This window comes from Microbacterium neimengense (assembly GCF_054782995.1).
On the sequence record NZ_BAAGRK010000003.1, the window covers coordinates 1 to 109,326 of the forward strand.

Annotated in this window: 115 protein-coding genes and 4 tRNA genes (1 of these 119 only partly in view); 57 read left to right on the forward strand and 62 right to left on the reverse strand. The window is 69.1% G+C overall.

Annotated features, from left to right (window positions below):
* Window positions 1-837: 837 nt before the first annotated feature.
* The 4 genes from ACYVJS_RS02560 to galU all read right to left on the reverse strand — a co-directional run bounded on the left by ACYVJS_RS02560 (window position 838) and on the right by galU (window position 3,454).
* Window positions 838-913: transfer RNA gene (locus ACYVJS_RS02560), tRNA-Ala, on the reverse strand.
* A 46-nt stretch (window positions 914-959) separates the two neighbouring features.
* On the reverse strand, window positions 960-1,859 hold the full coding sequence (locus tag ACYVJS_RS02565; protein WP_460737496.1) for a large exoprotein: 900 nt from the start codon (window positions 1,857-1,859) through the stop codon (window positions 960-962).
* Between the two features lie 57 nt (window positions 1,860-1,916).
* Entirely contained in the window at window positions 1,917-2,552 is a 636-nt protein-coding gene (locus tag ACYVJS_RS02570) for a GNAT family N-acetyltransferase (protein ID WP_243233557.1), read from the reverse strand.
* Between the two features lie 17 nt (window positions 2,553-2,569).
* Window positions 2,570-3,454, reverse strand: a complete 885-nt coding sequence (gene galU, locus ACYVJS_RS02575) for a UTP--glucose-1-phosphate uridylyltransferase GalU (protein WP_460737499.1) — start codon at window positions 3,452-3,454, stop codon at window positions 2,570-2,572.
* Window positions 3,455-3,507: 53 nt separating this feature from the next.
* Between galU and ACYVJS_RS02580 the strand changes: the two genes are divergently transcribed.
* The 3 genes from ACYVJS_RS02580 to mscL are packed head-to-tail and all read left to right on the forward strand — an operon-like array spanning window position 3,508 to window position 4,874.
* The gene (locus ACYVJS_RS02580; RefSeq protein ID WP_460737501.1) at window positions 3,508-4,113 is read left to right on the forward strand and encodes a 5-formyltetrahydrofolate cyclo-ligase; all 606 of its coding nucleotides are present in this window, start codon (window positions 3,508-3,510) and stop codon (window positions 4,111-4,113) included.
* Window positions 4,114-4,134: 21 nt separating this feature from the next.
* Entirely contained in the window at window positions 4,135-4,419 is a 285-nt protein-coding gene (locus ACYVJS_RS02585; protein ID WP_460737503.1) for an FmdB family zinc ribbon protein, read from the forward strand.
* A 35-nt stretch (window positions 4,420-4,454) separates the two neighbouring features.
* A complete protein-coding gene (gene mscL / locus ACYVJS_RS02590) occupies window positions 4,455-4,874 on the forward strand; it encodes a large conductance mechanosensitive channel protein MscL (RefSeq protein WP_460737505.1) in 420 nt (139 codons plus the stop codon).
* 4 nt (window positions 4,875-4,878) lie between these two features.
* Here mscL and ACYVJS_RS02595 read toward each other — a convergent pair whose 3' ends face one another.
* Entirely contained in the window at window positions 4,879-5,061 is a 183-nt protein-coding gene (locus ACYVJS_RS02595; RefSeq protein WP_460737507.1) for a hypothetical protein, read from the reverse strand.
* On the reverse strand, window positions 5,048-8,740 hold the full coding sequence (locus tag ACYVJS_RS02600; protein ID WP_460737509.1) for an AAA family ATPase: 3,693 nt from the start codon (window positions 8,738-8,740) through the stop codon (window positions 5,048-5,050). The genes ACYVJS_RS02595 and ACYVJS_RS02600 overlap by 14 nt, the downstream gene beginning before the upstream one ends.
* A gap of 198 nt (window positions 8,741-8,938) precedes the next feature.
* Here ACYVJS_RS02600 and ACYVJS_RS02605 point away from each other — a divergent pair, with 198 nt between their 5' ends.
* The gene (locus ACYVJS_RS02605) at window positions 8,939-9,457 is read left to right on the forward strand and encodes a methylated-DNA--[protein]-cysteine S-methyltransferase (protein ID WP_460737511.1); all 519 of its coding nucleotides are present in this window, start codon (window positions 8,939-8,941) and stop codon (window positions 9,455-9,457) included.
* A gap of 21 nt (window positions 9,458-9,478) precedes the next feature.
* Here the strand turns inward: ACYVJS_RS02605 and ACYVJS_RS02610 are convergent, their stop codons facing one another.
* Together ACYVJS_RS02610 and ACYVJS_RS02615 are read right to left on the reverse strand one after the other, a co-directional pair.
* Window positions 9,479-11,095, reverse strand: coding sequence for a solute symporter family protein (locus ACYVJS_RS02610; RefSeq protein ID WP_460737513.1), 1,617 nt, complete (start codon window positions 11,093-11,095; stop codon window positions 9,479-9,481).
* Complete coding sequence (locus ACYVJS_RS02615) at window positions 11,092-11,445, reverse strand: DUF485 domain-containing protein (RefSeq protein ID WP_460737515.1); 354 nt, start codon at window positions 11,443-11,445, stop codon at window positions 11,092-11,094. Before ACYVJS_RS02615 ends, ACYVJS_RS02610 begins: the two co-directional genes overlap by 4 nt.
* A gap of 131 nt (window positions 11,446-11,576) precedes the next feature.
* Between ACYVJS_RS02615 and ACYVJS_RS02620 the strand changes: the two genes are divergently transcribed.
* Window positions 11,577-12,425, forward strand: coding sequence for a LuxR C-terminal-related transcriptional regulator (locus ACYVJS_RS02620; protein ID WP_460737517.1), 849 nt, complete (start codon window positions 11,577-11,579; stop codon window positions 12,423-12,425).
* A gap of 27 nt (window positions 12,426-12,452) precedes the next feature.
* A complete protein-coding gene (locus ACYVJS_RS02625; protein ID WP_460737519.1) occupies window positions 12,453-12,800 on the forward strand; it encodes a histone-like nucleoid-structuring protein Lsr2 in 348 nt (115 codons plus the stop codon).
* Window positions 12,801-12,806: 6 nt separating this feature from the next.
* Here the strand turns inward: ACYVJS_RS02625 and ACYVJS_RS02630 are convergent, their stop codons facing one another.
* Window positions 12,807-13,196, reverse strand: coding sequence for an ester cyclase (locus ACYVJS_RS02630; protein ID WP_460737521.1), 390 nt, complete (start codon window positions 13,194-13,196; stop codon window positions 12,807-12,809).
* A gap of 86 nt (window positions 13,197-13,282) precedes the next feature.
* Between ACYVJS_RS02630 and ACYVJS_RS02635 the strand changes: the two genes are divergently transcribed.
* The 3 genes from ACYVJS_RS02635 to ACYVJS_RS02645 all read left to right on the forward strand — a co-directional run bounded on the left by ACYVJS_RS02635 (window position 13,283) and on the right by ACYVJS_RS02645 (window position 15,160).
* On the forward strand, window positions 13,283-14,239 hold the full coding sequence (locus ACYVJS_RS02635; protein ID WP_460737524.1) for an epimerase: 957 nt from the start codon (window positions 13,283-13,285) through the stop codon (window positions 14,237-14,239).
* Between the two features lie 8 nt (window positions 14,240-14,247).
* A complete protein-coding gene (locus ACYVJS_RS02640) occupies window positions 14,248-14,694 on the forward strand; it encodes an SRPBCC family protein (protein WP_460737526.1) in 447 nt (148 codons plus the stop codon).
* Window positions 14,695-14,959: 265 nt separating this feature from the next.
* Window positions 14,960-15,160: a helix-turn-helix domain-containing protein gene (locus tag ACYVJS_RS02645; protein WP_460739852.1), complete on the forward strand. Its 201-nt coding sequence runs from the start codon at window positions 14,960-14,962 to the stop codon at window positions 15,158-15,160.
* Here the strand turns inward: ACYVJS_RS02645 and ACYVJS_RS02650 are convergent.
* Window positions 15,136-15,384, reverse strand: a complete 249-nt coding sequence (locus ACYVJS_RS02650; RefSeq protein ID WP_460737528.1) for a VOC family protein — start codon at window positions 15,382-15,384, stop codon at window positions 15,136-15,138. The genes ACYVJS_RS02645 and ACYVJS_RS02650 overlap by 25 nt on opposite strands.
* Before the next feature lie 230 nt (window positions 15,385-15,614).
* Between ACYVJS_RS02650 and ACYVJS_RS02655 the strand changes: the two genes are divergently transcribed.
* Together ACYVJS_RS02655 and ACYVJS_RS02660 are read left to right on the forward strand one after the other, a co-directional pair.
* Entirely contained in the window at window positions 15,615-16,421 is an 807-nt protein-coding gene (locus tag ACYVJS_RS02655) for an alpha/beta fold hydrolase (RefSeq protein WP_460737530.1), read from the forward strand.
* A gap of 38 nt (window positions 16,422-16,459) precedes the next feature.
* The gene (locus ACYVJS_RS02660) at window positions 16,460-17,137 is read left to right on the forward strand and encodes a HEAT repeat domain-containing protein (protein ID WP_460737532.1); all 678 of its coding nucleotides are present in this window, start codon (window positions 16,460-16,462) and stop codon (window positions 17,135-17,137) included.
* Window positions 17,138-17,149: 12 nt separating this feature from the next.
* On the opposite strand, the gene arr is transcribed toward ACYVJS_RS02660, so the two are convergent.
* From arr to ACYVJS_RS02680, 4 genes are all read right to left on the reverse strand, one after another.
* Window positions 17,150-17,566: an NAD(+)--rifampin ADP-ribosyltransferase gene (arr, locus tag ACYVJS_RS02665; RefSeq protein ID WP_460737534.1), complete on the reverse strand. Its 417-nt coding sequence runs from the start codon at window positions 17,564-17,566 to the stop codon at window positions 17,150-17,152.
* A gap of 37 nt (window positions 17,567-17,603) precedes the next feature.
* Window positions 17,604-17,978, reverse strand: a complete 375-nt coding sequence (locus tag ACYVJS_RS02670; RefSeq protein ID WP_307323878.1) for a hypothetical protein — start codon at window positions 17,976-17,978, stop codon at window positions 17,604-17,606.
* A 23-nt stretch (window positions 17,979-18,001) separates the two neighbouring features.
* Window positions 18,002-18,709: an alpha/beta fold hydrolase gene (locus ACYVJS_RS02675; RefSeq protein ID WP_460737536.1), complete on the reverse strand. Its 708-nt coding sequence runs from the start codon at window positions 18,707-18,709 to the stop codon at window positions 18,002-18,004.
* Between the two features lie 282 nt (window positions 18,710-18,991).
* Window positions 18,992-19,438, reverse strand: coding sequence for a GNAT family N-acetyltransferase (locus tag ACYVJS_RS02680; RefSeq protein WP_460737538.1), 447 nt, complete (start codon window positions 19,436-19,438; stop codon window positions 18,992-18,994).
* A 499-nt stretch (window positions 19,439-19,937) separates the two neighbouring features.
* Between ACYVJS_RS02680 and ACYVJS_RS02685 the strand changes: the two genes are divergently transcribed.
* Both ACYVJS_RS02685 and ACYVJS_RS02690 read left to right on the forward strand, forming a co-directional pair.
* Window positions 19,938-20,192 carry a hypothetical protein gene (locus tag ACYVJS_RS02685; RefSeq protein ID WP_460737540.1) on the forward strand — a complete coding sequence of 85 codons (255 nt, stop codon included), beginning with the start codon at window positions 19,938-19,940 and terminating at the stop codon, window positions 20,190-20,192.
* Between the two features lie 33 nt (window positions 20,193-20,225).
* Window positions 20,226-20,726, forward strand: a complete 501-nt coding sequence (locus ACYVJS_RS02690) for a hypothetical protein (RefSeq protein WP_460737542.1) — start codon at window positions 20,226-20,228, stop codon at window positions 20,724-20,726.
* Between the two features lie 144 nt (window positions 20,727-20,870).
* On the opposite strand, the gene ACYVJS_RS02695 is transcribed toward ACYVJS_RS02690, so the two are convergent.
* A tRNA-Arg gene (locus tag ACYVJS_RS02695) sits at window positions 20,871-20,945 on the reverse strand.
* Between the two features lie 130 nt (window positions 20,946-21,075).
* Between ACYVJS_RS02695 and ACYVJS_RS02700 the strand changes: the two genes are divergently transcribed.
* Window positions 21,076-22,017 carry a nuclear transport factor 2 family protein gene (locus ACYVJS_RS02700; protein ID WP_460737544.1) on the forward strand — a complete coding sequence of 314 codons (942 nt, stop codon included), beginning with the start codon at window positions 21,076-21,078 and terminating at the stop codon, window positions 22,015-22,017.
* Window positions 22,018-22,035: 18 nt separating this feature from the next.
* On the opposite strand, the gene poxB is transcribed toward ACYVJS_RS02700, so the two are convergent.
* Together poxB and ACYVJS_RS02710 are read right to left on the reverse strand one after the other, a co-directional pair.
* Window positions 22,036-23,769 carry a ubiquinone-dependent pyruvate dehydrogenase gene (gene poxB, locus ACYVJS_RS02705; RefSeq protein ID WP_460737546.1) on the reverse strand — a complete coding sequence of 578 codons (1,734 nt, stop codon included), beginning with the start codon at window positions 23,767-23,769 and terminating at the stop codon, window positions 22,036-22,038.
* Between the two features lie 66 nt (window positions 23,770-23,835).
* Complete coding sequence (locus ACYVJS_RS02710) at window positions 23,836-24,426, reverse strand: TetR/AcrR family transcriptional regulator (RefSeq protein ID WP_460737547.1); 591 nt, start codon at window positions 24,424-24,426, stop codon at window positions 23,836-23,838.
* Between the two features lie 142 nt (window positions 24,427-24,568).
* On the opposite strand from ACYVJS_RS02710, the gene ACYVJS_RS02715 reads away from it, so the two are divergent.
* The 4 genes from ACYVJS_RS02715 to ACYVJS_RS02730 all read left to right on the forward strand — a co-directional run bounded on the left by ACYVJS_RS02715 (window position 24,569) and on the right by ACYVJS_RS02730 (window position 26,722).
* On the forward strand, window positions 24,569-25,165 hold the full coding sequence (locus ACYVJS_RS02715; protein WP_460737549.1) for a DUF6230 family protein: 597 nt from the start codon (window positions 24,569-24,571) through the stop codon (window positions 25,163-25,165).
* Window positions 25,156-25,638 (forward strand): DUF6114 domain-containing protein, encoded by a 483-nt coding sequence (locus tag ACYVJS_RS02720; protein ID WP_460737551.1) that lies wholly within the window; start codon window positions 25,156-25,158, stop codon window positions 25,636-25,638. The genes ACYVJS_RS02715 and ACYVJS_RS02720 overlap by 10 nt, the downstream gene beginning before the upstream one ends.
* Window positions 25,635-26,330, forward strand: coding sequence for a hypothetical protein (locus tag ACYVJS_RS02725; protein WP_460737553.1), 696 nt, complete (start codon window positions 25,635-25,637; stop codon window positions 26,328-26,330). Before ACYVJS_RS02720 ends, ACYVJS_RS02725 begins: the two co-directional genes overlap by 4 nt.
* 113 nt (window positions 26,331-26,443) lie before the next feature.
* Window positions 26,444-26,722 carry a Fe-S cluster assembly protein HesB gene (locus ACYVJS_RS02730; protein WP_137417641.1) on the forward strand — a complete coding sequence of 93 codons (279 nt, stop codon included), beginning with the start codon at window positions 26,444-26,446 and terminating at the stop codon, window positions 26,720-26,722.
* 46 nt (window positions 26,723-26,768) lie between these two features.
* Here ACYVJS_RS02730 and ACYVJS_RS02735 read toward each other — a convergent pair whose 3' ends face one another.
* The 5 genes from ACYVJS_RS02735 to ACYVJS_RS02755 form a co-directional block, all read right to left on the reverse strand.
* Window positions 26,769-30,173 carry an error-prone DNA polymerase gene (locus tag ACYVJS_RS02735; RefSeq protein WP_460737556.1) on the reverse strand — a complete coding sequence of 1,135 codons (3,405 nt, stop codon included), beginning with the start codon at window positions 30,171-30,173 and terminating at the stop codon, window positions 26,769-26,771.
* Complete coding sequence (locus tag ACYVJS_RS02740; protein WP_460737558.1) at window positions 30,173-31,711, reverse strand: DNA polymerase Y family protein; 1,539 nt, start codon at window positions 31,709-31,711, stop codon at window positions 30,173-30,175. Before ACYVJS_RS02740 ends, ACYVJS_RS02735 begins: the two co-directional genes overlap by 1 nt.
* A complete protein-coding gene (locus tag ACYVJS_RS02745; RefSeq protein ID WP_344227145.1) occupies window positions 31,712-32,395 on the reverse strand; it encodes a hypothetical protein in 684 nt (227 codons plus the stop codon).
* Window positions 32,396-32,537: 142 nt separating this feature from the next.
* Window positions 32,538-33,131, reverse strand: coding sequence for a cysteine hydrolase family protein (locus ACYVJS_RS02750; RefSeq protein WP_460737560.1), 594 nt, complete (start codon window positions 33,129-33,131; stop codon window positions 32,538-32,540).
* Entirely contained in the window at window positions 33,128-34,063 is a 936-nt protein-coding gene (locus ACYVJS_RS02755) for a DMT family transporter (RefSeq protein WP_460737562.1), read from the reverse strand. Before ACYVJS_RS02755 ends, ACYVJS_RS02750 begins: the two co-directional genes overlap by 4 nt.
* 40 nt (window positions 34,064-34,103) lie before the next feature.
* Between ACYVJS_RS02755 and ACYVJS_RS02760 the strand changes: the two genes are divergently transcribed.
* Window positions 34,104-34,601 carry a MarR family winged helix-turn-helix transcriptional regulator gene (locus ACYVJS_RS02760; protein WP_460737564.1) on the forward strand — a complete coding sequence of 166 codons (498 nt, stop codon included), beginning with the start codon at window positions 34,104-34,106 and terminating at the stop codon, window positions 34,599-34,601.
* A 3-nt stretch (window positions 34,602-34,604) separates the two neighbouring features.
* On the opposite strand, the gene ACYVJS_RS02765 is transcribed toward ACYVJS_RS02760, so the two are convergent.
* The 3 genes from ACYVJS_RS02765 to ACYVJS_RS02775 all read right to left on the reverse strand — a co-directional run bounded on the left by ACYVJS_RS02765 (window position 34,605) and on the right by ACYVJS_RS02775 (window position 37,214).
* Complete coding sequence (locus ACYVJS_RS02765; protein WP_460737566.1) at window positions 34,605-35,102, reverse strand: HNH endonuclease; 498 nt, start codon at window positions 35,100-35,102, stop codon at window positions 34,605-34,607.
* Window positions 35,103-35,401: 299 nt separating this feature from the next.
* The gene (locus tag ACYVJS_RS02770) at window positions 35,402-36,286 is read right to left on the reverse strand and encodes a M23 family metallopeptidase (protein WP_460737568.1); all 885 of its coding nucleotides are present in this window, start codon (window positions 36,284-36,286) and stop codon (window positions 35,402-35,404) included.
* A gap of 226 nt (window positions 36,287-36,512) precedes the next feature.
* On the reverse strand, window positions 36,513-37,214 hold the full coding sequence (locus ACYVJS_RS02775; protein ID WP_460737570.1) for a metal-dependent transcriptional regulator: 702 nt from the start codon (window positions 37,212-37,214) through the stop codon (window positions 36,513-36,515).
* 96 nt (window positions 37,215-37,310) lie between these two features.
* Here ACYVJS_RS02775 and serC point away from each other — a divergent pair, with 96 nt between their 5' ends.
* Window positions 37,311-38,423: a phosphoserine transaminase gene (gene serC, locus ACYVJS_RS02780; protein WP_460737572.1), complete on the forward strand. Its 1,113-nt coding sequence runs from the start codon at window positions 37,311-37,313 to the stop codon at window positions 38,421-38,423.
* A 109-nt stretch (window positions 38,424-38,532) separates the two neighbouring features.
* Here the strand turns inward: serC and ACYVJS_RS02785 are convergent, their stop codons facing one another.
* Together ACYVJS_RS02785 and ACYVJS_RS02790 are read right to left on the reverse strand one after the other, a co-directional pair.
* Complete coding sequence (locus tag ACYVJS_RS02785; RefSeq protein WP_460737574.1) at window positions 38,533-39,318, reverse strand: DUF3027 domain-containing protein; 786 nt, start codon at window positions 39,316-39,318, stop codon at window positions 38,533-38,535.
* Window positions 39,302-39,685 (reverse strand): cold-shock protein, encoded by a 384-nt coding sequence (locus ACYVJS_RS02790; RefSeq protein ID WP_137419171.1) that lies wholly within the window; start codon window positions 39,683-39,685, stop codon window positions 39,302-39,304. The genes ACYVJS_RS02785 and ACYVJS_RS02790 overlap by 17 nt, the downstream gene beginning before the upstream one ends.
* Window positions 39,686-39,802: 117 nt before the next feature.
* On the opposite strand from ACYVJS_RS02790, the gene ACYVJS_RS02795 reads away from it, so the two are divergent.
* The 6 genes from ACYVJS_RS02795 to ACYVJS_RS02820 all read left to right on the forward strand — a co-directional run bounded on the left by ACYVJS_RS02795 (window position 39,803) and on the right by ACYVJS_RS02820 (window position 46,416).
* On the forward strand, window positions 39,803-40,078 hold the full coding sequence (locus ACYVJS_RS02795; protein ID WP_460737576.1) for a multidrug ABC transporter ATPase: 276 nt from the start codon (window positions 39,803-39,805) through the stop codon (window positions 40,076-40,078).
* A 2-nt stretch (window positions 40,079-40,080) separates the two neighbouring features.
* A complete protein-coding gene (locus ACYVJS_RS02800; RefSeq protein WP_460737578.1) occupies window positions 40,081-41,802 on the forward strand; it encodes a helicase-associated domain-containing protein in 1,722 nt (573 codons plus the stop codon).
* A 47-nt stretch (window positions 41,803-41,849) separates the two neighbouring features.
* Window positions 41,850-43,511, forward strand: a complete 1,662-nt coding sequence (locus ACYVJS_RS02805) for a DNA repair helicase XPB (RefSeq protein WP_460737580.1) — start codon at window positions 41,850-41,852, stop codon at window positions 43,509-43,511.
* A 57-nt stretch (window positions 43,512-43,568) separates the two neighbouring features.
* Window positions 43,569-44,255: a response regulator transcription factor gene (locus ACYVJS_RS02810; RefSeq protein WP_137417653.1), complete on the forward strand. Its 687-nt coding sequence runs from the start codon at window positions 43,569-43,571 to the stop codon at window positions 44,253-44,255.
* An 83-nt stretch (window positions 44,256-44,338) separates the two neighbouring features.
* Window positions 44,339-46,018, forward strand: a complete 1,680-nt coding sequence (locus ACYVJS_RS02815) for a sensor histidine kinase (RefSeq protein WP_460737583.1) — start codon at window positions 44,339-44,341, stop codon at window positions 46,016-46,018.
* 110 nt (window positions 46,019-46,128) lie between these two features.
* Entirely contained in the window at window positions 46,129-46,416 is a 288-nt protein-coding gene (locus tag ACYVJS_RS02820) for a WXG100 family type VII secretion target (RefSeq protein WP_274285916.1), read from the forward strand.
* Between the two features lie 78 nt (window positions 46,417-46,494).
* Here ACYVJS_RS02820 and groL read toward each other — a convergent pair whose 3' ends face one another.
* From groL to ACYVJS_RS02845, 5 genes are all read right to left on the reverse strand, one after another.
* On the reverse strand, window positions 46,495-48,114 hold the full coding sequence (gene groL, locus ACYVJS_RS02825) for a chaperonin GroEL (protein ID WP_460737585.1): 1,620 nt from the start codon (window positions 48,112-48,114) through the stop codon (window positions 46,495-46,497).
* A 182-nt stretch (window positions 48,115-48,296) separates the two neighbouring features.
* Window positions 48,297-48,500, reverse strand: coding sequence for a cold-shock protein (locus tag ACYVJS_RS02830; protein ID WP_137417657.1), 204 nt, complete (start codon window positions 48,498-48,500; stop codon window positions 48,297-48,299).
* A 135-nt stretch (window positions 48,501-48,635) separates the two neighbouring features.
* Complete coding sequence (locus ACYVJS_RS02835) at window positions 48,636-49,238, reverse strand: LytR C-terminal domain-containing protein (protein ID WP_460737587.1); 603 nt, start codon at window positions 49,236-49,238, stop codon at window positions 48,636-48,638.
* A gap of 46 nt (window positions 49,239-49,284) precedes the next feature.
* A complete protein-coding gene (locus ACYVJS_RS02840) occupies window positions 49,285-49,554 on the reverse strand; it encodes a DUF3263 domain-containing protein (protein ID WP_243233490.1) in 270 nt (89 codons plus the stop codon).
* A gap of 9 nt (window positions 49,555-49,563) precedes the next feature.
* On the reverse strand, window positions 49,564-50,568 hold the full coding sequence (locus ACYVJS_RS02845; protein WP_460737590.1) for a DUF2332 family protein: 1,005 nt from the start codon (window positions 50,566-50,568) through the stop codon (window positions 49,564-49,566).
* 69 nt (window positions 50,569-50,637) lie between these two features.
* Between ACYVJS_RS02845 and msrB the strand changes: the two genes are divergently transcribed.
* The gene (msrB, locus tag ACYVJS_RS02850; protein WP_274285921.1) at window positions 50,638-51,045 is read left to right on the forward strand and encodes a peptide-methionine (R)-S-oxide reductase MsrB; all 408 of its coding nucleotides are present in this window, start codon (window positions 50,638-50,640) and stop codon (window positions 51,043-51,045) included.
* Window positions 51,042-51,581, forward strand: a complete 540-nt coding sequence (locus ACYVJS_RS02855; RefSeq protein WP_460737593.1) for a nitroreductase family protein — start codon at window positions 51,042-51,044, stop codon at window positions 51,579-51,581. Before msrB ends, ACYVJS_RS02855 begins: the two co-directional genes overlap by 4 nt.
* On the opposite strand, the gene ACYVJS_RS02860 is transcribed toward ACYVJS_RS02855, so the two are convergent.
* Genes ACYVJS_RS02860 through ACYVJS_RS02870 form a run of 3 tightly spaced genes read right to left on the reverse strand, consistent with a single transcriptional unit; the run spans window position 51,582 to window position 53,729 of the window.
* Complete coding sequence (locus tag ACYVJS_RS02860; protein WP_460737595.1) at window positions 51,582-52,529, reverse strand: DMT family transporter; 948 nt, start codon at window positions 52,527-52,529, stop codon at window positions 51,582-51,584.
* A gap of 26 nt (window positions 52,530-52,555) precedes the next feature.
* On the reverse strand, window positions 52,556-53,155 hold the full coding sequence (locus ACYVJS_RS02865) for a DUF3558 domain-containing protein (protein ID WP_460737597.1): 600 nt from the start codon (window positions 53,153-53,155) through the stop codon (window positions 52,556-52,558).
* A gap of 58 nt (window positions 53,156-53,213) precedes the next feature.
* Window positions 53,214-53,729, reverse strand: a complete 516-nt coding sequence (locus ACYVJS_RS02870) for a MarR family winged helix-turn-helix transcriptional regulator (RefSeq protein ID WP_460737599.1) — start codon at window positions 53,727-53,729, stop codon at window positions 53,214-53,216.
* Window positions 53,730-53,826: 97 nt separating this feature from the next.
* Here ACYVJS_RS02870 and ACYVJS_RS02875 point away from each other — a divergent pair, with 97 nt between their 5' ends.
* Together ACYVJS_RS02875 and ACYVJS_RS02880 are read left to right on the forward strand one after the other, a co-directional pair.
* Window positions 53,827-54,153, forward strand: a complete 327-nt coding sequence (locus ACYVJS_RS02875; protein WP_243233478.1) for a DUF7882 family protein — start codon at window positions 53,827-53,829, stop codon at window positions 54,151-54,153.
* Entirely contained in the window at window positions 54,150-54,491 is a 342-nt protein-coding gene (locus tag ACYVJS_RS02880) for a hypothetical protein (RefSeq protein ID WP_460737601.1), read from the forward strand. Before ACYVJS_RS02875 ends, ACYVJS_RS02880 begins: the two co-directional genes overlap by 4 nt.
* Window positions 54,492-54,669: 178 nt before the next feature.
* Here the strand turns inward: ACYVJS_RS02880 and ACYVJS_RS02885 are convergent.
* A tRNA-Thr gene (locus ACYVJS_RS02885) sits at window positions 54,670-54,742 on the reverse strand.
* 67 nt (window positions 54,743-54,809) lie between these two features.
* A complete protein-coding gene (locus ACYVJS_RS02890) occupies window positions 54,810-55,748 on the reverse strand; it encodes a DsbA family protein (RefSeq protein WP_460737603.1) in 939 nt (312 codons plus the stop codon).
* Window positions 55,749-55,958: 210 nt separating this feature from the next.
* Here ACYVJS_RS02890 and ACYVJS_RS02895 point away from each other — a divergent pair, with 210 nt between their 5' ends.
* On the forward strand, window positions 55,959-57,062 hold the full coding sequence (locus ACYVJS_RS02895; protein WP_460737605.1) for an ABC transporter ATP-binding protein: 1,104 nt from the start codon (window positions 55,959-55,961) through the stop codon (window positions 57,060-57,062).
* Between the two features lie 70 nt (window positions 57,063-57,132).
* The gene (locus tag ACYVJS_RS02900; RefSeq protein WP_460737607.1) at window positions 57,133-58,452 is read left to right on the forward strand and encodes a DUF4032 domain-containing protein; all 1,320 of its coding nucleotides are present in this window, start codon (window positions 57,133-57,135) and stop codon (window positions 58,450-58,452) included.
* 37 nt (window positions 58,453-58,489) lie between these two features.
* Here the strand turns inward: ACYVJS_RS02900 and ACYVJS_RS02905 are convergent, their stop codons facing one another.
* Genes ACYVJS_RS02905 through cysS form a run of 3 tightly spaced genes read right to left on the reverse strand, consistent with a single transcriptional unit; the run spans window position 58,490 to window position 61,534 of the window.
* Entirely contained in the window at window positions 58,490-59,131 is a 642-nt protein-coding gene (locus ACYVJS_RS02905) for an NAD(P)-dependent oxidoreductase (RefSeq protein ID WP_344227952.1), read from the reverse strand.
* Between the two features lie 23 nt (window positions 59,132-59,154).
* Entirely contained in the window at window positions 59,155-60,138 is a 984-nt protein-coding gene (gene rlmB, locus ACYVJS_RS02910; protein ID WP_460737609.1) for a 23S rRNA (guanosine(2251)-2'-O)-methyltransferase RlmB, read from the reverse strand.
* Entirely contained in the window at window positions 60,131-61,534 is a 1,404-nt protein-coding gene (cysS, locus tag ACYVJS_RS02915; RefSeq protein WP_460737611.1) for a cysteine--tRNA ligase, read from the reverse strand. Before cysS ends, rlmB begins: the two co-directional genes overlap by 8 nt.
* A 63-nt stretch (window positions 61,535-61,597) precedes the next feature.
* Between cysS and ACYVJS_RS02920 the strand changes: the two genes are divergently transcribed.
* Window positions 61,598-62,515, forward strand: coding sequence for a DMT family transporter (locus tag ACYVJS_RS02920; protein WP_460737613.1), 918 nt, complete (start codon window positions 61,598-61,600; stop codon window positions 62,513-62,515).
* Complete coding sequence (locus ACYVJS_RS02925; RefSeq protein ID WP_460737615.1) at window positions 62,512-62,976, forward strand: GNAT family N-acetyltransferase; 465 nt, start codon at window positions 62,512-62,514, stop codon at window positions 62,974-62,976. The genes ACYVJS_RS02920 and ACYVJS_RS02925 overlap by 4 nt, the downstream gene beginning before the upstream one ends.
* A 4-nt stretch (window positions 62,977-62,980) precedes the next feature.
* Here the strand turns inward: ACYVJS_RS02925 and ispD are convergent, their stop codons facing one another.
* Both ispD and ACYVJS_RS02935 read right to left on the reverse strand, forming a co-directional pair.
* Entirely contained in the window at window positions 62,981-64,180 is a 1,200-nt protein-coding gene (gene ispD, locus ACYVJS_RS02930) for a 2-C-methyl-D-erythritol 4-phosphate cytidylyltransferase (protein WP_460737617.1), read from the reverse strand.
* A 14-nt stretch (window positions 64,181-64,194) separates the two neighbouring features.
* Window positions 64,195-64,677, reverse strand: a complete 483-nt coding sequence (locus ACYVJS_RS02935) for a CarD family transcriptional regulator (RefSeq protein WP_137417676.1) — start codon at window positions 64,675-64,677, stop codon at window positions 64,195-64,197.
* Window positions 64,678-65,274: 597 nt separating this feature from the next.
* Between ACYVJS_RS02935 and ACYVJS_RS02940 the strand changes: the two genes are divergently transcribed.
* On the forward strand, window positions 65,275-65,745 hold the full coding sequence (locus ACYVJS_RS02940; RefSeq protein ID WP_460737619.1) for a DNA modification methylase: 471 nt from the start codon (window positions 65,275-65,277) through the stop codon (window positions 65,743-65,745).
* 58 nt (window positions 65,746-65,803) lie between these two features.
* On the opposite strand, the gene ACYVJS_RS02945 is transcribed toward ACYVJS_RS02940, so the two are convergent.
* The gene (locus ACYVJS_RS02945) at window positions 65,804-66,487 is read right to left on the reverse strand and encodes a response regulator transcription factor (protein ID WP_344227938.1); all 684 of its coding nucleotides are present in this window, start codon (window positions 66,485-66,487) and stop codon (window positions 65,804-65,806) included.
* Complete coding sequence (locus tag ACYVJS_RS02950; RefSeq protein WP_460737622.1) at window positions 66,484-67,716, reverse strand: sensor histidine kinase; 1,233 nt, start codon at window positions 67,714-67,716, stop codon at window positions 66,484-66,486. The genes ACYVJS_RS02945 and ACYVJS_RS02950 overlap by 4 nt, the downstream gene beginning before the upstream one ends.
* Before the next feature lie 168 nt (window positions 67,717-67,884).
* Between ACYVJS_RS02950 and phoU the strand changes: the two genes are divergently transcribed.
* Window positions 67,885-68,553, forward strand: coding sequence for a phosphate signaling complex protein PhoU (phoU, locus tag ACYVJS_RS02955; protein WP_274285939.1), 669 nt, complete (start codon window positions 67,885-67,887; stop codon window positions 68,551-68,553).
* A gap of 61 nt (window positions 68,554-68,614) precedes the next feature.
* On the opposite strand, the gene ACYVJS_RS02960 is transcribed toward phoU, so the two are convergent.
* Window positions 68,615-69,361, reverse strand: coding sequence for a phosphoglyceromutase (locus tag ACYVJS_RS02960; protein WP_243231399.1), 747 nt, complete (start codon window positions 69,359-69,361; stop codon window positions 68,615-68,617).
* Between the two features lie 40 nt (window positions 69,362-69,401).
* Between ACYVJS_RS02960 and ACYVJS_RS02965 the strand changes: the two genes are divergently transcribed.
* Window positions 69,402-70,217 (forward strand): methyltransferase domain-containing protein, encoded by an 816-nt coding sequence (locus tag ACYVJS_RS02965; protein WP_460737625.1) that lies wholly within the window; start codon window positions 69,402-69,404, stop codon window positions 70,215-70,217.
* Between the two features lie 11 nt (window positions 70,218-70,228).
* Here ACYVJS_RS02965 and ACYVJS_RS02970 read toward each other — a convergent pair whose 3' ends face one another.
* From ACYVJS_RS02970 to ACYVJS_RS02985, 4 genes are all read right to left on the reverse strand, one after another.
* Window positions 70,229-71,347 carry an FUSC family protein gene (locus ACYVJS_RS02970; RefSeq protein ID WP_460737627.1) on the reverse strand — a complete coding sequence of 373 codons (1,119 nt, stop codon included), beginning with the start codon at window positions 71,345-71,347 and terminating at the stop codon, window positions 70,229-70,231.
* Window positions 71,344-72,432 (reverse strand): CAF17-like 4Fe-4S cluster assembly/insertion protein YgfZ, encoded by a 1,089-nt coding sequence (ygfZ, locus tag ACYVJS_RS02975; protein WP_460737629.1) that lies wholly within the window; start codon window positions 72,430-72,432, stop codon window positions 71,344-71,346. The genes ACYVJS_RS02970 and ygfZ overlap by 4 nt, the downstream gene beginning before the upstream one ends.
* Entirely contained in the window at window positions 72,432-73,031 is a 600-nt protein-coding gene (locus ACYVJS_RS02980) for a nitrobindin family protein (RefSeq protein WP_460737631.1), read from the reverse strand. The genes ygfZ and ACYVJS_RS02980 overlap by 1 nt, the downstream gene beginning before the upstream one ends.
* A 160-nt stretch (window positions 73,032-73,191) precedes the next feature.
* Window positions 73,192-73,488: a hypothetical protein gene (locus ACYVJS_RS02985; protein ID WP_460737633.1), complete on the reverse strand. Its 297-nt coding sequence runs from the start codon at window positions 73,486-73,488 to the stop codon at window positions 73,192-73,194.
* 117 nt (window positions 73,489-73,605) lie between these two features.
* Between ACYVJS_RS02985 and ACYVJS_RS02990 the strand changes: the two genes are divergently transcribed.
* From ACYVJS_RS02990 to ACYVJS_RS03005, 4 genes are read left to right on the forward strand one after another with little or no spacing between them, the layout of a single operon-like run.
* Window positions 73,606-74,301, forward strand: coding sequence for a response regulator transcription factor (locus tag ACYVJS_RS02990; protein WP_460737635.1), 696 nt, complete (start codon window positions 73,606-73,608; stop codon window positions 74,299-74,301).
* 49 nt (window positions 74,302-74,350) lie between these two features.
* Window positions 74,351-76,516 carry an RNA degradosome polyphosphate kinase gene (locus ACYVJS_RS02995; RefSeq protein ID WP_460737637.1) on the forward strand — a complete coding sequence of 722 codons (2,166 nt, stop codon included), beginning with the start codon at window positions 74,351-74,353 and terminating at the stop codon, window positions 76,514-76,516.
* On the forward strand, window positions 76,513-77,451 hold the full coding sequence (locus tag ACYVJS_RS03000; RefSeq protein ID WP_460737639.1) for an NUDIX hydrolase: 939 nt from the start codon (window positions 76,513-76,515) through the stop codon (window positions 77,449-77,451). The genes ACYVJS_RS02995 and ACYVJS_RS03000 overlap by 4 nt, the downstream gene beginning before the upstream one ends.
* Window positions 77,452-77,454: 3 nt before the next feature.
* Window positions 77,455-77,961, forward strand: coding sequence for a 4'-phosphopantetheinyl transferase family protein (locus ACYVJS_RS03005; RefSeq protein WP_460737641.1), 507 nt, complete (start codon window positions 77,455-77,457; stop codon window positions 77,959-77,961).
* Here the strand turns inward: ACYVJS_RS03005 and ACYVJS_RS03010 are convergent.
* Window positions 77,912-79,189, reverse strand: a complete 1,278-nt coding sequence (locus ACYVJS_RS03010) for a M1 family metallopeptidase (protein ID WP_460737643.1) — start codon at window positions 79,187-79,189, stop codon at window positions 77,912-77,914. The two genes, ACYVJS_RS03005 and ACYVJS_RS03010, sit on opposite strands and share 50 nt — an antisense overlap.
* Window positions 79,186-83,118, reverse strand: a complete 3,933-nt coding sequence (locus ACYVJS_RS03015) for a Pls/PosA family non-ribosomal peptide synthetase (protein ID WP_460737645.1) — start codon at window positions 83,116-83,118, stop codon at window positions 79,186-79,188. Before ACYVJS_RS03015 ends, ACYVJS_RS03010 begins: the two co-directional genes overlap by 4 nt.
* 182 nt (window positions 83,119-83,300) lie before the next feature.
* On the opposite strand from ACYVJS_RS03015, the gene pstS reads away from it, so the two are divergent.
* From pstS to pstB, 4 genes are all read left to right on the forward strand, one after another.
* Window positions 83,301-84,413, forward strand: coding sequence for a phosphate ABC transporter substrate-binding protein PstS (pstS, locus tag ACYVJS_RS03020; protein WP_460737647.1), 1,113 nt, complete (start codon window positions 83,301-83,303; stop codon window positions 84,411-84,413).
* Between the two features lie 78 nt (window positions 84,414-84,491).
* Window positions 84,492-85,439: a phosphate ABC transporter permease subunit PstC gene (gene pstC, locus ACYVJS_RS03025; RefSeq protein WP_460737649.1), complete on the forward strand. Its 948-nt coding sequence runs from the start codon at window positions 84,492-84,494 to the stop codon at window positions 85,437-85,439.
* Between the two features lies 1 nt (window position 85,440).
* Complete coding sequence (gene pstA / locus ACYVJS_RS03030; protein WP_460737651.1) at window positions 85,441-86,532, forward strand: phosphate ABC transporter permease PstA; 1,092 nt, start codon at window positions 85,441-85,443, stop codon at window positions 86,530-86,532.
* Window positions 86,533-86,556: 24 nt separating this feature from the next.
* On the forward strand, window positions 86,557-87,336 hold the full coding sequence (gene pstB / locus ACYVJS_RS03035; RefSeq protein WP_460737653.1) for a phosphate ABC transporter ATP-binding protein PstB: 780 nt from the start codon (window positions 86,557-86,559) through the stop codon (window positions 87,334-87,336).
* 112 nt (window positions 87,337-87,448) lie between these two features.
* On the opposite strand, the gene ACYVJS_RS03040 is transcribed toward pstB, so the two are convergent.
* Window positions 87,449-88,333 carry an aminodeoxychorismate lyase gene (locus ACYVJS_RS03040; RefSeq protein WP_460737655.1) on the reverse strand — a complete coding sequence of 295 codons (885 nt, stop codon included), beginning with the start codon at window positions 88,331-88,333 and terminating at the stop codon, window positions 87,449-87,451.
* Between the two features lie 198 nt (window positions 88,334-88,531).
* Here ACYVJS_RS03040 and ACYVJS_RS03045 point away from each other — a divergent pair, with 198 nt between their 5' ends.
* Window positions 88,532-88,927, forward strand: a complete 396-nt coding sequence (locus ACYVJS_RS03045; protein WP_460737657.1) for a hypothetical protein — start codon at window positions 88,532-88,534, stop codon at window positions 88,925-88,927.
* Window positions 88,928-89,036: 109 nt separating this feature from the next.
* Here ACYVJS_RS03045 and ACYVJS_RS03050 read toward each other — a convergent pair whose 3' ends face one another.
* The 3 genes from ACYVJS_RS03050 to ACYVJS_RS03060 form a co-directional block, all read right to left on the reverse strand.
* Window positions 89,037-89,453, reverse strand: coding sequence for a GntR family transcriptional regulator (locus ACYVJS_RS03050; RefSeq protein ID WP_460737659.1), 417 nt, complete (start codon window positions 89,451-89,453; stop codon window positions 89,037-89,039).
* The gene (locus ACYVJS_RS03055; protein WP_460737661.1) at window positions 89,450-90,310 is read right to left on the reverse strand and encodes a hypothetical protein; all 861 of its coding nucleotides are present in this window, start codon (window positions 90,308-90,310) and stop codon (window positions 89,450-89,452) included. Before ACYVJS_RS03055 ends, ACYVJS_RS03050 begins: the two co-directional genes overlap by 4 nt.
* Window positions 90,311-90,799: 489 nt before the next feature.
* Window positions 90,800-90,872 (reverse strand) — tRNA-Lys (locus ACYVJS_RS03060).
* A gap of 89 nt (window positions 90,873-90,961) precedes the next feature.
* Between ACYVJS_RS03060 and ACYVJS_RS03065 the strand changes: the two genes are divergently transcribed.
* From ACYVJS_RS03065 to ACYVJS_RS03075, 3 genes are all read left to right on the forward strand, one after another.
* Window positions 90,962-91,600: a DNA-directed RNA polymerase subunit beta gene (locus ACYVJS_RS03065; protein WP_460737663.1), complete on the forward strand. Its 639-nt coding sequence runs from the start codon at window positions 90,962-90,964 to the stop codon at window positions 91,598-91,600.
* Between the two features lie 188 nt (window positions 91,601-91,788).
* On the forward strand, window positions 91,789-92,340 hold the full coding sequence (locus ACYVJS_RS03070) for a helix-turn-helix domain-containing protein (protein ID WP_460737665.1): 552 nt from the start codon (window positions 91,789-91,791) through the stop codon (window positions 92,338-92,340).
* Window positions 92,330-92,818, forward strand: coding sequence for a YbaK/EbsC family protein (locus ACYVJS_RS03075; protein WP_460737667.1), 489 nt, complete (start codon window positions 92,330-92,332; stop codon window positions 92,816-92,818). The genes ACYVJS_RS03070 and ACYVJS_RS03075 overlap by 11 nt, the downstream gene beginning before the upstream one ends.
* A 21-nt stretch (window positions 92,819-92,839) precedes the next feature.
* Here ACYVJS_RS03075 and ACYVJS_RS03080 read toward each other — a convergent pair whose 3' ends face one another.
* Complete coding sequence (locus ACYVJS_RS03080; protein ID WP_460737669.1) at window positions 92,840-94,948, reverse strand: heavy metal translocating P-type ATPase; 2,109 nt, start codon at window positions 94,946-94,948, stop codon at window positions 92,840-92,842.
* Between the two features lie 83 nt (window positions 94,949-95,031).
* Window positions 95,032-95,502 carry a MarR family winged helix-turn-helix transcriptional regulator gene (locus ACYVJS_RS03085; protein WP_460737671.1) on the reverse strand — a complete coding sequence of 157 codons (471 nt, stop codon included), beginning with the start codon at window positions 95,500-95,502 and terminating at the stop codon, window positions 95,032-95,034.
* 77 nt (window positions 95,503-95,579) lie between these two features.
* On the opposite strand from ACYVJS_RS03085, the gene ACYVJS_RS03090 reads away from it, so the two are divergent.
* A complete protein-coding gene (locus ACYVJS_RS03090; RefSeq protein ID WP_460737673.1) occupies window positions 95,580-96,470 on the forward strand; it encodes an SDR family NAD(P)-dependent oxidoreductase in 891 nt (296 codons plus the stop codon).
* Window positions 96,471-96,560: 90 nt separating this feature from the next.
* Here ACYVJS_RS03090 and ACYVJS_RS03095 read toward each other — a convergent pair whose 3' ends face one another.
* Both ACYVJS_RS03095 and ACYVJS_RS03100 read right to left on the reverse strand, forming a co-directional pair.
* Complete coding sequence (locus tag ACYVJS_RS03095) at window positions 96,561-100,694, reverse strand: Ig-like domain-containing protein (protein WP_460737675.1); 4,134 nt, start codon at window positions 100,692-100,694, stop codon at window positions 96,561-96,563.
* Window positions 100,695-100,822: 128 nt separating this feature from the next.
* Window positions 100,823-101,497, reverse strand: a complete 675-nt coding sequence (locus tag ACYVJS_RS03100; protein WP_460737677.1) for a TetR family transcriptional regulator — start codon at window positions 101,495-101,497, stop codon at window positions 100,823-100,825.
* Window positions 101,498-101,580: 83 nt separating this feature from the next.
* Between ACYVJS_RS03100 and ACYVJS_RS03105 the strand changes: the two genes are divergently transcribed.
* A complete protein-coding gene (locus ACYVJS_RS03105; protein WP_460737679.1) occupies window positions 101,581-102,441 on the forward strand; it encodes an SDR family oxidoreductase in 861 nt (286 codons plus the stop codon).
* 13 nt (window positions 102,442-102,454) lie between these two features.
* Window positions 102,455-102,904, forward strand: coding sequence for a hypothetical protein (locus ACYVJS_RS03110; protein WP_460737681.1), 450 nt, complete (start codon window positions 102,455-102,457; stop codon window positions 102,902-102,904).
* 9 nt (window positions 102,905-102,913) lie between these two features.
* Here ACYVJS_RS03110 and ACYVJS_RS03115 read toward each other — a convergent pair whose 3' ends face one another.
* Together ACYVJS_RS03115 and ACYVJS_RS03120 are read right to left on the reverse strand one after the other, a co-directional pair.
* The gene (locus ACYVJS_RS03115) at window positions 102,914-103,747 is read right to left on the reverse strand and encodes an SDR family NAD(P)-dependent oxidoreductase (protein ID WP_460737683.1); all 834 of its coding nucleotides are present in this window, start codon (window positions 103,745-103,747) and stop codon (window positions 102,914-102,916) included.
* Window positions 103,744-104,526, reverse strand: a complete 783-nt coding sequence (locus ACYVJS_RS03120) for an SDR family NAD(P)-dependent oxidoreductase (protein ID WP_460737685.1) — start codon at window positions 104,524-104,526, stop codon at window positions 103,744-103,746. The genes ACYVJS_RS03115 and ACYVJS_RS03120 overlap by 4 nt, the downstream gene beginning before the upstream one ends.
* Before the next feature lie 124 nt (window positions 104,527-104,650).
* Between ACYVJS_RS03120 and ACYVJS_RS03125 the strand changes: the two genes are divergently transcribed.
* From ACYVJS_RS03125 to ACYVJS_RS03135, 3 genes are all read left to right on the forward strand, one after another.
* On the forward strand, window positions 104,651-105,571 hold the full coding sequence (locus ACYVJS_RS03125) for an AraC family transcriptional regulator (protein ID WP_460737687.1): 921 nt from the start codon (window positions 104,651-104,653) through the stop codon (window positions 105,569-105,571).
* Window positions 105,572-105,673: 102 nt separating this feature from the next.
* Window positions 105,674-106,003 (forward strand): putative quinol monooxygenase, encoded by a 330-nt coding sequence (locus tag ACYVJS_RS03130; protein ID WP_460737689.1) that lies wholly within the window; start codon window positions 105,674-105,676, stop codon window positions 106,001-106,003.
* Window positions 106,000-106,941, forward strand: coding sequence for an alpha/beta hydrolase (locus tag ACYVJS_RS03135; RefSeq protein WP_460737691.1), 942 nt, complete (start codon window positions 106,000-106,002; stop codon window positions 106,939-106,941). The genes ACYVJS_RS03130 and ACYVJS_RS03135 overlap by 4 nt, the downstream gene beginning before the upstream one ends.
* Window positions 106,942-106,987: 46 nt before the next feature.
* Here the strand turns inward: ACYVJS_RS03135 and ACYVJS_RS03140 are convergent, their stop codons facing one another.
* Window positions 106,988-107,770 carry a hypothetical protein gene (locus tag ACYVJS_RS03140; protein WP_460737693.1) on the reverse strand — a complete coding sequence of 261 codons (783 nt, stop codon included), beginning with the start codon at window positions 107,768-107,770 and terminating at the stop codon, window positions 106,988-106,990.
* 179 nt (window positions 107,771-107,949) lie between these two features.
* Here ACYVJS_RS03140 and ACYVJS_RS03145 point away from each other — a divergent pair, with 179 nt between their 5' ends.
* Together ACYVJS_RS03145 and ACYVJS_RS03150 are read left to right on the forward strand one after the other, a co-directional pair.
* Window positions 107,950-108,609, forward strand: a complete 660-nt coding sequence (locus ACYVJS_RS03145) for a DUF1345 domain-containing protein (protein ID WP_460737695.1) — start codon at window positions 107,950-107,952, stop codon at window positions 108,607-108,609.
* A gap of 144 nt (window positions 108,610-108,753) precedes the next feature.
* Window positions 108,754-109,326, forward strand: the 5' portion of a protein-coding gene (locus tag ACYVJS_RS03150; protein ID WP_460737697.1) for a zinc ribbon domain-containing protein. It continues 69 nt past the right edge of the window; the window shows 573 of its 642 coding nt (coding positions 1-573); it begins with the start codon at window positions 108,754-108,756; its stop codon lies beyond the right edge, outside the window.

Consider the following 109,326-nt stretch of genomic DNA (forward strand, 5'->3'; position numbering starts at 1 on the left):
AATCTCACCCAGCCGAAGCTGGAACGAGGTTATTTGGCATTTGACAAGTGCACGCTGTTGAGTTCTCAAGGAACGGATGCTCCTGCCGCTCGGCCTCTCAGCCTCGCCCGCAGGGCAACTTCTCTATCTTAGCCGTTTCGCTCGCCGTGTCAAATCCGCCGGAGCGGATCGTTCTCACCGCCGAGGCGGCGATCGACGGAACGATCGGCACCCCACACGCACGTCAGATCCGAGATCTTCTCGCTTGTGTGGGAGTGTGTTCTCCGCTTGAGGGGAACGGGGCTTCAGCCTCTCCGTTCTTCCCTGTGGGGCGAACAAGTAATAAGTTACGTGGGTTCCGGCTATCTGCCAACTCGGGCGCACCTCCCGGGCGTGTCGCGCATGTTTCCGGCCGATGACGTTCCCGTCGCCCGCTCTCCCTCCTCCGCAGCACCTCTCCCCTTCCTCTCCCTCTCCCTCTCCCCGCGAGACTGCATGTGCGTCACGAGATCACGGGTAATGACAGTGATCTCGCGCGGGAGATGCAGTCTCGGGAACGAGATGGGCGTCGCTGCGCGCCCGGCGTCTGCCGACCGGGACGAGCGCACGGTGTGGCAGCACAGCGCGCGCCCGTCCCCCGTCGAGGCAGCATCGGGGTCGCCGATATGTCGGGGGCACGGACGGCACGGTGCTCACATCACGGGGGGCTGGATAGCGGAGGCGCCCCGGCATCCCCGCGAGACTGCATCTCCCGCACGAGATCACGGGTGAACACAGTGATCTCGTGACCAGGATGCAGTCTCGCGGTCGAGAGGACACCGAAACGAGAAAGGCCCCCGCTGAGCGGGGGCCTTTCGGTGGTGGACCTGAGGGGATTCGAACCCCTGACCTCTTCATTGCGAACGAAGCGCGCTACCAACTGCGCCACAGGCCCGGAACTCAAAGAGCCTATCACGGCCCGAAGTGGCGAATGAACCGCGTCAACCCGCTACGCGACGGGTGGAAAGCAGCCGGCGAACGTGATCCTCGATCTCCGCATCGTCGACGTATCCCATCCGTGCGAAAGGCGACTCCTCGGGCACCTTGGCGACCCGTGCGGTATCGATCGACGGCGGTGCTGCCTGCTCCGCGCGCTCGCGCTTGGCCTCCTCGACAGCGGCACGACGAAGCGCGGCACGCGCATCTGCCGCATCCTGCACGAGGGACGCCCGCGACCCCGAGGTTGCTGCCAGCGGACGGGGCAACGAGCGCGGCTCCCACGTGGCGGGAGCGGACTGTGTCGGCAGTGCGACATCCTGCACATCGACCCGGCGGCTCTCGACTACCGCCTGCGGAACGGGAGCGACTCGGCGAGCTGCCCGACGCGCCACCCGCGACATCTGCTGCAGCATCAGCACCGAGACGACGAAAACCGCACTCGACGCCCACAACACGGTGGCGCTCGCCGTTGTCAGCTGCAGCCAGATTCCCAGCCCCGCTCCTGCGAGCGCCAGAAGCGCCAGGACGGTGGCGGTCAGCCGCGCGCGCCTGCGAGCCCGCGCCATGCGCACCTCAGGACGCTCGCGCACCGCACGGGCCTCCTGCTTAGCGGCGGCAAGCTCTTGGCGTGCGGCTTCGAGGTGTGCCCGCTCACGCTCGGCGAGCGTCTGACGGGCGAGCTTCTGCTGCGCGGATGCGGTGCGAGCGGTCAGCTCGAGCCTCACCTCTTCGGGCGTCTCGCTCGTCTCGGCGAGAACGCGAAGGGCCTGGTTCAGACGGACGGCGTTGCGCTCGGCCGCGTTGTACTGGTGCCGACTGTGCCATGACGGCAAAAGGTAGAGCAGCCACAGCGTCACGGCGACGAGGAAGATCACTCCTCCGCCCAGCACCTGTCCACCCATGCCGTCAACGGTAGGCGACGCATCCCGGCCGACACGGCAAGCGTCGGCGTGTCGGCGTCAGTCGGAGGGGGCGATGCGGTCGCGCTCCGGCACATGCGCGGCATCAGCCGGCGCACGCCCGGCCACCCATCGAGCCAATACGCCTTCCGGGACCTCTTCGCGTGTGAGCGCGAAGGCATAGTGATCGCGCCAGTCACCGTCGATGTGGATGTAGCGACGGCGCAGACCCTCGTAGCGGAACCCGAGCTTCTGCACGACCCGCAGACTCGCATCGTTCTCCGGTCGGATACAGATCTCCATCCGGTGCAGCCGCAGCTCCGTGAAGCAGAGATCGGTCGCGAGAGCCACCGACGTCGGCGTGATGTCGCGACCGGCGAACTCGCGGGCCACCCAGTAGCCGATCGTCGCCGATGCGAGCGATCCCCGCGCGATCCCCCATACGTTCAACTGGCCGGCGACGCGCCCGTCGTACTCCATGACGAACGGCACGCCGGCACCGTCGCGATACTGCTGGAGCAGCCGACGGATTCCGATCTTCATGTCGAGAAGCACCGCACCGTCGGGGCTCGTCGCCTCCCACGGGCGCAGCCACGCGCGGTTCGACATCAGATGATCCTGCAGCACGCGCGCATCGCGTGCACGGATCAGACGGATGCCGACCCGCCCGTGTTCGCGCGGCGCCGACAGGTCCACCTCGAACCTCCCCCGGTTCAGAGTCCGGCGACGAAGTCCTTCAGCCAGGGCCGCAGGTCCGGGCCGAGGTCGTCGCGATCGCTGGCGAGCTGGACGATCGCCTTGATGTAGTCGAGTTTGTCTCCCGTGTCGTAGCGCCGGCCACGGAAGACCACGCCATACACGCCGCGCTCGGGATCCGTCGCCAGCTCCTCCAGCGCATCGGTGAGCTGGATCTCGCCGCCCTTACCGGGTTCGGTGTGCTCGAGCACCTCGAACACCTCAGGGCCGAGGACGTACCGGCCGATGATGGCGAGATTGGAGGGCGCGTCCTCTTTCTTAGGCTTCTCGACGAGGCCCGTCACCTTCACGACACCGTCCTCATCGGTCTCCTCGACTGCCGCGACACCGTAGAGGTGGATGTTCTCCGGGTCGACCTCCATGAGGGCGATCACCGCGGCACCGCGCTTGTCGTACTCGGAGAGCATCTTCGACAGCAGCGGGTCGCGCTCATCGATCAGGTCGTCGCCCAGCAGCACCGCGAACGGGTGATCGCCGACGTGCGCCTGCGCACGCAGCACCGCGTGCCCGAGCCCCTTCGGCTCTCCCTGACGCACCATGTGCACGTCGGCGAGGTCGGAGGAGTGCTCCACCTTCGCGAGCTTGCTGGTGTCGCCTTTCTCCCGCAGCTTCTGCTCCAGCTCGGGCATCGCATCGAAATGATTCGCGATGTTGTTCTTGTTGCGACCGATGATGATGAGCACGTCCTGGATGCCGGCTTCGACCGCCTCCTCGACGACGTACTGGATGGCGGGCTTGTCGACGACGGGCAACATCTCCTTCGGCATCGCCTTCGTGGCGGGCAGGAATCGTGTTCCCAGACCCGCAGCGGGAATGACGGCCTTGAAGGGCTTGTGACTCATGCCGCGATCCTATCGGCACTCCTCCGGCGGTTGCGGTCCTTAGAATCATGTGCATGTCAGACGGTGACGATCGCAATGCAGTGGACGACGTCAAGCGCGCACTCCGCGCCGACCTGCGGGAACGGCGGCAAACGCTGTCGGCCGCCGCGCGGGACAGCGCGGGCGCGGGAGTCCACCGGCAACTCGACGCCCTCACCGCGGCGCACCATGTGAGATCGCTCTCCTGCTTCCTGTCGACCAATGCCGAGCCCGACACGCGTGAGTTCGTGCGCGAGGCCGTGCGGCGCGGCATCCGGGTACTCCTGCCCGTCACACGGGTGGACGGCCTGCTGGACTGGGCCGTCGCCACGGAGGACGGCGAGATCGCGGAGGGCCTGTTCGGCCTCCCCGAGCCCGTGGGCGAGCTGCTGGGCCCGATCGCCGTCAACGACGTCGACCTGATGATCGTGCCCGCCGCCGCCGTCGACCGTCGAGGGATGCGGCTGGGATGGGGTCGCGGGTACTTCGACAAGACGATCGGCTCGATGCAGAAGTGTCCTCCCGTCTACGCAGTCGTGTACGACTCAGAGATCCTCGACGCCGTCCCCACCGATGTGCACGACCAGCCCGTCGACGGTGTCGTCACTCCCACCCGCACCCTGACGCTGCGCGCGCGCTGAGCGCCTGACCCCGGAGCCACCATGCCCACCTACGCCTATGCCTGCAAGACCTGCGGGCACCGCTTCGACACCGTCCAGTCCTTCTCCGACCCTGCGCTGACCGAGTGCCCCGCCTGCGGCGGCGTGCTGCGCAAGGAGTACGGCTCGATCGGCGTCACGTTCAACGGTTCCGGCTTCTACCGCACCGACTCGCGCGCCGGCACCTCGAGCCCGACCTCGACCGGCACGTCGGGTGGAGACTCCGGCTCGTCCGGGGCATCATCGAGCACGGGAGCCCCCGCTCCTGCCGCCCCCGCGGCATCCTGACCGGCCCGGGCGCCGTCGACATGAGGAGAGATTCGATGATCAAGGGTTTCAAGGAGTTCATCCTCCGCGGCAACGTGATCGACCTCGCGGTCGCGGTCGTCATCGGTGCGGCGTTCACCGCCGTGGTCAACGCGATCGTCGCGGCGATCATCACGCCGCTCATCGCCATCTTCTGGAAGGCGGACGAGAACGGCGTCCCCGGCATCGATGTTCCGGACATCTACGGCGGCACGGTGACCTTCCCCATCGGCGGTCTCATCACGGCGATCGTGAGCTTCCTTGCCGTCGCGATCGTCGTCTACTTCGCGTTCGTCATGCCGATGAACCTCTGGAAGGCACGCCAGGCCGCGCGGGCCGGTGTTCCCGAGCCGGAGGCAGCCCCGGCTCCCACCGAGCAGGAGCTGCTGGTGCAGATCCGCGACCTGCTCGAGCAGCAGAACAAGACCCAGCCCTGACGCCTCAGTAGTGCGGCGGGACCTCGCGCCGCATCCGTTCGTCGTTCGGCCCCTTCCCGGACGCTGCGGATGCGGCGTCGTCGCCTGCGCTCTCCGGTGCCTCGACGGCACCGGGAGCAGCTGTCAGCCGCGCGCGTCGCGCTCCCTGCACGCGCACGACGCGCTGGCGGTCGTCACTCGTTGACATCGATCGGCTGCGTGCTCGCCTGCGGCGAGGCACCCTCGACCCCGAGCAGAGTCGCCACGCGCGCCGCGACCGCCGCGGGGTCGCTGTAGAGGTCGAAGGCATGCACGCGCAGGTAGTGCCACCCCAGCCGTCGCAGGATCTGCGGGCGCAGACGCAGCGACTCGCGCAGGGACTCGGGACGCGTCTCCGGGTCGCTCTCGACCACGACGGCCTTGCCGTCATGGCCCGCCACCAGGGGCAGCAGCCCGCGGTAGTCGAGATCGACCTTGATGCCCTTGGCGCGCAGCTCACGGGCGAGAGCCCGGGTCAACGGGTCGGCGAGGTCTTCGAGACGCGTCTCACGCGCTCGTGCCGCCACCCCACCCAGGATGCTCATGAGCGTCGCGGCTCCGTGCTCGAGCCTTCCGTCCTCGAAGGCGCTGGGACGGATGGAGGAGACGATCACCATCGAGCGACGAGCACGCGTCATCCCCACCGTGAGCAGTCGCTCGCCGTCCGCCGTGGACAGGTCACCGAAGTCGCTGAGGACGCGGCCGTGCTTGGTCAGCCCGAATCCGAGCGAGAAGATGACACGGTCGCGACTCTCCGCGACCGACTCCTCGAGCGTCAGCACGGCGAACGGCTCGGCCGTCTCGCGCGACACGAAATCGGCCACGTCGGCGCGGCCCGCGAAGGCGACGTCCACGGCCGCACGGATGCGTTCCGCGTGCCGCCTGCTGGCCGTGACGACCATGAGGCTCTCAGCGGAACGGTTGACCGCGTGCTCGGTCACGAGCGTCACGACGCGCGCGACCTCCGCATCGGGGCTCTCGACGGCACCCGAAACGGGGTCCGGCGTGCCGGTTCCCCCCTCGACGTAGTCGACGCTGAGGCTCCCTCGACCGAGGTAGGCGCCGGCCCAGGGCAGCGAGACCAACTCACCGCCGTAGAACGCGTCGTTCACGAGCTGCGCCAGGTCCTCGCCGCCGGCGCGGTAGCTGCGGGTCAGAGTGGCGACGTCGAGCAGCTCCGCCATCCGCTCGAACACCGAGACCTCATCGAACGGCTCGTCGAACTCGTCCGCCACCGCACGCTCGCCCGCGCCGACGGCGAAGGGTGTCGGCTTCTGGGTGACGGGATCGCCGAAGAGCACCACCTGCCGCGCGCGGCGCAGCGCCGGCGCCGCCTCCGCGAGGCAGAGCGCTGCCGCATCCGCGATGATCACGACGTCGAACGGCGGGTGATCGGGGATCTCGGGCACCTCGTACGGCGAGGCGAGCCACACCGGCGCGAGAGTGCGCATGAGGGTGGGCGCCGCTCGCACGAGCTGCTCGGGAGCCGAGACACCGCCCTTGAGCGCCTGCTTGAGGGCGGCAGCCTCGTCGGCGTGATCGACCAGGCCGATCTTCCACTGGGTCGCGAGCTGCGCCGCGAGGACGGGCCCGGATGCGGCGGCGTGCGCCTCGTCCACCAGCCGGAAGTCACGTTCGAGGCGGTCCAAGACCGCGGTGTTCGCACCGAGGAGTGCACGGTCAGTGCGCAGCAGATGCTCGAGGGCGGACTGCCACCACGCGAACTCAAGTTCGGCCGCGACCTGGTCCTCGGGAGCGTGACGCACCGACAGCTCGGTGAGCAGGGGGGCGAGCCCCATGCGGTCGAGTTCCGTGCGCAGGGTGGCGCGCTCGACGAGGTTCTCGAAGTACGCCGACTCGGCGGCGAGACCGGCCAATACGCGCATCAGCTGAGCTACCGGCAGCGAGGCCAGACGGTTCGACTCGCGACGGCGCAGGATCTGGTCGAGTTCGCCGAGCTGCGCGTGCACCCGCTGCCAGGCGACATGCACGTCGGCGAGACCGACCGGCACCTCGGGCACGACGCCCGCATCGACCAGCCGCTGCCAATCGGCGCGCTGCTGCTGGATGCGCACGAGCGACTCGTACATGTCGCCGACGTGCACCCCGGGACGCACGTACTCGCGCGACAGGCGCTTGAGGCGGCGTCGGTTCGCGCTGGACATGTCGGCGGAGTCTCGCTTGGGCGCGTGCGCCTGGATGAGCTCGACGAGCGGGCGCTCGAAGACGCTCGGGCTGAACTTGTCGAGGGTCTCGCGGATGCCCTGCAGCAGGCGCAGATAGTCGCCGAGCTCATCGATCGTGCGGAAGGGCCGCATCCGCGTCTGCGCGATCATCTCGTAGCCGCGCTCGAGCAGACTCGGGACTTCGCGGCCGCTCAGCTTGCCTGCGAGCGCGTGTGCGGCGCGTGCGGACTCGGTGGTGTCGAAGCTCACGCCGTACCAGGGCGAGTCGTCGGGACCGAAGCGGAACTCCCCCAGCTTCGCCGCGGCCACGAGCTTCGCCGCCGCCTGCGGCCGCGCGTCGCGCAGGGCTTCGAGCGTGGCGATGTCGAAGCGGGCGGTGGTGGACGGCGCCGGCGATAGCGCGCTCAGCTCGGTCAACTGGCGCACGACCTGCAGGGCCGAGGTTCCGAGACTGGGATGTGAGGCGGTCAGCGCGCCCCGGTAGTCGCGCAGGACTGTGCGCAGTCGTAGCAGCGCGTCGTCGATCTCGGCGACCTTCGGCGGCTGGGCCTTCTCGTTGCGTCCGATCGCGCGGATGAGATCCCGGTGCAGGTGTCGCGGCGTGACGGCGAGCGCGTCCAGACCGATGCCTGCGAGGCGATGACGGACACCGTCGAGGGTCGAGCGGCGAGCGCTCACCACGAGCACACGACGGCCGCTCTGGACGAGGGCGCCGATGGCGTTGATGACCGTCTGCGTACCTCCGGTGCCGGGCAGGGTGTGCACCGCGAGCGAGTGGCCGGCGGCGATGCGCGCGAGCACCGCCTCCTGTTCCTCATCCGCATCCAAGAGAAGCGTGTCCGCCGCCGGTGTGCGCTCATCGGGGCTGGTGACGCGGGGAAGCGCGGGACGCACGGCGAGGCGCGCGCGCTCGTCGGGATGCCCCGCGAGGGCGTTCAGCACCGGGTGATCGAGGTCGGCGGTGTCGCGAGCCATGCCCGATCCGACGTCGACGAAGTTGGAGACGACCAGGCGCGGGACGACCGTGAAGGTCGGGATGTGGGTCGTGAGCGCCCGCAGGTGGTCGATCACCGGCTGCGGGCGGAACACTGCGCCGTCGTGAGCGAGGCCCGCGAGGGCCGCCGAGTCCAGGTGGATGCCGAAGTGCGTCCCGAGCGCCCGCACGAGCTCCGGGTTGACGATGAAGGAGCCGTGGAGCTTGAGCTCGAAGTCGGTGTGGTGTCGGCGGATCGCGAGAGGTCGCAGCAGCACCGGGGCCGTGCACATGATTCCGCCGATGCGCCAGGAGGCCATGCCCACGGCGAGAGAGACGGTCTCGAGACCCCTCGCGGTGCGCAGTTCCACGTTCTTCGCGGTGATCCGCTCGGCCGCCATCCGCGCGGTGCGCAGAGCCACCTCGTCGCGGTAGAGGTTCGACAGCAGCGTCGATCGGCCCGTCAGGAACTGCGGCAGGCTCCCCGGGTGCGCCTTGTTGATGTCGACGCCGCGCTCGGGCGAGTCCTCATAGAAGAGGAGCGTCGAGCGTCCGCCGAGCAGGGCCGCCTGCGCGCGAAGCCGCGCACGCTCGGGGTCCGCCACGTGCGCGACGACGACGCCCGGCTCTGCGACGCCGAGATCACTCGGGCGCACCGGATTCGTCGCCTCGTCTGCACCAGAGATCATGGTGCCTTCTCCACGCCACACACGTGTCACCATAGGCGTGAGATGGGCGACCGGGCCTCAACCACGGCCGAGTTTCGCCGGATTCGCGACACGCCGGAGGGACCGGCCGTTCCTCCCCACGATCACCCGACCCGCGCGTTGTGCGCCGGCCGGACGCTTTCACGGGGGACGGACTGCGCGCACGAGAAGGATGAGCTCATGACTCCGACCGGCTTCCGCATCCATCCCACGCCCCTCGGCGACGCCCTCGTCCTCACGAGCGACGCCGGCCTCATCGGCTTCGACGTCCTCCTCGCACCGCTCGGCTCCGCCCTCGCTGCGTGGACCGAGCGCCTGGGCCGGGAGCCTGTGCCGCTCGACGGCGATGCGGATTCGCTGCTCGAGCAGGTGGACGAGTACTTCGAGGGGACGCGCACCGCGTTCGACATCGACCTGGATCTGCGTCTCGTGGGCGGCTTCACCCGCGACGCGTTGGAGGCGATCTGCCGCATCCCGTACGGCGAGACGGCGAGCTACGGCGAGATCGCGGCGGAGGCCGGTTCGCCGCGGGCGCATCGCGCCGTCGGATCGGCCTGCGCCCACACGCCGATCTCGCTCGTGATCCCCGCGCATCGCGTGATCCGTTCCGACGGTTCGATCGGCGAGTACGGCGGGCGCCCCGAGCACAAGCGCTACCTGCTCGATCTCGAGGCCGCGCATCGTCCGGCGGGCGTGTAGGCCGCCCGCCGGACGATGTCGCTAGTGGTCGACGGCCTTCTCGGCGCCGAATCCGGTGAGAGAGCGTACCTCCATCTCCGCCGCCTTCTTCCGGTCCTCAGCGCGGCGCGAGGTCACCGACCCCAGCCAACCGAGGAAGAAGCCCAACGGGATCGAGATGATGCCGGGGTTATTGAGCGGCCAGATCGCGACACCCACGTCCTTGAACACGCTCGTGGGCGTGCCCCAGAACACCGGCGACAGCACGATCAGCACGATCGCCGCCCCGAGTCCGCCGTACATGCTCCATACCGCACCGCGCGTCGTGAACTTGCGCCAGAACAGCGAGAACAGGATGGTGGGAAGGTTCGCCGAGGCGGCGACGGCGAAGGCCAGCGCGACCAGGAACGCCACGTTCTGACCCTGTACGCCGATGCCGCCGAGGATGGCCAGCACGCCGATGACGATCACCGTGCGCCGCGCGACCTTGACCTCGCCATCCGGCGGGACGTTGCCCTTCTTCACGACGCTCGCGTAGATGTCGTGCGCGAACGACGCGGCCGCCGTGATCGTGAGGCCGGCGACGACCGCGAGGATCGTCGCGAACGCCACCGCGGAGATGAAGCCGAGGAGGACCGGACCGCCCAGGTACAGGGCGAGAAGCGGAGCCGCGGAGTTGACGCCACCCGGCGCCGCCGCGATCGTCTCGGGCCCGACCAGTGCTCCCGCGCCGTAGCCGAGCACGAGGGTGAGCAGGTAGAAGAGGCCGATCAGCCAGATCGCCCACACCACGGAACGTCGTGCCTCCTTCGCGGTGGGCACCGTATAGAAGCGCATCAGCACGTGCGGCAGGCCCGCCGTACCGAGCACGAGCGCGAGGGCGAGCGAGATGAAGTCCCACGGGTTCTTGCCGTACTGCAGACCGGGACCCAGCACCGCTTCGCCCTTGGGCGAGGCGGTCACCGCGCTCTCGAGCAGCGTATTCAGGTTGAATCCGTTGATCGCGAGCACCCAGACGGTCATCACGAGCGCGCCGCCGATGAGCAGGAACGCCTTCACGATCTGCACCCAAGTGGTGCCCTTCATCCCGCCGATGAGCACGTAGACGATCATCAGCACACCGACCACCGCGACCACGATGGACTGCCCGATCTGGTCGCCGATGCCCAGCAGCAGCGAGACCAGACCACCGGCGCCCGCCATCTGCGCGAGCAGATAGAAGAAGCACACCGCCAGGGTCGTGATGGCCGCCGCCATCCGCACCGGTCGTTCCTTCAGTCGGAACGACAGGACGTCGGCCATCGTGAAGCGTCCGGTGTTGCGCATGAGCTCGGCCACGAGCAGCAGCGCGACCAGCCACGCCACCAGGAACCCGATCGAGTAGAGGAACCCGTCGTAGCCGTTGATCGCGATGGCACCGCAGATGCCGAGGAAGGATGCGGCCGACAGATAGTCGCCGGCGATCGCGAAGCCGTTCTGCGGGCCGGTGAACGAGCGACCGGCCGCGTAGTAGTCGGCGGCGGTCTTGTTGTTGCGCGACGCGCGGATGACGATGAAGAGCGTCACCGCGACGAACGCCGCGAAGATGGAGATGTTCAGGACCGGATCGTTCTCGACCGTCTGGACGGCTGCATGGATGGCTCCGAAGACCTCGTTCATCGCGCACCCGCCTCTCGCCGCTCCAGGTCCTCACGGATCGCGCGCGACTGCGGGTCGAGGCGCCGGTTGGCGTAGGCGACGTAGGCCATGGTGATGACGAACGTCGAAACGAACTGGCCCAGCCCGAGCAGCAGACCCACGGTGATGTCACCCGAGACGCGCGTGGCCATGAAGTCCGCCGCGAACGACGAGAGCAGCACGTAGGCGAAGTACCAGAGCAGGAACGCGATCGCGAGAGGGAAGACGAACGCGCGCTGTGCTCGTTTCAGGCGTTGGAACGGGGGTGATTCCTCCACCTCGATGTAGTCGATTCCTGCGCCGTCGGCGACGCGGTCGTGCGATTCAGTCATGTGGCCTCCTTGCCTCATGCCGCGGATGCGGGGTGTCCATCCGAGCCGTCGTCGCCTCTTCGCGGCGATGGTAGGGTCGACGCTACGAAAATCGGCAACGAGGCCGACACCCCCGGAAGTAGGTAGCACCTATGTCCCCCGGAACCACCAGCGACCTGCAGTTGATGACGCGCGCCGTCCACGATCTGGTCGCCCGCACGCGCTTTCCCGTCGCCTTCGGCGGGCTCGTCCGCGAGCACTCCGTGCACGTGAGTTCCATCGTCGGCGCCCGCGGGCGGACCATCGAAGGCCTCATCGTGCGCGAGCAGCGGGGACTCGGTGGGCGGGCGCTCACCGAAAAGCGTCCACGGCTGGCTCTGGACTACCGCAGCGCGCGCGGGATCACCCACGATTACGACGGTCCGATCCTCGGCGAAGGCATCGCGACGCTTTTCGCGGTCCCCGTCGTCGCGTCCGGCCGCACCCGCGGGGTGCTGTACTGCGGGTCCTGGGCTCAGACGGCCGTCGATGATGTGACGGCGGCGCCGGCATTGAGGATCGCCGACGCCCTCGCCTCGGAGCTCCGCATCCGCGACGAGGTCGCCCGCCGTGTCGAGCGCGCAGAGGATGCGGCCCCGGAGAGCGCATGGGATGCGGCGGCGCGCGAGCAGGTGCGAGAGAGTTTCGCGGAGCTGCGGGCGATCTCCGCCACAGTCAGCGACGCCGCGTTGCGAGAGCGTCTCGCTGCCGTGGAACGCCGCCTCGCCGAGGTGGCGGCGGGCGATCGTCCCGCATCGTCGACACCGGTGCAGCTCTCACCGCGCGAGTTGGACGTTCTCGCATGCGCCGCTCTCGGCTCGACCAACGCGCAGATCGCTCAGGAGCTCGCGTTGAAGGAGACGACCGTCAAGTCGTACCTCGCGGCGGCGATGTCGAAGCTTGAGGCCACGACGCGGCACGCGGCGGTGGCCAAGGCACGCCGGGCGCGGCTGCTGCCCTGACCAGCCGCGGATCTGTATGGTGACGTCATGGCGCGCAGAATCGTCCACCAGCTCGTAGACGACCTCGACGACTCCGTTCTGGAGGTGGGCGAGGGAGAGACCGTGCTCTTCTCCCTCGACGGCATCGCCTACGAGATCGACCTCTCGGATGCGAACGCCGCCGCTCTGCGTGACGCGATGGCCCCGTACGTGTCGGCGGGCCGTCGCATCTCGTCCGCTCGGTCAGCAGCGCCCGCCCGGTCACGCGCGCGATCGACGTCCGCCTCGCGCGACCTCACCGCGATCCGCGAGTGGGCGAAGGCCAACGGTCACCAGGTGTCGGAGCGCGGACGCGTCGCCGCATCCGTCATCGACGCCTACGACGCCGCGCACTGACGCGAGTCACGCGCCGAGCTGCTGCCTCAGCTCGGCGTCTCCGGTTCCCGTAAACTCGACGATGCGTCTGCCGGACACCCGATACATCGCGAACTCCGCGACGTTGACGTGGCGACGTGTGGCCGAGATTCCGCGGTAGACGCCGACGTGGGTTCCGCTGCCGCGAAGGTGCGCCGCGACGCGGTCGTCCTCGATGACGAGCTGGATGCGGCGCCACTGCCAGTCGGGGAAGGCGTGGAACAGATCCGCGAGATCGGCGATCCACGCATCCTGCCCACCCGGCAGGTGCGCGCGGCGCACGTCCGGATCGACGAGGCCGCGCACCGCGTCGAGGTCGTGACGGTTGCATGCGTCGAGGTACTCGGCGTGCCACTCGCGCAGTTCCCACGGCTCCATCGGCTCCATTATCGCGGGCGCTGCGCACACGCACCGCGGACCACCGATACGGTCGAAGCACGAGCGACCAGCGGAGAGCAGAGCGCATGACGAAGAATCGGACGGTTGTCGTCGCGGGGGCGAGCGGATTCGTGGGTCGCGAGATTGTTGCGGCTCTTCGCGCCGATGGCTATGACGTGCGCCGCGTGGGCCGCACCGAGGGCGTGCGCTGGGACGACCCGGCCGCCCTGGCGGCTGTCGTCGACGGCGCGGAGCTTCTCATCAACCTCGCCGGCAAGTCCGTGAACTGCCGGTACACCGACGTCAACCGGAACGAGATCCTGCGCTCCCGCGTCGAGACCACTCGGGCCCTCCGCCACGCCGTGGCAACCGCCGAGGACCCGCCGTCGCTGTGGTTGAACGCATCCACGGCGACGATCTATCGGCACGAAGAGCAGCGTCCCAACGACGAGGCGTCCGGCATCGTCGGAGAGGGATTCTCGGTGGATGTCGCGCGGGAATGGGAACGGGAGTTCTTCAGCGACGAACTGCCCCACACTCGCCGCGTGGCGCTGCGGATGGCCATCGTGCTCGGCGACGGCCCCGCGCCGAATCTGCTGCGCCGGCTCGCGCGATGGGGACTGGGCGGGCCGCAGATCGACTCGCCCTGGTTTCCGCACCGTCGATACCGCGGCATCGGACCGCACCCGACCGGATCCCCGCGTTCCGGCTGGCACCGGACGCGGGGACGTCAGAAGTTCAGCTGGATCCACATCGACGACGTGATCGGCGCCGTCCGGTTCCTCGGCGAGCACGAGGAGATCGAGGGCGTCGTGAACCTCGCGAGCCCCGAGCCGACCGACAACCGCACGCTCATGCGCGCACTGCGCCGGAAGACCGGCATGCCCATCGGGCTGCCCGCGTGGCGATGGATGCTGGAGCCCGCGATGTGGGTGTTGCGTACCGAACCGGAGCTCGTCCTCAAGAGCCGATGGGTCGTCCCGGGCGTGCTCGACGCCGCCGGATACACCTTCCGCCGACCGCATCTCGAGGATGCGATCTGAGCAGAAGCATGGTCTCGAGCTTCATCGTCGTCACCCGCGCGAGGGTTCCCGTCGAGCGTCTGTTCGATCAGTCGCTGAGCATCGACGCGCACGTCGAGTCGATGGCACGTTCCGGTGAACGCGCCGTCGCCGGCGTCACGAGCGGTCTCATCGGCCTGGGCGAGACCGTCACCTGGAGCGCCCGGCACTTCGGCTGGCGCTTCCGGATGACATCCGAGATCACCGCGCTCGATCGTCCTCGCCGCTTCGTCGACGAGCAGGTGCGCGGTCCGTTTCGAAGCTTCCGTCACGAGCACCGATTCGAGACCCAGGATGGGCAGACCGTCATGACCGACATCCTCACGATCGCGTCGCCGGTGTTCGGCCGGCTGGCCGAACGACTCGTGCTGGTGCCGTATCTGCGGCGGCTCATCCGGCAACGCAACGATGTTCTGGTGCGGGCGGCGGAAGACTGACCGCACGCTTGTCGCTGCCCGCGGGCACAATGGCAGCGTGTACACCGAACTGGCGCTGCCCGACGGGTCGGCGCTCTGGCGCTCGACCGGTGGGGCGGGCGGCGCGGTACCCGCCGACGGATGCGTGGATCTCATCCTGCTCGCCGGCCGCGCCGCCGTGGAGAACCCGTGGTCGCGCACCGTCCAGACGCGCGCGGGGCGCGGGATTCCCGCCGGCCGCGTCGCTGCCGAGATGAACGAGAGCGAGCGCACCTTCCGCCGTCGGATGCGTGAGCGCTTCGGGTACGGGTACGCGATCCTCGTGCGCATCGAGCGGGCGCGGCGCGCACAGGAACTCCTGCGGACGGGCCTCCCCCTCGCGGACGTCGCCGCGGCCGCGGGCTTTGCCGACCAACCGCATTTCTCACGAGAGTTCCGCCGGCTGGTGGGCGCCAGCCCCGCTCAGTTCGCGTCGAGCGCCGCGTAGAGATCGATCGAGTTGCCGTCGGGGTCGAGGAGAGTCGCGTACCGCTGACCCCACGGCGCATCCCAGGGCGCGACGTGACCCGCGTAGCCGATACCGACGAGCCGGGCGAAGACCGCATCCACCCGGTGCGGCGTCTCCTGCTCGAAGGCGAGCGCGATCCGATGACCCCGGAGGCGGGCTCGTACGCCGGATCGAAGCTGCGGATGGTGTCGAGCGTGTCCCACGCGAACGCGACCCCGTCATCCAACCGCGCATCGACACGCGCGGCGTCATCCTGTCCTTCCGCGATGTCGACGCCCAGCGAGCGGTAGAATGCGAGGGAGGCAGCCATGTCCTGCGTGACGATGCCGACGAATCCGAGTTTCAGTGCCATGGCCCCCACGCTAGGTGTGTCCGGGTGCCAGGTCTTGAACCGAACGGCCACGATGTCATAGACGCGACATACGCTCGAGGGGTGATCTCACGCACCTCCGGATCCGGTCGCCCCATCGTCATGATCCACGGCTTCGGCGTCGATCACCGCATCATGCTTCCCCTGGAGGAAGCGATCGGCGACCGGCCCTGGCAACGCATCTACCTCGACCTGCCGTGGGCGGAGGGCGCACCGCCGTCTGATGCTACGAGCGCTCTCGAGGTCGCCTCCTCGGTCATCGACGACGTACGCTCGGCGCTCGGCGAGGAGCCGTTCGCGATCATCGGCAACTCCTTCGGCGCGATGATCGCCCGCTACGTCGCGCACGAGATGCGCGAACAGGTGCTGGGGCTGGCCACGCTCGCCGGTGTCTTCGAGCCCCGCCATGACGCGCGCGTCGTGCCGCCGCGGCAGGTGCTCCGTGTCGACGAGGCCGTGCTCGACGCTGCGGGTGATGTTCGCGGCGACTTCGCCGAGGTGAGCGTGGTGCAGGATGCGGCGTCGTTCGCCGCATTCACCGAGTATGTCCTTCCCGGCCTGCGCGGCTCCGACCCGATTGTCATCGACCGCATCGCGGCCGACTACACGCTGCCCGCTGTTCCCGAACTGGCGCACCCCGAGCCGTTCACCCTGCCGGCGCTGCACCTTTTCGGACGTCAGGACGACGTGGTGGGGTACGAGGACGGCTTGCGCTTTCGCGACCACTATCCCCGCGGCACCTACGCGGTCCTGGACCTCGCGGGGCACAACGTGCACCTGGAGCAGCCGCAGATCACGACGGCGCTGATCCGCGACTGGCTGCAGCGCATGGATACGCACGCCGCATCCGGGCATTATCCCGGCGCCTGACATTCTCCGTCGCGCCAGGCGAGGATACGGTCAGCGGTATGACCGACTGGCAGACGCGGTTGCGCCAACTGCCCGTCGAGGAGTGGGCGACGCTGCTCGACACGAACTCCGGGCTGCCCGGACCCCGCGCGAACACCTCGCTGGCCACGGCGTTCGCGGTGGTCGCCGACGAGTCCGCTCTCCTCGCGCTCGGCCCCCGCGACGACGAGTTCACCGCGATGTGCGTCGCGACGGCGTACGGCGCCCGCGCCGACGAGGCGGAGTGCGCCGCCGCCGCTCTGCACGCCGCATCCGACGAGCGGTGGCGCGTCCGCGAAGGCGTGGCGATCGGCCTGCAACTCCTGGGCGATCGCGCGTTCGACCTCCTCGCCGACCTCGTGACCGCATGGGCCGAGTCGGAGGATCCGCTCGTGCAGCGTGCCGCGGTGGCGGCGATCTGTGAGCCGCGCCTGCTCCGCTCCCCCGCATCCGCCGCCGTCGCCGTGAGGGTCTGCGACCGCGCCACCGAGCTGCTGGCCCAGCGGCCCGCCTCGCAGCGCCGAGACGCGAGCGTCCGGACGTTGCGGCAGGCCCTCGGCTACGGCTGGAGCGTGGCGATCGCCGCCGACGCGACTGCCGGGTTGCCCGCCTTCCTGGCGCTCGACACGTCGGATGCCGATGTCGCATGGATCGTGATGGAGAACCGCAAGAAGAAGCGCCTGTCCGTCCTGCTGTGATCGCGGACCCGGTCAGTTGGTGATCTGCGCGTCCGGGTTCTCGTTCAGCGCATCGATGCGATCCCGCCACGACTGCAGTGCTTCGGGGGTCAGACGAGTCCAGTCGGTCACTTCCCGAACGATCCGCAGCGGCGCCGCGCTGCGGTAGGAACGCGTGGGATTGCCGGGGAACTTCTTGTCCGTGACGTTCGGATCGTTCTCGAACGGTCCGGTCGGTTCCACCTCGTAGACGTGCGGGGTCTCATCGTCGTCTCGCGCCGCAATCTCTGCCGCAAGACCCGCGCCGTCCACCAGCGCCGTGAAGTAGATGTGGTTCATCACGACCTCGGGACGGTAGTTCGAGCGGTGTCCCGCGACCAGCAGATCACCGGGTGACAGGCGCACCTTGGTGCCGTGGAAGAAGGGTCCGCCGTCGAGTGCATCGCTCACCCGGCACAGGTTAGTCCTGCGAGCGGACCGATCGCCGCTAGAGGTTCCGGTCAGCCTTGCATTGGTCGCGGATCGCCTCGAACGCATCGGATGCGGCCTGGAACGCCGCCTTGCCGTCGGGGCTCGAGGGTGCGGCGGTCACCGCGTCGAGCGCCTTGTCGGCTTCCTTCATCTGCGCCAGCATCCACTCCGGCGCACCGGTCGAGGCGCGGCTCACCGCATCCCGCACCGCCGCGCGCCCCTCGGCCACCGCACCATCAGCGCGACCGGGAGTCTCGGCGAAGCTCGCGTACTCCTGCCAGGAGTTCATGACGTTGAGGCAGGCCTCCGCACTGGTGCGAGCGGAGCCGGAGGCGCACCCGGCCAGCGCCAGGACGGCGAGCAGGGGCAGGACGGCGAGACGTCGGTACACGCCGCTCAGGTTAGGAGCCGAACTTAGGCGCTGATTGACAATGCGGCCGATCGCGCTGCGGTCGCGATGACCTCGGCCACGGCCTCGGGCTGTGTGAAGTACAGCGCGTGACTCGCCGGGACGTTCGTGATGGCGGCACCGGCACGTGTCGCCATGTGCTGGAGCATCGCCTGGTCGAAGGCGCGATCGTCGGTGGCGATGACTGCCCAGCTGGGCTTGTTGCGCCACGCCGCGTGAGTCACCGCAGCCCCGAAGACCGCCATGTTCACCGGCACCTGCGCGTCACGGAGGAAGGCCGCATCCGCATCGCTCGTATCCGCCGCGAAGCCGGGCTTGAAGGCCTCGGGGTTGAGGAAGCCGAAGCCGTCGTCGCCGACGTCGATGACGAACTCGGGGGTGGGTGCGAACCCTTCGTACTGCTCGCCGCTGGTCTGCCCCGCATCCGGGATGAGCGCCGAGACGTAAACGAGACCCGCGACCTTGTCGTGGACGCCAGCCTCGGTGATGACCGTGCCACCCCAGGAGTGGCCGACGAGGATCGTCGGTCCGTCCTGGCGATCCAGTACGCGGCGGGTGGCCGCGACGTCGTCGTCGAACGAGGTCAAGGGGATCTGTGCGATCGAGACGCGGTGGCCCGATGCGGTCAGAGCGTCGTAGACGCCCCGCCATCCGGATCCGTCTGCGAACGCTCCGTGCACCAGCACGACGTTGGTGATCCCTGTGTCCTGCATCTTTCCTGCCCCCTTCATCCGTGTCGCCGACGTCTGCCGAGGACTGCAATATATTGCATACTGCTCATGGGCACCAGTACCGGTTTGCACGGGCATGCCGATATCTGTGTCTCACTTGTGCACGCCGCCACGCCGCAACACGTGCACGATGGAGACACGCAGGAGGCAACCCCTGCTTCGTGTCTCAGTCGTGCACGCCGGATCGACCCCGGGCGTGCACGATGGAGACACGCAGGTGCCGTGGTGCGGCGCGACAGACTCGGCCCGAGACGGGGCTGTGCGTCAGAGGTGCAGCAGGGTGCGGGACGACGTGAAGCCCGCGCGCTCGTACAACGGAACCGCGAGGTCGCTGCTGTGGACGACGACCCGCTCTGCTCCGCGAGCGGTCGCCTCGTCGACCACGTGCGTGATCAAACGCTGCCCTACCCCCCGCTCTCGGTAGTCCGGATCGACGTACACACCCTGCAGGTCGGCAGTGACGCGCGTCAGAGCTCGAGGACTCGGCACCCGCTCGGTGAACACCACCCACGCCGCTCCGCGGATGTCGCCCTCAACCTCCGCGACGTAACACTCGTGCCGCGCGGCGCGCGCCCACTCGACGAACGCCGCGACGAAAGCACCGCGTTCCGTCGCCGGCACCGCGTTCTTCTCATCGACGATCGATGACCACCGCAGCTCGGCGACCGGAGTGAGATCGACGTCGACAGCCCTCCGGATGCGCAGATCCATCCCCACACCGTAGACCGCCCCGCGCGATCTCGCGAGGGAACTGTGCGCGGATCCGTGCTGCCCAGGCGCCCGATAGCCGCTCCACGGCGTCCGGCGCAATGCCTCCCGGCAGCCAGAAGATGCGCAATCGAACGAAAACCCCGGATAAGGCGCGGATCCCGCGATGTCTGAGAACTGCCGCAGAGTTGCCGCCCCTTGCCTCTGTGCTCGTTGTGCACGAACGTGGCCGACGGTCGTGGCCGGCAAGACAAGGCGGGAGTGTGACATGAAGAGTCGTCGGAAGCTGAACGCAGTCGGAGCCGTCTGGCTCGTGGCGATGCTCACGGCATGCGCATCGCCCTCTCCACCCCCAACGCAGACCCCCGGCCCCACGACGTCAACGAGTGCCTCGGACGGGCCTTCGGATCAGGAACGGTTCGCCATGCAGGGAGACATGATCCTGGCCCAGTACCCCAGCGCCGCCCCGGCGGGTGAATTCTCAGGCAGAGAGGACGAGACCGTGACACTGCCCGCCGCGGGACTGGCCGCTCCGGTCGACGTCGTCGTGCTCCTGACCTGTACCGGCTCGGACAGCTACTCGGTGACTGTGGAGCAGACCCACCCCAACACCGTGGGCGCCACATGCGGCACAGCGGGCACATCCATTGCAGCCGTGCCGCTCGATGACCCGTCGACCGCGACGACCCTGCGGATCGATGTCCCGGACGCAAGCACGTACTGGCTCACGGCCTACTACACACGAAAGGAAGGGTGAGAAATGAACATGACAGGTCAGCGATGGACGAGGGTGACTGCAACGGCGGTCCTCGCGGTCGCGATGACCGGGGCGGGGGTCGGCGCGGCGAACGCCGCTGACGTATCACCCAAATCCGAATGCTCGGGAAGCGGTCCCGACATCGCCGTGTCGAACGTGAGCACCGTCTACGTGCCGGGAACATTCCGCGCTTACGGCGACGGAGGGGCCACACTGACCATCTCGGCGGGACAGACCAGCGAAGTCCACTCCGACGTCTCCGTCTCCGGCAGCGTGAGCGTCGGTTCGGTCATCGCACAGGCGTCGGTCACGGCAGGGGTGACGCTTGGCGAGTCGTACTCGGTGACGCAGTCCGCTTCCGGGAGCTATACCGTCCCCGACGGGCTCACAGGTCAGTACATCGAACTCGGCGCGGCGGGAAGGTCGTTCGACTGGTCCGCCGCGACGTACAACTCCGGATGCGTCCTCATCGATCAGCAGTCCGGATCGAGTATCGCTCCGACGGACAGCCCGTACTTCTACAAGAGTTGGTAAAGCCGAGCTCTCTCGAACTGCCCGCGAGACTGCATCCTCTTCACGAGATCACGAGTAAACCCCGTGATCTCGTGACGCAGATGCAGTCTCGCGGGAGAAGTCCTCTCGCGGTGCAAGGCGATGCCGGGTGAGATCACGAAGTCGTGGTGCCCCTGGAGGGATTCGAACCCCCGACCCGCTCCTTAGGACGGAGTGGCTCTTCCACTGAGCTACAGAGGCTGGCTTCCCGAGTCTACCGGGCGCGGTGCGCCGGATGAGGGCACGCGCATAGCTCTCGCTCACACTTCCTCCAGCGGACCTCCAGCCCTTCCTTCGACCGCGCAGAAGATCCGCGGCGAGCGTGGGACGCATGAGCATCCGACGTCGCCCTGCCCCGCTGCTCATCGGCAGCATCGCCCTTCTCACCGCAGGCATCGCCCTCACCGGTTGCGCGGCGATGCCAGCGTCGGCCGGTGACGCCAGCACCGCAGCCACCACCACCGGCGACGCCGGCAGTACCATGTCCCCCGCCGAGCAGGCGAACCAAACGCTCGTCACCCAGCTCATCACCGAGGCCTTCCCCAACCCCGACTCGCCGGATGCGGACGCCGCGGCCCAGGCGGCCATGGCACCGGATGCGGTCGCGCACGGCGCCGGGCTCACCGCTGGGCCCGACGGGCTGCTCGCCCAGTTCCGCGCGGACCACGCCCGCGTCCCGGGGGCCCAGGCAGTGATCAAACACCAGGGCGCGGATGGCGACCTCGTGGCGGTGCACTGGCAGATCGCAGAAGACCCCGACGACGAGCGGACGGGCGAGGCCGCCGTCGATCTGTTCCGCGTGACCGACGGGAAGATCACCGAGCGGTGGTCGTTCGCCCAGCCCATTCCCCAAGGCACACCCGCCAGCGGCAACACGAACACGATGTTCAGCGACCTGTACGAACCGGGCGACCAGGAGTCCACGCCGACGCCGGAACTGGACGAGGCGAACAAGAAGCTGGTCGTCGATGCGTACAACACGCTCTTCCGCGACCACGATGTCAGCGTCCTCGACCGCGCGTTCGACCCCAACTACCTGCAGCACAACAGCGTCGCACCCAACGGCACCGCGGCGCTGAAGACCTTCTTCGCTGGCACGACCTTCCCCCCGCAGCAGGCCGTGCTCTCGGTCTCGGACGGCGGCCTCGTCTGGATCTTCTCTCAGCCCGTGGGCGCCGGCGCGAACGACGCGTTCCCCGCCGCCGACATCTTCCGCGTCGACGACGGCCTCATCCGCGAGCACTGGGACGTCGTGCCGCCCACGGCCGGATGACGCCGGTCGTCACCCGCGTCAGTCGAACAGGCGTCGCCAGAGGTTCGTGTCGGCCAGATCCAGCAGTTCGTCACCGCGACCGGAGAGCACGGTGCGCAGCGCCCACAGCGAGAAGCCCTTGGCCTGTGCCGCGGTGATCGAGGGCGGCATCGACAGCTCCTCACGTGCGACCACGACGTTCACGAGCACCGGACCCGGATCGGCCAGCGCACGCCGCAGCGCGGGCTCGAGATCCGCTGCGCTCTCGACGCGAATACCGGTGATCCCGACGGCCTCGGCCACCGCCGCGAAGTCCGGGTTGTGCAGGTCCGTACCGTAATTGACGATTCCGGCCGCCTTCATCTCGACCTCAACGAAGCCCAGAGCGGAGTTGTCGAAGACGACGATCTTCACCGGCAGATCGTTCTGACGGATGGACAGCAGATCCCCCATGAGCATCGCGAGCCCGCCGTCGCCGGCGAGCGCGATCACCTGGCGGGAACGGTCGACGGCCTGAGCACCGAGCGCCTGCGGCAGGGCGTTGGCCATCGAGCCGTGCGTGAACGAGCCCAGCAGGCGCCGCTGCTCGGTCATGTGCAGATAGCGCGCCGCCCAGATGACGGGCGTTCCCACATCCGCCGTGAAGACCGCATCCGGCGCTGCCAGTTCGTCCACCAGGCGCGCGACGTACTGAGGGTGGATCGGCTTCTTGCCGTCGTCGTTGGCGAGCCCGTCGAGCTCGCGCCGCGTCTTGTGATAGTGCTCGACCGACTCCTTCAGGTGGTGCTCTTTGCGGCCCTCATCGATCAGCGGCAGCAGAGCGGATGCGGTCGCGCCCGCGTCTCCCACGAGCCCGACGTCGATGGGCGTGCGGTGTCCCAGCTGCTCGCCGCGGATGTCGATCTGCACGATCTTCGCCTTCTCGGGGAAGAACTGCCGGTACGGGAAGTCGGTGCCGATCATCAGCAGCGCGTCGCACTTCTCCATGGCGCGGTAGCCGGACGAGAAGCCCAGCAGCCCCGTCATCCCGACGTCGTAGGGGTTGTCGTACTCGATGTGCTCCTTGCCGCGGAAGGCGTGCACGATCGGTGCCTGCAGACGCCCGGCGAGCGCCAGCACCTCGTCGTGGGAGCCCGCCACCCCGGCCCCCGCGAGAATCGTGACCTTGCCCGCCGCGTTCAGCACGGCGGCAGCCTCTTCCAGCTCGGATGCGGACGGCACCACGACCGGCCGCGTGGCGCGGATCGGAGCGGACGGGCGACGGTGCGGCGCGTCCGCGAAGAAGACGTCGCCCGGGACGACGACGACGGCCACGCCGCGCTTCTCGACCGCGGTGCGCATCGCCGTCTCGAGCACCCACGGCAGCTGCGCCGGGTCGGAGACCAGCTCGGCGTAGTGGCTGCACTCGCGGAAGAGCTCCTGCGGGTGCGTCTCCTGGAAGTACCCACTCCCGATCTCCGCGGACGGGATGTGGGAGGCGATCGCCAGCAGCGGCACGCGCGACCGGTGCGCATCGAAGAGGCCGTTGATGAAGTGCAGGTTGCCGGGACCGCAGCTGCCGGCCACGACGGCGAGCTCCCCCGTGATCTCCGCCTCGGCCCCCGCCGCGAAGGCCGCGGACTCCTCGTGCCGCGCGTGCAGCCATTCGATGCCGCCGTCCTTGCGCAGGGCATCGGTGAAGGCGTTCAGGGAGTCGCCGGGCAACCCCCAGACGCGGGTGATTCCCGCGTGACGAAGAGTGCGGACGAAGAGTTCTGCAACGTTTCCGGCCATGGCTCCACGCTAAAACGGACTGCCGGATCCGGCTAAGACGATTGACGAACGGGCACCCGACGTGTGTCAGAGCGTCACGGCGGACACGACGCCCTGCACGCTGCGCTCGAGGAAGCCCACGATGTCGTCGATGTCGACGTCGTCATCGACAGCCAGCTCGATCAGCACCTCTTCGGCGAACGCCACCCAGGACCGCAGGGCGACGTCGAGCAACGGACTGGCGGGGACCCCCAGTTCGGCGAACACCTCCCGTAGGCGCTGGGCGTTGGCATCCCGAGCGCGGTCCACGACCAGGCGCACCTCGGGGTCTCCGCTGGCAACGCCGCGCACGAGCGAGAAGAACGTGCCACGGTTCTCACGCACGAACAGCGCGATGCGGCGGAGGGTGTCGCGCAGCCGCTCCACCGCTGCCAGCTCCTCACGCGGATGGGTCGCCTCGAGCAGTGCGTCACCGGCACGCGCGACCACCGCCTGATGCAGACCCTGACGCGAGCCGAAGTAGTGGAAGATCAGGGCGCGCGAGACCTCTGCCCGCTCCGACAGTTCCTCGATGGTCAGGTCGTCGAGCGGCCTGTCCGCGAGGAAGGCGACGCCGAGGGCGACCAACTGCGCGCGACGCTGCTCCGGACTCAGCCTGGTGCGCCGCTCACTCCCCATAGCCAGAGCCTAGGCGAGAGGTGCGCTGCGCCCGGGGTGAGAGTCCTCTCATACCCGCTCTCACGCTATTGACAGTTCGTCAACGAGGTCTAGGCTCACTCACCGACGGCATCGTCGCCGTCCCCTCACCCCCGGAGGATCGATGAAGTTCCCCAACATGATGCGCTCGCGCGCCGGTCGTGTCGCCCTGGCCACCATCCCGGTCGTGGCCGCATCCAGTCTGCTGTTCGGCGGCGTCGCCCAGGGCGCTGTCCCCGTCTCGTTCGCGGTATCCGGCAGCGAGTTCCAGATCAGCGCCTCGCAACTGGAGGGCACCGGGTTCTCGCAGTACGCCGGCGTCACGCAGGACACCGCGGGCAACCAGCACTCGGTCGCGATCGCCAACATCGCCTCGGCGACGCTGGCCGATCTGTGCCAGTCGGTCGTGTCGGACACCCCGCTCGGCAAGGTCGGCGTGCTGATCACGGCCGGCGGCGGCGGAAACCCGGCGAGTGCCACGAACCTGCAGATCGGAATGACGGGCCTGCGCGGAGACTCGTCCTTCGGCAACATCCGTATCGGCGTGGATGCGTCGACGGTCAACACCGCAGCGAAGGGATCCGCCGGCGACTTCGCGCAGGATGCCGACACGGTAAGCATCGCGAACCTCCAGCAGAACTCGTGGAGCACACAGGCGTCGACCTTCACCCTGACCGGGATGAAGCTGGAGCTGACCGATGGAACGAAGACATGCTTCTGAACGCCACGCGTCGCTCCCTCACCGGGCGTGAGGCGACCGAGGACGAGCCCGAGAAGAAGCCGTCGCGCTGGCGCGCCTGGCGCACGCAGCGCCCGTTCGTCGGCGGTGTGCTGGTCATCGTCGCGGGCCTGGTGATGTTCCTGTCCAGCCAGCTCGACTTCGGCAAGCTGCACATCCAGCTCGGTATCGAAGGCCTGCAGGCGACCATCGTGCCGCTGGCTCTCGTCCTGCTCGGCGCCCTGTCGATCTTCATGCCCGCACACCGCATCTTCTACGGCGTGATCACTCTCGGCCTCGCGGTGTACTCGATCGTCGGCGTCAACCTCGGAGGGTTCATCGTCGGGATGCTGCTGGGCTGCGTGGGCGGCATCACGGTCGTCTCGTGGGCGCCGCGGTCCGGTGAGGCCGCATCCGCGCTCGCATCGGGCGAGGAGCAGGGGGTGCGAGCCGACGGCGAGAGGGAGACCGCATGATCCGCCGCCTGCTGCCCGTCGCCCTGGTGGGCGCGCTGCTCGCAACCACGGGCGCCGCCGCCGCTCCGGCGGAGCGGCCCGCGGCCTGGTGCATTCCGCTGTTCATGTCGTGCGACGACCCTTCGCCGTCACCCACGCCCTCGCCGAGCGCATCGTCGGAGCCCGGTCTGCCCGGTCTCCCTGACCTCGGCGGACAGAGCCCCATCCCGAACGCGTCGCCGACCCCCCAGACTCCCGCCGAGCCGGAGACGCCCGTCGAGGCGGTGCCGGATGAGAGCGCGCCCGTGTTCACCCAGCCGCCGGCACAACTCGGCTCGGACGGCCTGTCGATCAGCGGGCTCAAGGGCATCTCCCTCGTGACCGTCCCCCTCGCCGACGGCACCCGGGCGCACGCTGTCAAGATCAGCGCGGACAGCATCACGATCACCGGCTTCGCCTTGACCGTGGGGCATGCCGAGGGCCCGGCCCTGGTCACCACGGCGGACACGATGACGCTCTCGGGAAACGTGTCGGTGTATCTGAACTCCCTCACCGCCACCGGTGCCGACGGCACGTCGTACACGCTCGGCGCCGAGACACCCCCGCCGCGCGACGGGATCACTCCGACGCTCTTGCGGGTCACGCTCGGACTCGTCGGCGCGACCGCGGATTCAATCAGCTACTCGAACACCGACCAGCAGCTGACGTCGTGAAGAGTTCCCGGTGAACCTCGTGTGAGTTCGATCCGATCCGCGTGCAGGGGTTGATTCCGCTCGGGATTCTCGGAATCGTGGCCGGTCCGCAGACATCGATGGAAGGGAGCACCATGCTCACTCTGACGGAGAACGCTGCTTCGGCGGTCAAGACGATCTCATCCCAGATCCCGGCGGAAGGTGGCGGGCTGCGCATTCGCGACACCGGCACCGAGACCGGATTCGAGCTCGCGCTCGCTGCCGCCCCCGAGCCGCAGGACGCGGTGGTCGAGACGTCGGGTGCTCGCGTCTTCGTGGACTCCGGTGCGACGGATGCCCTCGATGACAGGGTGCTCGATGCCGAGGTCGGCGACGACGGCTCGGTCCGTTTCGCCCTCGGCGTCCGGGGCTGAGACCCCGCCCAAAGGCCCCCGGGTTTACCCGGGGGCCTTTGCCGTGTCATTGGAAGTCGCGCGAACGGTGCGAGATCCCCACGCGGAGATCCTCGAACGCATCCGCCACGAGGTTGGTGACCCCCTCCACCGAGCGCTCCAGCATCCCGCGCACGATCAGCGCCGGCGAGTCGCGCACGATGCGTCGGTATCGGTTCCATACGCCGGTCGAGCAGATCACGTTCACCAGCCCGTGCTCGTCTTCGAGGTTGAGGAAGGTGATGCCGGATGCGGTCGCCGGCCGCTGCCGGTGGGTCACCAGCCCCGCCACCTCGATGCGCCGCCCTGACTCGTGGGTGCGCATCTCGCGCGAGGTCAGCACTCCTCGCGCATCCAACGCGGAACGGTAGTGGGTCAGCGGGTGATCGTCGGTGGAGATCCCCGTCGCCCAGAGGTCGGCCGCGAGCGTCTCGTAGCTCGACGGGTCGGGGAACAACGGCGGCTGCACCGCCATGACGGTGTCGGGGAGGAACTCCGCCCTGTCCTGTGCGGCGGTGCCGGCGGACCAGATGGCCTCTCGGCGGGTCAGCCCGAAACAGTCGAAGGCACCGGCCGTCGCCAGCGCCTCCAGCTGCGCCACGGAGAGGTCGCACCGGCGCACCAGATCGCGCATGTCGCGAAACGGCCCCGTTGCGTCGCGCGCAGCGACGATGCGTGCGGCGACCTTCTCACCGATGCCGGTCACCGCTGCGAGCCCCAGCCGCACCGCGAACGCGCCATCGCGGCGATGCGCAGCGGACTCGTCGGGAGCCGCTGCGTCGAACGGCCCCACGGGCGGCTGCGGACCGCGGCAGGCGTCCATCCCCGTCGGCTCGGTGCCGACTCCGAGGGGTTCGAGTCCGGCCTGGGCGCCCGAGAGCTGCACATCCGGTCGACGCACCTCGACGCCGTGGCGCCGCGCGTCAGCGGTCAGCGTTGCGGGCGAGTAGAAGCCCATGGGTTGCGCCCGCAGCAGCCCCGCGAGAAACGCCGCCGGGTAGTGCAGTTTGATCCATGAGCTCGCGTAGACCAGGAGGCCGAACGAGAGCGAGTGCGACTCGGCGAACCCGAAGTTCGCGAACGCCTGGATCTTGCGGTAGATCGCATCCGCGTCCTCGCCGATCAGACCGTGGCGCGCCATGCCGGCGTAGAGCTTCTCCTTCAGCGAGTCGATCCGCTCCTGACCGCGTTTGGAGCCCATTGCCCGGCGCATGAGGTCGGCGTCCTCTCCGGAGAGATCGCCCACCACCATCGCCATCTGCATCAACTGCTCCTGGAAGACGGGGATCCCCTTGGTGCGCTCGAGCACCGGGATGAGGTCGGGATGCGGGTACGTCACCTCTTCGTGGCCGAGCTTGCGCCGCACGAACGGATGCACCGCTCCGCCCTGGATGGGACCGGGCCGGACGAGGGCGATCTCGATCACGAGGTCGTAGAACGCCCGGGGCTGCAGGCGCGGCAGCAGCCCCATCTGCGCGCGCGACTCGACCTGGAACACGCCGATGGAATCGGCACGGCACAGCATGTCGTAGACCGCCGCCTCCTCCTTCGGCAGGGAGCGCAGCTCCCACGTCTCGCCCGTCGCCGCCCGGATCAGATCGAAGCAGTACTGGAGAGCGGAGAGCATTCCGAGCCCGAGCAGGTCGAATTTCACCAGCCCCATCCAGGCGGCGTCGTCCTTGTCCCACTGGATGACGGTGCGCCCCGGCATCCGGGCGTGCTCGATCGGCACGACCTCGCCCACCGGTCGCTCGGTGAGCACCATGCCGCCGGAGTGGATGCCGAGGTGGCGCGGCGCCTTGAGCAACTCGGTCGCGTAGGCCACGACCTGATCCGGGATGTCGTGGTCGGGGGCGCTCTCGAGCGACGCGCCCCAGCGCTCGACCTGCTTCGACCAGGCGTCCTGCTGCCCGGGTGAGAACCCGAGCGCACGCGCCATGTCGCGCACGGCGTTCTTGGGGCGGTACTGGATGACGTTGGCCACCTGCGCCGCGCGCTCACGTCCGTACTGCTGGTAGACCCACTGGATGATCTCTTCGCGACGGTCGGAGTCGAAGTCGACGTCGATGTCGGGCTCCTCGTCGCGCAGGCTCGACAGGAATCGCTCGAAGGGGAGGTTGTAGGCGATCGCGTCGACCGCAGTGATGTCGAGCAGATAGCAGACGGCGCTGTTCGCTGCCGAGCCACGGCCCTGGCAGAGGATGCCGCGGTCCCGAGCCTCCTGCACGATGCCGTAGACGATGAGGAAGTAGCCGGGGAAGTCTTTCATCTCGATGACCTCGAGCTCGCGCTCGATGCGTCGGCGCTGATCCTCGGTGAGGTTCGGATAGTTGCGCGGCACCGCATCCCACACCAGTTGGCGCAGCCACGACATGGGCGTGTGCCCCTCGGGGACGGGGAGCTTGGGCAGCGCGGGCGAAGCCTTCCGGAGCGGGAACGCCAGCTCATCGGCGAGTTCCACACTGCGCGCGACCGCGCCGGGATAGCGGGCGAAGCGAGCAGCCATCTCGGCGCCCGAGCGCAGGAACGCACCACCGTGAGCGGGCAGCCACCCGTCGAGCTCGTCCATGCTGCGGTTCGCCCGCACGGCGGCGATCGCCGCCGCCAGGAGCCGTCGCTCGGGCACCGCGTAGTGCACGTTGCCGGTCGCGACGACGGGCAGCCGACGCTCGGCGGCGAGGGCTGCGAGCACGTCGTTGTTCTGGGTGTCGCGGGGATCGCCATGATCGATGAGCTCGACCTGAACCGCATCCCGTCCGAACAGGTCGACGAGCAGATCGAGTTCACGCACCGCCCCCACCGGTCCCTCGAGGGTGAGCGCTTGGCGCACGGCGCCCTTGCGGCATCCGGTGAACACCGCCCAGTGCGGATCGTTCGGGCCACCGGCCTGCTCGGCGAGCTCGGTCACGTCGTACACCGGACGCCCCTTCTCTGCTCCCCGCAGCTGGGCGCGGGTGAGTGCGCCGGCGAGACGGTGATATCCCTCCTGCCCCCGGGCGAGCACCAGCAGGTGGCGCCCGACTGGATCGGGGCGCCCCTTCTGCGGCGCGGGCAGATCGAGTGACAGCTCGGCACCGAACACCGTCTGCAGCCGGCGGGGCTCCGCCGCCTCCGCGAAACGCACCGAGCCGTAGAAGCCGTCGTGATCGGTGACGGCCAGCGCATGCAGCCCCAGTCGCTCCGCCTGCTCGACGAGCTCTTCCGGCGACGACGCCCCGTCGAGGAACGAGTACGACGAGTGGGCGTGCAACTCGGCGTAGGGCACGACCTGCTCGGGGCGCTCGATCGCCGGTGGTACATAGGGGCCGCGCTTGTGCGACCACGCCGGACTGTCGCCGCCGTCCGCCCCGGCGGGAACCTGCCTGGGTCGACGCGCGTCGCTGAGGGCACGCTCGAGCTCCGACCACGGGACGGGCGGGTTGTGCCAGCCCATCAGTCGTACCTCGCCTCGACGCTCCAGCGGCCGTTCTCGTGCACGAGCAGCCAGGCGACCTGGGCCGCGTCGACGATCTGGAACCGGTGCGCAACCCGGCGGCGGGCCGCATCCCATTCCCGCTCGATGACCGTCCACGGCCCCGCCCACGAGAGCACCCCGCGACGGGCTCCCCCGACGGCGATGTCGGCGGGCGTTCCCGACAGCGCCCCGCGCTCGTCGACGACGATGCGGGTGCCTTCGGCATCACGTACCTCCGCCGGACGGGGCTCGGGGAACACCGTGGTCGGCAGCGGCGCCGGCAGCGAACCGGGCCAGGGCAGCGACGCATCGCGCGGGGCGACCGCGCGGTCACCCCAGGGCACCATCACCTGTCGCTCGTCGAGCCAGCGCCCGCCGGCGATGACCGGCGTCAGAACGCTCCGATGCCCGAGCATCGCCTGCACTCGCGAGAGCGCGTGGTGCACCTTCTCGCGCTCCCCCCGCCCGAACAGCCCCGGCACGTGGTGAGCCTGGTCGTCGACGGCCTCGGGAGAGATGCGCACGCGGGCCACAGGACTGCGCAGTTCCTGCTGCTCGGCGAGCTGCCAGCGCACCCGGTCCACGACCGCCGCGGCGTCGAAGGTACCCGGATGCAGCCAGACCCGTTCGCTGCGCTCTCCCCGCTCCGACTCGAGCTCCACTCGCAGCTCGGTGCACACCAGCCGCAGCGCGTCGAGACGCGCGATGAACTCCTCAGCCGCCACCCGCATCCCGAACGCAGCCTGCTCGGCGAGCTCGACCGGCGGCTCGAACACGACCTCGCGATCGAGTTCGGGCGGTACCTCGCGGGGGGTCACCGTGCGGGAGTCCGCTCCCGCGGCGAGCGCCTGAAGCCGCACTCCCTGCTCTCCGAGGCGATCGCGGATGCCGTCGGTCGGCAGTTCGGCGAACGCCCCCAACGTGTGGATGCCCAGGCGCGCAAGCAGCGAGGCGAGCGAGGACTCTGCCCCGGCATCGTGCAGCAGCGTGGCGGGCAGAGGCGCGAGAAACGGGCCCGAGAGCCCCGGGGGCACGCACCGCACCGGCGCCTCGGCGGTCGTCGCGGCGCGGGCAGCCTGTTCGGCGGTGAAGGGACCGTCGGCCACACCGATGCGGACGTCGTTCACCCCCGCCTCGTGCAGCGCCGCACGCAGCACGTGCGCGGCCTCCTCCTCGCCGCCGTAATACCGGGCAGGGCCCCGCGCCTTCAACGCGCACAGCCCCGAGCGGATGATCTGCACGTGCGGCGCGAGGTGTTCGATCGCCGCCACGAGCGGCGCGAAGGCGCGGTGGTCTCGCGCCGCATCCATCGCCACGATCCGCAGGCGAGGACAGGCTCCCTGCGCGTCGCGGCGACGCTGTCCACGGCGCACACCCTCGGCGCGGGCCGCTCCGGAACAGGCGACCACGACGTTCTTCTCGACGACGGCGACCGCCTCCTCCTCCTCGCCGCTCTCGCGTCCGAAGGCGACCACCGGCCAGTCCGGGATCCAGACCACGAGAGTGCGCACGGGCATCTAGCCCACCGCCCTCATGGGCACGGGCGCGGCGGGGGCGACGGGAGTGAGGGCGCCGTCGCGATCGGGGAGCATCAGTCGCGCCCGCCGGGGCACGGGCGAGCGGCGCGACTGCACGGCGATCGTCACCGTGCGCGACGACAGGTAGCCGTAGCCGTCGCCGAGGCCGTCCCACTGGGAATCGACGATCTGCAGAGCGGCCTCCGCCTGCGGCCAGACCCCCTGCACCAGAAGGCTCGCTCCGCGATCACGCAGTCGCGCCATGAAGCGGGAGGCTTCGGCATCCGACACCGCTCCGGCAGGCCGCACAGCGACCACCGGCATGACCTCGGCGAGGGTGGCGGCCACGGCGAGCCAGCGCGGGCCGGGCTCGGGAACGAGGACGAGACGCTCGAGCGCGACCCCCAGCCCCGCCGCGGCCTCGGCACCCAGCTCCGGCATCCCCACGGCCGCACACCACGCCCCCTCGCGCGAGGGGCGTGCGAGCAACGAGAGCAGCAGCGATGTGGAGGGGGCGACCGTGTACGCGGAGCCCGCACGAAGCCCTCCGCCCGGAAGGAGCTCCGCCAACGCGGGATGCACCGGCCGCACGGCCGCATCCATCCGCCGGCCCTGAACGCGCTCGAGCTGCGCGCGGAGGCGGTGAACCTCGCCCACGGCGTCTTCTCGCACGATCACCTTCACTCCGACAGGCTAGAACGGATGTTCTAGTTCTTCAATGTCAGATTCGAAGATACGAACGAGTTCGGACATCCTCATCGCGAGGCGACCCGCGACGTGTGCACGAGGAGTGGGGTAGGCGGCACCCTACGTGCCGCCTGTGACATCACCTCAGCGATGGGTCGTGCAGATGTCGCTCGGATGCGACGATCTCGGCCGTCGTCCGGATGCGGGCGAACCCGCCTTCCTGCAAGACGAGTGCCGTGGTGGCCATGATCTCCGCCGCCGTGCGCGTCACGCGCCCCATACCGCTGATCTCGGTATCGAGATCGAAGGTGCGCGTCGCATCCCACACCACGGTGGTGTCGTACCCGAGATTGCCCGCCATGCGCGCCGTCGTCTCGACGCACATGTTGGTCTGGATACCGCAGATCAGCAGTTCCCCTATCCCCCGCTCCTGCAACCAGGCGTGCAGGTCGGGGTCGCCGTAGAACGCCGAGTTCACGCTCTTGGCGATCAGCAGTGCGGCCGGGGCGCGGTCGACGACATCGACGAGCGCATTGCCCGCAGCGGACGGATGCAGCACGGACGTCTCGCTGCGCGAGTCGTGACGGACCACGACGACCGGGATGCTCTCGATCTCGGCATACCGCAACAGCGCGGCGACGTTCTGCTCGCACTGCGGATTCGCCGTCGGCCCCCAGAACTCCAGGTCGTCGAACCCCTTCTGCATGTCGATCACCACGAGCGCGCGCGTCATGCCTTCATCCCACCACGCGGCACCGGCACCGGCGCCTCATCCGACTGCCGACCAGCGCCCGATTCCTGCCGCCACGCGCGGCGACGATGCGGTAGCACGCCCCACACCACACCGCCGAGCACGAGGGCGAGCCCGACAACCTGCGCGGGACCGAACGGCTCCCCCGCGAGCACGACCCCCAGCACGACGCCGGTGACCGGATTCAGCAGTCCGACGAGACCGACCGCGGCGGCGGGCAGTCGCTGCAGGCCGGCGAACCAGGCCGCGTAGGCCACCGCCGTGCCGATGAGCATGACGTAGGCGAACCCGATGAGGCCCTCGGGCGCGAGCTGCGGGGGCGGCCCCTCGACGACCAGGGCGACGGGCACGAGAACGACGGAGCCCGCCAAGAGCTGCCATGACGTCATCGCGAGGGCCGGCACCTCCTGCCCCCAGCGCGAGGTGAGGACGAAGCCGAAGGAGGAGGCGACCATGGCCCCCAGCGAGGCGGCGATCCCCCATGGATCGACCGACCCCGCGCCGACACCGAGCATGAGCACGACACCCACGATCCCGACGGCCGCCCCCAGCGCCGCGGCGACGCGGGGACGCTGCCCCAGCAGCGCCCAGGCGAAGAGCATGATGCACGCCGCCGACGTGGACATGAGGGTCGCCGCCAGGCTCGACGGAAGCCGCTGCCCGACGATGTAGATCAACACACTGAAGCCACCGACGTTCAGCACTCCCAGCAGCAGGGACCGCCACCACCACGAGCCGCGCGGGAGGCGGCGGGCGAACAGCAGCACGAGCAGCCCCGCGGGCAGACACCGGATGACAGCGCCCCATAGCGGCACGTCGGGCGGCAGCAGGTGCCGGGTCACGACGTAGGTGCTTCCCCACGCGATCGGCGCGATCGCAGTGATGAGGACCCAACGTCGCCATTTATCTTCCATGGAAGGAAATACTACCTTCCATGGAAGATATTGTGGTCGCATGAGCGGAACCGAGGATCGCGTCACCCGCATCCAAGACGACTGGCGACGAGAGCGTCCCGATCTCGACCCGTCCCCCCAGGGCGTCATCGGCCGCATCCACCGCGTGGGCATGGCCCTCACCCGCGAGCTCACCGCGGTCTACGCCCGCTTCGGGCTCACCGAGTCGGAGTTCGACCTGCTCGCCTCGCTCCGGCGGGCGGGCGCGCCCTACAGCAGGCCGGCCGGCGAGCTGGCGGAGCACACGATGGTCACCTCGGGCGGACTCACCAAGCGGGTCGACCGCCTCGTTGAGCGCGGCCTCGTCACACGCTCAGGCTCCGACGCCGACGGCAGGCGCCGCCTGGTCTCCCTGACGGATGCCGGACGCGCGCTGATCGACGACGCCTTCACCGCCCACATCGCCAACGAACACCGACTGGTCCAGATGCTGGACGCACCGGATGCGGAGCAGCTCGCCCGCATCCTGCAGCACTGGAGCGAGCGGCTCGAGCGGTAGAGCTCAGGCGGCGAGCGCCAGGTACGGCTCCCACCGAGGATCGGCGCGCTCGGTTCCGCGCACGCTCCAGCCCGAGCCGTGCGGCACGTCCGGCACGAGCCGGAGCGCCCACGACATCTCCTGCGGTGTGCGATCCCCCTTGACGTTGTTGCAGCGCAGGCAGCACGCCACCAGGTTCTGCCAGGTGTCGCGCCCGCCGCGGGAACGCGGCAGCACGTGGTCGATGGTGGATGCGGCCTTCCCGCAGTACGCGCAGCGGTGTCCGTCGCGGCGCAGCACTCCCCGGCGGGTCACCGGCACGTTGCGCACGTTCGGTATGCGCACATAGCGAGTGAGGATGATGACCGCAGGCCGGTCATAGATCTGCGTCGTGCCCCAGATGGGCACGTCCTCGACGCGTTCGACGACGGTCGCCTTCTCGTTCATGACGAGCACGAGCGCTCGCTTGAAGGAGACGACGGCCAATGGCTCGTAGCCGGCGTTCAGCACCAGTGTGCGCATTCCTTGTCCTCTCGAATGGCCCGGACGGCTTCGCGGATATTCGATTCGATGGACGCATCGGGGGTGCGGAGGCATGAAAAAAGGCGCTGTCTCATGGACAGCGCCTTGAACACACGGGAAGCCCGTGAGTGTCGGTCACGTGATGCCGAAGGACGAGCAGACCGAGCGCATCCATGGTTCGGATGCGTGGTGAACTGCCCATCGGCGCCCTCCGCTTCTCTCAGCGTCGTGCCCTCAGGGTAGCCCACCGCGACGCGCCCGGGACGCGTGCTTAGTGAACTCTCGGAATCGTGTCGGGGTCAGCCCGCGTTGGCCTGCAGCCAGGCGTAGGGGTCGACCAGGCCGCCGCCGATGCGCACCTCGAAGTGGAGGTGGTTGGCGGTGGAGGAGCCGGTGCTTCCCATCAGGCCGATGATCTGGCCGGCCTCGACGTAGTCGCCGGGGTTCACCAGGGTCTGGGTCATGTGGCCGTACAGGGTCGTGACGCTCTGTCCGTTGATCACGCTGTCGAGCACGACCGCGTAGCCGTAGCCGTAGTACCAGCCCGCGACGCGCACGGTTCCGGCGGCGGCGGCGAACTCAGGGGTGCCCGCCGCGCCGAGCAGGTCGACGCCCTGGTGGTAGCCGTCGGCGCCGAATCCGCGGCCGACGCGGATCTGCGACATATCAAGAGGCCAGCGCACGGCACCGCTGCCGGGGGCGACCATGTTCAGGTCGATGTTGGCGGCGGAGAAGGAGGCGGCGGAACCGGCGGCCGCAATACGCGCGGCGGCGGCTTCGGCGGCCTTCTTCTTCTCGACCTCTTCGGGCGTGGTCGCCGCGTAGCTGCCGCGGTCGAGATCTGCCGAGGTGACTGTGGAAGCGACGACGAGCGACTGCGGGTTCTCGGCAGCCACCTGCTCGATGGTGGCTGCATCCGCATTGCCGTTGAAGGCTGCGTAGGCGGGAAGGGCGACGGTCGCGACGAGACCGCCGACCATGCTCAGGATCACGACGCTGCGGAGGGGCTTGCGGAAGCTGCGGCCGGTGCGGGCCGGGCGGGCGGCGCGTGCGACAGCGGTCTTGGTGCGGGTCACTTGACCCTGTGCGGTACGAGCCAGTTCGCGCATGCTGCGGCGACTGGTCACGGGATTCGCGGCGGCCTCGGGCGCGCCTGCCGACGAATCGTCGTTCTGTTCAGCCAAATCATCCTCCGGCGCCTCCGCGCTCACGGCGCTGGCTCGTCGGCACTCGATGTCGGGGCACGATATGCGGGTTGCACCACACGGACGACGAGCCGGAGAGGCAATCCGTGCGGGATCCATCGGTGGGCTTCTCACCTGCGGACTGTCCGAGGCTACCCGAAGGTAACGAATAAGTCACGCCGGCGGGGGCCGGATCAATACCCCGACGGGCTGTGGAGGACAGCTCTCAGCGGGCGTCGGCGACGAGGAAGATGTGGCCGGCGACCTCGACAGGAAGCTCCAGCCCCTCCTCCGAACCGTCCATCTGCACGAGGACGTAGCCCTCGTTGTACTGGAACGATCCGGCGGCGCCGGGGACGACACCGGCGGCCCGCAACTGCTGCAGGAGTTCGGGATCGACCTGCGCGGGCTCGGCGAGGCGACGCACGGTGCCGGTGATGGGGCCGCCCTCGGCGTCGAGCTTGCGGACGAGACCGACGACCCCCTCTTCGAACGTGGAGCTCGGCAGATCGCCCAACTGGTCCAGACCCGGAATGGGGTTTCCATAGGGCGACTCGGTGGGGTGTCCGAGCAGCTCGACGAGCCGACGCTCGACCTGCTCGCTCATGACGTGCTCCCAGCGGCAGGCCTCTTCGTGGACGTACGCCCAGTCGAGCCCGATCACGTCGCTGAGCAGACGCTCGGCGAGGCGGTGCTTGCGCATGACGTCAACGGCCTTCTGTCGACCCGAGCCCGTCAGCTCCAGCGAGCGGTCGTCGGAGACGATGACGAGACCGTCCCGCTCCATCCGACCGACGGTCTGCGAAACGGTCGGGCCGGAGTGACCGAGGCGTTCGCTGATGCGTGCACGTAGCGGAACGATGTTCTCCTCCTCGAGCTCGAGGATGGTGCGCAGATACATCTCTGTCGTGTCGATCAGGTCGGTCATGAACATGTCCTCGAAGTCATAGGGGCCCGAAGAGAGCCTATCCAACGTGACGATGGTCACGGCGGTCGGCGGCGAGCACGCCCCTAGAATCGAGCCATGTCCCACGTCGTGCTCCCTCGCGAGATCCTGCCCGCCGACGGCCGCTTCGGATGCGGCCCCTCGAAGATCCGCCCGGAGCAGGTCGCTGCTCTGGCTGAGCGCGGCTCGTCGCTGCTGGGGACTTCGCACCGCCAGGCTCCCGTCAAGAACCTCGTCGCGAGCGTGCGGGAAGGCCTCGCGGCGCTGCTGCGTCTGCCCGAGGGCTACGAGATCGTCGTCGGCAACGGCGGATCGACCGCCTTCTGGGATGCGGCCGCGTTCGGTCTCATCGAGAACCGCGCACAGAACCTGGTGTTCGGGGAGTTCGGCGGCAAGTTCGCCGCTGCCGCGGCGGCACCGTGGCTGCAGGCGCCCGACGTCCGTAAGGCCGCGCCCGGCACGAGCGCCGCGCCCGAGGCCGTGGAGGGCGTCGACGTGTACGCCTGGCCGCACAACGAGACCTCGACCGGCGTCGCCACCCGCATCGCCCGCGTCGCCGGGGATGCCGGCGCACTGACGGTGATCGACGCGACGAGCGCGGCGGGCGGCATCGACTTCGACGTCGCGGAGACCGACGTCTACTACTTCGCCCCGCAGAAGAACCTCGGCTCCGACGGGGGGCTGTTCTTCGCCGCCGTCTCGCCCGCGGCGATCGAGCGCATCGAGCGCATCGCCGCATCCGATCGCTATATCCCGGAGTTCCTGAGCCTGAAGAACGCGCTCGACAACTCCCGCCTCCAGCAGACGCTCAACACCCCGGCGCTGTCGACGCTGGTGCTGCTCGACGAGCAGGTGCGCTGGATCAACGCTAGCGGCGGCCTGGGCTGGGCTGCGGCGCGCACCGCCGAGTCGTCCCAGGTGCTCTACGACTGGGCCGAGGCGTCGAGTGTGGCAACGCCCTTCGTCGCCGATGTCGCCGACCGCTCCCCCGTGGTCGTCACGATCGACTTCGACGAGAGCGTGGATGCGGCGGCCGTGGCCGCGAGCCTGCGCGCGAACGGCATCGTCGACACGGAGCCGTACCGCAAGCTCGGACGCAATCAGCTGCGGGTGGCGACGTTCACCTCGATCGATCCCGACGATGTGCGCCAGCTGACGCGCAGCATCGACTACACCCTCGAGCACCTCTGAGCGGAGGGGCTCCGCGCCCCCGCCGGGCGAGTACACGTTCGCCGGGTGAGCATTCGATGTGATGCTCACCCGGCGAACGGATGCTCAGTGGGCGTCGCCCGTGGCGGACTCAGTCCTCGGACTCGTCCTCATCGTCGGACTCGTCGTCCTCGTCCGACTCGTCTTCATCGGACTCGTCTTCATCGGACTCGTCTTCATCGGACTCGTCTTCATCCTCGTCGGACTCGTCCTCGTCGTAGTCGTCGTCAAGCTCGTCGATGTCGACGCCGTCGACGTCGCCCGCGTGCAGGATCGACTCGCCGCCGTCCTCCTCGTCTTCCGACTCGTCGAGATCGTCCGCATCCTCATCGGAGTCGTCGTCCTCGGCGTCGTACTCATCGCCTTCGGCTTCCGCGGCCGCCTCCGCCGCCGCGGCCTGCTGGGCGTGGTACTCCGCCAGGCGCGTCGCCCACGGCACCCACTCGGGCGCAAGGAGAGCGCCGTCACCCGGGAGCAGCTCGACCTCGAGGACAGTTGGCTCGGCTCCCTCGACCCGCGCCAGCGAAACCGTCCAGTACCAGCCCGGGTATCCGGCCAGGCGGTTCTCGAAGCGGAGTGAGACGACGCCGTCGGGCTCGAGCGCGTACCCGGCCGCCGGCCCGACGGTATGCGGCTTGGTGATCTCGCGGAGAGCGGAGAGCGCCAGCTCATGAGCGGCGAGAAGCTCGGCATCCGGCTCGCGAGGCTCGACTTCGGACTCAGCCTCGGCCTCGAGCTCGACCTCGTCGGCCTCGGCGATGGCGGCTTCTTCCGCCGCCATCTCCGTCACGACGACCTCGTCAGCCTGCGCGACGAGGTCCGCATCGACGGCCTCGTCGGAGACCGGCTCTGCGCCGGACTCAGGCGTCGAGGTCATCGGCTACCTTGCGCAGCACCGCAGCGATTTTCTTGGAGTGCGACGACGACGGATAACGCCCTCGACGCAGGTCGCCGCCGATCCCGTCGAGCAGCTTCACGAGGTCTTCGAGGATGATCGCCATGTCGTCGGCGGGCTTGCGCGCACGCTTCGCGAGGCTGACGGGGGCATCCAGCACCCTCACCGACAGCGCCTGCAGGCCCCGCTTGCCGTCGGCCACACCGAACTCCAGCCGCGTACCGGGCTTGACCGAGGTCGTGCCCTGCGGGAGAGCCGTGGCGTGAAGAAAGACGTCCTGACCGTCATCCGAGGAGATGAAGCCGAACCCCTTCTCCTCGTCGTAGAACCTGACCTTGCCGGTGGGCATGGACACCTCGCTGCTGCTCTGCACCCGGAAATCGTTCGCGGGCGCGACGGAACGCGGATCGGAAGATCCCCTGGTTCCAGCCTACGGCACCCCCGGCGAGGCGATAGGCTGATGCGGATGAGCAAGCCCACGCCCGACACCGACCTCCCGGTCAGCCGCCTCGACCGCATTCTCGCGTTCATGGCGCTGGGACTGCTCGCGCTCTCGGTGCTGTCGTTCCTGTCGATCATGATCAGCACCGCGATGGGCCTCACTCACGAGGACTACGGCACGGGCATCTGGCCTGCCGTGAGCGCCATCGTCTACATCGCTCCCCCGCTGGCATTCGTGCTCATGCTGACCGTCATCATCCGCGCCTTCATCAGAAGGGCTCGGGCGAACCGAGCCAGGTGACGGTGGCGGGCCCCTCGGACGAACGCGCGCTGGCGTCGCTGCTTGCCGCGTCCGGCGACGAGGAGCTGGCCCAGCTCTTCGCCGCACGGAAGCTCCCGCCGTCGACCCCCGCGCAGGATTTCTTCGACGTCGCGGCAACGCTTCTCAGCGACGCCAGCGTCGATCGCGCCCTGACGCGACTGGCTGCACCCGAACTCGCCGCCCTGGCCTCGGCGCAGACGGGGCCGGTCGCTGCGCCCCTTCGTTCAGCGCTCGCATCCCGCGCCCTGCTCGATGCCGACGGCGTCCCGTTCCAGACGGTGCGGTCGCGACTGGCCGAACGTGCCGGGTCCGAGGCGTTCACCTCACCCGCGGTGGTGCCACTCGTCCCCGCGGATCCACAGAGCGTCGCGGCTGCCGCGGAGCGCGCTTTCGAGCAGGTCGCCTCCCTCGCCGACATCCTGCTCGCGGCCGCATCCGCTCCCCTGTCGCGCACGGGTGCCGGCGCGATCAGCGCGACCGAACGCCGTCGACTCATCGACGACGGCGCGGTCGCCTCGGCGGAACAGCTCGAGGATCTCATCGTGCTCGGAGCCTACGCGGGGCTGCTCAGCGACGAGGATCGCAGTTGGCAGGCGACGGATGCGGCACCCGAGTGGCTCGACGAAGGCACGAGCGAACGGTGGGGCGAGGTCGCCTCGGCGTACGTGCGCGCTCTCCCCGAGGCTCTGCGTACCGCCGAGGGCGGCTTCCTCCCGCCCCCGGTGTGGCCGGGCGTCTACCGACTCGACCCCGAATGGCCGGGGCAGGCTGCGGCACTGGTGCGCCGGGGGGTGCTGTGGGGTGTTCTCACCGACGAGGGGCTGCTGCCGTGGACGGCACAGCTGTCCAGCACGGGAGAAGTCGACACCCGCACCCTGACGGCGGCGCTGCCGCCGGAAGTCGACAAGATCTACCTGCAGGCCGATCTTTCCGCGATCTCTCCCGGCCCGCTCGCGCCGCGACTCGAGCAGCGACTGCGTCGGATGGCGACGCGTGAGACCAGGGCGCAGGCCTCGACCTATCGCTTCACCGCCGAATCGTTGACGGCCGCGATGAGCGGCGGCGAGAGCGCGGAGTCCGTGCACGCCTTCCTGGCTGAGATCTCGCTCACCGGCATCCCCCAGCCGCTGGCGTATCTCATCGACGCGACCGCCGCGCGCCACGGTGCGGTCCGCGTCGGCATGGATGCGGCCACGGGCCGAACAGTGGTGCGCAGCTCATCGCCGCAGCTGCTGGCGACCATCGCCGTTGATCAGTCACTGCGCCCCGTCGGTCTCGTAAAGCATGAGGGCGCCCTGGTCTCGCGCGCCGGGCGGGATGCCGTGTACTGGTCCCTCGTGGATGCGCGCTACCCCGTGGTCGCCGTCGACGAGAACGACCACCTCGAGCGGGTCTTGCGCCGGTCGATGCGACAGGCCGCGTCCGAGCAGCCCCCGCGCGAACAGTACCGGGAACTCATCGCCGCTCTGCGCGGCGCGCAATCCGGGGACGCGGACGCCGCCTGGCTCGAGCGCGAACTCGAACAGGCCGTGCGCGCCCGCGCGACGATCGATGTCACGGTGAGCCTGCCCGACGGTTCGACGAGGGTCTTCGCCCTCGAGGCGACGGGTCTCGGCGGCGGGCGCCTGCGCGGGCTCGACCGCGCCGCCGATGTCGAGCGCACGCTGCCGATGACGAGCATCGTCTCGGTGAGCCCGCGCTGACGGCGAGCCGACCCCCATCCGCCGCGGCGCCGGTAAACTCGACGGTTATGTCCGACGGCCCCCTGATCGTCCAGAGCGATCGCACGGTTCTGCTCGAAGTCGCCCACCCCGAGTCCGAGAACGCGCGGCACGAGTTGGCCGTCTTCGCCGAGCTCGAGCGTGCCCCCGAGCACATTCACACCTACCGCATCACGCGCCTCGGACTGTGGAACGCCCGCGCGGCCGGACACGACGCGCAGGACATGCTCGATACCCTCGACCGCTGGTCGCGCTTCCCCGTGCCGCCGTCGGTCGCCACCGATATCCGCGAGACGGTCGGGCGCTATGGACGCCTCGTCATCGAGCGGGGTCCGTACGGCGACGATGAGGACGCCCTGCTGCTGCGATCCACGGATGCGGCCGTGCTCGCCGAAGTCTCCCGCAACAAGCGCATCCAGCCCCTGCTCATCGCGCACCCCTCCCCGGGCGTTCACGTGATCGACGCCTGGGCGCGGGGTCAGATCAAACAGGAGTTGCTGAAGATCGGCTGGCCCGCCGAGGACCTGGCCGGCTATACCCCCGGCACCCCGCATCCGATCGACCTCGAAGAGACCGACTGGTCGCTGCGGCCCTACCAGCGTCAGGCCGTGGACATCTTCACGGAGGGCGGCTCCGGCGTCGTCGTGCTCCCCTGTGGCGCGGGCAAGACCCTCGTGGGGGCGGCCGCCATGGCGGACACCAAGACGACGACGCTCATCCTCGTGACCAACGCCGTCAGCGCACGCCAGTGGCGCGACGAGTTGCTCAAGCGCACGACCCTCGCCCCCGAGGAGATCGGCGAGTACTCGGGACAGGTCAAAGAGGTCAAGCCCGTCACGATCGCGACGTACCAGATCCTCACCGCGAAGCGGAAGGGCGAGTACGCGCACCTCGCGCTGCTCGATGCCCTGGACTGGGGCCTCGTCGTCTACGACGAGGTGCACCTGCTGCCGGCACCCGTGTTCAAGCTGACCGCCGATCTGCAGGCTCGACGCCGCCTCGGCCTCACGGCGACACTCGTCCGCGAGGACGGACGAGAGGGTGATGTCTTCAGCCTCATCGGCCCCAAGCGCTTCGACGCGCCCTGGAAGGAGATCGAGGCCCAGGGCTTCATCTCCCCCGCCGCCTGCTTCGAGGTGCGCGTCGACCTGCCCGCCGACGAGCGGCTCGAGTACGCCGCGGCCGTCGACGAGGACCGCTATCGTCTCGCCGCCACGGCTCCGGCGAAGATCGACGTCGTTCGGGCCCTCGCCGCACGCCACAGCGACGAGCAGATCCTCGTGATCGGCCAGTACCTCGACCAGATCGACATCATCGCCGAGGCCCTCGGCGCCCCGAAGATCACCGGCGCGACACCGGTCGACGAGCGCGAAAAGCTCTACCGGGCCTTCCGCGAGGGGACGGTGCCGCTGCTCGTGGTCTCGAAGGTCGCCAACTTCTCGGTCGACCTGCCGGATGCGTCCGTGGCGATCCAGGTCTCCGGATCGTTCGGGTCCCGCCAGGAGGAGGCGCAGCGTCTCGGACGCCTCCTGCGGCCGAAGAGCAACGGCCACACGGCCAGCTTCTACACGCTCATCGCCCGCGACACCGTCGATCAGGACTTCGCGCAGAACCGTCAGCGATTCCTCGCAGAGCAGGGCTACAGCTACACGATCCTGGATGCGGACGACCTGCTGGCCGCAACGCGCTGACCCGCCGGGAACGCCCGCATCCAGCCATCCCACCGAATCGGTCACCATAATGGGCCTATGACCGCACCGCGCATCCTCGTCGTCGACGACGAACCGAACATCCGCGACCTGCTCATCACGAGTCTGAAGTTCGCCGGTTTCCAGGTTCGCGCCGTCTCCAACGGGGCACAGACGATCTCGGCCGTCCTCGAGGAGGAGCCGGATCTCATCGTGCTCGACGTCATGCTGCCCGACATGAACGGCTTCAGCGTGACCAAGCGCCTCCGCGAGGCCGGATACACCGCTCCGATCCTTTTCCTCACCGCGAAGGACGACACGGAGGACAAGATCACCGGACTGAATGCCGGTGGCGACGACTATGTCACCAAGCCGTTCTCGCTCGACGAGATCGTCGCCCGCATCCAGGCGATCCTGCGCCGCACGATGCAGGCGGACGAGGAGTCCGTGATCCGTGCCGGCGAGATCACCATGGACCAGGACACCCACGACGTGTACGTGGGCGACGCGCAGATCGAGCTGAGCCCCACCGAGTTCAAGCTGCTGCGCTACCTCATGCTCAACCCGAACCGGGTGCTGTCCAAGGCGCAGATCCTCGATCACGTCTGGGAGTACGACTTCAACGGCGACGCGGGCATCGTCGAGAGCTACATCTCGTACCTGCGTCGCAAGATCGATCCGCACTCCTCCGAGCCCCTCATCCAGACCAAGCGCGGCTTCGGCTACATGCTGAAGACCAAGTCCTGACACCGGAGCGCGACCTGGGCACCGAGAGCGACAGCGTCACACGCTGGTGGCGCGGGATCAGCCTGCGCGCCAAGGTGACCGGCGTGACGGTGACGGTGCTCGTCATCGGCCTGCTCGCGGCAGGGCTGGGAACCATGGTGTTCCTGCGCACGACGCTGCTGACGAACCTCGATCAGAACCTCAAGCAGGTGGCCCAATCGGCGATCGCGAGCGCGCTGGTGGAAGCCACGATCGACTCGGACGGCACTCTCGAGTTCGCACCGCGTGAGGAAGCCGGCGGCACCTCGTACACGGTGGCGCTGTACGCCTGCACGGCGGAAGGCGCGCGGCTCGCGGTCGCGGGAGGCCAGGATGCATCGACGACGCCGGAGCTTCCCGACACCTATCCCTGCGACCGCGCCTATATCGACCAGGACACCGTCACAACGCTCGACGGCAGCAACAACTCGCACTTCCGCGCGACGGTGATCGTGACCCCCGTGGAGGGGACCAACGCAACCGTCGTGCAGCTGGTGGCGGTGCCCACCGGGCCGACGGAGCGGATCGTCGCGACCTACCTCGGCATCTACGCCATCCTCGCGCTCGTCATCGTGATCGCGAGCGCCTTCCTCGTGCGATGGGTCGTGACGCTCACCTTCCGCAGCCTCGGGCAGGTGGAGCGCACCGCCGATGCGATCGCCGGCGGCGACTTCAGTCAGCGCATGACCGACATCGAGCCTGACACTACGGAGGTCGGCCGGCTCAAGCGCGCCATCAACACGATGCTCGGGCGTGTCGACGCCGCGATCTCGCAGCGCGACGCCACCGTGCGCCAGATGCGTCGGTTCATCGGCGATGCGAGCCACGAGCTGCGCACACCCCTCGTCACTGTGCGCGGCTACGCGGAGCTCTACCGGATGGGCGCGATCCCGGATGCGGAAGCCACCGCACAGGCTATGGAGCGCATCGAGAAGGAGGCCATGCGCATGACCTCCATGGTCGAGGATCTCCTGGCCCTCGCACGCCTCGACGAGAAGCGGGACCTCGTGCTCGCCCCCGTCGACCTGCGCCCCATCGCCCGCGATGCTGCACTGGATGTCGGAGCCTCCGCACCGCAGCGGAGCGTGAGCGTGATCGACACGACCTCCTCTGCTCCAGAGCCCCTGCACACACCCCCGATCGCGACCTCGCCGCAGGCACCCGGAGATGTGCCGCCGCGCCGGCGCGGAGCTGTGCCCACGGCCGCGATCACTCTCGCCGCACGCCTGCGGCGACGCACGCGGGAGGGCGGCGACACCGGCGAGGTGCATCCGCTGCCGGTGGCCTTCCATCCGCGCACCCCGATGATGCCGCCCGTCGTGATGGGTGAGGAGAACCGCATCCGTCAGGTCGTCGCGAACCTTCTGGGCAACGCGCAACGCTTCTCCGCGGAGGACTCCCCCATCGAGCTGCGCGTGGGCACGGACCTCGAAACCCGCATGGGCTGGATCGACGTGATCGACCACGGCGAAGGCATTCCCGAGCAGATCCGGACCCAGATCTTCCAGCGGTTCTGGCGCGCCGACACCTCACGCGCCCGGGAGACCGGAGGGTCGGGGCTCGGCCTGTCGATCGTCGCCTCGATCGTGGAGTCGTTGCAAGGAACCGTCGAGGTGCGCGACAGCGAGGGCGGCGGAGCGACCTTCCGGGTCTCGCTCCCCCTCGCCGTCGACCAGGATGCATCCGCGCATCTGCTCATCGACACCCAGCCCTTGGAGCACCTCCCGGATCTGCCGCTGTCCTGATCTCCCCAGCCCGCGAGAACCGGCGCGTGGTCCCCGGTCGCCGCGGCGGCAGCGCGTTGCGTCGCGCGGAGCTTCTAACGTCGGAGTCTCCGACAGAGAGGGGCTCCCCAATGGCGACCTTCGCCGTAGACAGCGACCAAGTGGCCGCAGCGACCATCACGATCCGTGGAACCATCGACCGGCTGCAGGGAGAGTCCACGGCGCTGCTCGCCCAGCTGGGTGCACTCCAGAGCTCGTGGACCGGCGCCGCATCCGGCATGTTCCAAGGAACGATCGAACAGTGGCGGGCCGCCCAGCGCACCGTGGAGGACGCGCTCGCGAGCATCCACGTAGCTCTCGGTGTGGCCGCGCAGCACTACACCGAAGCGGAGCAGGCCAACATGACGCTGTTCCGCTGACGTCTCCGGTCCCCCCACCGGAAACGGCGGATGCCCCGGTCCCTTGCGGGCCGGGGCATCCGTTCGTGAGGTCTGGACTCAGAAGTCCATGCCGCCCGACGGGTCAGCGGGAGCGGCGGCAGCCTTCTCCGGCTTGTCGGCGACGACGGCCTCGGTGGTCAGGAACAGACCGGCGATCGACGCGGCGTTCTGCAGCGCCGAGCGGGTGACCTTGGCGGGGTCGATGATGCCCTGCGCGAAGAGGTCGCCGTACTCACCGGTCGCGGCGTTCAGGCCGTGACCGACGGGCAGGTCCGCCACCTTGTTGGCGACGACGCCGGGCTCGAGACCGGCGTTGAGAGCGATCTGCTTGAGCGGAGCCTCGATGGCGACGCGCACGATGTTCGCACCGGTCGCCTCGTCGCCCGTCAGCGTCAGACCCTGGAACGCGGTCTTGCCCGCCTGGATGAGCGCGACACCACCACCGGCGACGACACCCTCCTCGACGGCAGCCTTCGCGTTGCGGACGGCGTCCTCGATGCGGTGCTTGCGCTCCTTCAGCTCGACCTCGGTGGCCGCCCCCGCCTTGATGACGGCAACGCCGCCGGCGAGCTTGGCGAGGCGCTCCTGGAGCTTCTCGCGGTCGTAGTCGCTGTCGGTGTTGTCGATCTCGCGACGGATCTGGGTCACGCGACCCTCGATCTGAGCGGAGTCGCCGGCACCTTCGACGATCGTGGTCTCATCCTTGGTGATGATGACCTTGCGGGCACGGCCGAGCAGGTCGAGGGTGGCGTTCTCGAGCTTGAGACCGACCTCCTCGGTGATGACCTGTCCACCCGTGAGGATCGCGATGTCCTGCAGCTGGGCCTTGCGGCGGTCGCCGAAGCCGGGAGCCTTGACGGCGGCCGACTTGAAGATGCCACGGATCTTGTTCAGCACCAGGGTCGCGAGAGCTTCGCCCTCGACGTCCTCGGCGATGATGAGGAGCTCCTTGCCGTCCTGGATCACCTTGTCGACGATCGGCAGGAGGTCCTTGATGTTCGAGATCTTCTGATTGGCGATGAGGATGTAGGGGTCTTCGAAGACCGCTTCCTGACGCTCCGGGTCGGTCACGAAGTAGGGGTTCAGGTAACCCTTGTCGAAGCGCATACCCTCGGTGAGCTCGAGCTCGGTGCCGAAGGTGTTGGACTCCTCGACCGTGACCACGCCCTCCTTGCCGACCTTGTCGATCGCCTCGGCGATGAGCTCGCCGATCGCGGGGTCGGCGGCGGAGATCGACGCGGTGGCGGCGATCTGCTCCTTGGACTCGATCTCCTTGGCGTCGGCCAGCAGCGCCTCGGTCACCGCGGCGACAGCCTTCTCGATGCCCTTCTTGAGCGAGATGGGGTCAGCACCGGCGGCGACGTTGCGCAGCCCCTCGCGCACGAGTGCCTGTGCGAGGACCGTGGCCGTCGTGGTTCCGTCGCCGGCGACGTCGTCGGTCTTCTTGGCGACCTCCTTGACGAGCTCCGCGCCGATCTTCTCGTACGGGTCGTCGAGCTCGATCTCCTTGGCGATGGAGACACCGTCGTTCGTGATCGTGGGTGCGCCCCACTTCTTCTCGAGGACGACGTTGCGGCCACGGGGACCCAGGGTCACCTTGACGGCGTCGGCCAGGATGTTCAGGCCGCGCTCGAGGCCACGACGGGCCTCCTCATCGAAAGCGATGATCTTTGCCATGTGTGTCTCGTCCCTCCCGGACGTTGGCTTGCGTCTTTAGCACTCAGTGATATCGAGTGCTAATCCATTCTGGCACTCGCCCCCTGGGAGTGCAAGCCGCCGCGAACGTGTCGCGAGAGCGCGACGCACACGACGAGACCCCCGGGCACCGACGGGTGCTCGGGGGTCTCGTAAGCGGGGTCTCAGGCGACGATGCGAACCGACTCGGCCTGCGGACCCTTCTGTCCGCTGCCGACCGTGAACTCCACGGCCTGCCCTTCTTCGAGGACGCGGAATCCGGTCATATCGATGTTCGAATAGTGGACGAAGACGTCCTCACCGTCGCCGGAGGTGATGAATCCATACCCCTTCTCGGCGTTGAACCATTTGACGGTGCCCTGGGCCATACGAGTCTCCTGATGCTGTAGAACGCAGTCATCGTATGCAGCCGAAACAGCGCCGAAGCGACGGATTCGGCACAGTTGACACAGCAGCAGCGAACTATTTACGCCGCGGAAACACGGGACCCTCCGCGATCAGCCTCAGGAGGTCGGACTGGGGCTGGGCGCCCCCGCAGCGGTGCGGTCGAGTCCGATGACGACCGTCAGCTGCTTCGCCTGCGACTCGTCCACATCGGCGGTGCCTGCGTCATCCGTCGGCTGATACTGGGCGCTCTGGGCGATATCCGCTCCGCCGATGAGCTCCGCGAGCCCCTTCGCCGCCGCCTCGTCGCCCGGGAACGCGTAATAGACCGTCGTCTGGGGGAAGTCGGTGGCGCTGGCGCTGCTCGCGTTGACGAGGTCTGCGCTCCAGCCCTTCGCAATGAGCTCGTCCTTCATCGTGGTCGCGAGACCTGTCTCCGGCGTCGCGTTGAGCACCAGAACGGAGAAGGACATGTCGACGATCGGCGTCACCTCGGGGGTCGGCGTGGGTGTGGGCGTCGGAGAGGGCACCAGCACGATCCGCCCGGAGAGCACCAGGCTCCCGAAGATCCCCGCGGCGATGAGGACGATCGTGACGACGATCGCCCAGAGGGTGACGACACCCGCTCGCATGCGCGGGTTCTCGGCACGGTGGGCTCCTACACGCCCCGAGGTGTTCGGCAGGTCGTCGAAGCGGTCGCGGGGATGCGGGGTTCGGGACACCCCACGATGCTACCGGAGCGCGTCACCCCGCCCACTGAGCGAGGCCTCAGGCGCCGCGTCGGACCGTCGAGCGCTCGCGTCGCCGCTCGTCGCGGATGCGCCGCAGGCGGCCGACGAGGAGCGGGTCATGGGCCAGCGCGGCCTGCGAGTCGATCAGCCTTCCTAGCAACTGGTAGTACCGCGCCGGAGTGAGCTGCAGCTCGACGCGGATCGCCTCCTCCTTGGCGCCGGTGTGTCCGAGCCAGCGCGCCTCGAAGGCGAGCAGCTGGGAGTCCCGCTCACTCAGAGCGTCGGATGCGGAGTCACGCACAGGCACGGGGCAACGCTAACCGAGTCCTCCCGCCGCATCCGGACGCCACTCCACGGCTGATCCCAACGGGTCGACCGCGGCAAGCACTTCACCGTCCAGCGCCAGCGCGAACCGGTCGCTCGGCCAGGCCGACACATCGATCGGTCGCCTCCATCCGTCGTGCAGTCCCGGGGCGTCGATCGTGATCCAGCGCCCTGATGCGCGTGCCGCGTCGATGATGCGCCGCCGCCCGTCCCGAGGGACGTGGGCGAGGACTCCGGGCGTCGTGACCACGAGAGTCGCGTCCGGCGGAGCGTCCAGCGCGAGTCCGGCGAGCACGCCGGGCGCCGCCGCATCCGCCGCTTGCAGGATCGGCGGCTGCGCGGCCGCGATGTCGAGTGCCGCGTCGATGCGCTCCCGGCGTCCGCTCTCCCCCGGCCACACGAGCCCCGTGAGCCAACGACGGTCCTCGGCGGAGCGAGCATCGAGCGGATGCAGGTCGATGCCCGCTCGCCAGACCACGGTCGGGAGGTGCACGTCCACCTCGGGACCGGTCCACGTGGATGAGAGCACGACGGACGCGGGTCCGTCGCGCGGATCCAGCACGCGCGTTCGGCCCGAGTCCACGGCGTAACGATAGGAGTAGCGATCCGGATACAGGCACAGGCCCGCGCTGGCACCGATCTCGAGCAGTGCGATGGGTCCCTCGATCCGAGACAGCGCGGGTAGCAGCGCCGCGCAGCGCAGCGGCTCGTTCGTCTGCACGGAGCGCGCCGCGGACTCCGCCACGAGGGTGTCGGCGTGCGCGAGCACCCACGCCGCCCAATCCTTCCCCTCTGTCTCCGGCGCTCCCAGAAGCCTGCTGACGGCGAACACCAGGGGCGGCTGCCGATGGGTCGCCGGAATCCGCGCCAGGACCGCGGCGAGTTCCGGCGTGGTCCACACCGCGTGCGCCCACTGCTCGTAGAGACTGCTGCGGCCCGGCGCTTCTTCTTCGGCGAAGCGCCGGTAGCGCGCGATGACGACCTCGAGTTCGCTCACCCGCTCATTCTCGGTCACACGGGAACAGTGCCCTCGCGGGTCGGGTTGAATGGAGCAGAAGGAGGACCAATGAGCTACGCAGTGAACAAGTCCGAAGAGCAGTGGCGCGAGGAACTCGGAGCAGACAAGTACGCGGTCTTGCGTGAGGCGGCGACGGAGCGCGCATGGACGGGAGAACTGCTCGACGAGTCGCGCGCCGGCTTGTACGCGTGTGCCGCGTGCGGCGCCGAGCTGTTCCAGAGCGGAACGAAGTTCGACTCGCACTGCGGCTGGCCGAGCTTCTACGAGTCGGTCCGCCCCGAGGCCGTGGAGCTGATCGAAGACAACAGCCACGGGATGGTGCGCACCGAAGTGCGCTGCGCCTCCTGCGGCTCCCACCTTGGCCACGTGTTCCCCGACGGCTTCGGCACCCCCACCGGCGACCGGTACTGCATGAACTCGATCGCCCTCGAGTTCACGCCGGAGGCCGGGGAATGACCACCGGCGCACGCGACGCGATGCGCGTGCGCCGATCGTGGTCCAAAGTGACCGACGAGGCGCCGACGCATGACGAGCTCGTCGACATGGTCGCGGCCGCGGGACGGGTGGCCGACCACTCGTCGCTGCGGCCGTGGCGGCTGATCGAACTGCGCGGCGCGGACCGCGAGCGCCTCGGACGTGCGATCCACAAGGCGGAGAAGAAGCACGGCGCATCGACCAAGCCGTTGCGTGCCCCGCTGCTGATCGCGGTCGTCGCCCGCATCCAGAAAGACAAAGTTCCGGATTGGGAGCAGGAGGCGGTCGCGTCCGGCGTCGCGCACATGCTGAGCCTCGCGCTCGACGAGGCGGGATGGGGCGTGATCTGGCGCACCGGGAGCTACACCCGCAGCAAGGCCGTCGCCAAGGCGCACGGGCTGCGCAAGAACGAACGACTGCTGGGTTGGCTCTACGTCGGGGGCAAGCCCGACCGCTCCCGCGAGACGCGGATCAAGCAGATCGACGGCGCCGCGTTCCTCAGCAGACTGCCGGGCTGATCACCGGCGTCGCCACCGCGGAACGGTCGCCACGACGACGCCGGTGACAGCGACGACCACGGCGATCACCGCCACCTCGAGGGGCGGCCCGGCATGCCCGGGAAAGAGCGCGTCGATGACGACCGAAGCGCCGAGCAGGCCGACCACCGATCCGAGCCCCAGCTGCAGCACGCCGGTGTGACGGACAAGCGCCGCCGACAGGAAGATGTAGACGACGCCGATAACGCCACCCATGTAGAGCCACGGCTCCGACGGCAGCGGAGGTGGGCCCGCGATCCCGAGCTGGATGGCGGCTGCCGCCACCAGGATCACCGTCCCACCGGCGAAGTTCACGAGCGTGGCCGTCAAGGGACTGCCGACCTCGTTGCGCAACCGCCCGTTCGTGGCCTGCTGCCAGGCGATTCCCGCTCCCGCGAGCAGGGGCAGCACGAGCAACCAGACCGGGACGGATGCCGCTCCCTCACCGAACATCGAGACCGCCACCGCCGCGACGACGAGCAGAGCGCCGGCGAGGCGCCCGATCGTCACCCCAACAACGCCCGCGGGCCCGTAGCCGATCCGGTCGAGGATGACACCGTTCACGGTCTGACCGGCGACCACGCCGACCGTGAAGGCTGCGACACCGATCGCAGCGACCGCGAGCCCCTGCGTGACAACGGTGAACGCTCCCGCTCCGCCGCCGAGGATCATCCATACCGGGATGCGGCGCTCGCGGACGCCCCCGATGAGGCGGATGACTCCCCCGCGGCCAGCTGGCAGCAGCGAGCTGAGGGCGAGCAGGACGACGAAGCCCGATCCGAAAGAGATCGCGGCGGCCGTCAGCGCATCCCCGATCGCTGCACCCAGTGCGCCGTTGATCTGCGCCTGGGTGGCGGTGAGCACACCGACGAGAACAGCGCCGGCGACGGCGAGCGGTCGGGGCAGGCGTTGCGGGTGGAACGGGGTCACCGATCGAGACTACGCGGGCGCGCGGTTCACGATCCCCAGATGTCAGCGACCAGGTCGGTCAGCAGCGCCTCACCGTTCGTGTTCGTCGCCGACTGATAGATCCACACGCCGTCGCGCACGTAGATCGTCTCGACGGTGTCGGCGGGGTACGTGGTACCCGCGATCGTCTGCGTGCAGATGTACGCGGGCATATCGCCCACCTGGCACGAGTAGCCCTGTCCCGGCAGGGTCGACTCTGCGTACGACTGCGCGGCGGCCGCATCCGCTCGGCTGACCAGCAAGAGGTATCCCGTTGCATCCCCCGCGATCCAGTTGCATCCGAGGGCGAGGCTCGCGCCGGGCGGCGCCGGGCGCGTGAACTGGGCCGCGTCGCCGTACTCCGTCATCTGGTCGACGGTCGCCGCACGCGTCTCCGCGGAGCCGACCGCACCGCAGTCGGCGGGGATCTGCGCCGGCTTCGACTCCGGGGTCGGAGTGGCCGTCGCGGCTGGCGTCGACATCGGTGTATCGACCGGCGTGGCCGCCGGACTGGTCGCCGCGGGAGATCCGGTCGTGCCACCGCATCCCGTCAGCATGAGCGCCAGGCCCGCGATCACGACGGCACCGCTGAACTTGGTGTTACCCATCCCCTACCCCCTCGTGCGGGCGAGTGTACGCCGCGCCCGTCGCGGACGGTATGAGGTATCAGGCGGGGACGGAGCCCTGGGCGAGCGGCGGCTCGACCGCATCCACCGCTTCGGTCATCGCCTGGAGGAAGCCGACGATGGCATCCGCGTCATCCGGGTCGAGGGACCGGACCGCAGCCATCATCCGCGCGTGCATGCCGTCGAGAGTGCGGCGCACCTCGAGATGGGCGAGATCGGTCGTTTCGACGAGGAGGCGCCGTCGATCCTGCGGGTGCGGTTTGCGTCGCAGATGTCCGCTGCGCTCGAGCCGATCCAGGATGCCGGTGACCGAGGGAGTGGAGACCCCGAGGTAGCGGCCGATATCGACAGGCGAGACCTCCCGGCCCTGGTTGGCTGCCCGCATCAGGTACTGCAGCACGAGGAGATCGTTCTCCCCCATTCCCATGGACGCCTGCGTACGACGACGCATCGCCATCTCGGAGGCGCGATAGGTGCGCAGGGCGTCGAGGACTCGCCGGCCGGCTTGCTGGCGCACATCGTTCGCGTCGTACCAGTACATCGCGTGATCGCTCATCGGACCCCACGATTTGCGAAATATTTGTTTGCCATATCGCTAGCCTACCTAGTAATGTCCTCATCGAACAAGGTTCTTGAGATCGAAAGGCACCCTCATGGGACAGCTCTACTACGCCAACGCCACTGCCCCGATCGAGATGAGCGATCGTCTGCTGGCGCACGTCAAGGTTGTCGCCACGACGAAGCTGCGGCGCCAGGAGTCCTTCACTATCAATCTCCGTGGCGCTGCGGGGCGCGAGACGTTGTGGATCCACTCGTCGATTCCCCTGCGGTTCGTCTTCTCCTCAGCCGAGCCGGAATCGCTCAACCCCGGCTTCCTCCAGTCGCTCGCCGAGGCAGCCAGCTCGACGGCGGGGCTCACGGTGGACATCGACGAAGAGGTCCCGGCCGCTCAGCAGCAGCCGCGTCGGCGGGCGGCATGACGACGACTCTCGCGCCGTTCGTCGCCGCCGCATCCCGGACCACGTGGAATCAGGCCGACGACGGACTGTATGTCGCCCAGCGCGACGGCGATTTCTTCGGCTACATCGATCGGAACGATGACGGGAGCTTCGTGGCCTTCGACCGCTTCTCCTCGCCGGTGGGGCGCTACACCACGCTCGCTGCCGCCAAGGCGTCGTTGACGACGGTCGTCTCCGACCCGATCAACCGGCAGCGGTTGCGCACGCGCGAGCGCCTGCCCTTCGTCGCTGCGACGTGGGCGGGACTGGCCGCGATCGCCGTTGCCGTCACTGCCGGGGTGCTGGTTCCGGGGCTCTGACCCGTCGTCGCGCCAGCGCGTCGACGCCCGGTCCCTGTTGTGCCGGCTACAGGACGTGAACCTGCAACCCCCGTATGACAACGTGCGCGTCGACGCCCGGTCCCTGTTGTGCCGGCTACAGGACGTGAACCTGCAACCCCCGTATGACAACGTGCGCGTCGACGCCGTGACTATCCAGTGCCGGCTACAGGACTTGAACCTGCAACCCCCGTATTACAAGTACGGTGCGCTACCAATTGCGCCAAGCCGGCGTGACCGCCTGGCGGTCTGACGCCCTCGCGAGCGCACCGACGAGTCTATGCGCTCGCGGCGCGCGGATTACGACGACGGGGTCGGTGTCGGCGTCGGGCTGGCCGTGCGGTAGTACGCGTCGCTCGCCGTGGTGAGCACGAACTGCGCGAACTCCTTCGGGTCGTCGAGTGCACCCTGGTACAGCTCACCGTTGACGAAGATCATCGGCGTGCTGGTGAGTGTCAGCCCATCGGTACCCGGGATGCCGGCGACGGCCGCATCCGTCGCGCTCTTCGCCCACGCCATGAACTCGCCGTTCTCAATGCACGAGCGCACCTGACGGGGATCGGCCGCCCCCGCTGCCTGGGCCATGTCGGCGAGTGTGTCGTCGCTCAGCCCGTCGGATGTGGCCTCGGGCTGCTGCAACAGCAGCTGGTGGTTGAACGCGAACACCGTGTTGGGCGAATAGGTCGCGACGCAGGCCGCCGCACCCGCGGCACGCAGCGAGTACTTCGTGCCGTTCGACTTGGCCGTGAGCATGGCGACGGGGTGGTACGAGAGAGTCGCCGCCCCCTCCGTCACCCACGAGGAGAGCTGAGGAGCGTTCGCCGTCTCGAACTGCTTCGCCCCGGGGGCGAGGTAGTCCACGTAGACGCGGATGTCGACGGACGACCGGTTCGTCGGCACCGGCGTAGGCGTCGTATCGCCCTGCGGCGCAGAGGATTCGGTCGGAGCCGGCTCGTCCACAGACCCGCCGAGCACAGACACTCCCGCAACGGATGCGACCGCGAAGCCGCCGTCGACCGCACCGCTCGGCTGGAGCTGCGGGGAGGAGGTCGACGAGCTCACCGCGAACACCACGGCTGCGACGACAGCACCGACGACCGCGACGCCGCTGATCGAGAGCGCGGCCACACGAAGTCGACCGACCCGCGCATGGCGCTGCCGCACTCGCTGCGCCTTCTCGCGCACCGCCTCGCGGCGGTCGCTCGGCGCCGGGACGTTCGATGAGTCGTCGCTCGACATAGGACCTCTGAAGAAAACGTAGGGACCGGCGGAGTCCGGTCGGGCCGCACGGGAAACAGCCGATCCGATGCTAGCCAGACAGCCTGAGAAATGCCCAGACGCTCGTGCCATACTGAGAGGTGCGCCCGATGGCGGGCGTTGCGGGTCACCCCCGCGCATCCATCACTACGGATCGTCCGGCACGTACCTGCCGGTGAAGGAGAAGAAACAGTGGCAACTGTCACGTTCGACAACGCAACGCGTCTGTACCCGGGGGGAACCCGCCCGGCCGTCGACAAGCTCAACCTCGAGGTCGGAGACGGCGAGTTCCTCGTCCTGGTCGGCCCCTCGGGTTGTGGTAAGTCCACCTCGCTGCGCATGCTCGCCGGCCTCGAAGAAGTCAACTCGGGCAGCATCCGCATCGGCGACCGCGACGTCACCGACGTCCCGCCGAAGGACCGCGACATCGCGATGGTGTTCCAGAACTACGCCCTCTACCCGCACATGACGGTCGCAGAGAACATGGGCTTCGCGCTCAAGATCGCCGGCGTCGGCAAGGAGGAGCGCGCCCAGCGTGTGCTCGAGGCAGCCAAGCTCCTCGACCTTGAGGAGTACCTGACCCGCAAGCCGAAGGCCCTCTCGGGTGGTCAGCGTCAGCGTGTCGCCATGGGTCGCGCCATCGTGCGTCAGCCCCAGGTGTTCCTCATGGACGAGCCGCTGTCGAACCTCGACGCCAAGCTCCGCGTGCAGACGCGTACGCAGATCGCGTCGCTGGTTCGCCGCCTCGGCGTCACCACGGTCTACGTCACGCACGACCAGACCGAGGCCCTCACCATGGGTGACCGCATCGCCGTGCTGAAGGACGGCCTGCTGCAGCAGGTCGGCACCCCGCGCGACCTGTACGAGAAGCCGAAGAACGTCTTCGTCGCCGGCTTCATCGGCTCCCCCGCCATGAACCTCTTCCCGGCCGACCTGGCCGAGGGCGGCGTCCGCTTCGGCGACCTCATCGTCCCCGTCGAGGCCGACACCATCGGCAAGGCGCACGGCACCGAGGTCACGATCGGCGTGCGTCCCGAGGACATCCAGGTGGCTCCCGCCGACGGCAAGGGCCTGTCGGTCGTCGTCGACCTGATCGAGGAGCTCGGCGCCGACGGCTACCTGTACGGCCACTCCGAGATCAACGGCAAGCGCACCGACATCGTGGCGCGCGTCGACGGTCGTCGTCACCCGAGCGCCGGCGAGACGGTCATCCTCGCCCCCGTGCCCGGCCACGTGCACGTGTTCGACCTCGAGAGCGGCGAGCGCCTGAACGACAAGGCGATCGCTTCGGTCTGACCGGAACGACCCCCGCGGCGCGGCGGATCCACCCGGATCCGCCGCGCCGCGACATATGTGGAGGGACACCATGGCGGACTCGCTGACCATCACGGCCAGTGCGATCGATCCCGCACTGCTGACACTGCCGTGGAGCACGCCGCTCGCGGACTGGTCCAGCAACGACATCGTGCAGCTCCCCAAGGGCCTCTCGCGCCACCTGGTGCGCTTCTCGACCCTCAGCGGCAAGGTCATCGCCGTCAAGGAGACGACCGGTGAGATGGCGCGGCGCGAGTACGACATGCTCGGCAACCTCGCCCGCCTCGACGTCCCGTGCGTCGACCGTTTCGCCGTCATCGACGGGCGAACGGATGCGGCCGGCCACCCGCTGCCCGCGGCCCTGGTGACCGCCCACCTCAAGTTCTCCCTGCCCTACCGCGCCCTCTTCACCCAAGTGCTGCGCCCGAACACGGCCTCGCGCCTCGTCGATGCTCTCGCCGTGCTCCTCGTGCGTCTGCACAACGTGGGCTTCTTCTGGGGTGATGTCTCGCTCTCCAACACCCTCTTCCGACGGGATGCGGGCGCTTTCGCCGCCTACCTCGTCGATGCCGAGACGGGCGAGCTGCACGAAGGCGGCCTGACGCGCGGTCAGCGCGAGCACGACCTGGATGTGGCGCGCACGAACATCGCGGGCGAGATCATGGACCTCGCCGCCGGCGGCCGTCTGGCCGGTGACGTCGACGCGCTCGACATCGCCGACGGCATCGTCTCCTCCTACCGCTCGCTCTGGGCGGCGCTGACCGACAAGGAGAGCTTCTCCGCGGCGGAGTCGTGGCGGATCACGGAGCGCGTGCAGCGGCTGAACGCGCTCGGATTCGACATCGGAGAGATGTCGATCGACACCGCTACCGACGGCGCACTCGTGTCGATCCAGCCCAAGGTCGTCGACGCCGGTCACCACCAGCGGCGCCTCCTGCGCCTCACCGGTCTCGATGTCGAGGAGAACCAGGCCCGCCGTCTGCTCAACGACCTCGACGAGTTCCGCGCGCGCATCTCCCGCGTGGGCTCTGACGAGGAAATGGTCGCGCACGAGTGGCTCACCCGGAAGTTCGAGCCGGTCGTGAAGGCGATCCCCTTCGATCTGCGTTCCAAGCTGGAGCCCGCCGAGGTGTATCACCAGGTGCTCGAGCACAGCTGGTACATGTCGCAGGCGCGCGGCCGGTCCGTACCTCTCGCGGAGGTGCTCACCAGCTACATCGACGACGTCCTGCGCCATCGCCGCGATGAGGCGACGGTCGTGGGGCCGCCCACCGAGGCGACGTCGATCATCCCCGTCTTGCGCGACGACTATGTGCCGCGCGATGCGGAAGACGATGAGGACGAGGCGATCGACTGGCGCGACCTGGTCTGACCACGGACGGCGGCTCGCCGCATCCGCTCGCGTCGACTCAGTAGCCGACGGTGAAACGCTCCCGCGAGTGACGCGGCGTCTCGATCTCGTCGAGCACGGCGACGGCGAGGTCGGCGCCCGAGATGAACGACTCGCCGTTCTCGTCGACGACGAGCACGTCACCGCCGTCGCGGTACGACCCCGTGCGCTCGCCCGGCGCCCACGCGCCGAAGCCTCCGGCCGGGTGCACGTAGAACCAGTCGCGGTCACCGGAGCGCGTCTGCAGGTCTTCGAGGATGCCGATGGCCTCGAGCGCTTCGGGCTTGTACTCGTCGGCGAACCCCTCGGTGTCGACGAGGCGCGGGCCGCCCTCGGCGACAAGGCTTCCACCGGCACCGCCGATGACGCCGATGCGGACGTCCTCGGGCAGCACCGAGAGCAGCTGCTCGATCGCCGGGCGAAGGGCTCCGAGCATGTCACCGCGCGCGGCCACGGCCGAGACGACCACGTCGACACCGATCAACTCGTTCACGAGAGTCGGGACATCCAGCAGCGTGGCCTCGATGTAGGTCGCGCCCTCCACCCGTTCGGCGGGAACGGTGCGCGCGACCGAGAGCACCGTGTGCCCGCGCCGGACCGCCTCCGCGACGATGTGGCTGCCGGCGTATCCGGTTCCTCCGAGAACGGCGATGCGAGACATGGGTGCTCCTTCGGTCGGGATCGTCACGCCGAACGTAGCGTGGCGACCTGGTAGAGCGCGACGGATGCGGCGATTCCCGCGTTCAGGGATTCGGTGGCGGCGGAGATCGGGATCGACACGATCTGGTCGCACGTCTCGGTGACCAGGCGCGAGAGCCCCTTGCCCTCGGAGCCCACGACGATCACGACGGGACGGTCGGCAAGCTGCAGCGCCGGAAGCGCCACGTCGCCGCCGCCGTCGAGTCCGAGCACGAACACGCCCTGCTTCTTGAACTCCTTGAGCGTCGTCGTGAGGTTCGCCGCCATCGCGACGGGCAGGCGTGCAGCCGCTCCCGCGCTGGTCTTCCACGCGGCGGAGTTGACGCCCGCGCTGCGACGCTGCGGAATGATGAGGCCCTGGCCGCCGAACGCCGCGGTGGAGCGGATGATGGCGCCCAGGTTGCGCGGGTCGGTCACACCGTCGAGCGCCACGATCAGCGGCAGCTCGTCACGGTCGATGATCCGCTCGAGCAGGTCCTGCGGGTGTGCGTACTCGTACGGCGGCACCTTCAGCGCCACGCCCTGGTGCACGCCGTCGAAGCCGGCCATGCGGTCCAACTCCTGTCGCGTGACCTCGAGGACCGGGATCTCACGGTGCGTCGCGATCGAGAGCATCTCCTTGACGCGATCGTCCATCTCTACGCGCTGCGCGATGTAGAAGGCGGTCGCCGGGATGCGGGCGCGCAGCGCTTCGAGCACCGAGTTGCGGCCGGTGACCGTCTCGGTGTCGTCGTTCTGCTTCGAGCGCGGTGTGCGGTTCTGGCCTGCGATGCGCGGAGCAGCCTTGCCGCCGGCCGCGACGAAGCGCTCCTGCGCGGCCTTGCGCTTTCCGGCGGGGTGCCAAGCGCGATCCTCCGCCTTCGGGGTCGGGCCGCGACCCTCGAGCGACCGACGGTTCTTGCCGCCGGTGCCCTTCGTCGGGCCCTTCTTCTTGCCGCGTCCGGCTGACGGGTTTCCCGGCTTAGCCACGTTTCACACTCCAATGGGTCCCTTCGGGACCGTCTTCGAGGACGATGCCGGCGGCCGCGATCGCGTCGCGCACCCTGTCGGCACTCGCCCAGTCCTTGTCTGCTCGCGCCTGGGCGCGTTGGTCGATCATGACGCGCACGAGCGCGTCGAGGGCTCCCGCTTCGGGGCCGGCCGCGCGCGTGCGCCACCGCTCGTCGAGCGGATTGATGCCGAGGACGTCGGTCATGGCGACGACCTCGGCCGCGCGACGGCGCGCGCTCTCCGAGTCTCCCTCATCCAATGCCGCGTTTCCTGCACGCACCGTCTCGTGCAGCACGCCCAGGGCCTGAGGGACGCCGAGGTCGTCATCCAGCGCGGCGGCGAACGCTTCGGGAACCTCCGCCGCCTCCGGCCCCGCACCCACTCGTTCGGCGCGGTCGAGGAAGGTCCGGATGCGATCCAGCGCCGCCTCCGCCTCGTCGAAGGCCTTACCGGAGACGTCCAGGCTCGATCGGTAGTGCGCGGCCGCCAGCGCGTATCGCACCACGAGCGGTTCGCGCTCGGCGAGCACGTCTGCGGCGAGGGTGAAGTTGCCGAGCGACTTCGACATCTTCTGGCCGTCGACGGTCACGAGACCGTTGTGCACCCAGTACTGGGCGAACGCGTCGCCCGCTGCCGTGGATTGCGCGAGCTCGTTCTCATGGTGCGGGAACCGCAGGTCGAGGCCGCCGCCGTGGATGTCGAAGCGCGAGCCGAGGTACCGGCGCGACATCGCCGAGCACTCGATGTGCCATCCCGGGCGTCCCTCGCCCCAAGGCGAGGCCCACCGCGCATCTGCCGGCTCGCCGTCTTTCGCGCCCTTCCACAGCGCGAAGTCGTGCGGGTCCCGCTTGCCGCGGGGGTCCGCATCCGTCGCCGTCTCCATCGCGTCGACGTCCTGATGCGTGAGGGCACCGTAGGCGGGCCAGGACCGCACGTCGAAGTAGACGTCGCCGGAACCGTCGGGCGCCGGGTACGCGTGGCCGCGCTCGATGAGCAGCGCGATGAGCTCGATCATCTGCGGGATGGATGCGGTGGCTCGCGGCTCGTAGGTCGGTGCGAGGATGCCGACGGCGGCATAGGCCTCGCTGAACGCGAGCTCCATGCGGTAGGCGAGCGCCCACCAGGGCTCGGTGGGCGTCGCGTTCGCGAGCACCTTGTCGTCGATGTCGGTGACGTTGCGCACGAATGTCACCCGACCGAACCGGTGCGCGAGCCAGCGTCGCAGCAGATCGAAGCTGAGTGCGGCGCGCACGTGGCCGATGTGCGGGCCGGACTGCACCGTCGGGCCGCAGACGTACATCGTGACGTTGCCGTCCTCCAGGGGCGCGAAGTCGCGCAGCGCCTGCGCCTGGGTGTCGTAGAGCCGGACCGTCACTCCACCAGCCTACCGGCGGGGCCGTGTCACCACCCCGACACATGACGGCGGTAGAAAGGAAGGATGCTGCCCGTGTTCGCCGTCCTCGCTGCGGCCGTGCTGTTCGGCACGACGGGCACCTCGCAGGCGCTGGGCCCGGACGGTACGACGCCGCTCGGTGTCGGGGCGGTGCGGCTACTCATCGGCGGCACGGCGCTGGCGGTGATCGGCTTCGCGCTCGCCCATCGGCACCGGCGTGCGACGGCGGCCACGCCTCCCTCGCTGACCGCGGGTGCTGTCGTTCTCATGGCGCTGACGGGCGTCTGCCTCGCGGCGTACCAGCCGCTGTTCTTCCTCGGCACGGCTCGCGGCGGCGTCGCTGTGGGCACCGTCATCGCGCTCGGATCCGCCCCGGTCATGGCGGGGCTCATCGAATGGGCGATCACCCGGCGCCTCCCACGACCGACGTGGCTCGCGGCAACGGCGCTCGCCACGACCGGCGTCGCGCTGCTGGCCTTCGCCGGCGGCGATTCCGGCTCGGCAGACCCCCTCGGCGTGCTCGGATCGCTGGGTGCCGGTGCGGCATTCGCCGTCTTCGCCAACGCGCAGCGCCGGTTGATGTCGACCGGGTGGGATCCCTTCACCGTCGCCGGCGCGATGGGCGCCGGATCGGCGATCAGCGCCCTGTTCATGCTGCCCTTCGCCTCGTTCGGCTGGCTCCTCGAGCCCAGCGGCGTCGCCGTCGCGCTCTGGCTGGGACTCGCGACGATCGCGGTCGCGTACACGCTGTTCACCTGGGGGCTACAGCGCCTCACCGCGGCGACCGCCGCAACGCTGACGCTCGCCGAACCCATCACCGCCACCCTGCTCGGGCTCGTCGTGCTCGGAGAGCAGCTCGGCACCGCATCCGTCATCGGCATCGCCGTGCTCACCGTCGGTCTCGTCGTGCTCGCCTGGGGCTCTCGCCGACGAGATCCCGAACCGTTCCCCCTCGAAGGATGACCATGCTCGACTACCGCATCGATGACCCCACCCACGGCGCAGCGTACGACCTCGTGGGCTCGCACCTCGCCGCCATGCACGCCGGCACACCAGCCGAGAGCGTGCACGCGCTGGACGCGACGGGGCTGAGCGATCCCGACGTCACTTTCTGGTCTGCGTGGTCTGACGGTGAGCTCGCGGGCATCGGCGCTCTCAAGCGATGGGGCGACGACCGCGGCGAGCTGAAGTCCATGCGCGTCGCCGACGCCTTCCGCGGGACGGGCGTCGGGCGCGGCATCCTTCGCCACATCCTCGGCGAAGCGGCAGCGATGGGCCTGACGAGCGTGTGGCTCGAGACCGGCAGCACATCGGAGTTCGTGCCCGCGGTACGCCTCTACGAGAGTGAGGGCTTCGTGCGCTGCGGGCCGTTCGCCGACTACCGCGACGATCCGCTGTCGCTCTACTTCACGCGGGCGGTCTGACCGGTCACTGCGCAGGCAACAGCATGGCGACCGCGACCGCGAAGACCCCTTCGCCGCGCCCCTCGAAACCGAGGCCGTCGGTCGTCGTGGCCGACACGGACACGGGTGCCCCCAGGGCTTCGCTCAGCGCGGCCTCCGCCTCGCGGCGCCGCGCTGCGAACCGCGGACGCGTGGTCTGGACCTGAACCGAGACATTGCCGATCACCCAGCCCGCTTCGCCCACCAGCGCACGGGTGCGCGCGAGGAACGCGTCGGCGTGCGCGTTCGCATACTCGGGGCGGTCGACGCCGAAGTGGGTGCCGATGTCGCCGAGACCCGCCGCTGCCAGAACCGCGTCGACGACGGCGTGAGCGACCGCATCCCCGTCCGAATGCCCGGACAGGGCCGGCTCATCCGGCCAACGCAACCCCGCGAGCCACAGCTCCCCGTCCCCCGCGAACGCGTGCACGTCGGTGCCCACACCCACGCGCGGCGCAGTCGTCGGCTGCTGAAGTCGCACCGGGTGCTCGGCGGCGGGCGTGAGGAGTGCCCGGGCGCGTTCGAGGTCGGCGGGATGCGTGATCTTGAAGCCGAGAGCATCGCCGGCGACCGCCGCGATGCGGTGGCCTGCCGCCGCGACGAGCGCCGCATCGTCCGTGAACTCGGCATCGGCGACGGCGTAGGCCGCGCTCAGGACGTCGCGTCGGAATCCCTGCGGGGTCTGCGCCGCTCCCAGCTCGGAGCGATCGACCACGCCGATGATCTCATCGCCGTCGACGCGCTTGATCGTGTCGACCACGGGAAGAACGGGGACGGCCCCCCATCCGGTCCGTTCGACGGCCTCCACGATCCGGGTGAAGACCTCGGGCGGCGTCAGGGCCCGGGCCGCGTCGTGCACGAGCACGATCTCGATATCGCCCCAGAGCGCTGCGAGACCCGCGGCGACCGACTTCTGTCGAGTGTCGCCCCCGGCGACGACGCTCACGCGCTCACGGGCGTCGCCCGCTGCGGCGAGAGCCTCCGTCAGAGCCTCGCCGGTACGGTCTACGGGTGCGACGACGACCACCTGGGCGTCGAGCGCACTGCGGAACACACCGTCGAGGGCATGACGCAGCATCGTGTGCTCGTCGATCCCGACGAACGCCTTGGGGAGGTCTTCACCGAGACGGGTACCCGACCCGCCGGCGACGACCACGACCGCGATGCGCGGCACGGGCTGAGGCACGAAGGCGCCCTTCGTCAGCTGGCGAGAACCTCTTCGAGCAGCACGCTGGCCTTCTCCTCGTCGGTCTTCTCAGCGAGCGCGAGCTCGGAGACGAGGATCTGCTTGGCCTTGGCGAGCATGCGCTTCTCACCCGCGGACAGACCACGGTCCTGATCGCGGCGCCACAGGTCGCGCACGACCTCGCTGACCTTGATCACGTCGCCCGAAGCGAGCTTCTCGAGGTTCGCCTTGTAGCGGCGCGACCAGTTGGTCGGCTCCTCGGTGAAGGGAGCACGCAGCACCTCGAAAACGCGCTCGAGACCGTCCTTGCCGATCACGTCGCGCACACCCACGAGGTCGACGTTGTCGGCCGGAACCTCGATGACCAGATCGCCTTGGGTGACGTTGAGCTTCAAGTACTTCTTGGTCTCGCCCTTGATGACGCGTTCCTTGACCTCGATGATGGTCGCGGCACCGTGGTGCGGATAGACGACCGTTTCGCCAACCTCAAAAAGCATGGAGTTATGTCCTTTCGGCAACGACCAGGATACCACAGGGCCGAATGCGCTAGGGTTCGCGCCCTCGCACCGCACTCCTGATCCCCGCACCCGCGCGGGCCCCCGCGCGCACCCGAGTCCCGTCGCTGCCCGGGTTCCGTCACTGCCCGGGTTCCGTCACTGCCCGGGTTCCGCAACTGCCCGAGTCGCGTCGCATGTGCGCAGATGCCGCAGGTGTGCGCAACCGCGCCTGACATCCTCTGGCGCGGATGCGGAGAAGTGTGACCCTAGCGGGGCGACCGCCGCGAGCCGGCGCGTCTCGTCTCGCTCCGCTCGCTCAACGAACGGCGGATCGCCGAGGAGCCCCGAACGAGACGGTGCACGCGAAGCGGCGCGGGATGCTGCGACATGTGCACGACCGGCGGGGCTGGTGGAGGTCCCTGAGACACGTGAGGCCGGATGGGGGAAGCGGGTCGTGCATACGTCGCGCGCCGGGGACGGCACGCACGGCTGACATGTGTGAGGCCCTGCCGAACGACCACGCGAGAGCGGCGGCACGGGAGGGGCGGGCGGGACCCCGTAGAATGCTGGAGAAGCCGTCTGCAACCGGGAGGAACCGTGAAAACGCGCCTGATCGCGTCCGTCGTCGTGGCGGCTGCTGTCGCACTGGGAACGAGCGGCTGCGCCATGCTCTCGCCGCAGAGCACGACGATCCAGTACTCCCCCGCCGACGGACTGAACGTGCCGGCGTCGAGCGGATCGCTCGCCGTGCGCAACGCGCTTGTCGTCGCCAACGACGAGGGTACCGAGGGCAACTTCGTGGCCGCGATCGTGAACGAGAGCGACTCCTCGCAGGTGCTGAACCTCGAGGTCGGCGAGAACGCCGTCAAGCTGACCGTGCGCGTCCCCGCCGGCGACACGTTGAGCCTCGGCACCGAGGACACCGATCCGCTGCTGATCGAGAACCTCGACGCCCGCCCGGGCTCGACCGTGCCGATCTTCTTCCAGTCCGGCGACGGCGAGGGGGCCCGCGTGGAGATCCCGGTCCTCAACGGCGACCTCGACTACCTGACGCCGCTCGTTCCCTGAGCGCAGCGCACGCGAAAGGGCGGGACACCTCCGGGTGCCCCGCCCTTTCGTCTTCGTCTCAGGCCTCGAACCGGTACCCGAGTCCGCGGACGGTCACCAGCATGACCGGATCGCTCGGGTTCTCCTCGATGCGCGAGCGGATGCGCTTGATGTGCACGTCCAGGGTCTTCGTGTCACCGAAGTAGTCGGTGCCCCACACCCGGTCGATGAGCTGCCCTCGGGTCAGAACGCGGCCGGCGTTGCGCATCAGGACCTCGAGGAGCTCGAACTCCTTGAGCGGCATGTTGATCTCTTCGCCGCCGACGGTGACGGTGTGGCGGTCGATGTCGAGCGTCACCCGTCCGCCCTGGAGAACACGCTCGTCGAGGTCGGCCTCCACCTGGGCGAAGCGGCGCAGGACGGCCCGCATCCGCGCCAGCAGTTCTCGGGCCGAGTAGGGCTTGGTGACGTAGTCGTCGGCGCCGAGCTCCAGCCCCACGACGATGTCGACCTCGCTGTCTTTGGCGGTCAGCATGATGATCGGCACAGAGGAGACGGTGCGGATCTGACGGCACACCTCGGTGCCGGGCATGCCGGGCAGCATCAGGTCGAGCAGCACGATGTCGGCGCCGCGTTCACGGAACGCGGAGAGCGCGATGGCGCCGTCTTCGGCGATCTCGACCTCGAACCCCTCCCTGCGAAGCAGGTAGGCGAGCGGGTCGGCGAGGTCGGGCTCGTCCTCGACGATCAGGACGCGGGTCATTCGGTGACTCCGTTCGGGTTCGGTGCCGCGGCCGGAGACGCGACGGGGGTCTTCTTGGTCTTCTTAGGTCGACGGCGGCCGCGGGCGGCCGGTGCCTCGAGGTCGTCCGGCGGCGACGCGATCGGAAGCTGGATGGTGAAGGTCGAGCCGCGCCCGACGCGCGACCAGACGCGCACCTCACCGCCGTGGCGCTGGACCGCGTGCTTCACGATAGACAGCCCCAGCCCCGTGCCGCCGGTGCGGCGAGAGCGCGCCTGATCCGAACGGAAGAAGCGCTCGAACACGCGCTGCTGGTCCGCTTCGGAGATGCCGATGCCTCGGTCGGTGACCGCGATCTCCACGGAGTTGTGCACCTGCTTCACCCCGATGCCGACGCTGGAGCCGCTGGGCGAGTACGCGATCGCGTTGGCCACCAGGTTGCCGAGCGCCTCGGTGAGGATCTGCGTGTCGCCGCGCACGTACAGGCCTCTCGTCCCGCCGCGCACGACCGTCACCCCGGCGGAGCCCGCGGCGAGCGCGTGCGCCTCGCAGGCGGCCGTGACGACGGAGTCCACCGACACATCCCCGACCTCGGCGAGCTCGTCCGCCGACTGCAGCCGGGACAGGTTCATGACGCGCGACGTCAGGGAGGCGAGCCGCTGCGCCTCGGCGCTGAGGCGTCCGGCGAAGATGCGCACCTGCGCGGGGTCGTCCGCAGCCGACTCGATCGCCTCAGCGAGCAGGCTCACCGCACCCACGGGTGTCTTCAGCTCGTGCGAGGTGTTCGCGACGAAATCGCGGCGCATCTGCTCGACCCGCTCACGCTCGGTGATGTCGCGGATGACGATGAGCACGAGCTTCGGCGAGATGGTCGTCGCGCGGGCCGAGACGAGGCGGGGCTCCGCGGGAGAGGAGGAGCGTCGCAGCGTCAAGCTCGCCGTACTGATCCCTCCCGAGCGCACCGCGCGCGCGAGCTCACGGATGCGATCGTCGGGCACGACCTCGTCGACGTGGATCCCGAAGGCCTCCGCGGATGCGGATGCGGCACGCACCGTTCCGGAACCGTCCACCACGATCGCGCTGTCGTCCATCGCGGCGAGGACATCGGGGACGCCCTCGGGAACGGCCGTCGAGTTACGCGCCTCGACGCGCGCCCTGGCCCGCATCGCACCGATGATCAGGAGGGTGATCGACGCCCCGAGGACGACGCCCATGACCAGGGCCAGCAGCGCGAGCTGCGACGAGTTCATGGCTCCAGCGTAAATGGATGCTGAACCCGCACCCCGTCTCAGACGCCTCCGGAGGCGGCGGCGCAGGTAACATTCACTCCCGCGGCACCGTTCGTTAACCTTCGACGGCGAGAATCGCCCGGGCCCGTCCCGTGCCGCCCACGATCACCCCAGGAAGGTGCCTGTTTCATGCGCGAGGTTTTCCAGCAGTCCCTCGACGAGGTCCGTGTCCGGCTCGTCGAGATCTCCGAGCTCGTCACCGAGGCCATCGAGAAGGCGACGAGGGCGTTCGGCACGAGCGATGTCGCGCTCGCCGAAGAGGTCATCGACAACGACTCCGTGATCGATGACAAGGCGATCGAGCTCGACGAGCTGGCGATCGACATCCTCGCCCGGCAGCAGCCCGTCGCGAGCGACCTGCGCACGGTCGTCTCCGCGCTGCGCATCAGCGCATCGCTCGAGCGGATGGGCGACATCGCCGAGCACATCGCGCAGCTGACCCGCATGCGCTTCCCCGACCGTGCCATCCCGAAGGGTCTCAAGGGCACGTTCACGAAGATGGGCGAGATCGACGTCGACGTGGCCCGCAAGCTCACCGAGCTGCTGCGCACGCGCGACCTGGACCTCGCCGAGCAGCTGCGCAACGAGGACGACAAGCTCGACGAGCTGCACGTCAGCGTCTTCGAGAAGGTCCTCAGCGAATCCTGGCAGGGCGAGGCGGCAGCGACGGTCGACGCGACCCTGGCGAGCCGCTACCACGAGCGTTTCGGCGACCACGCGGTGTCGGTCGCGAAGAAGATCGTCTACCTCGCGACCGGCGACTGGGCGCCGCAGTCCGAGGTCGAGCCCCAGATCTGACCTCGCAGACATACGGGAAGGGCCCGGATGCATTACGCATCCGGGCCCTTCCCGTATCGGCTTACTTGCCCTGGTTGGCGACGGCGGCAGCGCCCGCTGCGGCTGCTTCGGGGTCGAGGTACTCGCCCTTGCCCAGCGCCTGCAGGTTCTCGTCGAGGCGGTACACCAGCGGGATGCCGGTGGGGATGTTCAGCTCGGCGATGTCGTCGTCGCTGATGCCCTCGAGGTGCTTCACGAGGCCGCGCAGCGAGTTGCCGTGGGCGGCGACGAGCACCGTCTTGCCGGCGGTGAGGTCGGGGACGATGGCCTCGCTCCAGTACGGCAGGAGTCGATCGATCACGAGCTTGAGCGACTCGGTGCGAGGCACTTCGCCGTCGATTCCGGCGTAGCGCGGGTCGTTCACCTGGCTGAACTCGGATGCGTCATCGAGCGGCGGCGGCGGAACGTCGAAGGAACGACGCCACAGCATGAACTGCTCCTGACCGAACTCGGCGAGGGTCTCGGCCTTGTCCTTGCCCTGCAGCGCGCCGTAGTGGCGCTCGTTGAGGCGCCAGGTGCGCTTGACGGGGATCCACAGACGGTCGGCGGCGTCGAGCGCGAGGTTCGCGGTCTGGATCGCGCGACTCAGCAGCGACGTGTGGACGACGTCGGGCAGCAGGCCCGCCTCGGCGAGCAGCTCGCCGCCACGGGCGGCCTCGGCCTTGCCCTGGTCGGTCAGGCGCACGTCGACCCATCCGGTGAAGAGGTTGAGCTCGTTCCACTGGCTTTGGCCGTGGCGCAGCAGGATCAGGGTATGAGGGGTGGTCATGAGCCCATGATATCGACCGCGACGCTGGCATCATGGGGCCATGAGTCCTACGCCTTCGGGTCGCATCACCCGAGGCACGACGGGCACGAACCGCCTCCGACGCGTGGACAGGTGGATCGCGCGCCACCGCTCGCTTCGGACGGCGGAGCCGGAGCCGCTCGTGGTTGATCTCGGCTTCGGGGCGAGCGGCGTCACCGCCCTCGAGCTCGAGGCGCGACTGCACCGCGTCCGCCCGGATGTGCGCGTGTGGGGGCTGGAGATCGATCCCGCGCGCGTGGCACGTGCTCGTGCGCAGCTCGAGAGCGTCCGCGAGCAGGCGACGATCTTCCGCCCCGACGCGCGGGTCTCGTTCGCCCGCGGCGGCTTCGAGATCCCGGTGCCGGAGCGGCCACGCATCATCCGCGCGTTCAATGTGCTGCGTCAGTACGACGAGGACGAGGTTCCGGCGGCCTGGGAGCGCATGGCATCTCGCCTGGATGCGGGCGGCATCCTCGTCGAGGGCACGTGCGACGAGCTCGGGCGCATCAGCACGTGGGTCGAGATCGGTGCCGATGCCCGTCCGCGCACGCTGACGATCTCGCTGCGGCTGACCGGTCTGGAGCTTCCCTCGATCGCGGCCGAGCGTCTGCCGAAGGCGCTGATCCACCGCAATGTCCCGGGCGAGGGCGTGCACGAGCTGCTGCGCGCGCTGGATGCGGAGTGGACACGCGCGGCGCCCCTGGCGACGTTCTCCCCCGCGCAACGATGGCAGGCGGCGCTCGCGGCGCTCGAAGCGGACGGGTGGCCTCTCCAGCAGCGTTCGCGGTGGCGCCTGGGTGAGCTCACGGTGCCGTGGGAGCAGGTGGCGCCTCGCTGAGAGGCGGTGTCTCAGATGCGGGGCATGGCGGCGCGCGCCTCGTCTTCGCTGAGGCCCGTCGCCACCAGCAGATCGACCGCGAACGGGCGCAGGGCGGAGATGACGCTGTGCTCGCCGGCGGAGGCGCCCGGCGCGAGCTGCGCGGGATCCAGGTGGCGCGCGACGGCCCGCGCTGCTTCGCGTGCGGGAATCTGCTGCGCGATGTCGTCGAGCGACTCCCCCACGAGGGCGAGGGCCCGTGCCAGGGACCGCAGCAGGTCGGCGGGGATGGGGCGCGGCGCGCCGTCGTCGATGAGGTAGCCGGATCGGCGCGCCACGACGCGGAGGTTGCGCACCGCGAGATCCGTGGCCGCCATGACGCGGCGGTAACGATCGAGCTCTGCGCGGCGCCTGCGCAGGAACGGGGAGATGCGCGCGACCGCGACAGCGGAGTCGAGCGATTCCTGCCAGGCCCGCACGAGCGGATCGAGCGCTCGGGCCTTCTCCAGTGCACGCTCCGCACGCGAACGGTCTCCGTCCTCCAGCGCACGGATGAGGGTCACGATCGCGTCGTCGATCGCAGCGAAGAGCGCCCGGGCCTCGCGCAGCACCTCCGCGCGAGGATTGCGGGGAACGAAGGCTGTCACCAGGAGCGCCGCCACGCCGCCGACCGCACCGTCCGCCAACCGGCTCCATGACGCCTCCGTCGGTGCCATCGGGAACAGCAGGACGATGAGGCCCTGGATCGCCGCGGCGATCGCGAAGCCGGGCTGCGGCGACAGCGCCCTGGCGACGAACACGACCACAGCGAGGGTGATGCCGAGCTGCCACCAGCCGGGACCCACCAGGCGCAGTAGGACCTCGGAGATGACGATGCCGAGCAGCATCCCGGCCACCGTCTCGGCGACGCGACGCGGCCGTGCGTCGCGCACCAGCCCGAGGCTCGACACCGCGACTGTGCCGGCGAGCACGGGAGCTGTGTGGCCGAGCACGAACAGCGAGAAGACGTAGGCGCCCATCGCCGCCGCCGTCAGCTGGGCGATGGCGGGCAGATCGGTGACCGCCCGCGACAGACCGGGTCTCGGATCGAAGCGCTCTCGCAGCCGCGTCGACACGCTCGTGGTGTCGGCGCCGCCCGGGGGCACCGTCACCGCCGGCGCGAGAGTCGGGGCAAGCGCGGCACGCCGGCGCTGGCGCCCGCATCCGGCGGCACGACCGTGGTGACGGATGCGGCGACGTCGCCGTCTGCCGTGTGCACGACGACGTCGGCGTCGGTGTCGGCCGTGCGCTTGATGACGGCCAGAGCGATCGGGCCGTCCTCGAAGTGGCGGGCGGCTGAGGTGATGCGGCCGATCTCCGTGTCACCGACGGCGACCACGTCGCCGCGCGCGGGCAGGGATTCGGCGCTGCCGTCCAGGTGCAGGCTGACCAGGCGACGCGGCGGGTGACCGAGGTTGTGCACCTTCGCCACCGTCTCCTGCCCGCGGTAGCAGCCCTTGTCGAGGTGCACGGCGGTGCGGAGCCAGTCGAGCTCATGCGGGATCGTGCGCTCGTCGACCTCGTCCGCGAAGCGGGGACGCCACGCGGCGATACGAAGTGCCTCGACCGCGAGTTCACCGGCGAAGCCGATCTCGCCGGATGCGGCGAGCTGCGCCAGCCGCGCGGCCTCGGGGGTATCCACGAGTGCCTCGTTCCAGCTGCGCTGGGTGCCCGGGTGCTCCTCGACGGGCCCGTACGCGGCGCCGCCGACGGCGACCCCCGGCCACGGGTCGCGCCAGACGAGCGACGTCTCGCCGACGGTGAGAGGACGGATGAGGGCGAGCCCCGCATCCGTCGCGCCCACAACGGCGACCTCGGTCGAGGCGTCGCGGACCTCGACCCGAAGCCGGAAGCGCATGCGGCCTAGCCAGGCCGCGAGGGCGGGGGCATCACCCGCATCCGTGATGAGCCAGGTCGTCTCGCCGTCGTCCAGCACGGCCGCCGCATGCTCGACGCGCCCCTGCGGGTCGAGCACCAGGAGTTCGGTCGATACCCCGGGCTCCAGGTGCGCGAGAGCCTGGGTCGTGATCGAATCGAGCCAGCTCAGCCGGTCGACGCCCGTGACGGCGATGACGCCGCGACCGGCGCGCGGCGCGATGGCCGTGCCGCGCTCCAGCGCACGCTGTTCACGCATCGGATCGCCGACGTGCAGCAGCACATCGCCGTCGGTGATCGCGCCGGCGGGCGAAGCGATCATCAGTCCACCTTCGCCAGGCGGGCGGATGCGTGCGAGCCGAGCTCGGATCCGAGGGCGGCGATATCCCACGCCCAGAGCAGATGGCCGTCGACCAGGCCGTACAGCCGGGTGGCCGCCGTGTAGGCCTTGGTTCCGGGCGCGGCGATCACCGCGTCGGTCGCGATGTCGATGCGCGGACCGCGGATCTGACCGAGGTAGAGCTCGCTCACCCCGTCGGCGTGCACGATGTTCGCGGCGATTTCGAAGCCGCCCTCGGCGGTGCGCAGCGCCTCGACGTCATCGGCCGTGCGCGCCGGCTGCTCCGAGACGGCCGGCAGCAGTCCCGGCCCAGGATCTCCGGGACCCTGCGGTCGCACCACACGCCAGAATCCCACCTCCGAGACCAGCAGACGCCGCGACTCACCCTCGCCGAGCCACGCGGTGGCGGAGTAGTTGACGGCATCTCCGCCGTCGTGGCTGAAGCTCACGCGGTGCGTGAACTCACCCGAGAAGTGGTGACCGTCTGCCTCGTAGTCGATCACTCCGGTCCCCTCCCAGACTCCCAGGAGCCACGAGAGGGGCGCGAGGTCCGCGGGCAGATCGGTGGGGAGCTCGATCATCGCCCGCTCCGTCAGCGCTGGCCGCGGTAGAGGTTCCAGACCACGGCGCCCGAGACGAACGCGATGGCGAGGGAGGCGAGCACGAGCAGGCCCACGAAGAACATTTCGAGCGCGACCAGGTCCATGCGCCCATGGTAGCCCGTCCGCGCAGGCGATGGGCTCAGCGCGCGCTGGCGATGAGCGAGGAGAGCGCGACGGCCACGCTGATCACTCCCAGCACGAGGAGGGCACCGAGGCTGCTGAGCGCCACGCGCTGGATGAAGCGTTGCACCCGCCCGTACGCCAGCTGGATGGCGAAGGCGAGGATGACGGATGCGGCGAGCGCCAGCGTCATCAGCGTCGCGTGCCACGGCGACGGGACGAACAAGGCGACGGCGAGCCCCGCGACGGCCGCGAACACCCAGACGGCCAGGATGCCGCCGAAGGGCCGACGTGGCGCCAGTTCCGGTGTCGTCATACGATCATTCTCACGCATGGGAGCGCGCGCTGCACGTCGTGCGTCCCGGTGAGATCTGCGTGCCTCGCGGCTGCGCATAAGATGAGGCACGACGCGGACCCCGCCCGGAGGGTGACTTTGGCACAGCTTCTCGTTCTGAGTTCCGCCGGTAGCGCGCCCGCGCTCCCGGCGCTGGAGCTGTTGAGCCATCGTGTCCGCCAGATCCCCGCGGAGCCCGCGCAGCTGGTGAACGCCCCCAACGCGGACGTCGTCTTCGTCGATGCGCGCCACGATCTCGTGGGCGCCAAGTCGCTGTGCAAGATTCTGACGACGACGGGACTCGATGCGCCACTCGTGCTCATCGTCACCGAGGGCGGGCTGACCGCGGTGTCCACCGACTGGGGCGTCGACGACGTGATCCTGGTAGGAGCCGGCCCCGCCGAGGTCGACGCCCGCATCCGGCTCGCCGTCGGGCGTCTGTCCAAGGAGCAGGTCTCGACCCGCATCCAGACCTCCGGCATCACGATCGACGAGTCCTCGTACTCCGCCAAGGTGCACGGCAAGCCGCTGGATCTGACCTACAAGGAGTTCCAGCTGCTGCACTTCTTCGCGACGCATCCGTCGCGGGTGTTCACCCGCGAACAGTTGCTCAGCGAGGTCTGGGGTTACGACTACTTCGGCGGCACGCGCACGGTCGATGTGCACGTGCGGCGCCTGCGCGCCAAGCTCGGCGATCTCGAGCAGCTCATCGGCACGGTGCGCAACGTCGGCTACCGCTTCAACGTGTACGAAGAGGATCAGATCCCGGCTGCCGGGGAGCGCGCCGGATCCTGACCCTCGCGGAGTTCACACTCGTGTCACCTCTGGCTGCAAGGATGTGGGAATGATCTCCGACGTGATGCTCGATGCGGGCCTGGGCGATGCCGACGACGACGACTTCGACGTCACCGACGGCGGTGACACCGAGCTGCCCGAGGCGCGGTATCTGGATCGTGAGCTGAGCTGGCTGGCATTCAACCAGCGTGTGCTGGAGCTCGCGGAGGACCCGGCCGTGCCGACGCTGGAGCGCGCGAACTTCCTCGCGATCTTCGGCAGCAACCTCGACGAGTTCTTCATGGTGCGCGTCGCGGGACTCAAGCGCCGCATCATCACGGGCCTCGCCGTGCCGACGAACATCGGCCGCGCGGCGCAAGACGTCCTCGCCGACATCTCCGGCGAAGCCCACGCACTCCAGCTGCGTCACGCCGAGGCCTGGCAGCACCTCGTGCGGCCCGCACTGGCGGATTCCGGCATCGAGGTGATCGGGTGGGGCGATCTCGACGAAGACGACCGCTCGCGTCTGTCCGACTACTTCCAGTCGCAGGTGTTCCCGGTGCTGATGCCCCTCGCGGTGGACCCGGCGCACCCTTTCCCCTACATCTCCGGTCTCTCGCTGAATCTGGCGATCCGCATCCGCAACGCGAAGACGGGCCGACAGGAGTTCGCGCGGTTGAAGGTCCCGCCCATGCTGCCGCGGTTCGTCGAGGTGCCGCGCGTCGGCGAGCGCGTGCGCTACCTCGCGCTCGAGGATCTGATCGCCAACCACCTCTCCGACCTCTTCCCGGGCATGGAGATCCTCGACCACCATGCGTTCCGCCTCACGCGCAACGAAGACATGGTGATCGAAGAGGACGAGACCGAGAACCTCATCCAGGCGCTCGAAGCCGAGCTCATGCGTCGGCGCTTCGGGCCGCCGATCCGCCTCGAGATCACCGACGACATGGACGAGCTCACCCTCGATCTGCTGATCAAAGAACTCGACATCACCGAGCAGGAGGTCTATCGCCTCCCCGGGCCGCTGGATCTGCGGGGCCTGTTCGATCTGTCGCGCATCGACCGTCCCGACCTGCACTACCCGCCGCACGTTCCCACGACGGCGCTGGCGTTCCAGCCGGGCGACAACAATGAGCGCGCCGACATCTTCGCCGCCATCCGCAAGGGCGACGTGCTCGTGCACCACCCCTACGAGTCCTTCGCCACCAGCGTGCAGGCCTTCCTCGAGCAGGCGGCGAAAGATCCGCACGTGCTCGCGATCAAGCAGACGCTGTATCGCACCTCGGGCGACAGTCCCATCGTGCAGGCGCTGATCGACGCCGCCGAGGCGGGCAAGCAGGTGCTGGCCCTCGTCGAGGTCAAGGCGCGCTTCGACGAGGCGAACAACATCGTCTGGGCCCGCAAGCTCGAGAAGGCCGGTGTGCACGTGGTCTACGGCCTCGTCGGGCTGAAGACGCACTGCAAGCTCGCCCTCGTGATCCGCGAGGAGAACGGCGTGCTGCGCAGCTACTGCCACGTCGGCACCGGCAACTACAACCCGAAGACCAGTCGCATCTACGAGGACTTCGGCCTGTTCACCGCGAGCGACGAGGTCGGCCGCGACCTCACCCGCCTGTTCAACGAGTTGAGCGGGTACGCGATCGAGAAGAAGTTCAAGCGGCTGCTCGTCGCCCCGCTGCACCTGCGCAAGGGGCTCGTCCGTCTCATCGAGCGCGAGCGCAAGCACGCCCTCGACGGCAAGAGCTCCGGCATCCGCATCAAGGTCAACTCGATGGTCGACGAACAGATCATCGACGCGCTCTATCGCGCCAGTCGCGCCGGTGTCCCGGTCGAGATCTGGGTGCGCGGCATCTGCAGCATCCGTCCCGGCGTCGGCGGGCTGAGCGAGAACATCACGGTGCGCTCGATCCTCGGCCGCTACCTCGAGCACTCCCGGATCTTCGCGTTCGACAACGACGGCGACCCCGAGACCTACATCGGCTCGGCCGACATGATGCACCGCAACCTCGACCGCCGCGTCGAAGCACTCGTGCGCATCACGGCGCCCGCGCAGATCGCGGAGCTGAGCGATCTTTTCTCGCTCGCGATGAGCGACAACACGAGTTCCTGGTGGCTCGCCGGCGACGGCACGTGGACACGGCATTCGACCGACACCGACGGCAAGGCCCTCGTCGACCTGCAGGACAAGACGATGTTCCAGGTGCAGCGTCGTCGGCGTTCGAGGGCGGTGCGATGACGCACACCGCCGTCTATGCCGCGGGCGGAATCGTCTGGCGCCGGGTCGAGGACAAGCTGAAGATCCTCGTCATCCACCGCACCCGGTACCGCGACGTCACCCTTCCGAAGGGAAAAGTCGACCCGGGCGAGGCGCTGGTGGAGACCGCCGTGCGCGAGATCTTCGAGGAGACCGGCATCGCCGTCTCGCTCGGCCTTCCGGTCGGCGTCTCCCGCTACACACTGCCCAGCCGGCGCGAGAAGATCGTGCACTACTGGTCGGCGGAGGCCACCGATGCCGCCATCCGCGCCTCGGCGTTCGTGCCGAACAAGGAGATCGCCGCCATCGAGTGGGTGAGCCCGAAGAAGGCGCTCACCTACCTCAGCTACCCCGTCGACGTGGAGATCGTGGAGAACTTCCTCCGCTTCGTCGACGACGGCGTGCTGGAGACGTTCCCGATCGTCGTGCTGCGTCACGCCAAGGCCACCCCGCGCGACGAGTGGTCGGGCTCCGATGCATCCCGCCCCCTCACCGCACGCGGACGCAAGCAGGCGGAGGCGATCGTCGGGCCGCTGAGCTCATTCGGCATCCGTCGGATCGTGTCGTCGGATGCGGTGCGCTGCACCGAGACCGTCGCTCCCCTGGCTGCCAACCTCGGACGCTCGATCAAGACAAGTGAGCTCATCAGCCAGGATGCGTGGGAAGAGGGCCGCTCGGACGCCCGCACGGTCGTCGGCAAGCGGGTGCGCTCGCGCAAGCCCGCCGTGGTGTGCAGCCACGGGCCTGTGCTGCCCGACATCCTGCACGAGCTGGCCCTCGCGACCGGCACGCTGCGCGGCTCGTATCTCGGCAGCGCCTCCGCGCTGGAGGTCGGCGGATTCTCCGTGGTGCACCTGTCGCGCACGAACCCCGGTTCCGGCATCGCCGCGATCGAGACGCACCTGCCGAAGGTCTGATACATGCCGCACGCGATCCGCGTGGTGTGGACGACACGGGACGGCGCCGAACGTCGAACGGCTGCCGCCCGGCTCGTGTACGAAGCCACGGGGCGCACCCTCCGGCACGGCCCGTGCAACGGATGCGGCGGGAACCACGGACGACCCGGCCTCGAGGGAGGCGGGTCGGTCTCTCTCGCCTATGCCGGCGATCTCGTCGTGGCGGCGCTGGCCGACGATGGCGATATCGGTGTCGACGTCGAGGAAGGGTCAGGGGCCACATCGACGCGACTCGAGCGGCTCGCTCCCGGCTCCACGCTGCGCGACTGGACGAGGTTCGAGGCGGCGACCAAGGCGGTCGGTGCGGACCTCCGCCACGGCGTTCAGCTGCCGGCCGTCGTCGAGGGGGAGGGCTGGCGGACGGTCGTCGCCGGGCGCGCGGTGCACGGCTGGGATGCCGACGCCCCCGCCGGATTCGTGATCAGCGTCGCGCGAGCCGCGGCAGCGGAGCCCGATCGATCCAGGAGCTGAGCACTGCCGCCGAGCGGTCGTCCAACAAGCCACGGAAGTCGTCGGTGACGACCAGACCGTGCCGATGGGCGGCGGTCCAGGAGCGCAACAGCTCGAAGAATGCGGCGTCGCCCAGGTGCAGCCGGAGGGCATGCAGGGCGATGGCGCCGCGTTTGTAGACCCGATCATCGAACAGTCGCGCCGCGCCGGGATCGGCGATCACCAGGTCCTGCGGCTCGCCCGCCAGCTGTCGCAGATGGGCCCGCGCGCAGGCGTCGGCATCCGGTCCGCCAGATGTCTCCGACCACAGCCACTCGGCGTAGCAGGCGAAGCCCTCGTTGAGCCAGATGTCCTGCCAGCGCGCGATTCCGACGCTGTTTCCGAACCACTGGTGCGCGAGTTCGTGCGCCACGAGTCGTTCGCTCGCCGCATCCAGATGATTCGCGCCGAACACCGCCATGCCCTGCGACTCGAGCGGGATCTCGAGATCGTCGGCGGTCACCACGACGCGGTACTGGCTCTGCGGGTACGGCCCGAACCGCTCGTCGAACGCCGCGATCATCCGCGGCAGATCGGCGAAGGCCGCTGCGGCCGGCGCCCGCAGTGCTGTCGGCGCCCAGAGCTCGACCGGCACCGGGGCGTCGATCTCGGTGCGCCCGTAGCGACCGATCTGTACCGCGGCCAGGTACGTCGCGGTGGGAACGTCACAGACGTACTCCACCACCCGACGCCGCCCCTGCACCTGATCCAGGATGCGCGTGCCGACGGCGACGGCCGAGTACTCCCGGTCGGTGGCGATCCTCATCCGCATCCGGGCGCGATTGTCGGGCCGGTCGTTGCAGGGGAACCACGTCGCCGCCCCGGTCGGCTGGTTCGCGACGAGCGCTCCGTCCGTCAGCTCCTCCCAGCCGATAGTGCCCCACGGCGAACGTCTCGGCGCGGGCGATCCCTCGTAGCGCACCTCGACGGTGAACGTCTCCCCCGCCGCGACGTCGCGACCGAACCCGATCTGCAGATGCTGCGCGCTCTGACGCTGCACGGCCGGGGTCGCGCCGTCGACGCGGACCCTGGTGGCACGCATTCCGATGAGGTCCAGCCTCACGCCGCGCAGGTCGATCGACGCGGTCGCCTCGATCGTCGCGGTGCCGCTCAGGCGGTTCGTGCGCACGCGGTAGTCGAGGTCGAGATCGTAGGAGACGACGTCGTACGTGACGTCGCCGCTGCGTGGAGCGTAGGCGTCGCCGTTCACGAGGTGGACTGGTAGGCACGCACCTTCACCGCGCGCCATGGGCCGATGGGGTTGCCGCTCCAGCGGGTGCCGACGGGTACCGTCTCGCCGCGCATCACCAGGGAGGCGGGCCCGACAGTCGCGTCGGCGCCGATGACGGCGGCCGGCAGGATCACGCTGTGCGGACCCAGCGTCGCGCCGGGTTCGAGCTCTACGGTGTCCATGCTCATGATTCGATCATGGAACAGGTGGGTCTGCACGACGCATCCCCGATTGACCGTCGCCCCGTCGCCGAGCGTGACCAGATCGGGTTCCGGGAGCCAGTACGAATCGCACCAGACCCCGGTGCCGATGCGCGCCCCCATCGCCCGCAGCCACACCGCCAGGGCGGGCGTGCCGACGGCCACACGTGCGAACCACATCGCCGCCACCATCTCGGTGAACGTGTCGACGACTTCCGTGCGCCAGACGAAGCTCGACCACAGCGGCTGCTCACCAGCGCGGATGGGACCGACGATCGTCCACTTGGCGACGACAGTGACCGCTGCCGCCACGGCGCCTGCAGCCAGCAGCACGACCCCCGACAGCAGCAGTGCCCACGGCCAGCCGAGCCAGCTCGTGAGTGCGGCGAGCGCGAACAGCACCGACAGCCCGATCGCGCAGGTCACGACCACGGGAACGAACCGGCACAGCTCCCACAGCGCCCGCGCGAGGCGCAGACCCGGCGTGGGGCGGTACGTGCGCGACTCATCCGCTTCGGTGACGGCGCGTCGCAGGCGCACCGCGGGCGAGCCCAGCCACGACGACCCCGGCTTCGCCTTGCGCGGCGCCGACGACAGCACCGCCACCAACCCGTCACGGGGCACGCGATGCCCCGGCGCCGCCATGCCCGAGTTGCCGAGGAAGGCGCGCTTGCCGATGCGGACGGTGCCCAACCGCATCCACCCGGCGTGCAACTCGTAGGAAGCGACCATCGTGTCGTCGGCGAGGAAGGCGCCGTCCTCGATCCGCGTCAGCGAAGGCAGCAGGAGCACGGTCGACGCCTCGACATCGCGTCCCACCCGCGCACCCAGCATCCGCAGCCAGACCGGCGTGAACAAGCTCGAGTAGAGCGGGAAGAGAATGGTGCGGGACGCATCCAGAAGGCGCTCGATCGTCCACGCCTGCCACGCCACCCTGCTTCGCACGGGGTATGTCCCCGCCACGAGTCCGAACGAGAGCAGGCGCACCGAGACCACGACGACGCCGGCGAGCACGAGTCCGCACAGGAGCACGGCCGGCACGAGCCACGACACCGCCGCACCGAATGCGGCGGACAACGACGGGGCACCCTGCACACCGGCGGCCAGCACGACCGCCCCGCAGAGGATGGCGAACACGGGAAGCACGGCCAACGCCAACGCCGACGCGCCGTACGCCCACATCCAGCGGTGCGGAGTGGGGGGCCGCCCTGCGGGCCAATCCTCCGCGACCGCGCCCACCCGGACCGCCGGCGACCCCGCCCAGGTCTGCGCCGCACGCACCCGCCCGAAGACGGCGGAGCCCGGGGCGATCTCCGCCCGCTGCCCGATGCGCGTGCCCGGGGCGAGGGTGCTGCGTGCGCCGATGGTCGCCTGGGCGCCGATGCGGATGGCGCCCACGCGCAGGAGGTCGCCGTCGATCCAATAGCCGCGCAGATCCACCTCGGGCTCGATCGACGCGCCGTCGCCCACCTCGAGCATCCCGGTGACGGGAGGCAGCGTGTGCAGATCGACGTCACGGCCGATCCGGGCCCCCAGCGCCCGGGCGTAGTAGGTGATCCAGGGCGCACCGGCGAGACCCACCGCATCCACCTGGTCGGCGATCTGCTCTGCCAGCCACACACGCAGATGCACCGCTCCCCCGCGCGGGTAGTCACCGGGGCGCAGTCCCGCCAGCAGGACGCGGGCGGATGCGGCGGCGAGCGCCATGCGCCCGAAGGGCGTCGCGAACAAGAGCCACCCGACCACGAGCAGCCACACCGGCGCCGTCGGAAGGACGCCGAAGCCCGGGAGGAGGTTGAGGACGGTGCCCGCGGTGAGGATGTAGAGCAGCCATCGCACGCCGGACAGGATGAACAACGGCGCTCCCGCCAGCGTCTGGAGCCACTGCGTCGCACGTGGCGTCGGTTCGGGGCGCCGGTACTCACCGCCCTCCGCATCGGGCAGGAACGGTCCGAGCGCCTTGGCCATCGCCGACAGACGGGGCATGTCGTAGATGTCGGCGACGGCGAACTCCGGCACGCGCGCCCGGATGCGGGACACGAGCTGCGCGGCGGCCAGCGAGCCGCCGCCGAGGTCGAAGAAGTCCGCCTTCCGCCCGGGGACCGCGACGCCCAGCACCGCTTGCCATTGCTCGGCCAGCCACGCCTCGGCGGGATCGAGCCCCGACGGCGGTGTCTCGACGCCCGGCAGGGGCCACGGCAACCCGGCCCGGTCGACCTTCCCCGACGTGCGCACGGGCAACTCGTCGACGACGGCGAGCAACGGCACGATCGCCGCCGGAAGACTGTCGGCCAGGCGTGCCCTCGCCTCGGCACGGTCGAGCTCGACACCCGGCTCGAGAACGAGATAGCCCACCAGGACGGAGACTCCCGCCTCGCTGTGCCGCACCGCAGCAGCTGCGGCGTGCACGCCCGGGAGCTCCTGCAGCGCGGACTCGACCTCGCCCAGTTCGATCCGCCGCCCCCCGACCTTCACCTGGTCATCGGCCCGCCCCTGGAACACGAGGCCCGCGCTCTCGAAGCGGACGAGGTCACCCGAGCGGTAGGCCCGCTCCCACCCCAGCGAGGCCATGGGAGCGTACTTCTCCGCATCCTTCGCCGGATCGAGGTAGCGCGCCAGGCCGACGCCGCCGATGATCAGCTCCCCGATCTCGCCCTCTCCCACACGCGCGCCGTCGGCATCCACCACGGCGAGCGTCCACCCATCCAGCGGCAGACCGATCCGCACCGGGGTCGTGCCGTCCATGAGGGAACCGCAGGCGACCACCGTCGCCTCGGTCGGGCCGTAGGTGTTCCACACTTCACGCCCCTCGGACTGAAGACGTGCGGCGAGTTCGGGAGGGCAGGCCTCCCCGCCGAAGATGAGCAACCGGACGTTCTCGATGGCCTCCACCGGCCACATCGCCGCGAGCGTCGGCACCGTCGAGACGACGGTGATCCCTTGCCGGATCAGCCACGGCGCGAGGTCCTCCCCCGAACGCACGAGCGAGCGGGGTGCGGGCACGAGGCAGGCACCGTGCCGCCACGCCAGCCACATCTCCTCGCAGGACGCATCGAAAGCGACCGAGAGGCCCGCCAGCACACGATCCCCCGGCCCGAGAGGCGCACCCTGGAGGAACATGCGCGCCTCAGCATCCACAAAGGCCGCGGCGGACCGGTGGCTCACCGCCACCCCCTTCGGCACTCCCGTCGAGCCGGAGGTGAAGATGATCCACGCGTCGTCCTGGACCGTCACGTCAGGAACCGCGTCGAAGGCCCGCGTCGACGGATGCGGCGCATCCCCGCCATTGAGCTCGGCGGCGGGTGCCGCCCCGTCCGAAGACACGTATACGCCGCCCGCACCGATCACGCCGGCGACCCGTGCCTCGCCGAAGACGAGGCGCGCACGCTCGTCGGGGTCGTCCGCATCCACGGGCACGTATGCCGCTCCGGCGACGAGCACCCCGAGGATCGCGACGTACAGATCCTTCGACCCCGATGGCATGCGCACACCCACCCGGTCGCCGCGGCGCACGCCCGCAGCGATCAGGCGGGCCGCGGTACGACTGACGTGCGCCAGAAGCTCTGCATAACTCAAGGCTCCCGAGCCGTCGTCGATCGCCGACGCCTCGGGGTGGCGCCTGGCGCTCTCACGCAGGATGTCCACCAGGGTGCGAGGCGCCGGTGCCTCGGCGGATCGGTCCAGAATGGCCTGTGAATCGGAGGGCATGCGCCGAAACTAGGCAGCGCGGGTGAACGGATGGTGTCGCCACGCGCTCGCGCGACCGCATCCGCCTCGCTCCGTTCACCTTCCGTTCACCCGCACAGCGGACGCTGGTAAACGCACCTGCTTAGCGTCTTCGGCGAGCCCTGCACCGGGCCCGTTAACCCTGACACGTGAAGGATTTCACAGTGAAGATCACCCGCATCGCCCAGGTGGGCGCCATCGCCGCCATCGCGGCACTCGCGCTGGCCGGCTGCGCCGCGAACGAAGCGCCCGCAGGCACCGAGACCTCCGCCGGCGCCGAGTCGTCGCTGCCCACCGGTCTCTCCGGCACCCTGAACGGCTCCGGCGCCACGTCGCAGCAGGTCGCCATCCAGTCCTGGACGCAGCTGCTGCAGACGGCCAACGCCGACCTCACCGTCAACTACGACCCGCAGGGTTCGGGCACCGGCCGCGAGTCGTTCCAGTCGGGCGCCGTGCAGTTCGCCGGCTCCGATCGCGCGTTCAAAAAGGACGAGATCACCGCCGGCCCGTTCAGCACCTGCGCGCCTGACTCCGGCCTCGTCGAGATCCCGGCCTACGTGTCGCCGATCGCGATCATCTTCAACGTCGAGGGCGTCAAGGAGCTCAACCTCGACCCCGCCACGATCGCGGGCATCTTCGCCGGCACGATCACCAACTGGAATGACCCGGCCATCGCGGCGACCAACAAGGACGCGAAGCTGCCCGACCTGGCGATCACGCCCGTCCACCGCTCGGACAAGTCCGGCACCACGGGCAACTTCACCGACTACCTCTCCAAGACCGACGCCGCCGGCTGGACCTACGGCTCCGTCGAGGAGTGGCCGATCTCGGGCGGCGAAGCTGCCCAGGGCACCTCGGGCGTCGTGAACGCCGTCAAGGGCGGCAACGGCACGATCGGCTACGCCGACTCGTCGCAGGCCGCGGGCATCTCGTCGGTCGCCGTCAAGGTGGGCGATGACTTCGTCGCGCACTCCGCCGAGGGTGCGGCCACGGCCGTCGACGCGTCGCCGTTCGAGGACGGCCGCGGCGACAACGACCTCGCCATCACGATCGACCGCACCACGACCGAGGCCGGCGCCTACCCCGTCGTGCTCATCAGCTACCTGATCGGTTGCGAGAAGTACACCGACGCCGCTGCGGCGAAGCTCGTCCAGGGCTTCTTCACGACGGCGATCAGCGAGGAGGGCCAGGAGGCCGCTGCCAAGAACGCCGGCAGCGCCCCCATCTCCGACACGCTGCGCGAGCGCGCTCAGAAGGCCATCGACGCCATCTCCTGACACGCACAGAGCGGCCCCGGGTTCATCCCCGGGGCCGCTCTGGCCCGTCCTGACCCGAACACGACGAGAAAGCGATAGATGACAGCCACCGCCGCGGGACCCACCCGCCCCGCTGCCAAACGGCGCCCCGGAGACATCTGGTTCTCCGGCTCCGCTCTGGCCGCCGGCAGCATGATCCTGGTGACGCTCGCCGCCGTGGCGATCTTCCTCATCATCCAGTCGATCCCCGCTCTCGGAGCAGACGCCTCCCAGGCATCCCTCCTCTCCTCCAACTTCTGGGCCTATGTCGCGCCGTTGCTGTTCGGCACGGTCTGGGCCGCCTTCCTCGCCCTGCTGATGGCGGTTCCGCTGTCACTGGGCGTCGCCCTCTTCATCACCCACTACGCACCGCGCCGACTCGCGCAGGGCCTCGGCTACATCGTCGACCTGCTGGCCGCGGTGCCTTCCGTCGTCTTCGGCCTCTGGGGCATCCTCGTGCTCGCCCCCGCCGTGCAGCCGGTCTACTCCTGGCTCAACGACAACGCCGGGTGGTTCCCGCTCTTCTCCGGCGATGTGTCGGCCACCGGCCGCACGATCTTCACCGCAGGCATCGTGCTCGCCGTCATGGTGGTCCCGATCATCACCGCCATCTGCCGCGAGGTGTTCCTGCAGACGCCGAAGCTGCACGAAGAAGCCGCTCTCGCCCTCGGCGCGACCCGCTGGGAGATGATCCGCATGGCCGTGCTGCCCTTCGGCCGGTCCGGGATCGTCTCGGGCGCCATGCTGGGCCTCGGCCGCGCTCTCGGTGAGACCATGGCCGTCGCCATGGTGCTCTCGACCACCGGCGCGGTGACCTGGCAGCTGTTCACCTCTCAGAACCCCTCGACGATCGCCGCGAACATCGCGCTGACCTTCCCCGAGGCCTACGGCACGAACATCAACGTGCTGATCGCGACCGGCCTCATCCTCTTCATCGTGACCTTCGTGGTCAACGCCATCGCGCGCTGGATCGTCAGCCGCCGCAAGGAATTCTCGGGGGCGAACTGACATGACGATCACCGAATCCGCTGCACCCGCGCGCATGACCTCCGGCGCACAGCTGCGCGCCGGACGCCTCGCCGGCTGGTTCCCCTGGGTGCTGCTGGGCGCATCGCTTGCCGCGATGTTCGCCGTCTTCGCCATCCTCGGCACCGCGACGGGCGACGGCATCAACGTCGCAGGCTGGCTCGTCTCGGCGGCGCTGATCTACCTCGCCCTCATCACGGTCATCTCCACGATCGTCGAAGGCAGTCGCAAGGCCGTCGACCGCCTCGTCACCGGCGTCGTCACGAGCGCGTTCCTCATCGCAATGGTGCCGCTCGTCTCGGTCGCGTTCACCGTCATCGCCAACGGTGTGGCCCGCTTCGATGCGACGTTCTTCTCCTCCTCGATGCGCAACGTCGTCGGTGAGGGCGGTGGCGTCGTGCACGCCGTCTGGGGAACGGTGCTGATCACGCTCGCCGCGGCGATCATCTCCATCCCGATCGGACTACTCACCTCCATCTACCTCGTCGAGTACGGTCGCGGACGCCTCGCCCAGGCGATCACCTTCCTCGTCGACGTCATGACCGGCATCCCCTCGATCGTCGCGGGTCTGTTCGCGTACGCCCTCTTCGCGCTGTTCTTCGGGCCCGGCATCCGGATGGGCATCATGGGCGCGGTCGCGCTCGCGGTGCTCATGATCCCGGTCGTCGTGCGCTCGAGCGAGGAGATGCTGCGGCTCGTGCCGAACGAGCTGCGCGAGGCCTCGTACGCGCTGGGTGTGCCGAAGTGGCTCACGATCGTGAAGGTCGTGCTGCCGACCGCGATCGCGGGTATCACGACGGGCGTCATGCTCTCGATCTCGCGCGTCATCGGTGAGACCGCGCCGCTGCTGATCACGGCCGGCTTCACCGACTCGCTCAACTACAACCTCTTCGACGGCCGCATGCAGACGCTGCCGGTCTTCGTCTACACGCAGTACGCGAACCAGGGCATCCCGCCCGAGGCGTACTGGGATCGGGCCTGGGCAGCCGCTCTCACCCTGATCGTCATCGTCATGCTCCTCAACCTCGTCGCCCGGATCGTCGCGAAGGTCTTCGCGCCGAAGACCGGCCACTGATCGCCCGAGAGAAAGAACCCCTTCGTGTCAAAGAGCATCGAAGTCAACGACCTCAACGTCTACTACGGCGACTTCCTCGCCGTCGAGGGCGTCGGCCTCCACATCCAGCCGCGCAGCGTCACGGCTTTCATCGGTCCGTCGGGATGCGGCAAGTCCACGTTCCTTCGCACTCTCAACCGCATGCACGAGGTCATCCCCGGCGCGCGCGTCGAGGGCGAGGTGCTGCTGGACGGCGAAAACCTCTACGGCCAGGGCGTGGACCCGGTGCTGGTGCGCCGCCAGATCGGCATGGTCTTCCAGCGCCCGAACCCGTTCCCGACGATGTCGATCCGCGAAAACGTGCTGGCCGGCGTCAAGCTGAACAACAAGCGCATCTCGAAGTCCGACGCGGATGCCCTCGTCGAGCGCTCCCTGCAGGGCGCGAACCTCTGGAACGAGGTCAAGGACCGCCTCGACAAGCCGGGCTCCGGTCTCTCGGGCGGTCAGCAGCAGCGTCTGTGCATCGCCCGCGCGATCGCCGTCTCCCCCGACGTGCTGCTGATGGACGAGCCGTGCTCGGCCCTCGACCCGATCTCGACCTATGCGATCGAGGAGCTGATCGACGAGCTCAAGAGCGAGTACACGATCGTGATCGTGACGCACAACATGCAGCAGGCATCGCGCGTGAGCGACAAGACCGCGTTCTTCAACATCGCCGGCACCGGCAAGCCCGGAAAGCTCATCGAGTACGACGACACCTCGACGATCTTCACGACGCCGAGCGTGCAGGCCACCGAGGACTACGTCTCCGGCCGCTTCGGTTGATCCGACGGCACCCGTGAGGGGCGGTCGCGCTTCGGCGTGACCGCCCCTTCGCGTGAGGCCCCGTTCTCCTGCCCGAGTTGCGTGGCAGGTGCGCCGAGCCGATGGATGCGGGTCAGTCGCGCGGCGAGAGCAAGTACGCGTTGAGCTCGGCGGTGAAGGCCGCGTCATACGCCAGCGGCGCACCGTCGACGGAGGTGATGCCAGCGGCGAGGCGCACGCTGGAGACGAGCCAGGCCGCATCCGCTTCGCGCAGCGCGTCGACGCCGAGCGTGGCGTAGTCGACCTCGAATCCGCGCTCGGCGAGGTGCGCGAAGAGGCTGAGCTGCGTCGTGCCGTGCAGGATGCCGGCGCCCGGCGCCGGCGTCACAAATCGGTCGCCCTGGCGCAGTACGAGGGAGGAAGTGGGGCCTTCGAGCAGCACGCCGTCGCTCGTGACGAAGACGGCGTCATCCGCATCGCGACGGTGGGCCTCGCGGATCGCCGCCATGTTGGTCGCGTAAGACAGCGTCTTCGCCCCCAGCAGGAGCCACGGCGCACGCTCGGGTGCGCCGCTGTCGTACCCACGATCGAGCAGGACGACGCGGATGCCGTCGCGGCGCGCACGCGTGTTGTCGGGCGCCTCGGCGACCGTCACCCAGGCGGTGGGCGTCGGACCGTGCTCGACGCCGCGGCTCAGAATGAGCTTGATGACGCACTCCCCCGCCGGGCATTGGGATGCGGCCGCGGCAACCGCCTGCTCCCACTGTGCGAGGTGGGGCACGGGAAGATCGCAGAGCCGCGCCGAATGCGCGAGACGCTCGAGGTGCGCGGACACCTCCTGGGCGTGCCCGTCGACGACGCCGATCGACTCGAAGATGCCGTCACCGCGCTGCGTGCTGAGCTCACCCACGCTGAGCGCAGGCGCCGCCGGGTCGATCGGCGTGAAGGTGCGGGAGAAGTCGGTGCGCGCGTCGTCGGATGCGGCGGGTGCGAGCAGAAGTGCGAAACGCCAGGCCATTCCCCGAGCCTACGCGGGCGGAATACCTCGCGGCGAGGCTCCGTTACACTGGAACAGCCGGGCCGCAGTAACCCCGGGCTCCAACTTCTGCCGCTGCGAGCGGCCTTGCGCCGAGAGGCGTTTCTGCGGCCTGGCACTTATTTTCTCAGGTGCGCTTCTGCCAGATCAGCGAGCCGACGGGTTCGCTAGCCTGGTCCCGTGCTGACGATCAACGTCGACCGCGACTCCGTCGCGATGGGAGACGATGTCCAGAGTCACGCCGAGAGCTGGGAAGTGCCGGACGATGCAACCCTCGGCGAAGTGATCGTCCGTGCCGTCGACGAGTTCTACCTCGCGTCTGTCGCGGGCCGCGTCGCCTGGACATTGGAAGACAGTGCGGGACGGCTGCTCGCCCTGATCGAGATCGACGGGCTGTCGTGGCCGCGCCGAGCGGCCGTGCAGTCGTTGTGGTGGGCGGGACTACAGCGACGGATCAGCGACGACGGCAAAGCGGACGACGCCGGGCAGTACACGTTCTTCTTCCGTTACCACTCCGGCGGTCGCAGTCTCGCCTGGGACGAGTTCCGTACCTGGGTCGTCCCGCACCGCAGCTAGCTTTGGTGTTCTTCACGCGTTGGGCGCCAGGGCCTGAGTTGATGCCGGGAGAGCGATAGCGACCCGCGTGCTGGGAGGGAGCGCGATCGCGGGGGGATCGTTCACCGGGTCATCCGTTCTGGCCCAGATTCGCGGGCTCGCGGTGGCGCTCTGCTACCCCGGAACGCGCTTGCACGATCACCCGGAGTACGTCGATGACGTCGTGGGGATCCGTGTTCGTCGCGGCGGCTTCGTCGACGAGCTCGCGGAGCTTCTTGATCACCGATCGCGGCAGCACCGCGGCGGAGTCTGCCACGCGGGTCCCGGCGGCGGTCCGGCTGACGACAAGCCCGTCCTGCTCGAGCATCTTGTAGGCCTTCGCTGCGGTTCCTTGCGCGACCTTCAGGTCTGCAGCGGTTTGACGAACGGTGGGAAGCCGCTCGTTCGCGCCCAACTGGCCGGAGACGATGAGTCCGCGAAGCTGCCGGTAGATCTCGATCGCCGAGCTGTTCTCGTCCGTCGCCGCGACTGCCGAACGGGCGGTCATCGTGTTGCCTCCGCCGTCGCGGGCAGTACGGCAGCTTCGCGTAGGTCGCGGATCACCCGCCGGCGGCGCAGGCCGGCGCCTGCGACCAGGAGCAGTAGCGTGAAGCCTGCGATCTCCAGGAGCGGGGCACCCCAGCCTGCGGCGACCGCGAGTTCGGCGTATCGCCAGGTGGCATCGTAGGGGTTGTCGCCGTTCTGGCCCATCACGGTGAGTTGAGAGCCGGATCCTGCCCTCGCGATGAATCGCCAGGCGCCCGCGAGCGTGAGGAGCATCGCCGCCGCCGTCACGCGCGTGACGTTGCGCGCGGTCTCGCGGCGCGCAGACCGTTCGGCGACGACGGTTTCCGCGCGCAGATAGGGACGTGCCGCGTTGCGATCGAGCGCGAACCAGGCAACGGTGAGGAGGGCACCCAAGCTGACGAGCACAGGGACCCCGTAGGTCCATCCGTAGAACGGCAGACGGATCGGGTCGATCGCGCCCTCGTTGGGAACCGGAATGACCAGCCAGGTGTACTGCCCCTGCCCGTCGGGCGACGAGGCGATACCGGCGGAGACGGTCGTCGCGGTGAGGGTGAGGCCGATGGCTCCCAGGCCGATGAGCGCGAGCCGGGAACTGAAGCTCCCCCAGCTGCGGCGCTCAACGGAGACGACGGCAGCCTCCGCCGGGGTCGTCCCCCGGATCACGATGAGGGCAAGAACGACGCCGATGCCGATGGCGGCGCATGCGATCGGGGTGGCGAATCGCCACCAGTGAAGCCGATCGGCGCCGGTGACGATGTAGCCGCGGAGCACGTAGTCGGCGAAGAACAACACGATCATCATGACCGCGACGATCGCGACTGCACGTTGCTCGGACACGTATCGTGCGCGAACCGATCGGGGCTCGACTGCCGGCAGCCGGCCCTCTCCACGAACGCGGTCCCCTGCGAAGAGGGCGAGGCCTCCCGCGAGCACCAGCGCCAAGACGAAGGAGACCAGGGGTTGCGAGAGAGCGGCGCCAATCAACTGCGTCGGGTCAAACATGTTCGCGCTGGTCGGCATCACGCATCCAATCTCTCTTGTGCCATCTGTCTATCACAACTTGTGACATCGCAGAAGCACAAGAGTGCGGCGAATCGACGTCTCCCCCGTGAGGTCGACGAAGATGTCGCTTCAGCTCCTTCGCATCTTCTTGGCACGAAGAGCGAAGACGATGGTGACGACGAGCACCGCGCGATTTCACTCGCTTATGAGAATGAACGGGATCTCGAGTTCCCCCCAGGCGGGGCTCTCTCGCGATGACGCTCACACGGCCGTCGCATTCAGCGAGCGCCGCGTCGGGCGACACTTCTCGCACGCGCAGCACGGTGGGCCCCGTGGGGCTCGAACCCACGACCCGCGGATTAAAAGTCCGATGCTCTACCGACTGAGCTAGAGGCCCGTGACCTCCAGCCTACTGTTTCAAAGAGCCTGCGTTCGCCGCGTTCGCTGCCCGTCGGTCGTGCGCGGAGCGCGGGTACCCTTGTGGGGATGACTGACGAGCAGCGGCCCTTCCACAAGCCCATTCGGCGCCCCGCCGAACTGTTCGACCGCCTGTTCTCGGGCGACGATCCCGCCGAAGTCTCGCGCATCGCGCACTCGACCGCCGCGGCTCTCCTGGCGCGCGTGCGTGCGGATCCGGATGCGGCGGTCGTCGACCGCCTCGTATCCTTCGCGACGGAGCACGGCATCGACGATGTCGCCGAGCTCTGGTCGCGCGCACCTGCGCGCTCTCTCCCGGGCGCGTTGTGGCGTCTCTACCTGCTGCAGGCGATGATCCACGACGACCCGCGCACCGCGGCGCTCCTGTACGAACGCGGCCGATCCGCACTCTCCTCGATCGACGACCTCGTCGCGGGCGCGCCGGCGCCGGCGGGGCCCGAGGAGTTGGTGGCGCTGATCGACATGATCCTGCGTGGACTCTTCGAGGGCGACTTCGCCGTCGCACTCGAGCGCGCCGCAGCGTTCTGCCGCGTGACGGCCGCGGGCGCCGTGCAACTCGCCGATGATTACGAGACGAGTGAGCCGGAGCGGGCGTCCTCGTTCACCACGCGGGCACTGCGTCTCACCACCTACGCGGAGGACCTCACCGCATCCGCCTCGCTCTGGCGCCGCGACAACCTCACCTGAGCCCGTCTCCATCGCGAGACTGCATCTACGGCACGAGATCACGGTGATTACCCGTGATCTCGTAGCTGAAGTGCAGTCTCGCGGCAGGGATGGCCGCGAGACTCTCGTCCCGCGGCTAGGCCCGAGCCTTGAACTTGCGCATACACGCCCACACTCGTATCGTTCTGTTTTCAGAACGGTGGTGCGACATGGATGATTCCGTCGGCGTACGACTGCGCCGACTGCGCGAGGCGCGCGGCGTGTCGCTCTCCGAGTTGGCTCGCGTGAGCGGGGTCGGCAAGGGCACGATCTCCGAGCTGGAGAACGATCGCCGAGGGGCACGCCTGGACACCCTGTTCGCACTGACAACCGCACTCGACGCACCGCTGGGCGCCCTCCTTGCCGGCAGCGGTGCGGACGCCCAGCCGGTCAGCGGCGCCTCGGTCTCCGCCACCCTGCTCGACAAATGGACGGTGGCCTCGACCCTGGTCGAGGCCTACCGCGCGACTCTCACGACCGATCTGCAGGAGTCCCACGCACACGCTCACGGCATCGAAGAGACGGTCACTGTCATCCGGGGCCGCATCCTCGTCGGACCGACAGACACCGCACAGGAGCTGCACGCAGGCGAGAGCGTTCGCTATCCGGGAGATGCGCCGCATCATTTCCAGGCGCTCGACGACGCGGCGGACGTCATCCTGCTCATGCACTATCCACCGCACACCGCATCCGAGGAAGGACCCCTCCCCCATGGCCGATGACCAGCACCTGCCCGAACGGAGCCGGATCGTCCAGCAGCACCTGACCGAGGCGGGGATCGTCTCGCAGGTGCGCGAACTGCCCGACTCCACCCGCACGGCCGCCGACGCGGCCTCCGCACTCGGATGCGAGGTCGGAGCGATCGCGAGCAGCCTTCTGTTCCTGGTCGACGAGGAACCGACACTGGTGATGACCAGCGGTCGCCATCGCGTCGACACCGACATGCTGGCTGCTCAGCTGGCAGCGGCGACGATCGTCATGGCCTCGGCGAAGCAGGTGCGTGCGATCACCGGGCAGGCCATCGGCGGCGTGGCGCCGGTCGGGCACCCGGCGCCGATCCGGACCGTCATCGACACCAGCCTGAACGACTACGAGACGATCTGGGCCGCGGGCGGCACACCACACACGGTCATGCCGCTGACGTTCGACCAGCTGCAGGCGCTGACCCGCGGCACCCCTGTCCGGGTAGCCGAGGACTGATCGGCGGGGATCCCACCGCGCCTACGCCCGGGCGACGTCGCCGAGCACCTCGCGGGTGCTCGTCTCCGGCCGCAGATCCAGACGACGCAGAAGCTGGGCGTTGACCGCGACCACCACGGTCGACGCCGACATCAGGATGGCTCCGACCGACATCGGCAAGACGAATCCCAGGGGTGCCAGCACCCCTGCCGCCAACGGCACCGAGAGAAGGTTGTAGCCCGCCGCCCACCAGAGATTCTGTGTCATCTTCCGGTACGTCGCGCGCGAGAGCTGGATGACGGACAGCACCGAACGCGGGTCCGAGCCAGCCAGGATCACGCCGGCCGAAGCGATCGCCACATCGGTTCCGGCACCGATCGCGATGCCGACGTCGGCCTGCGCGAGAGCCGGCGCATCGTTGACGCCATCGCCGACCATCGCGACGGTCCGCCCCTCTGCCTGGAGCTCTCTCACCCTGTCGGCCTTGTCCTCCGGGCGCACCCCCGCGAAGACGCGATCGATACCGAGCTGCCGGGCCACGGAGGTCGCCACCGCCTCTGCGTCGCCCGTGATCATCACGACCTCGCGCCGCAGCGCATGCAGCGCCTCGATCGTCTGGCGGGATTCCTCACGCACGGCATCAGCGAGACGCAACGCCCCGATGACCTCCCCATCGGCGAGCACGTGCAGGATGATGGCTCCCTCCTCGCGCCAGACATCGGCGACGGGCAGCTCCCGCACGTTCTCTTCGCTGAGCAGATTCGGTCCGCCCACCCGGATCGTCCTGCCGTCGACCGTGGCCGTCACGCCGACCGCCGGAGAGGATGTGGCATCCGATGCGCTCGGGATGCGTGCGCCACGTTCGCGAGCAGAAGCGACGATGGCACGGGCGAGCGGATGCTCGGAGTCCGCTTCGGCGGCGGCCGCCAGGGCGAGCACGTCGTCCGGCGTCAGCTGATCTGTGGCCTCGACACCGGTGACGGCGGGCTCCCCCTTCGTCAGCGTGCCGGTCTTGTCGAAGAGCACGGTGTCGACGATGCGCATCCGCTCGAGCGCGAGTCGGTCCTTGATCAGGACGCCACCACGGGCCGCGCGCTCCGTCGCGATCGAGACGACGAGCGGAATGGCGAGACCGAGCGCGTGCGGGCAGGCAATGACGAGAACGGTGATCGTGCGTATCACCGCCTCATCGGGCAGTCCGACCAGGGTCCACACCACGGCCGTGATGACCGCAGCGCCGAGGGCGAACCAGAACAACCAGGCCGCGGCTCGATCGGCGATCCGCTGCGCCCGCGACGACGAGTTCTGCGCCTCGGCGACGAGTCGCTGGATGCCGGCAAGAGTCGTGCCGTCGCCGACCGCGGTGATTTCGACCCGGATGGACGAGTCGGTCGCGATGGTTCCCGCCACCACCGCCGCGCCCTCGGCGCGGGGCACCGCGCGAGACTCGCCCGTGATCATCGACTCGTCCATGCTGGCCGCCCCGGCGATGACGCGACCATCGGCCGGAACGCGCCCACCGGGGCGCACCACGACCACGTCGCCGACCCGGAGGTCAGAGGGGGCGACCGTCCTCGTGGCATCGCCGTCGACGATCTCGGCCTCGTCGGGCAGCAGGGCCGCCAGAGAGTCGAGCGCCGATGTCGTCTGCGCGAGCGAGCGCATCTCGATCCAGTGGCCGAGCAGCATGATGACGATCAGAAGCGCCAGCTCCCACCAGAAGTCGAGCTCGTGATCGAGCAGCCCGACGCTCGCGCCCAATGATGCGACGAACGCGACCGTGATGGCGAGTGCGATCAGCAGCATCATCCCGGGTCGAAGCGCTCGCACCTCCGAGACAGCGCCCGTGAGGAACGGCCATCCTCCCCAGAAGTACATCACCGCCCCCAGCAGCGGTGAGACCCATCCGACCCAGGCATCGTCGGGGAGCGGGTAGCCCAGCAGCATCGAAAACATGCCCGAGAAGGCCACCACCGGCACCGCGACCACGAGCATGATCCAGAAGAGCCGACGGAACTGAGCGACATGGTCGCCGTGACCAGCGTGCCCACCGTGCGCGGGCCCGCCTTGCGTCATACCGGCGTGCTGTTCGTGGTCGTGGTTCTGGTGGCCCGCCTCATCGGCGTGGTGCGCCATGTGATCGTGTGACATCCTGCCCTCCCTCGACGAACGACGTCCGCGCTGACCAGGATACCCCCCTGGGGTATTACGAAGGGTGGCCGACCCGTTCCCGGCTATTCTCCGGCGGGGCGATTGAAGCTGTGGAGCAATGAGACGAAGGTGCGGAGATCCTCGAGCGACCAGCTCGCCGTTCGCGCGAAGAACTCCTCACCGCGCACTTCCAGCGCACGAGCGACGTGAGCCCTCCCATCCGAGGTGAGTGAGACGCGAACAGCCCGGCGATCATCGGGGTCCGGCGCGCTGTTCACGAACCCGAGCGCCTTCATCCGACCGATGAGCGAGCTCGTGGAGCTTCTATCCATCGCCACCGCCTCCGCGACCGCACTCGGCTTCGCGGGCCCGTAGGCATAGAGCCAACGAGCCACATGGAAGGCGGCCGGCTGCAGGTCGGGATGAAACGCCGCTGCCGACCGCTCCGTCAAGGCGCGGGACGCGCTCAGGAGGGCATTGAGTTCCGCCCCCAACTGCAGTTCGACGGCATCGCGGTCATCGTCAGCATCGCAAGCTTGCTCACTAGTGGGCATATCTCCATCATTTCAGATACGGTTGGTATATCCCCACGATATCCGCTCCATGCGCACGGAAGAATGAGCAGCCCACCATGTCCACACCCTCGAGAGCCCGCGTCGCCGTCATCACCGGTGCGACAAGCGGGCTCGGTCAACTCACCGCCGTCCAGCTCGCCTCGCGCGGCGCTCATGTCGTGATGACCGCCAGAAGCGCCACTCGCGCCGAGCACACCCGATCGATGATCATGGAGGCCGCGCCCGATGCCGTCGTCGACGTCATTCTCGTCGACCTTGCCCGCACCGACGATGTCGCGCGCGCAGGCACCGAGATCGCTGGACGTCATGACCACGTCGACATCCTGATCAACAACGCGGGCATCCACGCATTCGAACAGCGCGTCACGGATGAGGGGTATCCCGAGATGATCGCGGTGAACTACTTGGCCCCGTGGGTACTGACCCGGACGCTGCTTCCGCGGCTTCGTGCGACGCCGGGGGCCCGCATCGTGAACGTCGGATCCGAGGCATCTCGACGGCACGGCCGACTCGTCCTGCCCGACGATCTCACCGACACAGCGACCTTCACCGCCCGCGGCTCCTCCCCCATCTATGGCAAGACCAAGCTCCTGGACATCATGTTCACCCTCGAGCTGGCCCGCCGCCTCGAAGGCTCGGGGGTGACGGCGAACGCGGTCGACCCCGGCTTCAACGTGACCGGACTCGGCCGCGAGCTCGCCTTCGCTCCCGCTCTGGCGAGACTCCTGAAAGCACTCCACGTGGGCGATCCCCGCCGCGGCGCGGCACTCATCACCGCACTGGCCACCGACCCGGCTTTCGACGGAAAGACCGGCGGCTACTACACGGTCCGGGGAACGAGAGCCATCACGCCGACGGCACCCGGCGACGATCCGGGGTGGCAGGCACGGCTCTGGGCCGAGACGGAGCGACTGCTCGGCAGCGAGCGACAAGGACACCCGCACTGAGGCGACTCGCAGCATCCGCCCCGTTCTGCACGCTCGACAACGGACGGGGTGGGGTTGTGCACCCCACCCCGTCCGCCCGTTCGGGCGACCTCAGCTCATGCGGATCCGCCGACGCGCGACCAGCAGCATCATCGCGATTCCGACAATCAGGAGCAGCGCCCCCAGCACGATGCCGGTGGTCCACAGCGCACCGCCTGTAGCTGCGAGCGGCGATGAGACCGTCACCTCAAGAGCGACCGATGCGAGCTCGGAGGAGGCTGCGAAGGCACGCAACGTGTGCACCCCCGCCGCCGCATCCGCCGGGATGGTGACCGTCGTCTGGAACGATCCGTCCACCCCTGCGGTCGCGTTGCCGAGGACGACGGGCACCGAGTGCAGCTCGAGCCGCAGCTGAGTGCCCGGGGCGAAGCCGGCGCCGCTCACCGTCACCGGGTCGCCCGCCTTGACCGTCTGCGCCGACAGGGACAGCGCCGCCGTAGCAGCCGGAGGCTCCTCCCCACCGGGCTCCTCCCCACCCGGGGCATCGCCCGCAACGGTCACCTCGACGGCATCCGTCGTCGTCTTCACGCCCCCTGCATCGGTCACCACGGCCGTGAAGGCAACCTTGGTGCCCTTATCGGCCTTAGCCGCCTGCCAGGAGAAGGCATATGGGGAGACGCCCGTACGACCCACCGACTGCCCGTTGGCGAACAGCTCCACGGACATGACCGCGAAGTCATCCTTCGCCCGAACGAGCGGAGCGATGGTGTCACCGACCTCGATCGTGAGTCCGGCGCCCGGGTCGACGATCGCCGCCGCCGGCGCCGCGTTCTCCACGGCACCCACGGTGGTGGGCACACCGGCCGGCTCAACCGCCTTCGGGTCGAGGACCGTCACGGTGGACCCGTCCGCCGAGAGACCGTCGACGAGACTGCCGCGCACTGTCACCGGCGCGTCGGTGCGCGGCGCCGTGCCCGACGCGTCCCGGTTGGCTACGCCCACACCGTTGCCGGTCACCACCGACCCGCGAACCTCGACGGCGCCCGCGTCGCGCAGCTCGACGCCCACGGCGGATGTCGGCGCCGCATCGAAGCGGTTTCCGGTGATGCGGCTCGATGCGACGAACCCGTCGAACCCGCTCGTGTAGCGCACGCCGACCTGCGGCTGACCGGCGTTCTGCGCACCCTCGATGACGGTGCCCGTCACGTATCCGTGCTGACGGATGCCCGCCCGCAGCAGATTCGCCGCGTCACCATCGGCCCCGCGGGCGCCGTCGAACAGAATGCCGCCCGATTGGAACCCGGTCACACGGCTGTCCGCGATCGTGAGCTCGGTCTCCACCGTCCCGGCCCCGGCCCCCTGCAGGAAGTTCGTCTTTACGACACCCCATCCGTGCGGGTGCGCAGCGCGCTCTTCAGGGGTCGTGGCCGTCTTCAGCGGTCCGATCACGCTGTCGCTGATGCGACCGGCCGTGTTGACGAACGCGACGCCCGCCTCCGCCCACACCGAACCCGAGGTGATCGTGACGCCGGAGATGTCGACGAACAGCTCGTTGGTGTCGGTCGAGCCCAGCGACTGCCGCGACACCGTGATGACGTTGCCGCCCGTGTCGCGCAGATACGGCGTCGAGCCCTCCAGCGTTGCGAGCTTCTGATCCGGCATGATGGTCACCTTGTCGGCGCCTGCGCCCTTGATCTTGAGGGGCTTGGCGATCGTCAGACCGTTGGTCGCGCCGGGCGCGAGCGCCGCGACGGGGTTGCGCCCCGCGATGGTCGGCGTCGAGCGCTCCTGGTACGTCCCCTCGCACACCACGATCGTGTCCCAGGGCGATGCGAAGTCGATCGCATCCTGGATCTTCGTGAAGTTGGCGTTCGGGCACTGCGCCTTGTCGTTGTCGACGACCCACGTCACGTTCGACGCGGGATCGGCCACGGTGTCGGGCAGCGCGAGCTCTCCAGCGGCGATGTCCGTCTTCTCGAGGAACGCCTTCGGGCTCGGACCCGAGGTGGGCTCACCAAATCCGGCGCCCGCGTTCTTCGCCGTGCCGTCCGAAAGGATCATCGGCGTGGCCGTCGCCGCCTCCTGGAACCGCACGTCAGCGAGCTGGATCGATCCCGACTCCGGCGTGCCGTCGACCCCGAATCGCAGTTCGAGCTTCGCGAGCGAGGACACGTCCACACCCTGCGCGGTGAACTCGGCGAGCGGCACACGGATCTGCTCCAGCACGATGTGGGTCGACGGCGTCTTCGTGCCCGTCGCCATGTGCAGCGCGTTGCCCCAGCGCGGGTCACCGGCGCGCACCGCAGCCGCCTTGCCCGCGGTGTCGGTCAGCACGATGTCGAAGTCCTGGCTGGATGCGGAGGGGTTCCACATCACATCCGCCGCCGGCGCTCCGGGCTCACGCGACGCATAGCCGGGGTTGCGCGGATCGAAGAAGTTGACGTCCGTCGACAGCGCGAGCGCCTTCATGCCGCTGGCGTCCTTCGAGGCCGCCGGGATCTGGGCGGTCAGCGTCGCAGGCGAACCCTTCTCCCACGCGAGCGAAAGCTGCCGTCCGTAGGACTGGTTGATCGGCGAGTTCTCACGAGTGCCGTTCTGTCCGCCGATCTCCGCCTTGCCCGGCAGGGGGCAGGCCTTCGCGCCGGTCGGCTGACCCTCGATGCCGAGCACGCTGGTCGAGAACTGGTTCGGCTCCGGGTTGCACCAGTCGTATCCCAGCGTCGGCTGAGGACGCGGAGTCACACCGTCGTTGTCGAGGTAGGGGTTCGCGAATCCCGTGCCGCTGAGCGATCCGCCCAGCGCGTTGAGCGTAAGCGGGTTCTCCACCTCGGGGCGAATGATGTCGATGCGCTCGTTGGACGGCGCGAAGTAGGTCGTCGACACACGATCGGCGCAGGAGATCGCCGTGTCACCCGCGGTGATGCTCGGACACGCGGATGCGGGCACCTGGTTGTGCGTGGTCGTGTTCGACAGCTCACCGGTCATGTACGGCTCGAACGCGCCCTCGCCGCCGACGTAGCGACGGAAGAAGGCGGCCATCGTCGCCAGGCCCAGCTTCTCCTGCGCACCCATGCGCGCCGGGTCACCGGAGATCTTCGTGTTCACGAGGGGGTTGTAGGTGTCGGAGTTGTCAACGCGGTACGACCACGGGTCGTAGCTGGCGGCGCCGCTGAGCCGGTGGTTGGTGGCCGCGACATTGCTGGTGCTGGACGGTCGGGTGTCACCGCATGCGGCGTCGCCGCTCGTGTTGCCGTCCTGGCCGTCGGCGAACCAGACGGAGTTGTACCAGTTGTGGTTGGCGCCCAGGTGCGAGACCTGGATCGACGGGAAGGGGTTCTCGCCGTTGACGTACTGGCTGCGCTCGAAGAATCGAGCGCCCTGGAGGTTGGAGACGTCGCCGTCGCACCAGGGAAGAACGGACATGAAGGGCACGCCGTAGGGCGCTTTGCGCTCGTAGTCGACGGGCGCGAGCGCGATGACACCGCGCAACGGGTACCGCGGTCCATCGGTGCGGATGCGGTTGTAGTCGATGAAGCTCGTGACGGCGTCGCCACCGCGGGAGTGACCCATGAGCCCGATGCGCGTCATGTCGAGCTTGCCGACGAGGGTCGTGCCGAGCGTGGTGTGCTCGTCGACGGGCAGACCACCGGGCTGGTTGGCTGCGGTGAGCGCGTCGAGCGTCGCGGCGATGAGGAGCCGTCGCTGGTGCATGCCCTTGCCGCTCGTGTTGTCCTGGCGCATCATGAGCTGGTCCTGGGACACGGAGAAGACCGTGTAGCCCCACGTCGCCAGGTTCTCACCGAGGTACGCGTAGCCCGCCTCGTTGCGCTTGAACTGGTTGCACGAGAGCGTCGCGGTCGAGCCGTTGACGTCGCATGAGCCGTGGTTGCCGTGAACCAGGACGAGCACGGGCGACGGCTCCCGACGGTCGCTCGGGTAGTAAAGGGCGCCTCGGATCTCTATCTCTTCGGCCGCTTGCACAGAGCCGGCCGTCGGCGCATTGCCCTGGGAGTTGGGCTCCTGCAGCGCGACCGTGCCGAGCTTCGTCTCCTGGATCGTCGCGGCGGCGAACGGCCCGCGCGCGGTGGGATCGGGAAGCGTGTCCGGGTCGAGCACGTCCCCGACCGCGGCCGGAACGGCCACTGTCGGGGAGGCGGCGACCGCGGGCGCGGCGGGGAGAAGCAAAGCGGCGATGATGGGAATCGTGGCGAGCGCGCGCGAGCGCGCGGAGCCGAGTGCCTTCACGGCGTCCTCTTCCTGCGTTCGGGTGACGGACGGATACGTCCACCCCGGAACCTAGAGAGGCGGTGTTTCTCGGATGCGCTTCTGTGTTTCCGCTGTGTAAATGCTCTGCCCAGGCTGAGTACTTACGCTCAGTCGGAGCGCTCGATACCGGTGACGAGCAGGTCGATGGCGAAGGCGCGTCGAGCCTCCTCCCCGGGTCCCGTGAGCAGGGCCGCGGCTCGCGTGACCCGGGGGAACCGGTCGGGATCGGCCTCTTCGTACGCCACCCGCACGCGCCCCCGCTGCGCCGCTCCACGAGGATCCTCGTGACGCACGGCACGCTCGACCGCGGTGGATGCCGCGAACTGGGCTATGAGGTCGACCGCCAACGCGGCGCGATCCTCCGGCACACCTCCCGCATCCATCAGAGCCAACTCGTGCTCGGCGAGTCGTAGCGCACCGGGAAGGGTGGGAATCGTCCCGAGCGCGACCGCTCCGAGCCCCGGGTAACGACCGAGAGCGTCGATGGTGTTGCCGATCGTGGCGGCGAGCGCCTGCTTCCACCCACCACCGGCGATCTCGACGAGTGCCACCTCGCTGTACGCCGCATCCAAAAGGTGCTCGAGCAGCACGTCACGGTTGGCAAAGTATGCGTACAGGGATGCGGGGCCGGTCGCCACGCGATCCGCGACCTGTCGAAGAGTCAGCGCCTCCACGCCACCGGCCCGCACGAGTTCCTTCGCCGCATCCAGAATCGCCTGCCGCGATAGCGGAGGCTTGGCGGGTCGTCCGCGCCGCGATCGCACTTCCTCTGTCGAAGCCATGCGTCGAGAGTAGCAGTTGACACGAACGCCGTTCGTAACGAATACTGTTCGCGAACACCATTCGTGATCGAAAGGAGTGCGTGATGTCGGTTCTGGTGGTGGGTGCGAGCGGTGCCGTGGGTGGCGCGGTCGTCGAAGGACTCCTTGAGCGCGGAGCGGAGGTCCGTGCGACCAGTCGTTCGCCCGAGAAGCTGACTCTGCCCGCATCCGTGCAGACCTTCGCAGCAGATCTGGACGACCCCGCCTCGTTTCCGGACGCGCTCATGGGCGTCGATCGGGTCTTCCTCTATGCCGACCTCTCCGCGCCGACGCCGCTCGTGGACACTCTCGCCGCCGCCCGTGTGCGGCATGTCGTTCTCCTGTCGTCCAGCGCAGTCACCCAACCAGCGGCCGCCGAGGACTTCAACGGCGCCCGCTTCCTTCGTGTCGAACGGGCGGTGAAGGAGTCGGGACTCGCCTACACGTTCCTCCGGCCCGGCGGCTTCGCCAGCAACGCCGCCCGATGGAGCTGGAGCATCACGCACGACGGCGACGTTCCACTCCCCTACCCTGAGGCGGTTCAGACACCCATCCACGAGAAGGACATCGCCGATGTCGCCGTGATCGCGTTGACCTCGGACGCGTTGATCGGACGGACGCCATCGCTCAGCGGCCCCGAACGGCTCACGCTGCGGCAGCAGGTCGAGACCATCGGCGATGTCATTGGGCGCACGCTGACGGTGACCGAACTGACCGAAGCAGACTCGGCGGCGATGCTCTCGCGTCACGTCCCAGAGGTCTGGGTACGCCAGATCATCAAGGACTGGCGAGAGGCCGTCGGCGCCACGCCTCCCCTGTCGGACGAGTACACACGCATCACCGGCAAGTCGTCTCGCACGTTTCGCCGATGGGTCGAAGACCACAAGGGCCTGTTCCACGGGGAGGACAGCCGACGCCGCGGATGATTGGGTGGTTCGTATGCCGCAACGCCTCTACCCTCCGACCGGGCTGATCAGCGCACGTGTGCCGGGAGCGGACGACGTCGTGCTCGTCGACGACGACAGGCTTCTCGTCGTGGTCAGCATCCGAGCATTCCCGGAGGGACTCGAGGCGCGACTCATGGCATGCAGCGCTCCGGGCATCGATCTGCGAGACAGGCTGCTCGTCAGCCCCAATGCCCCGCGGGACGGGCGGGTGCCCACGCTCGCACTCAACGAGACGGCGCAGGCGGAGCCGTTCACAACAGTCAGCGGCGGGGGCGGCGAACACAAATGCGATCTCCTTCTGTATACAGCCGTCCCCGACGACGTGACCGTCGACGGAATCGTGTTCCACTGGCCGGAGTTCGGTATCCACGCAGAGTTCGCCGTGGACGCCCGCGCAATCGCGGATGCGCGGGCGAGAGTCCATACTCCGCGCTGGGCGTGACCTACTGCGTCAGCGCGCTGCGCGGCCGACATAGGGGCGCAGGCGGCGCATATACAGCTCCGTGAGAAGCTCGCGGTTGCGTCGCCGAGTGACCTCCGAACTCGGTTGCACAAGCTGATCGTTCTCGAGGTAGGACCCGGAGGGGAGCGCGGCGGTCGCCGCGTGAATGACCCGCGTCGCCCCGCGCACAGGCGGACCGCCGATCCGACCCATCATCGCGGCGCTCAGTGGCGTGTCATTCAGGCCCGGGCACAGCGCCACGACGGTGGTCGATGTTCCCGCTTCCTCCTCCGCCAGCAGCGACGACCACGTGAGCATCGCGAGCTTGGCCCGCGCATAAGCGGCGACGGGGGTGTACTCCCGCTCCAGGTCCACGTCGTCGAAGTGGAATCTCTCGACGCGGTGTGCCGATGACGCGACATTGACGATGCGCGCGTTCGCGGCGAGAAAGGGCACGAGAAGCCGAGTCAGAAGCGCCGGAGCAAGAGCGTTCACCTGCAGCGTGCGCTCGAAGCCGTCGCCCGTCAGGATGCGCGCAGGAGAGCCCGGCACGGCGGCGTCATTGATCAGAAGATCGATACCGCCCGTCGACAGCGCTCCGATCGTCGCGGCGGCCGTGGTGACAGCAACGAGCTGAGTGAAGTCGCACGACACGTAGTGGATCGCGGCGCCGCGGTGGCCGCGCAGCGCCTCCAGTTGAGCAGCCACCGCATCCGCCGGCTCCGGCCCCTGCAAGACGAGCGTGTCTGAGCGTGTCGCCAGTACTGAAGCGACCGCCGCCCCGATGCCACTGGTCGCTCCCGTCAGTACGACCGTGCCGAATCGGCGATCCCGTGCGGTCACAGTGCGTATCCGCCGGCCACCTGAATGTCCTGACCCGTGATCCACTCGGCGTCCGGGGAGACGAGGAACGCGATCACGCGACCGATGTCATCCGGCTCACCGAGACGTCCCAGCGCAGTCTTCGCAGCGATGGCAGGGATGATCTCCGGGTACTTCTCGAACGCGTCACCGGCGATGCGGGTTCGGGTCGGGCCGGGCGCGATCGTATTCACTCGGATGCCTCGCTCACCCAACTCGCGCGCGAGATAGCGCGAGGCGGTGACAAGTGCTGCCTTCATCCCCGCATAGCCGGAGTACCCGGGCTCGGTCTCGCCGGGGCGCGCAGAGCTGCTCGAGACGCTGAGCACAGCGCCGCCCGGACGCAAGAGCGGAAGCAGCGACTGTGTGAGGAAGTACGGCCCGCGCAGGAGCACGCGGTAGTAGTCATCGAACGCATCCTCGCTCATCTGCTCGAAGGAGCGTCCGCCGCCGAATCCCGCGTTGTTCACGAGAGCGTCGATGTGGTCCGTTCCCCATTCGCCCTCGAGGAGCGCGCCCACCTCGTCGCGGAATCGCGGAAAGCTCGCGGTGTCGCCGACATCGAGCTGAAGGGAACGCGCTCTGCCCCCGAGTCGGTCGATCAGTTGGACGGTCTCCGTCGCTCCTTCGGGTCGCGAGTGATACGTCACGATCACGCCGGAGCCGCGCCGCGCGATCTCCACAGCGGCGCTGCGTCCGATGCCCGCACTAGCCCCCGTGACGACGGCGACGCTCGGCTGGTTGCCCTCAAAGTTGGTCATGTCTCCAGGAAACCGCCATGACCCATCGGAACGTGAGGGCGATCCCACCCGATCGTTGCCTAATCCTGCTCCCAGCGGCGGAATCGAGCGTCGATGTCGTCACGAAAGGTGATTGAATCCGGTCATGTCCCTTCACGAGCTGCGCACGCTGATCGCCCGCCACTGCACTGACGGAGTGACGTCCACCGCTATTCCCGGAGTACTCGTAGCGAGAGTGGACAGCTCTGACGCGCAGGAGAGCGTGTCGACGGGCAGCGTTCTGGCCATCGTCGCGCAAGGGAACAAGCGACTCTCCGTCGGCAGCTCGGTGCACGAGTACGGGGCGGGCGACTACCTCGTGACGTCGATGGAGCTGCCGGTCTCCGGACGGTACCGCGATGCGACACCCGAGCACCCCGCACTCGGCTTCGGCCTGGAGCTGCGGCCTGACACCATCGCGGAGCTTCTCCTCACGCCCGCCTCCTCCGATGCGCTCCTCCCGCGCCGCACCGATAAGGCGCCTCCGGCCGTCGTGGTGGGAACGGCGGACGCCAGGCTTCTCGACGCGGCCGTTCGGATGCTGCGCCTGCTCGATCATCCGCGCGACATCCCGGTGCTGGCCCCCTTGATCGAGCGCGAGTTGTTGTGGCTCATCATGTCGGGGGAGAGCGGCGACAGCGTCCGCCAACTCGGCCTTGCCGACAGCAGCCTCAATCGGGTGCGACACGTCGTGAGGTGGATGCGCGGCCGGTACGCCGAACCGATGCGCGTCGATGAGCTGGCTCAGCGTGCGCGGATGAGCCCGTCCGCGTTCCACCGCGCATTCCACGCGGTCACGGCGATGAGCCCCATCCAGTACCAGAAGAGCGTCCGCCTGCAAGAAGCGCGCCTCCGCCTGCTCGCAGACCCCGCCGACATCGCCGGCGCCGCCTACGCCGTCGGGTATGAGAGCCTGTCGCAGTTCAGCCGTGAGTACCGCCGTCAGTTCGGTGCGCCCCCGAGCCGAGACGTCCCACAGCTGTTGCGATCCGACGGCCGATCGGTGAACCTCTCTCCCGTGATCTGAGCGATTCGCGATGAGCCGATCGCGCCTGCTCGGGCAGAATCGGGCAAGAGGCGGACACGATTGCTCTACAGCTCCGACGCGGTGCGATGGCTGGATGGAACCATGACAAACGCCACCGTCCGCTACGGATTCTCTGCCACCTTGACCGCGCTTCCCGGCCGCGGCGACGACCTCGTCGCACTCGTGCTGTCCGGACTCGACGAGGGAAACCCCGCCGCCACCGAATACTGCCTCGTCTACCTGGTGAGCCGCTCTGCGACCGATCCCGATGTCGTCCACCTGATCGAGGGATGGACCACAGAGGAGGATCACCACAGACTGTTCGCCGGCCAGGCTGCTCAGGCCCTTGTCGCCAAGTTCGCCGAGCTGCTCGCGGGCGATTCGGTCTATGGCGATCTGATTCCCGTCGGCGGCAAGGCGGTGTTCGCATGATCGCCCGTCCCGAACTGGACTCCGAACTGGCCGAGCGACTCGCGACTCTGCCCGAGTTCGCCGCGTTGGATGCACAGACCCTTCCGCTGATGCGCTCCTATGCGAGCGCACCGATCGAGCCGCTCCTGGCTTCACGCGACGTCGACCGACGCGAGGAGACGATCATCGCTCGCGACGGCGCCTCGCTCCCCGTCACCGTCGTCTCACCGCACGCCTCCGCCGGTGGCGCACCCGGCATTCTCTGGCTTCACGGCGGAGGGATGGTGATGGGCGACCGCTTCTCGCAGCTCGACATCCCGCTCGAATGGCTCGACGAGCTCGGCGCGGTGGTGGTCTCGGTCGACTACCGATTGGCCCCAGAGGCCGGAGGCACGACGCTCGTCGAAGACGGATACGCCGCGCTCGTGTGGCTCTGCGACAAGGCCGCCGAACTCGGCATCGACCCGGATCGCATCATCGTCGCCGGGACGAGCGCGGGCGGTGGCATCGCCGCCGGCGTCGTCCTGCTGGCGAAGGACCGCACGTTCCCCGCCGTCGCCGCACAGGTCCTCGTGTGCCCGATGCTCGACCACCGCAACGAAACGGTTTCCGCGCGCCAGTTCACGGGGTCCGGCGTCTGGTCGCGGGAGTCCAACTCGTTCGCGTGGGATGCCGTGATCGGCGATGCCGACGGCGTATCGCCCTACGTGTCGCCGGCCCTCGCGTCGGATCTGTCGGCGCTTCCCCCCACATATGTGGATGCCGGCTCCGCGGAGGTGTTCCGCGATGAGTGCATCGACTATGCCAGCCGCATCTGGGCCGCCGGCGGCGCAGCCGAGCTGCACGTGTGGTCCGGCGGCTTCCACGGATTCGATGCGCTGTACCCCGACGCCGAGCTGTCTCGCGCCGCACGCGCCACGCGTACCGCGTGGTTGCGGCGCACCCTCGAGCGCTCGTAGCGGGCCGCGCCTCACGCACGGCGCCCGAGGTGGCCCGCCGCCCGCGTCAGCGGCGGCGGGTCCGCCCCAGATTGAAGGAGGTCACCAGCACACCGATCCCGACGAACGCGAGCAGCGCCCCGCCGACCAGACTCAGCGCCGAAGGGATCATCAGCTGGGCGTAGTCCAGCCCGACGATGCGGATCCCCCACGGAAGAAATGCGGTCTGCCCGAGAAGGTACGCGGCACCGTGCGCGGCAAGGACGAGACCGCCGATCACGCTCGCGACACCGACGACGGTGAGCACAACGCGCACGACCGGCCGGGGGCGCGCGTTCGCTGGCGGCGACACTTCGTCGCCCTGCAGATGCGCGAGTTCATCGAAGACGTCCTGCGCAGCGGGGGCAGTCTGCGCAGACCCGGATGCGGCTCGCTCGCGCTCGCCGAGCGCGAGGACCGCGACCAACGCAACCAGCACAGCGACGGCCGACGTCGCCCCACCCACCGTCTCCCCCACAGGCGAGGACGGCAGGCCCGCGTCGCGCGCCGCGATGGCGCCGACGATTGGCCAGCCCACGAGCGGACCGACGCCGCTGAGCACGACGAACAGCACCCTCCGACGCCCCATCGACAGGCACAGCGGCACAGTGGACAGCGTCACGAAGAGCGCGGTTAGTGCGCCCCCGATGGCCGCAGTGGGGAGGGCGCTCAGCAAGGTGTCGAGACCGGGAGTGGCTCCGAAGACCGACTGCAGGAACAAAACCATCGTCAGACACGCGACGGTTGCGCCCGCAGCGACGCACGCGACCGTGACGAGATAAGGCACCGTCGCGGCCAGGCGTGCCCTCATACCCATATCGTGCACACTGCCCCCTCAGCCGACACGGCGGATCGGCCCCAGTGTGTCGTGCGCCCGATCCCATCGCAAGCGAGCAGACGCGACCCGCATCACGCCCTGGACGCGCACTCAGGGCAACCCACCCCGCGCACGCCGTACGATCCGGGTATGCAAGAGCGAACGGCCCGCGCGTGAGCACGCCAGCCCCCGACTTCTCTTCGCGCCGCCACCGCGCCGGGTGGCGGGTGACGGTCCTGTTCGGCGTGTTCGTCATCGTCACCGTCGCCGTGGGGCTGGCGTCCTCATGGATCTACGCACCCGCCATCGGCTGGATCGCGGGGGCCTGCACCTTCTCACTGTGGGTGTGGCTCGGCATCCTGCGTCTGGATGCCGCCCAGACCGAGCAGCACGCCACCCGTGAGGATCCGACCCGGACGACCGCGCAGACCCTGCTCGTGCTCGCCAGCCTCGCGAGCTTCGGCGCCATCGCGCTCGTGCTGGTCGAGGCGGGCACCGTGAGTTCGAACTCCGCCCGACTCGAGTTGGCCGGGATCGCGGTCGTCACGGTCGCATCGTCCTGGTTCCTCATCCATGTGCTGTTCAGCCTCCGCTACGCCGCGCTGTACTACGCGCAGCACGGCGGCATCGACTTCAATCAGCCCGATCCCCCCGACTACCGCGACTTCGCCTACCTCGCCTTCACACTCGGCATGACGTACCAGGTATCGGACACCACCATCACCAGCAGCACCATCCGACGCGAGGCCCTTCGTCACGCACTCCTGTCGTTTCTGCTGGGCGTCGTCGTCGTCGCAGCGACCATCAACCTCGTCTCGAGCCTCGCCCACTGACCGAGCGGATGCGGCGTTCCACAGCGGTTCTGGACGGCGAATCCAGCGGTGTTATCGTCTGATCAGGACGCAGATCGCGCTCGGGCGCACCGACACGAGGCATCCGATTTCCCCTCGGACCCGACCGACTCTCCCAGGAGTGACATGTCTGAACACGTGCCGTTCACCGACAACTTCAGCGACCTCTCCAACGCCGACGGCTACCAGTTCGAGTTCCGCTGCGAGCGCTGCGGCAACGGCTACCGTTCGGCGTTCCGTCGCGACCCCCGAGCGGCCGGGCAGAAGATCGCCCGCGGTCTCGGCAACCTGTTCGGCGGACAGCTGTCGCAGTTCACCTCGATGGCCGAGAACCTGCTCGATCGCAGCACGAACTCGCCGGCGAAGGATGAGGCGCTGCGCGCCGCCACCGCGGAGATCGGCCCGCGGTTCCACCAGTGCCGCGGGTGCAGCGACTGGGTGTGCGGCGACGTGTGCTGGAACGATCAGGTCGGGCAGTGCGTGCGCTGCTCCCCCGCCCTCACCGAGGAGCTCGCCCAGCTGCAGGCCGAGGCTCGGCGTCAGCAGATGCGCCAGCGGCTGGAGACCGTGGACCTGGTCGGCGGCGTCGACCTCGGCCGCCAGGCTCAGCCACGCTGTCCCTCGTGCGGCGCGCAGTCCCACGGCGGTAAGTTCTGCGGCGAGTGCGGCGCGGCGCTGGTGAGCGTCCGGGTCTGCGCA

What these genes read in the sequence shown, in the direction of transcription:
- ACYVJS_RS03140 (WP_460737693.1), bottom strand. Translation starts at nt 107,770, where the DNA reads ATGAGGGCACGCCTGGCCGCGACGGTGCCTTATCTCGTCACGGTCGCG.
- ACYVJS_RS03070 (WP_460737665.1), top strand. Translation starts at nt 91,789, where the DNA reads ATGGATGATTCCGTCGGCGTACGACTGCGCCGACTGCGCGAGGCGCGC.
- phoU (WP_274285939.1), top strand. Translation starts at nt 67,885, where the DNA reads ATGCGCGAGGTTTTCCAGCAGTCCCTCGACGAGGTCCGTGTCCGGCTC.
- ACYVJS_RS02725 (WP_460737553.1), top strand. Translation starts at nt 25,635, where the DNA reads ATGATCCGCCGCCTGCTGCCCGTCGCCCTGGTGGGCGCGCTGCTCGCA.
- ACYVJS_RS02760 (WP_460737564.1), top strand. Translation starts at nt 34,104, where the DNA reads ATGAGCGGAACCGAGGATCGCGTCACCCGCATCCAAGACGACTGGCGA.
- ACYVJS_RS02865 (WP_460737597.1), bottom strand. Translation starts at nt 53,155, where the DNA reads ATGGGTAACACCAAGTTCAGCGGTGCCGTCGTGATCGCGGGCCTGGCG.
- ACYVJS_RS02880 (WP_460737601.1), top strand. Translation starts at nt 54,150, where the DNA reads ATGACGACGACTCTCGCGCCGTTCGTCGCCGCCGCATCCCGGACCACG.
- ACYVJS_RS02675 (WP_460737536.1), bottom strand. Translation starts at nt 18,709, where the DNA reads ATGCAGGACACAGGGATCACCAACGTCGTGCTGGTGCACGGAGCGTTC.
- ACYVJS_RS02680 (WP_460737538.1), bottom strand. Translation starts at nt 19,438, where the DNA reads ATGGATCTGCGCATCCGGAGGGCTGTCGACGTCGATCTCACTCCGGTC.
- ACYVJS_RS02810 (WP_137417653.1), top strand. Translation starts at nt 43,569, where the DNA reads ATGACCGCACCGCGCATCCTCGTCGTCGACGACGAACCGAACATCCGC.
- ACYVJS_RS03040 (WP_460737655.1), bottom strand. Translation starts at nt 88,333, where the DNA reads ATGGCCTGGCGTTTCGCACTTCTGCTCGCACCCGCCGCATCCGACGAC.
- ACYVJS_RS02585 (WP_460737503.1), top strand. Translation starts at nt 4,135, where the DNA reads ATGCCCACCTACGCCTATGCCTGCAAGACCTGCGGGCACCGCTTCGAC.
- groL (WP_460737585.1), bottom strand. Translation starts at nt 48,114, where the DNA reads ATGGCAAAGATCATCGCTTTCGATGAGGAGGCCCGTCGTGGCCTCGAG.
- ACYVJS_RS02870 (WP_460737599.1), bottom strand. Translation starts at nt 53,729, where the DNA reads ATGAGCGATCACGCGATGTACTGGTACGACGCGAACGATGTGCGCCAG.
- ACYVJS_RS02610 (WP_460737513.1), bottom strand. Translation starts at nt 11,095, where the DNA reads ATGAACGAGGTCTTCGGAGCCATCCATGCAGCCGTCCAGACGGTCGAG.
- ACYVJS_RS02995 (WP_460737637.1), top strand. Translation starts at nt 74,351, where the DNA reads ATGATCTCCGACGTGATGCTCGATGCGGGCCTGGGCGATGCCGACGAC.
- ACYVJS_RS02965 (WP_460737625.1), top strand. Translation starts at nt 69,402, where the DNA reads ATGAGTCCTACGCCTTCGGGTCGCATCACCCGAGGCACGACGGGCACG.
- mscL (WP_460737505.1), top strand. Translation starts at nt 4,455, where the DNA reads ATGATCAAGGGTTTCAAGGAGTTCATCCTCCGCGGCAACGTGATCGAC.
- serC (WP_460737572.1), top strand. Translation starts at nt 37,311, where the DNA reads ATGTCCCACGTCGTGCTCCCTCGCGAGATCCTGCCCGCCGACGGCCGC.
- ACYVJS_RS02985 (WP_460737633.1), bottom strand. Translation starts at nt 73,488, where the DNA reads ATGACGACACCGGAACTGGCGCCACGTCGGCCCTTCGGCGGCATCCTG.
- ACYVJS_RS02630 (WP_460737521.1), bottom strand. Translation starts at nt 13,196, where the DNA reads ATGGAGCCGTGGGAACTGCGCGAGTGGCACGCCGAGTACCTCGACGCA.
- ACYVJS_RS02775 (WP_460737570.1), bottom strand. Translation starts at nt 37,214, where the DNA reads ATGACCGACCTGATCGACACGACAGAGATGTATCTGCGCACCATCCTC.
- ACYVJS_RS03085 (WP_460737671.1), bottom strand. Translation starts at nt 95,502, where the DNA reads ATGCCCACTAGTGAGCAAGCTTGCGATGCTGACGATGACCGCGATGCC.
- ACYVJS_RS02755 (WP_460737562.1), bottom strand. Translation starts at nt 34,063, where the DNA reads ATGGAAGATAAATGGCGACGTTGGGTCCTCATCACTGCGATCGCGCCG.
- ACYVJS_RS02710 (WP_460737547.1), bottom strand. Translation starts at nt 24,426, where the DNA reads ATGGGGAGTGAGCGGCGCACCAGGCTGAGTCCGGAGCAGCGTCGCGCG.
- ACYVJS_RS02740 (WP_460737558.1), bottom strand. Translation starts at nt 31,711, where the DNA reads ATGCCCGTGCGCACTCTCGTGGTCTGGATCCCGGACTGGCCGGTGGTC.
- ACYVJS_RS02945 (WP_344227938.1), bottom strand. Translation starts at nt 66,487, where the DNA reads ATGACCCGCGTCCTGATCGTCGAGGACGAGCCCGACCTCGCCGACCCG.
- ACYVJS_RS03080 (WP_460737669.1), bottom strand. Translation starts at nt 94,948, where the DNA reads ATGTCACACGATCACATGGCGCACCACGCCGATGAGGCGGGCCACCAG.
- ACYVJS_RS02795 (WP_460737576.1), top strand. Translation starts at nt 39,803, where the DNA reads ATGAGCAAGCCCACGCCCGACACCGACCTCCCGGTCAGCCGCCTCGAC.
- ACYVJS_RS03100 (WP_460737677.1), bottom strand. Translation starts at nt 101,497, where the DNA reads ATGGCTTCGACAGAGGAAGTGCGATCGCGGCGCGGACGACCCGCCAAG.
- ACYVJS_RS03105 (WP_460737679.1), top strand. Translation starts at nt 101,581, where the DNA reads ATGTCGGTTCTGGTGGTGGGTGCGAGCGGTGCCGTGGGTGGCGCGGTC.
- ACYVJS_RS02625 (WP_460737519.1), top strand. Translation starts at nt 12,453, where the DNA reads ATGGCGCGCAGAATCGTCCACCAGCTCGTAGACGACCTCGACGACTCC.
- ACYVJS_RS02660 (WP_460737532.1), top strand. Translation starts at nt 16,460, where the DNA reads ATGACCGACTGGCAGACGCGGTTGCGCCAACTGCCCGTCGAGGAGTGG.
- ACYVJS_RS02720 (WP_460737551.1), top strand. Translation starts at nt 25,156, where the DNA reads ATGCTTCTGAACGCCACGCGTCGCTCCCTCACCGGGCGTGAGGCGACC.
- msrB (WP_274285921.1), top strand. Translation starts at nt 50,638, where the DNA reads ATGAGCTACGCAGTGAACAAGTCCGAAGAGCAGTGGCGCGAGGAACTC.
- ACYVJS_RS02950 (WP_460737622.1), bottom strand. Translation starts at nt 67,716, where the DNA reads ATGAACTCGTCGCAGCTCGCGCTGCTGGCCCTGGTCATGGGCGTCGTC.
- pstC (WP_460737649.1), top strand. Translation starts at nt 84,492, where the DNA reads ATGACAGCCACCGCCGCGGGACCCACCCGCCCCGCTGCCAAACGGCGC.
- ACYVJS_RS02805 (WP_460737580.1), top strand. Translation starts at nt 41,850, where the DNA reads ATGTCCGACGGCCCCCTGATCGTCCAGAGCGATCGCACGGTTCTGCTC.
- ACYVJS_RS03005 (WP_460737641.1), top strand. Translation starts at nt 77,455, where the DNA reads ATGCCGCACGCGATCCGCGTGGTGTGGACGACACGGGACGGCGCCGAA.
- ACYVJS_RS02615 (WP_460737515.1), bottom strand. Translation starts at nt 11,445, where the DNA reads ATGACTGAATCGCACGACCGCGTCGCCGACGGCGCAGGAATCGACTAC.
- ACYVJS_RS02855 (WP_460737593.1), top strand. Translation starts at nt 51,042, where the DNA reads ATGACCACCGGCGCACGCGACGCGATGCGCGTGCGCCGATCGTGGTCC.
- ACYVJS_RS02790 (WP_137419171.1), bottom strand. Translation starts at nt 39,685, where the DNA reads ATGCCCACCGGCAAGGTCAGGTTCTACGACGAGGAGAAGGGGTTCGGC.
- poxB (WP_460737546.1), bottom strand. Translation starts at nt 23,769, where the DNA reads ATGGCCGGAAACGTTGCAGAACTCTTCGTCCGCACTCTTCGTCACGCG.
- ACYVJS_RS02935 (WP_137417676.1), bottom strand. Translation starts at nt 64,677, where the DNA reads ATGCTTTTTGAGGTTGGCGAAACGGTCGTCTATCCGCACCACGGTGCC.
- ACYVJS_RS02565 (WP_460737496.1), bottom strand. Translation starts at nt 1,859, where the DNA reads ATGGGTGGACAGGTGCTGGGCGGAGGAGTGATCTTCCTCGTCGCCGTG.
- ACYVJS_RS03110 (WP_460737681.1), top strand. Translation starts at nt 102,455, where the DNA reads ATGCCGCAACGCCTCTACCCTCCGACCGGGCTGATCAGCGCACGTGTG.
- ACYVJS_RS03015 (WP_460737645.1), bottom strand. Translation starts at nt 83,118, where the DNA reads ATGCCCTCCGATTCACAGGCCATTCTGGACCGATCCGCCGAGGCACCG.
- ACYVJS_RS02960 (WP_243231399.1), bottom strand. Translation starts at nt 69,361, where the DNA reads ATGACCACCCCTCATACCCTGATCCTGCTGCGCCACGGCCAAAGCCAG.
- ACYVJS_RS02645 (WP_460739852.1), top strand. Translation starts at nt 14,960, where the DNA reads ATGCGTGAGCGCTTCGGGTACGGGTACGCGATCCTCGTGCGCATCGAG.
- ACYVJS_RS02640 (WP_460737526.1), top strand. Translation starts at nt 14,248, where the DNA reads ATGGTCTCGAGCTTCATCGTCGTCACCCGCGCGAGGGTTCCCGTCGAG.
- ACYVJS_RS02820 (WP_274285916.1), top strand. Translation starts at nt 46,129, where the DNA reads ATGGCGACCTTCGCCGTAGACAGCGACCAAGTGGCCGCAGCGACCATC.
- ACYVJS_RS02730 (WP_137417641.1), top strand. Translation starts at nt 26,444, where the DNA reads ATGCTCACTCTGACGGAGAACGCTGCTTCGGCGGTCAAGACGATCTCA.
- ACYVJS_RS02765 (WP_460737566.1), bottom strand. Translation starts at nt 35,102, where the DNA reads ATGCGCACACTGGTGCTGAACGCCGGCTACGAGCCATTGGCCGTCGTC.
- ACYVJS_RS02890 (WP_460737603.1), bottom strand. Translation starts at nt 55,748, where the DNA reads ATGTCGAGCGACGACTCATCGAACGTCCCGGCGCCGAGCGACCGCCGC.
- ACYVJS_RS03130 (WP_460737689.1), top strand. Translation starts at nt 105,674, where the DNA reads ATGACAAACGCCACCGTCCGCTACGGATTCTCTGCCACCTTGACCGCG.
- ACYVJS_RS03090 (WP_460737673.1), top strand. Translation starts at nt 95,580, where the DNA reads ATGTCCACACCCTCGAGAGCCCGCGTCGCCGTCATCACCGGTGCGACA.
- ACYVJS_RS03000 (WP_460737639.1), top strand. Translation starts at nt 76,513, where the DNA reads ATGACGCACACCGCCGTCTATGCCGCGGGCGGAATCGTCTGGCGCCGG.
- ACYVJS_RS02580 (WP_460737501.1), top strand. Translation starts at nt 3,508, where the DNA reads ATGTCAGACGGTGACGATCGCAATGCAGTGGACGACGTCAAGCGCGCA.
- ACYVJS_RS02905 (WP_344227952.1), bottom strand. Translation starts at nt 59,131, where the DNA reads ATGTCTCGCATCGCCGTTCTCGGAGGAACCGGATACGCCGGCAGCCAC.
- ACYVJS_RS03135 (WP_460737691.1), top strand. Translation starts at nt 106,000, where the DNA reads ATGATCGCCCGTCCCGAACTGGACTCCGAACTGGCCGAGCGACTCGCG.
- ACYVJS_RS02925 (WP_460737615.1), top strand. Translation starts at nt 62,512, where the DNA reads ATGACCATGCTCGACTACCGCATCGATGACCCCACCCACGGCGCAGCG.
- ACYVJS_RS02595 (WP_460737507.1), bottom strand. Translation starts at nt 5,061, where the DNA reads ATGTCAACGAGTGACGACCGCCAGCGCGTCGTGCGCGTGCAGGGAGCG.
- ACYVJS_RS02980 (WP_460737631.1), bottom strand. Translation starts at nt 73,031, where the DNA reads ATGATCGAGCTCCCCACCGATCTGCCCGCGGACCTCGCGCCCCTCTCG.
- ACYVJS_RS02620 (WP_460737517.1), top strand. Translation starts at nt 11,577, where the DNA reads ATGTCCCCCGGAACCACCAGCGACCTGCAGTTGATGACGCGCGCCGTC.
- ACYVJS_RS03065 (WP_460737663.1), top strand. Translation starts at nt 90,962, where the DNA reads ATGACTGACGAGCAGCGGCCCTTCCACAAGCCCATTCGGCGCCCCGCC.
- ACYVJS_RS02605 (WP_460737511.1), top strand. Translation starts at nt 8,939, where the DNA reads ATGACTCCGACCGGCTTCCGCATCCATCCCACGCCCCTCGGCGACGCC.
- ACYVJS_RS02875 (WP_243233478.1), top strand. Translation starts at nt 53,827, where the DNA reads ATGGGACAGCTCTACTACGCCAACGCCACTGCCCCGATCGAGATGAGC.
- ygfZ (WP_460737629.1), bottom strand. Translation starts at nt 72,432, where the DNA reads ATGATCGCTTCGCCCGCCGGCGCGATCACCGACGGCGATGTGCTGCTG.
- ACYVJS_RS03050 (WP_460737659.1), bottom strand. Translation starts at nt 89,453, where the DNA reads ATGACCGCCCGTTCGGCAGTCGCGGCGACGGACGAGAACAGCTCGGCG.
- ACYVJS_RS02600 (WP_460737509.1), bottom strand. Translation starts at nt 8,740, where the DNA reads ATGATCTCTGGTGCAGACGAGGCGACGAATCCGGTGCGCCCGAGTGAT.
- ACYVJS_RS02785 (WP_460737574.1), bottom strand. Translation starts at nt 39,318, where the DNA reads ATGACCTCGACGCCTGAGTCCGGCGCAGAGCCGGTCTCCGACGAGGCC.
- ACYVJS_RS02735 (WP_460737556.1), bottom strand. Translation starts at nt 30,173, where the DNA reads ATGGGCTGGCACAACCCGCCCGTCCCGTGGTCGGAGCTCGAGCGTGCC.
- ACYVJS_RS02750 (WP_460737560.1), bottom strand. Translation starts at nt 33,131, where the DNA reads ATGACGCGCGCGCTCGTGGTGATCGACATGCAGAAGGGGTTCGACGAC.
- ACYVJS_RS02700 (WP_460737544.1), top strand. Translation starts at nt 21,076, where the DNA reads ATGAGCATCCGACGTCGCCCTGCCCCGCTGCTCATCGGCAGCATCGCC.
- ACYVJS_RS02830 (WP_137417657.1), bottom strand. Translation starts at nt 48,500, where the DNA reads ATGGCCCAGGGCACCGTCAAATGGTTCAACGCCGAGAAGGGGTATGGA.
- ACYVJS_RS02715 (WP_460737549.1), top strand. Translation starts at nt 24,569, where the DNA reads ATGAAGTTCCCCAACATGATGCGCTCGCGCGCCGGTCGTGTCGCCCTG.
- galU (WP_460737499.1), bottom strand. Translation starts at nt 3,454, where the DNA reads ATGAGTCACAAGCCCTTCAAGGCCGTCATTCCCGCTGCGGGTCTGGGA.
- ACYVJS_RS03120 (WP_460737685.1), bottom strand. Translation starts at nt 104,526, where the DNA reads ATGACCAACTTTGAGGGCAACCAGCCGAGCGTCGCCGTCGTCACGGGG.
- ACYVJS_RS03075 (WP_460737667.1), top strand. Translation starts at nt 92,330, where the DNA reads ATGGCCGATGACCAGCACCTGCCCGAACGGAGCCGGATCGTCCAGCAG.
- ACYVJS_RS02635 (WP_460737524.1), top strand. Translation starts at nt 13,283, where the DNA reads ATGACGAAGAATCGGACGGTTGTCGTCGCGGGGGCGAGCGGATTCGTG.
- ACYVJS_RS02900 (WP_460737607.1), top strand. Translation starts at nt 57,133, where the DNA reads ATGGCGGACTCGCTGACCATCACGGCCAGTGCGATCGATCCCGCACTG.
- pstA (WP_460737651.1), top strand. Translation starts at nt 85,441, where the DNA reads ATGACGATCACCGAATCCGCTGCACCCGCGCGCATGACCTCCGGCGCA.
- ACYVJS_RS02920 (WP_460737613.1), top strand. Translation starts at nt 61,598, where the DNA reads ATGCTGCCCGTGTTCGCCGTCCTCGCTGCGGCCGTGCTGTTCGGCACG.
- ACYVJS_RS03125 (WP_460737687.1), top strand. Translation starts at nt 104,651, where the DNA reads ATGTCCCTTCACGAGCTGCGCACGCTGATCGCCCGCCACTGCACTGAC.